Here is a 115343-nt window from a genome sequence, read left to right on the forward strand (position 1 = left end):
ATCGCGAGCTCATCAAATCCTGGAATTTGGTGAGTATATCGGTGTTTAAGTGAGACGCCGCGTCAATACGGAATCCGTCGAAGCCATATTCATCCATCARGAATTTGGCCCAGTTTAGTTGCTCTTCCTGTACGACAGGATGCGAATTATCGATATCATTTCCGATCAAAAATTCGTACTKCAGCACATTTGTATTCAGATGGTGGTTATTGCCGTTGTTAAACCGAAGGTTTCCGTGCGGATCGGTTGCCGCAGTGTAACCTGGTTGGGAGAAGATATACTTGTCAGTCAATTTGGATACAGTCGCTGAATCCGCTGCAATGATTTCTGACTTCGTCGTCGCTGTTTCCGTCAAAACCGTTTTCACGCATAAAATCAAGATAGTTTAGGTTTGTCGCACCTTGTTGCGGATCGATATAATAGAGCAGCACCGGTTTCCAAACTTGTTCAGTCTCCGTAGCCGCCCMTTCGACAGCAAAATAGGTCTACCGTTAAGTAAGTGTCAGTGGCTTTAATTTTCCCATATTTTTGGGCTTCGGAGTTGCTCCGTTATAATATGTATGATTCCATTCCTTGATCACGCCATATTTAGCCTGGCCGGGACCGCCGCCTTTACTGTAAACCTGAACCAGTCTGTCTTTCACATTCGGGTCGTTTTCGTTGGGTAGTAACATCTGCATTCGNGTATGATTCCATTCCTTGATCACGCCATATTTAGCCTGGCCGGGACCGCCGCCTTTACTGTAAACCTGAACCAGTCTGTCTTTCACATTCGGGTCGTTTTCGTTGCCGAAATTATCGACCGAAGTGATACTGACGACTTCCGGTGTTGGAAGCCCCATCATCTGATTTGGAACGAGATCTTCCTGAACTTTAAGGCCGTTGGCGTGCATTTTTTTAATGACTTTTTTCAGCTCATCGNGACCGAAGTGATACTGACGACTTCCGGTGTTGGAAGCCCCATCATCTGATTTGGAACGAGATCTTCCTGAACTTTAAGGCCGTTGGCGTGCATTTTTTTTAATGACTTTTTTCAGCTCATCGCTCGTCCCGTATTTTATAAAGGATCGAGAAAATTTCAATACTCAGATGCAGCCATCTATATGCTTATCGCTTGTATTATAAGCTATCTTTTTTCAGGACATTCCGGAATTTATACCTCGATGCAATGGGATAATTCCAAGCCTCTAGGTAGTTCACTAAAGAAGTAGAAAAAGTAAGTCATTCTATAGGTTTAACAATATGTAGAGCTCTCCATGTGAGTGCTCTATTTGTATTGACTCACTAGTTAACCATTATGTCATATAAAATTACATTAACATTATAATCGTGCACAATTAATAAATGTTTCGTTGTTAAATGTCATAATAATTAACACGATAATTGACGATTCAGATGTCGAGGTCCTATAATCGAGACAATTACGTAATATAATATAACATACATCACGGAGCATATTGAGGGGGATGACAAGTGGATCTTCTTATTCAAGGCTTCTCCAGTCCACAATTTCCTTGCGTCATGGATTTAGGAATTGAGAAGGGAATTATTACTTATTTAGCTGAACATTCATTACTTCCTCCAGAAGCTAAGCAAATCATTGCAGCGAATGGAAATATATTACTTCCAGGACTTGTGGAATCTCATATCCATTTAGACAAAGCACTATTATTGGATCAAATGAAGAGTGAGGCTTCAACACTACAGGAGGCCATATCTGAAACCTATAAACTCAAGTCAGGTTACACAAAGCAAGATATGCGAGAGAGAGCCATTCGAATTATTCGAAGCTCCATCGCTGCTGGTGTTACTGTGATGCGATGTCAGGTAGAACTGGATTCGATATTAGAATTTAAAGCCATGGAGCTCATGCTAGAACTGAAGGAAGAACTAAGAGACCAGATCGATATTCAACTGGTGGCTTTTCCGCAAGAAGGAATTTTCAGACAACCTGGAACCGACGCGTTAATGATTCAATCCCTTATCAGGGGAGCAGATGTCGTAGGTGGGATTACTTATAATGATAGCGATTTAAATGAACATTTACATTTCATATTTGGACTTGCTGATAAGTATAACAAACCTATTGATTTACATGTTGATTTCTCTGATGATTCCGATCAATTGGCCATTCTTGATGTCATTCGCTTAACTAAAGATTACAGATTTCAAGATAAAGTATCGGTTGGGCACTTAACTTCACTTGGTTCTGTAAAGCCTATGCAAGCTGAAAAAATTGCAGAGTCGATAGCCAAAGCAGGTATTCATGTAATGTCCTTGCCATCAACGGAGTTATATTTGAATGGGAGAGCAGATGGATACCGTAATCGAAGAGGATTAACGCCAGTCCCCATGCTGCTGGATAGTGGAGTGAATGTGATTTATGGAACCAACAATATCCAGAATGCATTTACACCCTTCGGTACATCGGATCCACTGGATATCGGATTATTATTAGCCCAAACCTGTTATATGGGTTCGGCCAAAGATGCGGAGATTATTATTGATATGGCTACCTACCGAGGTGCGAAAGCACTGGGAATATCGAATTATGGTTTGCACATTGGAGCTGATGCGGACTTGGTGTTATGTAATGCCAAAGATGTTCGAACACTGCTGTATTATCGTTCTGAACGACTCTTTGTATGGAAAAAAGGGAAGCAGGTTGCCTCTACAAGTAAAGAAACCATTTTCTATTAGCATGGAGAAAAGAGGGGTGTTATGCGATTAACCGTTCTAGAAGCGTTACAAATTTACCCTTTATCTCATGCTAAGCTGATAGCCGGTGAAAGAGGAGGATCTAGAGTACTTCGATCCGTAACTTTAATGGATGATCCGGATATTGCCCAATGGGTTAAATCAGATGAAATTCTGTTCACAACAGGCTTCATGATGAAAGACAGTCCAGATCAAGCTGTTTCTTTACTTCGTAAACTAGACGAAAGAGGTGCAGCAGGATTAGGTGTCAAGTTAGGAAGATTCTGGGATAGAATACCGGAGGAATTAATTGAGGAAGCGAATCGCTTAAATTTTCCGATCTTGGAACTTCCGTATGAATTTACGTTTTCCGATCAAATGACGGCATTGTTTAATTCAGAATTGGCAGAAAGAACGAAATTGCTCCATGGTGTATTTGATAAACAGAGGCAATTAATGCAATTTGCACTAAAACAAAATGATTTAAGTAATTTATTTCATATTATTTCAGGTATATTAGGTCATCCGATTGCAGTTATTGCGGTAGGGGGGCACATTTTATATAACAACGGGCCGATTCCTGAACAACGGTTACTACTGAATTGGCCTTGGTCAATTAAAGCCTATTGGGAAGGTGGCAAAAAAGAGCGTGCTTACAGGATTCCACTTCTTCACGATAATACATGTGTTGGCTATTTGAAGGTTTGTACGAGTCACTCTCTCGTTTTTAAAGAAGAGGAAGCCTTATTTCAGCAAGCATCTGAAATTCTAGCCTATCATCTGGGGATGGATACACAAGGGATTAGCTATCAATCTTCAAGATATAGAGCGGAGTCTCTATTGCAAGATGTTATACAGAACAAGATTACCGTCGATGGATTTATTAATAAATGTGTGGAGTATGGGATTAAACGTTTTGCGAAGCCGTATCAATGTGTATTCACCATTTTAGATAGAAATCATGTGAACGCGATGGAGCCAGTGTTGATGCGGGAATTGGCAAAAAGCTCAGCTTTAAAATCCTTTGATGTTGAACATTTTCGATTACAAGAGGGCATCCTTTCTGTGTTTTCTCTTAGTGATCAAGTTGCCAAGGACAGCCTAGGGCTATCTAGAGCGATCTCGGAAAATTTAACTTTATGTCAAAAAATCGTACCGCTTGTTCCTTTGCAAAGTTATGTAAGTCAGATCAAATTCTCGATTGGAGAACTGTTAGTAGCTTACGGGGAATGCATTGAAACTTACAAAATGGCAAAACGATTGAAGATCGACCAACCTGTATTGTTCTATGAGACTGTGGAGTTTAATTCGATATTTAAGCATTTGCCTGAAGAAGTAATGTTTGGTTATTGTCATCATATCCTGTCACCGCTGCTAATTGATCATAAAGAATGGGATGAAGAACTTATTCAAACGTTAGAAGTGTACCTTCAATGTGATGGCTCCATGACAGAGACAAGTAGACAATTGTTTATTCATCGGAACACGGTTGCTTATCGCTTAGAGAAGATAAATGACGTACTCAAGGTAGATTTGAAAAATATGAATCATCTCTTACGTTTGAAATTAGCCTTTATGTTTAGAAGCTTTCTAGTTTCATCAAAGTAAGGGGAAATCAACAAGGATCCATGAAGAACTGGATTAGGAGGGATATTATGTGTGGTCAATGGTTAGATCAGGTGGTTGTGAATTCCAAGCTAAATTGCATGTATATTGAAGATGGGAAGATTCATCGTCTTCTTCCTATGGGTTCAATTCCTGCCAACTGCACGAATGTATGGGATGCGCAAGGATTACTAATGCTTCCAACCTTTACAGATAGCCACGTTCATCTGGATAAAGGATTTCCTCAAGATCAATGGATTTCACGAAGAAAGGTAGGCTCTATCCTAGAACAATTCGCTCTGGAGAAAGCGCTGCTTGCTCCATTTAGTAAAACGCTAAGAGAACAAGCTTGCCAAACATTGAATGAGCTGTTGAGTTACGGTACGACACATCTTCGTGTTCACGTTGATATTGATCCTGATATTGGATTGAGTCACGTAGAGACGATATTGTCTCTTAAAGAAGAGTTTAAGCATTGCATGACGATGGAGCTCGTTGCTTTTCCTCAGCAAGGACTAGTGAGATCCTCATCTGCTTCCTATGTGTCGAAGGCGTTAGACTTGGGCGTATCGATTGTGGGTGGTGTTGATCCAGCGGGTGTTGATCGAGACATTGAAGCAAGTCTTAAGCAGATCTTTGATATAGCGGTTTCTCATGATGCCGAAATAGACATCCATCTTCATGACCCTGGACATCTTGGATTATTTACAATCGAGCGGATATTAGACTATACCGAACAAACGGATACGCAAGGCAAAGTAACCATCAGTCATGCTTATTGTCTAGGGGAGCTTCAAATTGAGGAAGTAAGTAAGCTCGGCCGTCGATTGGTCCAACTTGATGTTCAGCTAATTACAAGTGTTCCGATGGACAGCGCCATGCCTCCGGTTTCTTTATTGAAAGAGCTAGGGGTCAAAATAAGGCTTGGGACAGATCATACAGGCCTTGATGCATGGACGCCATTTGGCGATGCAGATCTGTTGAATCGAGGTAGAAGATTAGCTGAGATGAATAAATGGCATGATGATGAAAGCCTTCGATCAACGTATACGTTCTTTACTTCTGCTCCACTAACCTTTCATGAAGGGGATGAAGCTAATTTTATTCTTCTTAAGGCACTCAGTCCTGAGCATGCCTTATCTGTAGTTCCGTCAAGGGAACTAGTATGTGTCAAAGGTATTCCAGTTGCAGGCAAACAATTATCTACAGCATGGAGTTCATTACCTGCCAGATCCGGGAGGGAGTAGGAATGTATATGGAAGCAATAGTAGAAGAGGTAACGGAAGCCATTGTTGTAGATAATGTGTCGAAGCAATATGCTGCAGGGACACATGCCTTAGATGGAATTAACTTAAGTATTGCTCAGGGGGAATTCGTATCCCTAGTGGGTCCTTCAGGCTGTGGTAAATCAACCCTATTACGTATAATGGCAGGCCTTGCTAACAGTACGCGGGGGACGATTTCAGTGTTAGGAAGAGATTCTCTGTCATCACAGAAGGAGCAGGAAAGTTTGAGCTTTGTATTTCAGGAAGCTAATTTGATGCCTTGGAGAACGGTCTTGCGCAATGTGGAGCTACCGCTCGAAATGAGAGGTGTCGACAAGAAAACACGAAGGAACAAAGTGATGGAAGTTCTTCAGTTAGTAGGACTAAGTGGATATGTGAACTATTATCCCCGGCAGCTGTCAGGCGGTATGAAAATGAGGGTTTCCATTGCTCGGGCTCTAGTGTCTGATCCGAAGGTTATGTTTATGGATGAACCCTTTGGTGCTTTGGACGAAATGACAAGACACCGCCTTCATCATGAGTTATTAGATATTTGGATGAAAACGAAACTTACGATTGTGTTCGTTACACACAATGTGTTTGAAGCGATCTACTTATCTAATCGGGTTGTTGTGATGAACGCCAATCCTGGAAGGATTAAAGAGGTTGTGACAGTAGATTTACCCTACCCAAGAAAAGATGAATTCCAAGCTTCTGCGAATTTCGGCAAATCTGTTGAGGCTGTATCCACGGCTTTAAAGGGAGGCGTATGATGAGTAATCAGATTTCTATAGAAAGAGTATCCACATTTGAAATCAAGGAGCCTCTTGTATCTGCTACAAGATTACGGATACGTCGTATGCTATCAATCATCGTACCGCCTGTTCTGGTCATGCTGATGATTCTAGCGATCTGGCAATGTGTGACGATGATCATGAACATACCGATGTATATTCTTCCTTCACCCGTAAATATTGGTCAGGCAGCAGTAGAGCATATATCAGAGCTTTCAAGAGCCACCTTGAATACGTTCTTAGCTTCTTTATTTGGCTTTCTACTAAGCATTGTGATTGGTAATGGAATAGCTTTGCTCATGACGTTATCCAAATGGATTCAACGCGGTTTATATCCTTACGCTGTTGTATTACAAACCATTCCAATCGTAGCTATAGCGCCTTTAATTGTGATTTGGTTTGGATCGGGACTTAATTCCATTATCATCATTTCTTTTATTATTGCCGTGTTCCCCATAATATCGAATACGAACATTGGATTAACCTCCACTGATCATAATTTAATTCACCTTATGCGAATGTATAACGGTACGGGTTGGAAGATGCTGTGGAAGCTACGAATTCCCTTTGCGATGCCTTATATTTTAGCGGGAATGAAAGTCTCATGTGGTCTAGCTGTTATTGGGGCCATCATTGGTGAGTTCGTAGCGGGAATCGCTGGTGCCAAAGGCGGTTTAGGAATAGCAATTACCTCAGCAGCTGTCCAAATGCAAACATCTTACTTATTTGCTTGCGCAATTACGGCTTCGCTTCTTGGGATGGCGTTCTTCCTGGTCATTTCATACGTAACTCATCTCATTCTAAGAGGCTGGCATGAATCCGCAATTCAAATTGAAAACTGATGGGCAGACAGATACACAAATATCGGATGGGGGAATGGTGATGAGGGCAATGGGGAAATGGAAACTGTGCGTTGCGCTTTTGATGACAATGGTGATGGTATCAGCATGCAGCAGTACGAATAGTGATGAGCCGGCGGAGGTAACGAAACTAACCCAAACAATGAGTTGGTTTGCACAGCCTGAAATGGGAGGGCATTTTGCAGCGGAGGCAGCGGGGATTTATAAGAAAGCAGGGCTAGAAGTAACGCTGCAGCAAGGCGGACCGCAAGTGTCTAATATTCAATTAGTAGCATCAGGTAAAGTACAATTTGCAATGGCTCAAGCGGATGAAGTTATTCTTGCACGCAAAGAAGGGATTCCAGTAAAAGCGATTTATGCCAATCTGCAAAAGAATCCACAAAACTTAATTTTTCATAAATCATCGGGTATTAAAAGTATTGAGGATTTAAATGGTCGCAAAGTCTATGTGGCAACTGGATTTCCTTACTGGAAATATTTAACATACAAATATAAGCTGGATAAAGTTCAAGTGCAAACTTATACCGGATCTTTAGCGAATTTCTCAGCGGACAAAGATGCAGTAACTCAAGGCTATGCAACGAATGAACCCTTTGTATTGAACAAAGAAGGATTGGACGTAGATTGGCTGCTGAATGCAGACTTAGGTTACAACCCATATGGAAATGTTGTCATCACAACCGAAGCGATGATTAAGGATCACCCAGATGTGATTAAAGCATATCTGAAGGCAACGACAGAGGGATGGGATTATTACTATGAACATGCCGATGAAGTGAATAAAGCAATTAATAAATACAACACAAGCTATGAATTAGACCATCTCACTGACGCGCAAGGCGTAGCTAAGGAATTAATCTTTGGCGGGGATGCGAAGGAGCACGGTGTTGGCTACATGTCAGAGGAGAGGTGGACAACGCTAGTTCAGCAAATGAAAGAATCTGGACAAATTGATAAAGACATCGAATTTCAAGATTTATATACGAATGAATTTATTCCTGAAAAGTAAATCTACTTTCATCCACTTTCCTAAAAATAGGAGGGGAATTAAAGGGTGCTGAAATTCTTTTTAAAGGCGAGAAAACTGGAGTGAAGATCGGAGATCCTGAATCAGCACAAATTGTGCTACTCGATTGATGCTGTCCAGAATCTTGGTGTGGTTGTTTTACTCATGTTTAATGTTTATTCGTGACTGTTGATGCATCGCAAGCAGGAAAGTTAACAAAATGTTGCGGATGGATTTACGATTTATTTAGAAAAATTTGGTCATTAAACAACTTTCCCTCGGATGCTATACTGAATTAGATATTTACCTATATTTCCTACCCTACATCACGAGGAGACACGTAGAACGAAAATGAAAATGAAAATGAAAATGAAACAGCTGCTTTCCGTTGTTTTAGTCATCTCGCTTTTTATACAATTGCAACCGCTTGTCCATGCAGATGAGGACATTGATTTTAACGAGATGTTTGCAGGCGCGATCGTTTTGTCGATTGGCAGCGCGAATGCGATAAGCGATAATACTGACCTGATGATCGACGAGAATAACTTCAGAATTACGCCTTTTATAAAAAATCAAACTACGCTGGTTCCGCTTCGGTTTATTAGCGAGAACATGGGGGCAAGCGTAGCCTGGGAAGCGAAATCATCCACAGCTACGATCACCAAAGGAAGCAAAAAAATACAGATTACGTTAGGCAGCAGCAAGCTCAAAATAAACGGCCTTTCTTATCCGCTGGCAGCCCCTGCACAATATAAAGAGGGAAGAGTCTTCGTGCCGCTGCGCGTTATAGGCGAAGCCTTCGGGAAAAAGGTATTTTATGAGCGCGGTATTATCGTAATCAGCGACCTGGTTATGCCGCAGCTTGGTCAAAATACGGAGCTTATTGATTATTTGCGATTCGTTCTCGCTCCTTTTGATAAAGACCCTTATACAGGCCGGACGTTATCCGTTGAACAGATCGCAAAGCTGGAACAAAGCGTTGTTCTTCTCGAATCCTTCGATCGTGAAGGTGCTTCTCTTGGCTTCGGTACCGCATTTGCAGTCGGGTACGGATTATTTTTGACGAATTACCACGTCATAGCTGATTCCAGCAGCTATTTGATCCAGACTGGTAAAGACCGTTATTACGACGTGGATGGCGTCGTCGCTTATAATGAAGAAGCAGATTTGGCGATCGTCAAAACAAGCATACGAACGAACATCCCGCCGCTGCGGATTGGTTCTTCGTTAAAGCTTGCCAAAGGTCAAGCAATCGTTGCGATCGGAAACCCGGAAGGGCTGCAAAATACCGTCTCGACAGGCATCGTCAGCGGTATAAGAACAATGGGCGCGGACCGTCTCATTCAAATAACGGCACCGATTACAAACGGAAGCTCCGGCGGTCCGTTGTTTAATAGGATAGGCGAGGTCATCGGCATTAATACGATGGGAGCAGAGCAGGGGAGTTTGAATTTTTCCGTCCCGATTGAGTACGCCGGCTCATGGATTTCGGTTTATTCGAAAAAAAGCTTCTATAACATCCAAGTTTTGAATCAGGACCAATTCAGGGAGCAGGAGCCAACTGAGCCGGATGAAGTGACTGAGCCTCCTACGCCAACCGAGCCAATCGAAGAGCCGTCAACGATACCGGTAACGCCGGAAGAGAATGTTCACTCGTTTCCTTTTATCGTAAGGGAAGCGGTTGTTGATCCGGCTAAGCCGATAGTATATGCGGTTAACGAAAGTGAATCGAGAATCGTTGCGTACAATTACAGTGAAAATAAGAGCACAACGGTCTCGGAAATATTCAACAGACCGCCTCAGAAGCTGTATTATGCGAACGGGGAGCTTTACGCCATTATAGCCAATGCGGATTACAGCTCTTACCGATTTGACGATATGCAGGGCGGTAAAGTCGTCGTATTTGATCCCGTTACATTGCAGGTAAAGGATCAGTGGAATGTGCGCATAGATCCGTACGATATGGCCGTTGATCGGAAAGGTCATGTATATATTGCATCCGGATCAGGACAATGGACGAATATCATCAGCTATGACCGCCAGACGAAAGCGGAGCTGTCGGCAGCGACCATTAGAAACGCAAGCACGATCGCGCTTCACCCCGCCGAGGACCGGATCTATGCGGTCAATTCGGATACGAGTCCGCGCGATATGGAGATGTTTTCGCTGAATGAAGGGAAAATTACAGCTGGCTATGACTCCCCTTATCATGGAGAATATAAGCTGTCTACGATAATCGGCTTAACGCCGGACGGCCAGTACTTATTAAATGGTTACGGCGGCGTATTTACAGCAACGAACAATAGAGAAAGCAATATGCAGCATGCCGGCGGAATTAACACGTTTGATGTAATGACTAGCGATCCTGTCCGCAAGGATTTGTTTTTTACAGGCAAGGGACAAACTATCAGCCAATATGATACGGCGACCCTTAAAGTGACGCAAAATTTTAGAACAAAGGGTACGTTAATCGAGCTGCTGCAGACAGGGAACAAATTGGTTGCCATTACGAAGATTAGCACGGCTGGAGCACCTATGTCGCAATATGCGGTTGAAGAGATCTTATAAGAGCGTAGGAACGAGCAGAAGGAAGTGATCTGCTCGTTTTCTTTTGCCTACATTTGGTCTCAGGAAGGTAAGGCAAAGCAACTTTTTTTATAAAAAGCAGGAGGTAAGAACTCCCCTATTAAAGATCTGCTGGTTTTCCGATGCCGGGAAATTGACACCGATGAGCTCCCGATAGATGACTTTTTCGAAATATTCAAGAGTCATCTTTTTTGCGCTTAAGCTGTGGCTGTGGGGAGAGATATACCCCGAAAGACTTCCAGTCCAGTATATCGCTTTCTCGCTATGAGCTTTTTTGCAGAGCCTAATTCTCCAAGTGACCTTATATCTAAATGACAATGCAGATCAAACCATCTTTCATCACTTTCATTCTGGTTGTAACCATCAATTGGTACATATCCAGCCATGGTCAACGATCTTTGGTTTGATCCGGTAATAAAACCGTATAGTCGCAAAGGGAAACCTTCTATTAAACTACCTTCGCGATAAAGCTCTGGCTTACGTTGAGCGCAATGCCTTTCGCATTTGTTAATTCTTGTTCTCTTATGTTATGTAATTTAACATAAGAGAAGGAAGTTTTTTGGTTTTAGAAAATATTTAACGTATTCTATCACTAAAAAGTCATTAATGTAACAAAAGCTAGCCTTAAGCGCGATTTTCCTTCCGTGAAAGAAAAAGGAATTTCTGCCAAATAGGGCGAATTATCATTAAAATAGGCGCAAACAAAGGGCATTTTGGCCTCATTGTTTTGCGCCTATCTGGTTTACTGGCTATGGGAAGCTTACAACCGGATTTTAAATGATTTTTTAGTAAGCGGATAAAGCCATTTTACGCCGCTCGGCGTCATCGTGTCCGCTACGAGATGGGATAAGTAGCCGAGCATGGAGACGATCGCGATACCCTCGATTTGCAGTTGATTTTGCAGTCCCCAGCCGATGGCTCCCCAGATGGGGACGACCCATATCGTATGCGTCATGCCGCGGTGCTTCAGCCACGGTACCCAAGCGGCAAACAGCCCGAAACCGATGAGCCAGTTCATTTGGTAATAATAACCTGCATACATGACGAGACAGCCTGCTATGCTTGCGAGCACATTACGTATGACGCCTTGCTTAGCGACGAGGCCAAGCAGGAAGAGGGCTGCGGCAACACCAATGTACAAGGGCGAGGGCGATTGTTCAGTAAAAAAATAATAGCAGATGATACCGGCCAGCAGGAAGCCTGACCAAAGCGTTAGCTCGCGGATAAGCTTAGAGAGCTTGCTTAGTTTGGTGCTAAGCATGCTGGGGCCGTCGAGATCGGCGCTTAATGCTGAGAAACCAGCCACCGCAATGTATAGAGCTGCGTGCTCCAATGTGAAAGGGTAATAAATGGAAGCTGCTGCTCCGACAGCTGCTCCGATTGCCAAATGGGTCTTTCCTGTCATAAATCCTCCTGTGACTGACTATGAATTTCTTCTTTTCGATAGACGCTTGGCGTCATGCCGGTGCACCTTTTAAATAAATGATTAAAAGAATGAATATCCTTGTAGCCGACCATTTCGGCAATGGCGCTGATTTTAAGCTGAGAGCCGCGAAGAAGCTCTTGGCTTTTTTGAATACGCAAATTTTGCAGGTAGCGGTGAAAGCTCTGCTTCGTATGCTGCTGAAAGAGCCGCTGAAGATGCCGCGCGCTCCAGCCGCTTGCCTGGGCTAGCTTGGCAAGCGTCAGCTCCTGATCGTAATGCTGGTCCAAGTCGTTTAATAGCTTAATGAAAGCCGTTTGCTGCGGAGCCGGGGACGGACTGCTGCGTTCCATCGAGCGCTGCAGAGCGATAAGCAGCTGCAGCAGCAAAGTATGCAAATAATCGGACGTGCCGGTCTGCGGCAGTGCATATTCCCGGTGCAGAGACAGAAACAGTTTCTCGAACTGGTCGTTCGTATCGATACAAGAGTAGTAGGGAAAATGGCCGCTTTCCATGTCATTCAGAAATTGGACGATGTTGAAATCGGAAGCAAATGCGCTAAGCTTACGCAGCAGCAGCGGCGAAAAAACGCAGTTGAATACGCTCAAAGGGTTGAGAGTCTTACTCATGGAGACCGGTCGAAACACATGCGAAATGCCGATCGGAATGAAGAAAACCTGTCCTTTATGAACCTTATGCACTTGGTCTGCGATATGATGATAGCCGGCTCCTTCAGCGATATATACGCATTCGAGGAAATCATGGTCATGATAGGGGCTCATAATGCTTTCGATGGCGCGGTTGACGTAAAGCAGCTGGTTTTTTTGAAAAAAATGCTCTCCACGGAACGTTTCTGCAGGATGGTTCATGGTAAGCGCTCCCTACTAATGTTTTTCTGCTTTTCGCGAATATGTCCGGATCACCGCATGATATTGTCCGCTTTGCCAACAAAATTTCCGCTGTGCTTTTTTATAATTATAAAGGAAACAGCAGTTGCAAGGAAGGCGAACACTCAAAAAATGATGCCAAAGTAAAGATCAGGCTTAGGCAAGCGTATTTGCTTCACAACCTAAAGGAGGAAACGATTATGTTCGAGATTATGGGACTACGCTGTGAATATCAGCAAAATCCGATTGGAATCGGTGTGACAAGACCGCGCATTAGCTGGAGGCTGCAGTCGGATGAAAGAGCAGTGAGCCAATCGGCTTACGAGATTGAGATCGCGGCGGAAGCAGGTTTTGCAGCTGTTATATGGCGGTCTGGACGCGTGGAATCGGAGCAGTCGGCTCATGTAGAGCTGGGCTCATTCGTCGCTGAGTCGTGTAAGCGTTATTACTATCGCGTCCGGGCATGGAATCATAAGGGCGAGGAATCCGCATGGTCGGAAACGGCTTTCTGGGAGATGGGATTGCTTAGTCCGGAGGAGTGGGCCGGGGAATGGATTACTGCGCCGCTTGAGCTGTTGCCTGCTGCGGCCGAGCCTTCTCCGATGCTAAGGAAGAGCTTTGAGCTAACCGGTACGGTGAAGGCTGCGCGTCTTTACGCGACTGCTCTTGGGCTCTACGAGCTTGAGCTTAACGGACAGCGGGTTGGCGACAGTTATTTTACGCCGGGCTGGACGAGCTACAACCATACGCTGCAGACGCAAACGTATGATGTAACGGGGCTGCTGGAATCAGGCGGGAATGCGATTGGAGCCTATCTCGGAAACGGCTGGTATAAGGGGGATTTGACTTGGAATGACCGGCGCTGCTTGTATGGCGACCGACTGGCGCTGCTGCTGCAAATACGAATCGTCTATGAGGATGGCCGGGAAGAGCTGATCGTTACCGATGAGCGGTGGAAGGCTGCTGTTAGCGAGATTCAGCTGTCGGAGATCTATCATGGGGAAACGTACGATGCGCGCCTTGAACGGGAGGGCTGGAGCACGGCTGCTTATGATGATAGTACGGAAGACTGGCATTTTGCCGAAACGCTCCGGCACGGGAAGCATATGCTGAAGCCGCAGATGAATGAGCCTGTCCGCAAGCAAGAGCGTTTAAAACCGATTGCTCTCCTCACGACGCCGAAAGGGGAGACGGTTCTTGATTTTGGTCAAAATATGGTCGGCTGGGTTCAATTTTCAGTACAGGGTGAAGCGGGCAGGGAAGTAACGCTGCTGCATGCAGAAGTGCTGGATCATGAAGGGAATTTCTATACGGAAAATTTACGCGCTGCGAAGCAGACGATTAAATATGTGCTAAAGGGCGGAGAGCGGGAAACGTATGAGCCGCGGTTCACGTTTCAAGGCTTTCGTTACGTGCAGATCATCGGCTTCCCGGGGCAGCTTGAGCTGGATGATTTTACAGGCGTGGTGCTTCATTCGGATATGGAGGAGACCGGCAAATTCCAGTGCTCGGAGCCGCTCGTCAATCAGCTTCAGCACAACATCAAATGGGGCCTGAAGGGTAATTTCCTCGATGTGCCGACAGACTGTCCGCAGCGGGATGAGCGGCTTGGATGGACAGGGGATGCGCAAATGTTCATCCAGACCGCGTCATACTTATCAAACGTTGCGCCATTTTTCACGAAGTGGCTGAGAGATGTAGAGGCCGATCAAGCAGAGGATGGCGGCGTTCCGTTTGTTGTTCCGCATGTGCTGGGCGAGAATGATATGTCCTCGGCGGCTTGGGGCGACGCGGCTGTAATATGTCCTTGGACGATCTATGTCTGCTACGGAGACAAGCGAATATTGGAAGAGCAATATGAGAGCATGAAGGCTTGGGTATCGTATATTCGGAGCCAAGGGGAAAATGAGTTTTTGTGGAATACGGGCTTTCATTTTGGAGATTGGCTCGGACTCGATGCGAAATCCGGTGATTATGTAGGGGCGACCGATCGGGATTTCATTGCGACAGCCTTCTATGCGTACTCGGTGTCGCTCCTTCAGAAGACGGCGGCAGTGCTGGATAAGTCGGCGGATGCTGCCGAGTATCTGGAGCTGTACGACAAGATCGTATCGGCTTGGAGGGAGGAATTTGTGACCGCTTCAGGAAGGCTGGCGGTGCCGACGCAAACGGCTCAAGTGCTGGCGCTGATGTTTGGCCTGCTCGATGAGACGGCAGAGAAGCGGGCAATTGCGAAGCTGTCCGAGCTGCTGGAGCAAAATAAGTTCCACCTGACGACCGGCTTTGTCGGAACGCCGTATTTGAACCATGTGCTTAGCTCGTTTGGTCAGAACGAGGCGGCCTATAAGCTGCTTCTCCAGCAAACATACCCATCATGGCTGTATCCTGTAACGAAGGGCGCAACGACGATTTGGGAGCATTGGGACGGCATTAAGGAGGACGGAAGCTTCTGGAGCAGAGATATGAACTCGTTCAACCATTATGCGTACGGAGCGATCGGCGAGTGGATGTACCGCACAGTAGCAGGCATTCAAACGGTTGAAACGGCTCCTGGCTACAAGCAAATCGTCATTGCGCCGCAGCCCGGCGAAGGACTTGCTTGGGCGGAAGGCAGCCTGGAAACCATGTACGGTACGGTTAGCTCCAAATGGTCCAAATCGGAGGACGGAGGCTTTACGCTGGATGTGACCATTCCGCCAAACACGGCTGCTGAAATTCGTTTGCCGGGAGCGGCTGCCGGGGCGATGGTTACCGAGAGCGGTGCGGCGGCTTCCGGGGCTGCCGGAATAACGGCGGTGACGGACACTGCAGCCGGCGTTTCCGTTAAAGCCGGATCTGGCAGCTATCGATTTGCTTGGCAGATTCTTTCTAGCCGCGGTCTGTATGCGGCAGTGTCGGCAGAATAGAGAAAGACATTTGCGCTTTGCAGCCAGAATCGTTCAGATTCACCCCGCCAACTGAAACATGCTATAATATGCTTTAGAACAATAACGGTTGGTGGGATGATAATGGATAATCAGGTTGCCGCAGCATGCGATGATTCATGCGCAGGCTCGGAGTTAATCATAGACAATGTTAGAAGCAAATTGATTCCGGAGACGACCGCTGCCGAGCTGGCTGATCTGTTCAAGGCGCTTGGCGATCCGACGCGGGTAAAGATGATACACGCGTTATTGCAATCGGAGCTTTGCGTTCACGATCTGACGCAGGTGCTCTCAATGGGCCAATCAGCTGTATCCCATCAGCTGCGGCTGCTGCGGAACATGCGTATCGTAAAGCGGAGGAAGGTCGGCAAGACCGTGTTCTATTCACTGGATGACGATCACGTGGAGCAAATTTTTTTACTGACGCTGCAGCATTTGAAGCATGAATAATCAATAAATTAAGGCTGTTCTGCAGGGTTAATAACCCCGGAGCAGCCTTTTCTATTGGGAAATGCCTAATCAAACACCTGCCGCAGTTACGCGCAATACGTTCGGAAAAGGCACGGTTTATTATATCGGCGGCGGTTTAAGAGCAAATGTGCTGGATGAACTCGCCAATTCTATTGTCAAGGCACAGGAAATCTGGCATATTGAAAGTGACAAGGTCGTCGAGGTTGTTGTCCGGGAGGCGGGTGAGCGCAAGCTCTGATTCCTGCTTAACCATACGGATAGCATGAAGACGTTCCGAGGCCAGCAGCTTTGCCCGTACGAGAGCAGGATCGTGGATGCCGACAGGTTATTACGCGGGAATCCTTCGCTCATGCAGCGCGCAGCCGCGGCCAGCAGGAAGGAACGGTAGTATGGCTACGATTAAAGATATCGCACAAAAAGCAAAAGTGTCGATCGCAACCGTATCACGGGTGCTTAACTATGATCCGGGCATTTCGGTTGCGGACGAGACTCGCAAACGTATATTTGAAATAGCGCAGCAATTAAATTACAAGACGCTGCGCCAGCGCAACGGCGTAGCCGTGAAGGAACGCTACCGCGTCGGGCTCGTGAACTGGTATTCGGATCAGGAGGAAATGCTTGATCCGTATTATTTGGCCATTCGGTTAGGGATTGAACGGGAATGCTTCCAGCGGCAAATGGAATTGGTGAAGCTGTTCATGCCGGGAGAACCGAATAGCAGAGATTGGTCCGGCGAGTCGCTCGACGGGATGATTGCGATCGGACGCTTCGAGAAAGAGGATGTCGACCGTTTTCCGCAAGGCTTTGAGAATATCGTCTTCGTCGATTCTTCTCCTGACGATAACCGGTTCGATTCGGTTGTCATCGATTTGCGAAAGTCGGTTTTCGAGGTCATCGATTATCTCATCGGACTAGGCCATACGGCGGTCGGTTATATCGGCGGGCGTAATACGGTAAATAACAAGCGGGTACGGGATGAGCGCGAGCTTGCATTTATGGAGAGTTTGGGAGTGTATGGACTGTTCGATGCGGAACTGGTGTTTACAGGCGATCATTTATATTCCGAGGACGGTTACAGGCTTATGAAGCAGGCTATAAGCGGAAAGAAGCTGCCGACGGCGTTTTTTATCGAAAATGATTCTATGGCGGTCGGCGCGCTCCGTGCGCTGCATGAAGCGAAGCTGCGGGTCCCGCAAGACATTTCGATCGTTGGCTACAACAACATCGCCATCTCTGAATTTTTGCAGCCGCCGCTTACGACCGTGAAGGTTCATATGGAGCACATGGGCGAGACGGCGGTTGAGCTGCTCGCGGACCGCATGACTGCCAAGCGGGAAATTGCGAAGAAGATCGTACTGCCGACCCGTCTGCAAGAGCGCGAGAGCAGCGGCAGGCCCGTGATGCAGTAAAAATAGAGGCAGCGGAAGCAAGTAGAGAACACGCGGAGGTGGCGGGCATGTCATTGCTCTTGAACGGGCAGGACGTATTGCCGGCGGTTCATAAGCTGAAGGATGTGGAGGCGGTTCTTGCCTCCCCTTTTTCATATATGGTGCTGCTGGGAGGACATTTGGGACAATTGAAAAATATCGTCGATTTGGCGGATCAGCATGGGAAAAAGGTACTGCTGCATGCCGATCTGATTGATGGGCTGAAAAACGACGAATTTGCGGCTGAGTTTCTGTGCCAGTCGATCCGTCCCGCAGGCATTATTTCTACCCGTACCAGCGTGATCGGCCGGACGAAGCAGAACGGGCTGATTGCCATTCAGCGGCTGTTTCTTATCGATTCGGATGCGCTGGAGCGAAGCTACACCGTTCTAGGTAAAAATCGTCCTGATTTCATAGAGGTGCTGCCGGGCGTCATACCGGATATGATTAGCGAGGTAAAGCAGCGGAGCGGCATTCCGGTCATCGCGGGAGGACTTATCCGTACGCAGGACCATATTAGACAGGCGCTTGAAGCGGGAGCATCGGCGATTACGACATCCCGTAAGGAGCTGTGGAAAACCGCGGATTAGAGCTGGAGCCAAATAGTGAAGGGGGAATACGAATGAAAACCTATATGTTATCGCTCGATCAGGGCACAACAAGCACGCGCGCACTGCTCATCGATCGCAGCGGAACGATTGTTGATATGGCGCGCGAGGAGCTTCCGCTCCATTACCCGAACCCAGGGTGGGTTGAAGCGGATGCTTTGTTTATATGGGAGTCAACGAAGAAGGTGATGGCGGAGCTTCTAGCCAAAACAGGCGTTGCACCCGTACAAATCGCCGGAATCGGGATTACGAATCAACGGGAAACGACGGTTGTCTGGGATAAAGCGACCGGCCAGCCGATTCATAACGCGATCGTGTGGCAATCCCGTCAGACGGCAGGCATTAGCGATGGCCTTAAACGAAGCGGATATGAGCAAATCTTTCATTCGAAGACCGGACTGCTGATCGACGCTTATTTTTCAGGTACGAAGGTGAATTGGCTGCTGGAGCATGTCGGTGGCGCGCGGGAGCGTGCCGAGAAGGGCGAGCTTTTATTCGGTACGATCGATACATGGCTCATTTGGAATTTGACTGGCAGACAGGTGCATGTGACGGATGTATCGAATGCGTCAAGGACGCTTATGTATAACATTCATGAGCGAAGCTGGGATGACGAGCTGCTGCAAATTTTGAACATTCCTAAAGCGATGCTGCCAGAGGTGCGTTCTTCCTCCGAGGTTTACGGCCAGCTTGATGCCGGACTGCTGGGAAACCATATACCGGTAGCGGGAGCAGCCGGCGATCAGCAAGCGGCTTTGTTCGGCCAGAATGCTTACGATGAGGGAAGCACTAAAAATACTTACGGCACGGGCTGCTTCATGCTCATGAATACGGGAACCAAAGCGGTCGTCTCGGAGAAAGGACTTCTTACGACCATAGCTTGGGAGGTGGACGGCAAGCTCGAATACGCGCTTGAAGGCAGTGTATTCGTCGCGGGAGCTGCAATCCAGTGGCTTCGCGACGGCCTGCAGCTAATCGAATCCGCTTCTGATACAGAAGGCTATGCGGAGCAGGTGGAATCCGCGGACGGCGTTTACGTCGTTCCGGCATTCGTCGGGCTTGGAACGCCTTATTGGAACAGCGATGTCAGAGGTGCGGTATTCGGACTGACGCGCGGAACGTCGAAGGCTCATTTTATCCGCGCGGTGCTGGAATCATTGGCTTATCAGACGAAGGATGTCCTATCCGTCATGGAGGAGGAGTCGGGCTTGCCGCTGCGGTCGTTGTCCGTAGACGGAGGGGTGGTAGCGAATAATATGCTGATGCAGTTCCAAAGCGATCTGCTCGGCGTTCCGGTGGAACGGCCCGTCGTCAATGAATCGACGGCGCTTGGAGCCGCTTATTTGGCAGGGCTTGCGGTCGGCTTCTGGGAAAACCGCGAGGAGCTGGCTAAGCTGAGACAGGTGGATAAAGTATTTACGCCAACTATGGGAGAAGAGCAGCGTGCTGCTTTATATAGCGGCTGGCATCGGGCGGTTAAAGCGGCCATGGCTTTTGCGCAATCATTATGATATACTGACAGCAAGTTAATAACGGTTGGAGATCAGGAGAAACCACGAAGACCGCTTCCAAACCCTTTTATGGGCTGGGAAGCGGTTTGAGTGGTTTTTTTAGTTTGTTTTGGATCATTTGTGAGCAGTCAAATTATAGGGCATAACATGAATAGATAGAGATCTGGGAGGAAATAAAAATGACAAGCAACAAACATTACGAAGCTTTTGCGGCGCAAAATCGAGAGCAAGTGCTTGCAGAAATGCGGCGGACCCCGCTTGACGCACTGATCATCGGCGGAGGTATTACAGGAGCCGGCATCGCGCTTGATGCCGCCGCGCGCGGCATGAAGGTGGCGCTGGTGGAAATGCAGGATTTTGCGGCGGGAACGTCGAGCCGTTCTACGAAGCTCGTTCACGGCGGCTTGCGTTACTTGAAGCAGCTTGAGATCGGCGTCGTAGCCGAGGTCGGCAAGGAGCGGGCAATCGTTTACGAGAACGGACCGCATGTCACAACGCCGGAATGGATGCTGCTTCCACTTTACAAAGGCGGCACCTTCGGCAAGTTTTCGACATCGGTCGGTTTGCGCGTATATGACTTTTTGGCAGGGGTAAAAAGAAAAGAGCGCCGCAAGATGCTGAACGTGGCCGATACGTTTGAGAAGGAGCCTCTCTTGAAGCGGGAGGGCTTAAAGGGCGGCGGCTATTATGTGGAATATCGGACGGATGACGCGCGGCTTACGATTGAAGTGATGAAGAAAGCGGTGGAGACCGGTGCTTTGTCCGTCAATTATGCGAAGGTGGAGACGCTGCGGTACGGCAAGGAAGGCCAAATAACCGGCGCGTTGGTCAAGGATACGATCAGCGGCGCTGAATATGAGCTTAAGGCGGCCAAAATCATCAATGCAACAGGCCCTTGGGTCGATGATATTCGTGAAATGGACGGCTCGAAAAAGGGTAAAACGCTACGTCTGACAAAGGGCGTTCACCTCGTGTTCGACAAGAGGCGTTTCCCTTTGCGCCAAGCGGTCTATTTTGATACGCAGGATGGACGCATGGTGTTCGCGATTCCCCGCGCCGGCAAAACGTATTTCGGTACAACCGATACGAATTATAAAGGCAATACCGTTAATCCGGTCATGACGCTGGAGGACCGCACCTATTTGCTGAAGGCCGTCAACTTTATGTTCCCGGAGCTGAAGCTTGCCGAAGCGGATGTGGAATCGAGCTGGGCGGGTCTGCGGCCGCTTATCCAGCAGGAAGGAAAATCGCCTTCGGAAATATCGCGCAGAGATGAAATATTCGTATCGGAATCCGGTCTTATTTCGATCGCAGGCGGCAAGCTGACAGGGTATCGCAAAATGGCCGAAACCGTCGTCTCTAAAGTTGTTGAGCTGCTTGGACAGGAAAGCGGCGGCGTTCAGTACGACAAAAGCGCAACAAAAACGATACCGATGTCGGGCGGAGATCTGGGCGGATCAGCAGGTTTTGAGCCATTCGTCCGGAAGAAAACGTCCGAAGGCGTTCGTTTCGGCTTTAACAAGGAAGAGTCGGCTTTTCTGGCGCAGCGTTACGGCTCAAACGTAGATCAACTCTTTGCGCTTGCGGAAAGCACGGCTCCATGGGCTGATTCCTTTAAGCTGCCGCTTGTGCTGGCGGTGCAGCTGCGGTATTCGCTTGAAGCGGAAATGACGGTGAAGCCGGCTGATTTCTTTATCCGCCGAACAGGCGACTTGTTCTTCCGCATCGGATACGTGCAGAAATGGAAAGAGCCGGTTATCGCCGCGATGGCGGAGCGTCTTAGATGGAGCGGGGAACAGCGCGCTGCATTTGCAGCGGAGCTGGAAGAGAAGCTGACGGAGGCGGTGGAGCCGCTGCGGAGCTAATATTTTTGCAAGAAGGAAGACCGTCAAATAACGAATGAGGCAGTGAAAATAAGCGGAGGCGCAGAAATGCGTCTCTTTTTGTATGATAAAAGGGATAGCACTTCTCATTTGTGAATGATTGAAGGTCGGCAAATGCCTATAAGCAAAAGTTGTTGCAACATTGGCAGGTATTACATATAATACATATGAGCATGTATTCATATGTTTAGGACTAATTGGAATGTAGAGCTAATGAAAAACAGCGTTATGAAGCAGACTATTATCGTTTGTTTGCGGAATGGATCGGGGGAGAGCTGATGAGCGGAGCACACGACGACAATAAACAGGGACAAAGGATAAATGCAGCAGCAAGCAGCTGTGATAAACAGCATCATGAGCATGTTCATTCAGAAGGGGAATGCTGCCATGAGCATGAGCATGAGTATGAGTATGACCATGACCATGAGTATAGCGGACACGACAATGAGCATAACTACGACCATAGCGGAAATTGCCATGACCATAGCAGACATGATCAAGCGGATGAAAGCATAAAGAAGCAGCAAGCCAAGAAGGGCAAGCAAAGCCATAACCGCCATTCACACAGTCATTCTCATGGGCATGACCATGGACACCACCACGGACACGGTCATCATGGCCACTCGCATGCGCCGAATAACAAGGCGGGGCTGCTGATCGCGCTTATCATTACCGCAGGAATTATGCTGCTGGAGTTTGTTGGGGGCTTGGTAACGAACTCCTTAGCGCTCCTCTCCGATTCCGGGCATATGCTTAGCGACACGGCGGCGCTTGCGTTAAGCTTAGCGGCCATGTGGATTGCGGTACGTCCGCGGTCGGCTAGTCGAACCTACGGCTTTCACCGGTTTGAAATATTGGCTGCCTTGCTGAATGGGGTCACGCTATTTGTTATTGCCGCTTTCATTATTGCCGAGGCGGTCAAACGGTTCGGGGAGCCGCCAACCGTGGCGAGCGGCACGATGATGATTATAGCGGGCGTTGGTTTGCTGGCAAATCTTGCGAGCGCGTGGTTTCTTATGCGGAAGGCCGATGTGAAGGATAATTTAAACGTCCGCAGCGCATATCTCCATATTATTGGGGATGCGGTCGGTTCGGTGGGCGCGATTATTGCCGGCATCTTGATGTCTTTGTTCTCCTGGTATATAGCCGATCCGATCATCAGCGTTATCGTAGCGGTGCTTATTTTGAAAAGCGCGTGGGGAGTTATCAAATCAACCGTCCATATTTTAATGGAGGGAACGCCTGCTAATGTGGACGCCGAGCAAGTCGGGAAGACGCTGCTCCTCATTCACGGGGTAAAAGAGGTGCATGATCTCCATATTTGGACGATTACGTCAGGCCTCGATTCCTTAAGCTGTCACCTCCTCGTTGAGGACGGCGTCGATTGCCAGGCGGTGCTGCAGGAAGCGATTGAGCAAATTGCAGCCGAATTCCAAATCGAGCATACGACGATTCAAATCGAGAAGTCGCAGCTGAAGCATCCGGCTCTGAAGGTATAGAGGCTGGAGAGCAATAAAAAAGAAGGCAACTAAGTCGACAAAATCAACTTAAATGCCTTTTTTTTGCGCAATTAATCGGTTTGTGCAATTTCATCAGTTTTCAGCAATCTTCATCTCTTGTGAGCTAGGAGAGAAAAAAACGTTTAACTTCCTGCCAGTTATTCACTCTTTCATATCCTGTTTCATTGCTGTTATGAGGTGCCGAGAATAAGATCCCTTGGCCGTTAAAGTGTTTGAAATGTCTTACATTATCATCGATCAGAAAGTCTGCATTCAGAATGCTTTTATCCCCGCAAAACACGAAATTCATTTCATTCAAAAATCCAAAATGTTCTTTCAGCCAATCGTATTTCGCCGTAAAGGAAGTTGGAAATTCCATAGCCGCAGTCGTAATAAAAACCTCATAGTGTTCGGTCAATTCTTTTATTACTTGCTGGCTGCCTTGCATCACCTCTAAATCACGGAAAAAAGCAGGGTCTTTCAAGTAGTTTAAAATTTCAGTTTCTAAATGAGGACGAAGTACTTTAAGATGTGTCCCCATTAAGTCTTGAACCGTAATATTCTCATTAAAATCACGGTTAAAAAGCTTTAAATGTTTAAGGCCAGCATCAGCGATCACTTCGTCCATATCAATCGCAATTCTCTTCATGAGCATTCAGCAACCTTTCCGAAAAAACAATTATAAAAGCGTATAAACATGCACTAACAATTACTTAAATATGATGATACAATTAAAAAAAAGCAACGTCAAGATGTTTCAAATGTTAAATGGCGATGGTACAATTATTTTCGTGCAGGATCTAGCAGGTAAGCATGATGCCTTGTTATGGAAGCACTTGGATTGATTTTAAAGATGAGGAGCGTATATATGCTTAGGGAAGAACGCCATCAACATATACTCGAAATGCTAAATAGAGATAAAAAAGTAATCGCAACGGAATTAAGCGAAAAATTAATGGTTTCGGAAGATACGATCCGCCGCGATTTGCGGGAAATGGATCATTTGGGTCTGCTCCACCGCGTGCATGGCGGGGCACTTCCCAAACCACCTTCCGCGGTACACTATGAGGACCGGCAAAAAGACGCGGTTGAAATCAAGGAGCAGCTTGCAGAAGCGGCCATCTCCCTTATACGTAAGGGGCAGGTTATATTGATGGATGGAAGCACTTCTAATCTTAGGGTGGCTGAACGGCTTCCCGCTCAGTTAGAGGTTACCGTGTTTACGAATAGTCCGCCAATTGCAATCGCATTAGCATCCCATCCAAAGGCCGAGGTCATTATGATTGGAGGCTCCCTGTTCAAAGATGCATTAGTGAATGTAGGTGTGGCGGCTATTGAAGCCTTAAATAAAGTAAGAGCAGATCTTTATTTTCTCGGCGTCTACGCGATCCACCCGGAAATTGGTATGAGCGTGCCCTTTCTAGATGAGTCCTACGTAAAAAGACAAATGATCGCATCCGCAGCCGAGACGGTAGGGCTTGTCACTTCGGCGAAAATGGGCACCTCATCGACCTATGTTGTAGCGCCTGCAAGCTCGCTGACTTATATGGTGACGGAGAAGCAAGTACCGGACGAGACGCTCCAGCCTTACCGCAATCTCGGTGTAACCGTTATTCAGGGATAGACATTCGCAGCCGCAGCTAATCAGCATAAAAAGGAGCAATCCGGATGATTGCTCCTTTTTGTGCTGATGGTCAACATCATTTGATGTAAAATAAACCAAGTCATTGACGGTTGCCTAAAAAAAACATATATTGATATCATTAATTGAGAATGATTATTATTTAGTTAAAGAAAAGGGAATGTCTCAAAAATGCGAATAAAATGGATCATACGTCTGTCGGCTGTGCCTTTACTTGCCGCTTTTATATGGATGACATGGCGGTGGTTTGATAAGGATGAATGGCTCGGCGATCTATTGCTGCTCGTTAAGCAGCCGCAGTGGCTTATGTTTATGTTTACGGCGTATTTGCTGTCGTTTATTCTGAAGGCAGAGGCATGGCGGAGATATTCGGGATCAAACGAGCGCTTAGGAATCTTTTTTCATGGCATCATCTACAGCCTTTTGGTCAACCATCTTCTGCCGCTAAAAGCCGGAGACATTGTCCGCACCGGGTTTTTGATGAAAACAGCCCATAAAACGTGGGACGAGGCGCTGCATTCGGTAACCGTCATGCGTTTACTCGATATGCTCACTTTATGCCTGTATGCCGGCGCAGGCATCCTTATGCTTGGTCTGCCGTCCTCTTGGCTATGGGGCGCCGTATTGCTGGCTGCCGCTGTCCTTATGGCTGCTGTCTATAAGCTGCCCGTTTTAAAAAAAATGCCGCTTATACAGAAGCATCTGGCGCATTTCAAAGCTGCGATGCTTTCGGGAAAGGGGCTGTTTATTTTGGCCGCTATTGCGGTGAGCTGGATTTTGGAAGCAGGCGTCATTTACGGTATCGCAAGCATACTCGAACTGCAGCTTGGGGCTGCCTCCCTCGTATGGGCCAACAGCATGACGATTGCCGGACAAGTATTTCATATTACGCCTGGAGGCATCGGCACCTATGAGAGCACCTTGAGCGGTTCGCTTGCCATGCTCGGAATAAACGGGAAGGAAGCTTACGGGGCGGCGATCTTGTCGCATGCGTTCAAATTCATGTTCGCCTTCGTTATGGGTGCTTATTCCCTGCTTCGCATGCCGCTCGGCTGGCGGGAAGCGAGAGCCTGGATTAAGGAAAGAAAAATAGGATAAAGGAATGAATTCATTATGAAAAAGGCATCGCCATTTGAGATTGTAGCTGCGAGATGTTGGAATCTATTAAACGAAGGGAAGCCATTCACCCCGATTTTCGTGCTCGGCGTATTTTTGCTATATCGCATGGGAGAGTGGTCGGACACGCAGTTCTGGAGTGCGGCGGGGCTCGGGCTCTTGATAACATTGCCCTTTTTTGTTATTTATTACTGCTTTGATTTCCCTCTCCTGCTCCGCAATTATTTGTGGCTGCCGCTCATAGCCGCGCTGCTCGTCTGGGATCATGGAAGCCTCTCTCTTTATTTGCTTGCGCTGGGACTTTTCTATTTTTTCACCGTCTATTTTTGGGGGACATTCTATTATCATTTGCGGATCGGCACATCATGGTGGAATTTTACCCGTTTCTGGAAGCTTGTCTTGAAAAACAGCGATTCGACCAGCGGCAACGCGCAGGAGCAAATGCCGAAGTTTTTGCTGCTGCTGTTCGTATGGAACCATTTTTACGATGTTTTTTATTCGATCGGCTCATTCGAAGCTTTCACTGCCGCGGCTGACTTGCATTTGCTTACGCCGGCTATTTTTGCTGCATGCCTATGGCTGTACAGCTATGTGCTTCATGCAAACCTGTTCGATTGGAAGCCGGCGGAGGCTGCGCCGCTTACGGACAAGTCAGGCTGGCCGCAGAGCGCTATAAACGAGAAAGTGATCGTCATTGTCATTGACGGCATGCGCAAGGAACGGTTCGAGGACGCGAACGCTCCTTTTCTGAAAAAGCTTAGAGCAGAAGGCACCGAGTATACCCAGATGGAAACGGTGTATCCGGCACGTACGGTCGTATGCTTCTCTTCCATGTTTACAGGCACATACCCGCGCGAGCACGGTATCCGCTCCAATATGGTGTGGAAGCTGGGCATCAAGGTGGAAAGCATCTTTGATTCGCTTCGCAAGGCAGGAAAGAAAGGCAGGCTGCTCGGCATCGCCCATCTGATCGATTCGATGGGCGATGATGTGGAAAGCGTCACGGCCGTGATGCATAACGACGTTGCGGACCGGAATATTATCGAGCGCGCCAAGCGGATCATGGAAGAGCAAAATCCGGATTTGCTGGTGGCTCAGCTGATTGGCGTCGACCAAACCGGACATAGCCGGGGTGTATTGTATGATGAATACGTGCAGAAGATCGAGGAAGCTGACCGTTTAATCGAAGAGTTTGCGGGCTGGCTGGAAAGCCGCGGAATGATGAACAATACGACGCTGCTCGTGTGCGCGGATCACGGACAGGCTGACGGCATCGGCGGACACGGCCATCTTGATGAAGGGGAGCGGTATGTGCCTTTCTTTATGCACGGTCCCTTCATTAAACAAGGCTTGCGCATCGATGAGAAGCATTCACTAATCTCGATTGCTCCTACATTAGCTTATTTGCTTGGAGCTCCGGTCCCAAGCAGCAGCAGAGGCACGGTGCTGTCGGATGCCATGAAGACAAAATAATGCGGGAACAGGAAAGGAAACCATCATGGACAAGCAGAAGGTCGTCGTCTTCATGCCGGCGCACAACGAAGAAAGCAATATCGCAAGCGTGATTGCCAGAGTCCCGCGGCATTTTCATCCGCATTACACGGTAGAGGTGCTGGTCATCGATGACGGCTCTACCGATAACACGGCGGTAGTCGCGAAACAAGCGGGAGCCGACCGTATTATTTCCTTTCCGGGCAATCGCGGCTTGGGGGCCGCCGTTCGGGAAGGGCTGGCGGAATGCTGCAGAATGGATGCGGTGATCGGGCTGATGATCGACGCCGACAATGAATATCCGCCCGAGCAAATTCCGGACGTCATCGCTCCGATCATCGGAAGGCGCGCCGACTACACCTTCGGCTCGCGATTCAAAGGACAGATTCGCGGAATGAGGCTGCACCGCAGACTGGGAAACTATGTTTTTACACTGGTACAGGCTTTGCTTCTCCGCAAATGGATTTATGACGGACAATCCGGGATGAGAGGATTTTCCCGTGAAGCGATGGAGAATGCCGAAATTATTCACGATTACAATTATGCCCAGGTACTGACGATCAATCTGATCAGGCAGGGATTCCGCTTGGAGGAAGTTCCAATCTCTTATCAGGTGCGCACGATGGGACAATCGTTTATTAAGTTCCGGGAATATGTTACCTCCGTCATCCCCGCAATTTATAAGGAGATGAGGCGTCCTGTGACCGGAAGAAAGGCCGGGAAGGCTATACGCCGCAAGGAGAGAGCCAGCCTATGAGGCGTACGGCAGTCCAAGCAGTCCAAGCGGGCACGGCTTTATTTGCTGCTATTGTCATCCTTGTATTCGTCTACATGTGTCTGCGTTATGCAAGCCCAATTGCACGCACTTGGGACGAGGTTGATTTTGCGCTTGCTTTGCACCGGTATGATTTGCTTGCCATGCAGCCGCATTTCCCAGGCTACCCTTATTTTATTCTCGGCGCTTCCTTTATCCACCGCTGGATTGAAGACCCCGTTCAAGCGTTATCCGTATTCAACACGCTTGCGGCGTTAAGCTCAGCCATTCCGATGGCGCTTCTGGCGCGCCGCATTACAGGCTCCTGGGACAAAGGCTTGTTGTTTGCCGCATTTGTCCTGACGAGTCCCTATTTGTGGCTGATGTCTGCGCGGCCAATGTCCGAATGTGCCGGCATTGCCGTGCTTTGGTGGTATTTATGGAGCATCAGCGCAGCATTGGCGCGTCCAAAATCAGTAGTCCGGTATTTGCTTCCGATGCTGATGTTCGGATTTCTGATGGGGACGCGCCTTTCTTTTTTTCCATTCGGGCTTGCGCTCCTTCCGCTTTGGATGGACCAATACAAGCAAGGCGGGAAAAGATACAAGAGGCTGGCGCTGTCCGCTGCTGTTTTTTTGTCGGCTCAGCTCGTCTGGGTCGTCGGACTGGCGCTGTCGGAGGGAACCGTATCCGGCTTCTGGAAGCTTTCCCTTGCCTTTGTGGAAGGCCATTTCTCGGAGTGGGGAGGTGGAGTCACTTCCTCAAGTATGGCGTTTGGTCCGCGAATACTAAAGCTGCTCGGCTCTAATCTGATCGATCATGCGCTGCTTGGACGGTCCCTTGCCGCCGGCATCCTGCTTGGGCTGCTTCTGCTCGCTACGGCCGCAGGGCTTTGGCTGCGGAGAGAGGGGCAGAGGAGCTTCTCTTCTATGGACGGCGATCATGACAGCCCAGCCCTGGAGAAACGGACGACTTCGGACATGGAATACGTAAACCGGTCTTATTATGGATGGCTTGCCGCATGCACCTTGTTTTATTTATTGTGGGCGCTATTCGGTCAAAATATCGAGAAGCCGCGCCACATTGCCCCAATAGCTGGTCCGCTGCTGTTCTTTATCTACTGCACAGCGATAAACACTGCTTCGTCGCTTTGGCAAGATCAGCCCGCGAAGCCATTCCATCGTGCATTCGCTATCCCCGTGGTCATCCATGCTTTGCTGCTTGTCCTGATTGCCGCCCAGATTGTTAACGGGGCAAATCTGCTTCAGCGTCAGGCTGCCGAGGTTCCGGCCGTGTATCAGCTTCACCGGTATGCAAGCGCGCTAAAGGAGCCTTTCGTGCTGTACACCTGGGAGGAAACGCGCGTGCTGCAATATTTGGAGGCGGGGTACGAGCATGAGCGGATCTTCACTTATGAGTATTTTAAGGCGACAGCGGCCGCTGTCGCGGAACGGCGGGTGCTGCTTACGGATCATGTCGTGCAAGGATTCGAACAGCAGGGGCAGCATGTGCGGGAACATGTGAAACCGATCGCACAGTTTCATTCGGATCCTTTATTTGATCCGGTTTACGCGGACATCACCTTATACGAGTGGGTTGAAAAATGATGACATTGTCATCATTTTTTTTTATTTAATCAACATTTTCGATTAAAGATCCATCGTGTGAAAAATATAGCTAACACAGCTATTGACGGATTGGTCGATAATGATTATCATTACAACTTGTGAGTGAGAATTATGATCAACGAGAGGTGATGAGATGAAACGTTGGCTGCTATGCGTTCTTCTCTTGGTTACTGTAGCGTTATATATCGCGCCGTCCCAAGCGCTGGCCTATTCTTACGGGGATGCCAATACGGAAGATATTGCTGAAACGTTCAAATTGGTAGAAGCGAGTTTAGCAGGCGCATCGCCTAATTGGAAGTCTGCGGAAGAAGCTTATAAAGTACGGAGACCGGAAATGGTTTCGCATTTCGGCGAATCGGTCGCGGCAACGCTTGATAACAATTTCAAGGACAAGAATGCCAAGCTTACTACAGCCAATTTCAAAGCTGTGCTCGTAATGAATCTGGATCGACGCTTCACTTATGCGATCAAGGGATTCGACGATTATGCCCAAACGAAGCTGCTCCTCGCGAAAGCAAAAGCGACGTTTGATACATTGAAGCCTTATATCGGCTCTAAGTCTGATGAAATAAATGCGGCATTCAATGAGGCTCTTGAAGCGCTCGGAAATCCGGGACTGTTCGGAGTCGGCCAAAAAGCAGCGGAGCCGGATGTATTTAAGAAAAAGGTGAATTATATTTACGGCGTCGTGAAGCCTCTGTTTCCTTACAAGGCTTCCGCAAAGCCTGCTGCAACGCAGAAACCTGCCGCGACAGCGAAGCCAGCAGCAACGTCAAAGCCTGCAGCGACTGTGAAGCCTGCTGCAACTCTAAAGCCTGCTGCAACACAAAAGCCTGCTGAAGAGCAGCAACAGCAAACCAAGCCGACGGAAAACGTGGAAAATGAAGCGCCTGCCGCAACTGCGGTTACAGAAGCGGAAACGGTAAAACCGTCTGCCGAAGCTGACGCCGCGAAGGACGGCGCTGAAGCGGATGCCGCTGCAACTGCAACACCCGCACCTGCTGCCGAGAGTGAGACAGTGGAATCTGCAGAGCAGAATGCGACTGAAGCGGAAGCAGCTGCTTCAACCGACAGCAGTGTAGTCGAGGAATCGGGCAAGGAGCTCGCGGCGCATGCGCCGATGGAGCATGCCGACAAAACGAATCCTGTGGTAACCGTTTCGGTTATCGGCGGTGTTGTATTGCTGGCTGGCGCAGGCATTTGGCTTGCCCGCAAAAAGAAATGGTTATAAATAAAAAAATTTGGGAGAGATTAAGATGCGCAAATGGTTGTCAATGATTTTAAGCGTTTCGCTAGTGCTTTCATCCTTCTTCACTTTAGGCTCCGCCGTAAGTGCGGCAAGCAAGTTCGAGATTACCGAAGATGCGGCTATAGCTGCACGGATCAAGGATTTCGCTGATATTAAAGCATTATTTACGGACAATACCGATTTGAGCGCTGTAAAGAAGTTTTATGCAGATAAATTCCAAACCGAAGTAAAACGGATCGATGCGAATATTAAACCTGACGATCCGAAAATCGACGAGAACATTTCGATCGTTCTGGACAATGCGATCGCAGGCACTCTGAATGTAGGTCAAGCCAAGCAAGCGATCGATAAGGGATTGCAGTGGTATTTCTACTTCGCTATCCGCGACTTAATTAACAATCAGGTTAGACCTGCGCTCAAAAGCGGCGATAATGCGAAGGCTCAAACGGAATTCTACAAAGTTGTTCAAATTTACGAGGGTGTCCTGCAAGCCACGGTTGTAAAACGTGATAACTCCTACAGCCTACATATGGCCGACATTCTAAATGGCACGATCGAGCAGCTGCTTAGCGACCTTGCAAGCGGCAAAGCGGATGATTTCAACGTTCACCGCCAGGTGCTGGACAAGACGCTGATCAAAACCTTTGCGCTCGCTCTTCATACGTACGCGAAGAACATCCCGACAAAACCGGCTGCCGATCAACCGGCTGCGATGACCGAAGGTTATTTTTTCTACATGGCAGTATATACCTACCTGAAAGGCGGCAGCGCGGCGGACGCCGATTATATCCGCAACGTTTTCGCATCAGGAGATGCCAGCAAAGTCAACTTAGAAAAAATTCAGGATGCCATGCAGCGTGCGATGATCGGAAAAGTATCCGAGTACGTGAACCAAGCTTTTGTAAAGCTGGAAGCAGGCGATTTGCAAGGGGCGCGCGGATACGCGATGGAAGGAAATATGTTCCTTTCGGCTCAGGAAGTGTTCCTAGGCGCTGAGAAATATGCGGCAGCGGCTGCATACGCACAGCAATTCGCTGATGCGGTGGACAAATCTGATCTTGCATCCGCCAAGAAGCATGCTTTCCAAGTGCTGAAGTTTCTGGTGGTGAAAGACGGCGTACAATTGAAGGTTAACGTCAAAACATATCAAGTTAACGGCAAGGATGTTTCTGCGGATGCCGCGCCTTATATCAACGTGAAAACGAGCCGCACTCTTGTACCTGTTCGCGTAATCGCAGAGGCAATCGATGCAGAAGTAAGCTACGATGCGGCTGCCAAAAAAGTGAGCATTGTAAAAGACGGCAAAACGACTGACATCAAGATCGGTTCGGACCAAGTTGTCCAAAACGGCGAAGTAAATGCGGATGTGAAGCTGGATCAGCCTGTACTTGTGAATAACGGAAGATCGTTTATTCCGCTTCGCGCTGTGGCGGAACTGTTCGGCAAAGGTGTATTTTATGATAAAGGTGAAATCATTATCCTTCGATAAGTGAATCAAATGAACGAGGAGACACTTGCGCCTAATGGCGCAGGTGTTTTCCTTGCAATTATGCTAGTACAGAGCAGGAGATGGAAACATGGATTTACAGGCGTTTTTGATCACCTTTCGCGAGGCGCTGGAAGCTATTTTGATCGTTGGGGTTATACTAACCTATCTGACCCGGATCGAACAAACGCACTGGCATAAATGGGTTTGGGTCGGTGTAGTGCTTGCATTGGCGGCGAGCTACGGCGTTGCGCTTGCCTTCCAGATCATTTTTACCGGGTTCGCGAGCATAGGCAGCCAAAATTATTTGAAAATCGGAATTATGCTTGTGTCCTGCGGATTATTGACCCATATGGTTATGTTTATGAGCCGGCAGGGTGATATGCAGGGGAAAGTGCAAAATAAAATTGCTTCCATATTAACGGTTGGAGGCATCGTAAATATGGTGCTGCACTCGTTTCTCGTAGTGGTGCGTGAAGGGGTGGAAACGGTCTTTTTCTTTGCCGCGATTACAGGAGGAGATATCCAGAAGGCGCTGCAAAGCTGGGGTGCGCTGGGGGGCCTTATTTTGGCTTTCGTTGTCGGCTATTTATTTTTCAAGGGCACCAAAAAGATCAGCCTGCGCACGTTTTTCAGAATCACCTCCGTATTTCTTATGATGATTTCGGCGGGGCTTCTGGTGCAGGCAGTCGGCATTATGCAGGATCTCGGCATCATTGGCAGCATTTACCGGACTGCGGGAGGAGAGATCGGAGAAGTATATAATATTACGGCATTTATGCCGGAGCATCCGATCGATGAAATGCAATATGTTCGTGACACCGGCAGCCAGCCGCTGGTCAACGGTCAAGTAGGGATTTTTATGAAAGCATTTTTGGGCTACACCCAAAATCCTTCCGTGGAAGAGTTTTTGTTATACTGGGGTTATTATTTCTTTCTGTTTGTTCTGCTCGCCGTTCAGCGAAAACGCATCGTGATGGAAACAGCCGTAAAATCAGCAGCATGATATGGAGCGTGAAAAGGCGATGAAGGTCGGCATTGTCGGATATGGTCATGTCGGTAAAGCGATGTGTGAACTTTTTCCGGACGCAATCGTTTATGATGAGCCATTGAACATGGGTACCAGGGAAGACGTGAACGGCTGCGATGTTGCATTCGTATGTGTGCCGACGCCGCAGCTTTCAAACGGAAAATGCGATTCCTCCATCGTAGAGGAGGTTTTGGCATGGCTGCAGGCGGCGTTAATTGTAATCAGATCAACGGTCCCTGTCGGATTTACGGATGAGCAGAAACAGATAACAGGGAAGCGGATCGTATTTCATCCGGAATATTACGGGGAGACCGCGAGCCATCCCTTTGCCACTCTCAGTCAGCGCACCTGGCTGGCGTTCGGCGGAGCTCAGGAAGATATAAGCATCGCGGTCCGCGCTTATCAGAAGGTGTACAATGCCGAGGTAAAGCTGGTGCTGACTGACGCCAAAACAGCAGAGCTGGCGAAATATATGGAAAATTGCTTTCTGGCCATGAAGGTTACTTTTTGCAACGAATTTTATGATATTGCGAAAGCCTTTGATATCAACTATAACGAGCTGCGCGAAGTATGGCTTGAAGATCCGAGGATTGGCAGAAGCCACACGTTTGTTTATGAGGACAATCGGGGATTTTCCGGGAAATGTTTGCCCAAAGATGTGAACGGTTTAATTGAAATGGCCAATGAAAAAAACGTGAATGTCGATTTGATGAAGTCTGTGCGGGACAAAAACGAGGATTGGCGGCGTTTTTATGACAAGTAACGGCAGGCAATGCCGATGAATTAATAAAGTCTGCGGTATCCTATGCCGCAGACTTTTTTTATGGTTAAGACTATGCAATTTGATCTTGCAAGCGCTAGCTGAGCACAACAACGCCGTAGCCTTCGAGCGTTACGGTGCCGCTTAACGTTTTGCCGGTAAGGAGGTCGGTTTTTGCTTCACGGAGCGTCAATTCTGCAGACTGCTCGCTGTAGTTGAGCAGGAAGTGCAGCGGTCCGGCTTCATCCTCGCGTATGGCCAGTTCAACCTCCTTAGGAAGCGTCAGCCAGCCGGCTGCCGGCGATACAAGGCCAAGCCGTTCAATGATTTGCCCGGCCGATGCTTCGTTGAACACGGCGCCGAAGTACCATGCCTCGCCTTCACCGAAAACGTTCTTCGTTACCGCAGGCTTGCCTGCATAATAGTCGGAGGCGTAATGGGCGACCACCTCTACCGAATCGCTCTCCACGAACAATATATCGTTAAATGAATCCGCCCCTGTCAATGCTTCCTCTCCGCCGCTCCATTTCATGGATGTTGCTGCCCGCGTGCCTTTGATCAAAGTAAACTCTTCGACGGAAATGCCGCATAGTCCAGCCGCCGCCCCCGGGAACGGGCGCATGTAGCAGTGGCCGCGCTCATCCTTATAGCCGGTCCGGCAGCCGAAAATGACGATGCCGCCCTCGCGCGTATACTGCTCCAGAAGCGCAGCCGTCTCATCGCGCATAATAGCAGGATGCGGGTAGACGAGCACCTTGTAGCGCTTCAAATCTTCAAGCGTCGTACCGCTGCGCACATAGAGCTTATCGCTTGGAATGTGGCGGCGGGTCAGCGCTTTAAACCAAGCCTTGTCGCTCTGCCAAGCGAACGGGCCGTGCCATACATCGTATTCGCCGTCCCAATCGTTGTCGTAGTCGCTGAGCAGCGCGATCTCGGCTTTATAGCGGGTACCCGCTATGCGGCTTCCGGCGTGGGCAAGCTCCGCTCCGATTTGTCCGGCCTCGCGCACGCGCCGGTTCGGCCTATTATGATAATCATTAATGCCATGCCAATAAATTTCATTGCCGACCGTTGCGGTCCGCCAGCGGAAGTAAAGAACCATATTCGCGCCGTGGGCAATCGATTGGTACGTCCAGAGGCGCATTTGCCCGGGCTTAGGGGAAGGCATGTCCATCTTGTTAACCCAGCCGCCCGGACCTGACTGCTGCTCCATAATGGTGAAGTTCGGCGAGATGGAGCGAATCGTCCCGAGGGTTTGGCTCGAGCCTCTGTCAGCCAGCGGGTTTTCTTCATTTTTATCGTAAAAAATCGTTGAGAACTGCGGATAGGAATCGTAGCTGAAAAAGTCGAGCAGCTCATCGTTCATCCGGTGGCTGTCCAAGTGGCCGAACAGGCCGTTCGTCGTGACCCAGTGATCAGGCGCGACCTCGCGCAAAATATCTGCCTGCACCTTAGCGAACGAAATGGTGTTATCCGAAATAAAACGCTTCTCGTCCAGCGCCTGATGCGGATTCGGCTGTTTATGCACCGGCGTCGGACGCGGCAGAAACACCTGCTCCCAGTCCGAATACGTTTGGTTCCAGAAAACGGCCCCCCAGGCTTCGTTCAGCTTTTCCAGCGTGCCGTATTTCTCCTGCAGCCATATGCGGAACGCATCATGATCGGCAGGCGCGTAAAATTCGCTGATTTCGCAGTTGAATTCATTGTCAATTTGCCAGCCGATAACGGCCGGATGATTTTTATAGTGCTCAGCCATTTGGCGCGTAATAATCGCGGACAGCTCGCGGTATTTTTGAGAGCTGTAGTTATAATGGCGGCGTGAGCCGTGGTGCAGTGTCACGCCATTGTGCGTTACATTGAGCACCTCGGGATATTTGTGGGTAAGCCAAGCCGGCGGTGTCGCAGTCGGCGTGCCGACGATGACCTTTAGTCCCTGCTTATGGGCAAGTTCAAGCGCGCGGTCGAACAGCTCGAACGAAAAGACGCCCTCCTTCGGCTCGAAAATCGACCAGGCAAACTCGGCTACGCGAACGACTGACAATCCAAGCTCGCGCATACGGCGGAAATCATCCTCCCACAAGGCTTCCGGCCAATGCTCGGGGTAATAGCAGACGCCCAGGCGAAATTCTTTTAACGCGTCGGTCTGTTTCATTTCAAGTTCCTCCTAGTGAGTGAAATCTTAATAATGCGAATATATTGCGAATCATTTCTTTCCTTACTCATTGTAAAATCAAATATATATACGGTAAATGACAATATCCTGCGATTCATGATACAATATTGCGAACTTAATGAAGGGGGCTGGAAGCGATGATCAGACACATTATCGTACCGAATCCGTCTTTTTCCCAGTATGTCTGCTACCCTGATTTAATCGGCCGGTTCAATGACTTTCCGCAGCATGCCGAACGAAGAGAGCAGGGTCAGCTTAAGCATTATAATTTGCATCTTATTTTTGAGGGAAGCGGTTATGTGATGAACGGAAGCGGAGGGGAGCGGCTGGAGCTGCGGGCTGGAGACGGCTTTTTGTTTCCAAAGCATGCCTTTCAGCAGTACGGTTCGAGCGAGGAGGATCCGTGGGACGTGCGGTGGATTCATTTTGAGACGCAAATTCCGCTGCCTATGCTGAGAGAGGCCGACGATTCCGGGGGCTGGCTGTTTACCTTTTCCAACCGCGAGCGGTTCAAGGAGCTGACGGAGGATATGTATGCGCTTTGCAATCCTTTCGAGACCAGCAATGAGCCGCGCATATCTGCGCTGTTATATGAAATATTAGTGGAGCTGGTGCAGCATTCGGAGCGGCTTGAGGGTTCTTCCGCACTCGAGAAGCAAAATGCGATACGGGCAGCTGCCGATCAAATCCGGCACAGATGCGAGGAGCCGTGGAGCCTGGAGCGGATGGCGGCGCTGGCGGGCTACAGCCATTATCATTTTCTGCGGTTGTTTCAGCAGGTTATGGGGAAGACGCCGAATCACTATGTCACGGAATGCCGCATCGATGCGGCGAAGCTGCTGCTTGCGACAACGGCTTTGTCCGTGACAGAGATTGCGGTGCGGTGCGGGTTCGCACAAGCGAGTTATTTTATACGTGTATTCCGCATTGCCGAGGGCGTATCACCGAAAATGTACCGAACGATCTACGGACAAGGGGCGCCGCTTCATTAATCGGCTTTTACGGTCAGGTGTATGGCGATGCCTGAAGGGTCGTGCACGACAAACGCGCTTCCTAGCGCCTGGACGTCAACGGCTTCGCTCTGTAGATGGCCAAGCAAAGCTTCGCGTGAAGCGGATGTTGGAAAAACGATTGTGAAATACGACAAACCTACCGTATTCGCCGGCGGCAATGCTGCGCCAACGCCAGCCCAAATGTTCAGCCCGAGATGGTGATGGTACCCGCCTGCCGAGACGAACACGGCCGACATTTGCGCATAATCCCCGACAACATCGAAGCCGAGCTTACCCGTGTAGAAGGCCTTTGAAACCGGCAGATCGCCAACATGCAAATGCACATGTCCGATGACCGTGCCCTGAGGCAGGCCGCTCCATTCCAGCCCCTCGCTCTCGGCGAGCAGGCTTTCCCAAGCGATTGGATCGGATGCCATCACATAGTTGCCGCCTGCATCGCGCTTCCACTCTTCGCGCGGACGGTCCGCGTAAATTTCGATGCCGTTATTGTCCGGATCGGCAATGTAAAGCGCCTCGCTCACGAGGTGATCCGCCTGCCCGATATGAATGCCCGATTGTATCAGATTGCGCAGGGCAAGCGACAGCGAACGGCGATCCGGCAGCAATAATGCAAAGTGGTACAATCCGGCATAGGATCTTCTTTGGGGAACAACCGCATCCGGCACTTCCTCCAGCACAAGCAGCGTATGTTTTCCATCGGCGGTGAAAGTAACGACGCCATTTGCCGCATCATGCTGCAAAACCTTTAACCCGACTACTTCCTCATAAAATGAAATCGACCGCTCCAGCTGGCTAACCTTCAGTTTCACTTCGCCTAGCGAAATATGTTTATCCAAAAATGTCGGCATAGTAAGACCTCCTAAATTAAGTTGTGAAGCCATGCAGAATAAAAGCGTATTCCGTGCCGTCTTTCTAGCATGTTCAATACTGGAAAACGTCACGCATGTTACGCTTATTTTAACGTATGTTTTTATTAAAATAAAGTTAATTATTAAAAGTAAGTGATAGACGCTGAGAGCATTCTGCAAAAAAGAGCCGTCCGCGCTTGCTTAAGCGATCGGACGGCTCTGTTCTATTTGGCTTCGATACCCGGCTGAATTGGAACATTTGGCTGTTTCTTCATTGCCGGGAGCGGACCGAACAGCAGCCAGTGCCATTTAAACGGCGCGCACAGCGATACGAGCAGCCAAGGGATAAGCAGCGCGATAAAGAAGCCGCCTGACGCCCAGACGTGGTACAGGAGCGGATCACTGCTCAAGTTAATTTTCCGGTATAGATACAAGATGACCGGGTGAATCAAGTAAATGCCGAAGGAGGTGGCGCCGATATGTAAGAGCGCTCTGACCGCCGTTTTGTTCCACGCTGCATATACCCAGCAGGAAAGCTGAATCAGTACGATGCCTGCGGTTACGCAGCGGACCTCGTCCACAAGCTCGAGCAGCTTCGTATCAATAACGGCTGTATTATACAGGCGATTCTCGTAATAAAAATAGACCATAACTGCACTCGACGATAGGAATAACGCCCAAAGCGCAATCGAGACTGCGATTTTTTGAGGCGTTGCGTTTTTTTTAGTCAGATTGATCCAATCGGCCAGCTTCAAGTAATAAATACCGATAAACGCCCCCGCCGCAAAATAAAACATATAGGTAAACGAATAGCTGCCGCGATTGATGAGATGAAACAAGTCGGTCACCTTATAAACAAACAGCCACTGCACCAGCAGGCCTATCCAGACAATATGCCTGCTGAGCGCTGGAAACCGTTTGACGGCATACAGCATGAACGGCGCAAGCACATAGAATTGAATGATAATGACGACAAAGTAGAGATGCGTATAGGTTTTGCCGATGACAAGCGTTTTGAGAAATTCAGCTGTCGTAAAGTAGCCGATAAACGTCTGCACGTCGGTAAAGCCGAACTGTATCAGCCGCGTAAGGCCATAATAAAGGAACGAAAATAGAAGAAACGGGATAATGATTTTGGACATTCTTTTTTTGTAAAATTGTCCGATTGTTTTTGCCGTGAAGGGCTTGTCGTAGTAGTTGTAAAAAAGCATGAATCCGCTTAAAAAAATGAAAACAGGCACTGCGAATTTGGTGAAAATGTTCAAAAACAGGTACAGCGGATACAGCGTAGCCTGGTGATCGTAGATTGCTACGATCGATGATGTAGCGTGAATCATGATGACCGCCATAATCCCGAATGCTCTGACGATGTCCAGCTCGGGCAAATGCGGTCTTTTTGCAGCGTGTGCCATTAAAATCCCCTTGTTCTGTATAAGATGCTCGCGTTATGTCAGGCAGCGAAGCCGCCGCTATCGTAATTATAAGGTTTGCACCAATTTCAGCCAATACTTTTATTTTTGCTGGTTTACTGCGGCGCAGGTACGCCCGATTTGTTACAGACAAAATCGGTTCGGCTTGATATGATAGGTTCTATTATGTTTATCGTCCGGACAGGATGGATCAAGGAAAGGGGACTTCTTGCTCTCATGTGGCTTACTTATTCCGTGTTCGCTGCCATTTGCTTCGGCTTGCGGGGCATTCTGTATCATTGGACAAGCCAGAAGCCGCTCAACCGTAATTTATTGCTCTGCGGCACGTTTAGTATGGGTGCGATCATAAACGGCATTTGTGCGCTAGCCTTCTCGTCGAGCTGGACGATGGCGGCGCTAATCGGGATACAAATGGGGCTGTTCTCATTCGGCGCGAATGCGAGCATGTTTAAAGGCTTTGCGGTAGGCAAGGCATCGCTGGTGGCGATCTTGACGGCGCTGCCGTCGGTTGTTGTGGTCATTGTTGCTTTTGGTCTTTGGCGCGAGAAGCTTCATGCGATGCAGCTCATCGCATTCGTCGTTATTGTAGGCGGCGTGCTGCTGGTTCGGATGTCTAATGACATCTCGCTTCGGAATTTGCAGGGAGCGCAGTGGGGAGTGCTGGCGATGCTGCTGTTTGCGGCAAATGATTTGTCGGGCAAGTGGTCGACCATGATGGAGGCGGATTTGTTCCCTACGATGTTTTTTATGTTTGTGACGGGAGCTGCCTGCTTCGGAATATGGTGGCTGCGTGATTTGCAAAGCGAGCGGGGCAAGCAGGCGCGCTCGCTTCAAAGCTTAAGCGCTGCAGGTGGCGAGGTGCGCGTATCGCAGCATGCTTCTAACCGCTTCGCGGCACCAAATACATCGATGTGGAGCGACAAACGAACATTTCTCGTCGGTCTGGCCGTCGGTACGACAAATGCAGTCGGCATGATGCTGATTATAACGGCCTTCGATCTTGGCAAAGCTGGCCTCGTATCCGCAGTCACTGCACTGAACGTACTGATCGTGCTCCTCTACACGCGCTTTGTCGTAAAGGAAAAGTTCACAAAGGCGGAGATTACCGGCATATCGCTCGCGTTCGCCGGCATATTGCTAATGCGGCTGTTTGGGGCGTAACAGACGATGCCGTCCCCCCGCCAACCGGAGACTGACGCGCCATTTCAGACGAAATTGAGTAAATTTTTTTCTCTATTTGCCCCAAACTAACTCAAACAGCAGAAATAGAGAAAATATCTTGCTCTATTCTCCCCAATATTCTTAAGTAGGAGGGGCTTCCGGTAAGATCAGTGATCTTGCCAGAAGCCCCTCCGTTTACTGCACCGGTTTAGAATAATCTGCTGCGTTGGCACCGCTATCTATATTTTACTGTTGACCGGGGCGAATGCGGACGACGCCTACTTCAGTTGCGTTAATGGCAAATGCATTGCCGCCTTGGTTGATCATTGCGTTAGCGCTTTGTTTTACGTTGACGAAGGTTTTACCGTTGTCCTTTTTGACCGAGTTGCCTAGTTTGGAATGTTTACGTGACATTTCATCACCCCCCTTCAAGCGTTCTGCGGAACGAAGCCGTATTAGAGGGTTAGCTAGCTTTTCTTGAAATATAAGAAAGTATAAATTTGAACCTTATACGATGCTTATATTTCACCGCGAAACGAGCTTTTGCCGCAAAGACGGCGTCAGCCGTTTACGCTTGCCTCTCTTGAAAATTTGCACGGTAGCTGCGTTGCTTGCCAGCACGTTGCCATGCTGGGCGCTTGCTTCGGAAGATTGAAAGATATTAATGATGAGGTATTTGTATTTTCCTACGCGATACTTAAAGGCTTTGACATTCGAACGAACCATAGGTGTACCTCCCCTGCCAGCAAAATTGTCTTTGCTAGATAATACATGAGAGAAGCAGACAGGCTGTACCGCTAATAATAACCTTCAAATCTATTAGTTATTCGCTCTTTTTGTAATGCGAGGGAGTCATACCGGTTAGTTTCTTGAACATACGGTGGAAATGCGGAAGGCTTTCGAAGCCGCACCGCTCGGCAATGTCGGCGATATTGGCATCGCTCTCCACAAGCAGCTCCTTGGCGCGGATAATTCGTTTGGTCGTCACGTATTCCGTGACGTTCATCCCGGTTAGCTTTTTGAAGACGCGGGAGAAGTGGGCAGGGGTTACAGATGCTCGCTTAGCAAGCTGTGACAGGCCGAGGGGGCTGGCTGGATGCTCGTCAATATAGGCCAAAATGGCTCTCATCCAGCTCGGAGCCGATGACGATACCGCTTGTCCTTCTTCCGATGGGTTAAGGGTCCGGCCGAGGAGCAGTAAAATTTGCTGCAGGTGAAGAAGGACGGCCAGGCGGTAGCCCGGCAGCTTGTCCGTTTCCTCCGCATGTATGCGGTCAATCAAAGCGATGATTTGCTGTTTATCGGCCGCAGCCGCAGCAGGCAGCTTATAGGCTTTGTGGCGTTTGGCCTGCTCGAAGCAGCGTAAATAAGAGAATGAATCACCAAGCGGCGGGCTGTGAACGAGCGAAGCGTTAAAGAACAGCGCGGTCGATGTCTTCGGGTCATCCGGGTCAGGGAAGGAGCGGTGAATGGTGTTGCCGGGAATCATGAATACGTCACCGGGGACGGCATCATAAAACGTCTGATCGATAAAAAAAGTGCCTTTGCCGCTATAAATGTAGACCATCTCATACCAATCGTGAAAATGGTCGGGCAGCTCGTTCTGCGCACTTTTCGAATCCCGGTAGACGCATTCGAACGGAAACGGGGTCAGGGCATCGAACCTTTTGCGATACGGATTCACAGGCTTCACCTCATTCGGATGGTTTGTCGTCCTGATTGTAGCAAATATCAAAAAAGAGTACAAATATGCGATAATTGATTATTTAAGACATCGATATTGTTATTTATAATAAAGGGGGAATTGTAATCTGCTAGAAAAGAGGCGGAAGAGATGAGATTGGATGCGCATCAGCATTATTGGAGCATAGAGCGGGGGGACTACGGCTGGTTAACGCCGGATATTCCAGTGCTGTACCGCGATTTTTTGCCGGAGCATTTGGAGCCTCATTTAAATAAACATAAGCTGGATGGATCGATTGTTATACAGGCGGCGCCGACGCTTGCTGAAACCGATTATTTGCTGGCATTAAGCGAAACCGCAGATTCAATTGTTGGCGTTGTCGCTTGGCTCGATCTTGCAGACCCTGATTACCGTATGCATTATGAACGATTTGCGCAGCATCCGAAGTTTGCGGGGTTCCGCATTATGATTCAGGAAATGCCTGACGCGAACGCGATACTTGCGCCCGGCTTTGTGGAAGCGCTCGCTTTTTTTGCGGAGAAGGGCGTTCCCGTCGATTTACTGGTCATGTCGCATCAGCTGGAGCCTTTAGTCAGGCTGCTGGATCAAGTGCCGGGCTTGCATGCGGTCATTGACCATATCGCGAAGCCGCTCATTAAGGACGGGGCGCTCGAGCCTTGGAAAAGCCAAATGAGCCGAATCGCCGCCCATCCTAATCTGTATTGCAAGCTTTCGGGCATGGTGACAGAGGCGGATCACAATAGCTGGAAACCAGCGGATTTCAGGGCATATATCGAGCATGTGCTGGACGTTTTCGGAAGCGGGAGGGTAATGTTCGGCAGCGACTGGCCGGTCAGCTTGCTTGCGGCAAGCTATGACGACGTCGTGAATGTGCTTGAGCAGGCTCTGCCGGAAACTTGGACGGATTCGGAGCGGGAGCGGCTGTTCGGACTAAATGCGAAGGAGTTCTACCGCGTATGACAACATTAGATCACCGACAATTGAATGAAGAGCAGATGCGTATATACGAGGAAATGAAGCAGGCTAAAATTACGGTGCTGCAGATCGGCGAAGGCAATTTCCTGCGCGGCTTCTTTGACTTTATGCTTCATGAATGCCGGAAGCAAGGGTTTTACGAGGGCAGCGTCGCGGTAACACAGCCGCGCCCCGGCGGCAAGCCGAAAATCGATGCGCTTGCAAGGCAGGACGGACTATACACGCTGGTCGTTCGCGGCTTGGAAAATGGGGAACGCGTCGAGCGGACGGAAGTGATTTCGGTGTTCGGCAGCGTGTTTGACCCTTACTCCGACTGGGGAAATTTTCTCGCTTTAGCTGAACATGAGGACCTTCAGGTCGTCGTATCCAATACGACGGAAGCGGGACTCGTATACCGGCCGGAGGAGCTCGTGGAAGGGCAGCCTATTCAGTCGTTTCCCGGCAAGCTGACGGCGCTGCTTTACCGCAGGTTTAATCATTTCAACGGCGATCCGGAGCGTGGCTTAGTTTGCTTGCCTTGCGAGCTGCTGGAGCGTAACGGCGACGAGCTTCGCAGCTGTGTCCTGCGCTATAGCGACGATTGGGGTTATCCGGAGGCATTCAAGCATTGGGTCGCTAGGCATAACCGGTTTTTGAATTCGCTTGTGGATCGTATTGTGACGGGCTATCCGGACGAAGCGCAGGCTGAGGCATGGTTTAGCGAATGGGGCTATTCCGATCCGATGCTGAGCACGGCGGAGCCTTATCATCTATGGGCAATTGAGGCGGAGCCGGAGCTCGAGAAGCTGCTGCCGCTGCGCAGGACCGGTCTAAATGTACATTGGGTGGAGGATTTGAAGCCTTTCCAGCTAAGAAAGGTGCGCATACTGAACGGAGCGCATACGCTCATGACGCCGCTCGGATTGCTGCATGGCATCGAGCAGGTGCGGGAGGCGATGGAGCATCCAGTGCTTGGACCGCTGGTGCGATCTGCGGTGGAGACGGAAATTATCCCTTCGCTTTCGATTGCAGAGGACGAGCTTCAGGCTTACGCGGGGGATGTGTACGAACGGTTTTTGAACCCGTTCATCCGTCACAGGCTGGCTGATATTGCGATGAACAGCCTCAGTAAATTCAAGGTGCGGCTGCTGCCTTCCCTGCTTCATTATGCGGCTTGCGGCAGTGCGGTGCCAAGCGGGCTTGTACAAGGGTTTGCGGGCTTGCTGCGGTATTACAAGGTGAAGCGGACGGAAGCGGGCTTTGAAGGGAAGACGCTGAGCGGCGCTCTCTATACGGTACGTGACGATGCTGCCATGCTGGAGACGATTGCGGCGGTATGGTCGGAAGCGGAAGAGAAGCAGTGGTCTCTGGAGCAGACGACTGCGGAGCTGCTAAGCCTGGAGAGCGTCTGGGGGCGCGATTTGGCGGCTGAATGGCCGGAATTAGCGGCTGCGGCAAGCGCGAAAATAGCGGAAATGGAGCGGTATGCCAATGAATAGCTGGGTTAGATTGCATGAGGATGATCATGTTGTAATCGCGCTGCAGCCTTTTGCCAAAGGGGATCAGCTGTCGCTTGAGGGGGGATATGCGCTCACACTGCTGGATGAGGTGCCGAAGGGGCATAAGGTGCTTACGCACGCTGTCCGTAAGGGCGAGCATGTGCTGAAGTTTGGTTATTCCATCGGGGTGGCGAAGGAAGATATCGAGCCCGGCAGCTGGGTGCATACGCATAACATGGGAACAGGCTTGAAGGGCTTTCTCGATTATTCTTATGAGCCTGCCGCGCAGGATCAGGTCAAGGCACAGTCGCCTGATGCGGGCCGTACCTTCCAAGGCTTCATTCGCGAAAATGGCGAGGTTGGCATCCGCAACGAAATTTGGATTATAAACACGGTAGGCTGCATTAACAAAACCTGCGAGATTGTAGCTAGAAAGGCGCATGCGCTCTATGAAGGACGCGTTGATGGCGTGTATCATTTTGCGCATCCGTTCGGCTGCTCGCAGCTTGGCGATGATCTGGTGCATACGCAGAAGCTGCTGGCCTCGCTCGTGAATCATCCGAACGCGGCAGGCGTGCTCGTCATCGGCCTTGGCTGCGAGAATAATCAGATCGATGCGTTCAAGCGGGCGATCGGCGAGCATAGCCCGGAGCGGGTGAAGTTTCTGAAGTCGCAGGAGGCGGAGGACGAGATCGAGGAGGCGCTGGAGCTCGTTGAAGAGCTTGTCCGCTATGCCGAGCACTTTAAGCGCGAGCCGGTGCCGGTGTCGAAGCTGAAGCTTGGTCTGAAATGCGGCGGCTCGGACGGCTTATCGGGCATAACGGCGAATCCGCTCGTAGGCGCCGTATCCGACCGCTTGATAGAAGCGGGCGGAACGGCGATTTTGACCGAGGTGCCGGAGATGTTCGGGGCGGAGACGATTCTGATGAACCGTGCCGCCGACGAGAGGGTTTTCGGTAAAATCGTGCATTTGATTAATGATTTCAAGCAATATTTCATAAAGCATGATCAAGAGATTTATGAGAACCCGTCTCCCGGCAATAAAGCAGGCGGCATCAGCACGCTGGAGGAGAAATCGCTCGGCTGCACGCAGAAGGGCGGCCATGCGGTCGTGCAGGATGTTGTGCCATACGGGGAGCGTATTACGAGCAGCGGGCTTAACCTGCTGGAGGCGCCGGGCAATGATCTCGTATCGGTAACGGCGTTGTCCGCGGGAGGCGCCCATATCGTGCTGTTCACGACGGGAAGAGGAACGCCGTTCGGCGGACCGGTTCCGACGGTGAAGATCGCGACGAACAGCGAGCTGGCCGGGCGCAAGAAGAACTGGATCGATTTTAATGCAGGCCGGCTGCTTGAAGACAAAAGCATGGGGACGCTGACTGACGAGCTGTGGGAGCAGCTGATCAGCCTTGCTTCAGGCGAGACGCAGACGAATAATGAGCGCAACGGCTTTAAGGAAATCGCGATTTTCAAAGACGGCGTTATTTTGTAGGGCAGTGCAGGGTGGCGCAGAATGATTGTTTAAGGAGAGGATAGCGGTGAAATATCGGAAGCTTGGCAAGACGGGATTGGATGTGTCGGCGCTCAGCTTTGGCGCATCGTCGCTCGGGTCTGTGTTCAGGGAGACGGATGATGCGGAAAGCATGCGTACGGTGCATACTGCAGTGGATATGGGCATTAATCTGATCGATGTTTCGCCGTATTACGGCTTAACGAAGGCGGAAACGGTGCTGGGCAAGGCGATCGCGGAGATCGCGAGAGACCGGTTTATATTGACGACGAAGGCCGGGCGTTACGGAGCAGACCAATTCGATTTCTCCGAGAAGCGCATCATCAGCAGCGTGGATGAGAGCTTGCAGAGGCTGCAGACGGACTATATCGACATTTTGTTTTTGCATGATATTGAGTTTGTGGCGTTCGAGCAGGTTGCGGAGGGAGCATTTCTTGCTCTCGATAAGCTAAAGCAGCAAGGCAAAATCCGGTTCTCAGGCGTATCGGGTCTACCTCTCGCTGTGTTCGAGAAATCGCTTGCCCATACGGAGCTGGATGCTGTGCTCTCTTATTGCCACTACTCGCTGAATGATACATCCTTGCTGGACATTGTCCCGCTGCTCGAGCAGAAGCAGGTCGGGTTGATCAGCGCATCTCCGCTATCGATGGGCTTGCTGGGTAACCGCCCGCTGGCAGACTGGCATCCCGCTGGCGCAGACATTCGCGCTGCATGTAGGAAAGCGGCCGAGCACTGCGCGGCCAAAGGGGAAGATATCGCCAAGCTGGCGGTGCAGTTCGCTACGGTAAACGAGCGGATTCCGACGACGCTGGTGAGTACGGCTAACCCGGATAACATCCGTAAAAATATCGAATGGACAGACGAGCCGCTTGACGAGGAGCTGCTGCGGGAGGTGCTGGCGATACTTGCGCAGGTTCACAACCGGAGCTGGGAAAGCGGCAGAGAAGAATACAATACGCATGTCAATGTATAAAAGGAGAGCTGCAGCGTGAGAGCAATCGTATGTGAGCAAATCGATCAGCTTAGGCTTGTGGAGCAGGAGGAACCGGCTTTACAGCCGGGGACAGCGATCGTTCGTATTCGGAGAATCGGCATATGCGGCACCGACCTGCATGCTTATAAGGGGAATCAGCCCTTCTTCAATTATCCGCGCGTGCTTGGCCATGAGCTGGCAGGAATTGTAGAGCAGATTGATGATCCGCAAGGCCGGGTCAAGGCGGGCGATCAGGTGAGTGTCATTCCATATATGCACTGCGGGATATGTATTGCTTGCCGCAACGGGAAAACGAATTGCTGTACGGATATGAAGGTGCTCGGCGTTCATATCGACGGAGGCATGCGGGAGCAAATTGCCGTGCCTGTCACGCATTTGCTCGTAACGAATGAGCTGACGCTCGATCAGGCAGCGGTGCTGGAGCCGCTCAGTATCGGAGCGCATGCGGTTCGCCGCTCCGGGCTTGGGGCCGGAGAAACGGCGCTTGTCATTGGCTCGGGGCCAATCGGGCTTGGCGTTATGGCTTTCGCGAAGCATCGCGGAGCACGTGTTATCGCGATGGACATTCAGGAGGAGCGGCTGGCGTTCTGCAGGCAATGGGCGAAGGTCGATGAGACAGTAAATGCGCTGCAGGGAGCTAAGGAGCGGCTGGCCGAATTAACGGGCGGGGAGTTTCCGACGGCCGTATTCGACGCTACCGGCAATGCCCGGTCGATGACCGATGCGTTTGGTCTTGTCGCGCATGGCGGCAAGCTTGTCTACGTCGGCCTCGTCAAGGCGGAGCTTTCCTTCAGCGATCCGGAGTTTCACAAGCGGGAAATGACATTAATGGGCAGCCGCAACGCGACGCTGGAGGATTTCGCTGCCGTACAGGAGGCAGTTCAGAGCGGCAGCATCGATGTGGACAGCTTCATTACGCATCGGGTACCGTTTGCGGAAATGATCGGCCATTTCGATAGCTGGCTGAAGCCTGAATCGAAGGTTATTAAAGCGATGGTGGAATTATAGACGGGGTCATCTGAACGATTATAGAAAGTCCGGCCAAAAGGCATTCCAGCCTTTAGTCGGGCTTTCTATGCGTTAATTCGTCTATCCGCTTAGCAGCGGTATGGTAAAAAACTTTTATACTCAATTAGTACGTTGACAAAAGATTTGGCCGGAATTATGATTGAAAACCTAACTGCCAAATATTAGGCTGTGCGAAGAGAGTTAAAGAAGGAACAAGGGGGGGAATGACGATGGACATAACAGAGGAGCGGGCGGAAGATGGCAGGGAGACGCCAAAAGGGAAGGATCGATCCCGGAAGCAGGCGGACAAAGCGAAGCAGAAGCTTGAGCTTGACGAATCGAAGCGCTCCTATGTGTGGGCGCTTACGTTTTTGCTGCCCTACAAGAAGCAAATAGCGGCACTTGCGGCTTGCGGCACAATAGCGGTAGCCGGGGAGACGTTAACGCCCAAAATGATCCAATATGTTATTGATCATATCGTGGTCAACAAGGATACGTCACTTTTTATCGTTATTTTAGCAGCGCTTACAATCATCAATTTACTAATGCTCATCGCCAAAAACTATCGCAACCTGCTGCAGCGGACGATAGGGGAGCTCGCCTCGCGCGATATGCAAACCGCAATCTTCAAGCATTTGCGCAAGCTTGGCTTCGCTCACTACGAACGGCATCCGGCGGGGGAGACGCTGTCGATGTTCAACTCCGAGGTCACATCCGTTCAGAAAATATACCGCAACGTCCTGCCGAGCGTCATCGATAACTTACTTTTCATTACGGTAGCGATCGTCCTGCTTCTTAGCATTAGCGGCTGGTTATGTCTGATCATGCTGCCGACTTTCGCGCTTTATTATTTATTCGGGCCTTACTTTGAGCGGAAAGCGGCGCTCTACGGACGGCAATCGGGCCAGTCGCGCATTGCCTATAACCAAGCGGTCTACGAAAGCATTTCCGGCTTGCGTGAATTCCGCGCCTTTGGCTCGCAGCCCTGGTACCATGAGCGAACGCTCGGAAAGCATAAAAACTGGTCCCATTATTATTTGCTTAGCGCAACTTACAGCTTCGGGAGAGGAAGCTTTCGGCGTTTTACGTTTTATTTGGGGGCGATTGCCCTGTTTATTGCCGGCTACTACTCCTTGCAAAATAATTGGATTACGCTCGGAGGCTTTATCGCTTTCACCCTATTGTATATGACGACGATGTTCCGTCTCACCTTGCTCGTCACACAGCTAACCGAGCAGAAGCTCATCATCCACCAGACGATTCCGCTGTTTCGGTTCATGCACAAGCCCGTTGAAGTCGATGATCCCGCCGATCCGGTTGCTCTTGACGAGGTGCGCGGCGGACTTGTTTTCGAGGATGTTTACTTTCAATATCCCGAGCAGCCTCCCGTCATTAACGGCTTCTCACTGACCATTAAGCCCGGCGAGAAGACCGCATTTGTGGGAGCCAGCGGCAACGGCAAAACGACGATGTTTAAAATGATCGGACGGTTTTACGATCCGACCTCCGGCAGCATCAAGCTCGATGGCGTACCCATTCAGCAAATGACGCTGGAGCGGCTGCGGGAGTCGATCGGCTACGTGTTTCAAGAGACTTATTTGTTCGGCTCCTCGGTCAAAGAAAACATTCGCTTCGGCAAGCCGGAGGCAAGTGATGAAGAGGTAGTCGCAGCTGCGAAAGCGGCTTACGCGCATGATTTCATCATGCAATTGCCGGAAGGCTACGACACGCTCGTCGGCGAGCGGGGGATGAAGCTGTCCGGCGGACAGAAGCAGCGCATATCGATAGCGCGGATGTTCGTGAAGCAGCCGGCTGTTATTTTGCTCGATGAGGCAACCTCTTCGCTCGACAATGTGAGTGAATACGAGGTGCAGCGCGCCCTTGACGAGGTGCTCGTGAACCGGACGACGATCGCGATCGCGCACCGGCTGTCAACGGTAAAGCATTTTGACAAAATCGTAGTCATTCATGAAGGCCGCGTCGCGGAAGCAGGAAGCTATGAGGAGCTTATCGCACGCAAAGGTCTCTTATATGAGCTGGAAATCGGCCAGCCGGAAGCGGCGGAGGGGAGAATGGCGCATGAAGTATCTTAAAATCTTTTGGTCGAATTCGATTATGCTGAAGGGCACTTATTTGATTGTGCTGCTCTATCTTGCGCTGGAGTCGGTGTCCAACTACACGCTCGTTTATGTGCAAAAAATATTAATCGATGACGTGTTCAGCAAAGGGAAGTATGAGCTGTTGCCGGTCGTAATCGGCGTATTCGCGCTTGCGGGCATTATCTATTCACTCATGTTTACGATGACGAGCCGCAGCCTTGTCCGCAATGAATTTGCGGTCAGCCGCTCCTTGCTCTCCCGCATGCTGAAGCGGATCGAAGGCATTCCCGTCGAGCGGTTTCAAAATGAGCGTACCGGCAAATACGTATATACGTTCACGCAGGATCTGTTCATCTCGGCGAGCGTGATGGGTTGGCAAATTCCGCGCGGCATTCAGGAGACGCTGAACCTATGCATCCTGATGACGATTATTGGCTTCGCAAGTCCCATTTTGCTGCTCATGATCGTGGGTCTTTGCATCATTTATGTGCTGATCGGTTATTACTTCACGCCTAAGCTGAAGGCGCAGGCAAGGCAGGTGGCCGAGAAGCGTACCGCCTTGCTCATCCAAATCGAGGAAGGCGTCGCGTCTACGCGCGAAGTTGTCGCGTATCACCGGCTGAAGTGGGAAGAGAAGCTTTACAACAAGATGTTCGCAGAATATTTTGAACAGGTGATGAATGAGGGCAGGCTCGTTAACCGGCAAATCCGCTACAGTGATCCGATGAAATGGGGCATAGGCATTCTGGTGCTGGGCTACTGCGGCATGCAGCTTATCCATGAGCAAATGTCGATCGGAACGTTCGTTATTCTATTTCAGTTTTCTACGCAGTTGTCGGATTCGTTTTATAATCTGTTTCAATTTATAATGGCCATGTCGTCGCAGCTGGCGAATGTGGACAGGGTACAGCGGATTTTGGAGCTGGAGCAGCTTGACGCGGGTACGCAGACAATGGAACAAAGAATCGAGCGCTTAACGTTCAACTGTGCGAGCTTCCGCTATTCGCCGGAGCTTCCGGAAGTCATCCGCGGCTTTACGGCTGACCTGCCGATAGGCCGGAAGATTGCTTTCGTAGGGACGAGCGGCGGCGGCAAGTCGACAATCGCCCAACTGCTGGTCCGTTTCTATGATACGACGCTCGGGATGATTAAGCTGAACGGCATTCAAGCGCAGGAGTATAACCGAGAGCAGTGGACGAATAAGGTATCGATCGTTTTTCAAGATCCCTATATGTTCTCGGACACGATACGCGAAAATTTAATGCTCGGCAGAGACGGCGTAACGGAAGCCGGCATCGAGGAAGCTTGCCGCATTGCGCAAATCCATGATTTTATCGTGGCGCTGCCGGAGGGCTACGATACGAATATCGGCGAGAGAGGCATTAAGCTGTCCGGCGGACAACGCCAGCGCATTGCAATCGCGCGGGCTATCGTCAGCGATCCGGAAATTTTGGTGCTGGATGAAGCGACGTCAGCGCTTGATCTGGAGACGGAGCGCCAGCTGCTGGCCGCGCTGGAGGCAAGAAGGGAAGGACGGACGACGATTATGATCGCGCACCGCCTTTCCACGATCGAGAATGCCGACATTATATTCGTTATGGATCAGGGAGCATTAGCGGAAACCGGCACGCATGAAGAGCTGCTTGCCGGCGGCAAGGTGTATCAGCAGCTGCTAATGGCGCAGCACTAGCAGCTGGATGATGCAGCAAACGATAAGACTGATGGCCTGCTTCCGCAACCGCGGCGGCGGCCGTCAGCTTTTTTTGTATCCGGTCAGGCAATTCTAATCATAGGGCGCAGCGCTAATCGTTAATCACGATGACGATCTTTTTTGATCGGCAGCATTAAAGCTATAATGAAAGGAAAGCAGAAGGGAGGGCCAATTCTTGAAACCTATTTTACAGCTGCAGCAATTGCGAAAAAATCGCAATTCCTTAGAAAGCGGACCTCTGTTCGCGAATGTATCGGCCGATATTGCAGAGCCGGCAATTATTGCTTTGCTCGGCGTCTCCGGTCAAGGGAAGAGCACGCTGCTCCGTATGCTTGCCGCTTTGGATAACATATATGAGGGAGATGTCCGATTACATAACGTTTCACAGCGCGAGACGGATCCAAGGTCATGGCGAATGAAGGTTTGCTATGTCGCGCAGCAGTCGGTCATGCTGCACGGCAGCATCGAACAAAACTTGAAGACGGTCAGCCAGCTGCACCGGATTCCGTACGACGTTAAGCTCGTACAGCATTTGCTGCCGCGGCTGGGGCTGGATCATTTGGACATGGGCAAAAACGCAGACCAGTTATCGGGAGGGGAAAAGCAGCGGGTATCGCTGCTTCGTTCTTTACTGCTTCATCCCGAGGTGCTCCTGCTCGATGAAATTACGGCCTCACTTGACCGGGGCAGCAAGGAAATGGTTGAACAAGTGCTTGAGGAATGGCATCATCAAGAAGGAACGACGATGATTTGGGTCACGCATGATATCGTACAGGCGCGGCAAATGAGCAAGACGGTATGGTTTATGGGCGAGGGGACGTTGCTGGAAAACAGCGCAACCGCTTCTTTTTTTGAACAGCCGGCAACTGAGCTGGCAAGAAACTACATTCAAGCGCCCGTCCAAAAGGAGCAGACATGAGCATCTTAGCACTCAGCTTTACGCTTTTATTCGTGATGATTACGATGCTCGTGTCCGTCTTTCAAAAGCTAGGTCTGGAGCGGGATATTGCTATAGGTACGGTGCGCTCTGCGCTGCAGCTGCTGCTCGTCGGCTATGTGCTGCAATTTATTTTCAACACGAGCAATCCGCTGTTTATTTCGCTGATTCTTGTGCTGATGATTACGGTCGCGTCCTATAATGCGGGAAAAAGGGGCGAAGGGCTCCGCGGCATTATGTGGAAAATCGCGGTGGCCATTACATCAACGGAACTGCTTATGATGGGGCTGCTGCTCGGATTTCGAATCATTGAAGCAACGCCCCAGTATATTATCCCGATAAGCGGCATGACGATCGGCAACGCGATGGTTGTATCGGGCTTGCTTCTGAATCAAATGAGAAGAGAGGTTGATGCCTCGAGAGGCGAGATCGAGACGCTGCTTTCGCTCGGGGCGACGGCTAGACAAGCGATTCAGGACGTCATGAAGCGGTCGGTTAAAGCGAGCATGATTCCGACGATTGACGGAATGAAGACGGTGGGACTCGTTCAGCTTCCAGGGATGATGACGGGAATGATTATCGCCGGCGCCAATCCGATTGAAGCGGTGCGGTACCAAATTTTAATTGTGTTTGCATTCGCGAGCTCGGCAGCCGTTACGAGCATTATTTTAAGCCTATTAAGCTACAGACAGTGGTTTACGAAAGATTTGCGCATTCAAAATATCGGGCAAAAAGGGTGATTGGACTCGTGAACGTATACAACAGCGGGACAGCTTTAGTGAAACAAATTGCCGGGACGGAGCTGCCTGAGCAGGCATTGGCGCTTTGGGCACTCGGGCAAGAGGGGTTTCTCGTCAAATGGAAGAGGATAACAGTGCTGTTCGATCCATATTTGACGAACTGGGTTTATGAGCTGTGCGGCCCGCCGTGGTCGCGGGCGTTCGAACCGCCGCTTGCGCCATCGGACTGTTTGGATGTCGATTATGTCATATGCTCGCATCACCATGAGGATCATATGGACAAGCTGACGCTGCAGGCGATCGGGCAATCCGCCAAAACACGCTTTGTCGTGCCGAGAGCCCATCTGCCCTTAATGAAGGAATGGGGCTTCCGCGATGAGCAGCTCATTGGCATCTCCCACGGACAGACGCTCCAGCTGGAAAGCGGCTTAAGGCTTGAGGCTTTTGCCGCCAAGCATGAGCAATTTGAACAGGATGAAGCCGGCGAGCATAAGTTTCTCGGATACGTCGCAAATTTCGAAGGTATTCATCTCTATCATGCCGGAGATACGGTAGGATTTCCGGAGCTGGTGACTTGGCTGCAAAGCAGGCAGATCGATATTGCTCTATTGCCTATTAACGGACGGGATTTCGTTCGCAACGAGCAGGGCATCGTCGGCAACTGTAACTATCGCGAAGCGGTCGAAATAGCGGTACAAATGAATACCGATCTGTTAATACCGATGCATTACGGTTTATTTCCGCATAATGACGAGAACCCGGCTTATTTTGTCGATTACATACAGCGCCATTACCCGGCTCAGAAGTTCCATATGTTCGCCCCCGGCGAGCGGTTTATTTATATGAAATAAATGAAAACCGGCAGACTGGCTTTATCCACATGAATTTGCGGGCCGCAGGGCAAAATGAGAAATGAATGATGACTGGAGGTTGAACTGCTGTGGCAAACAGAGGACTCGTGACGGCTCTTACGGCTGTTGGAGCAGCGCAGCTGCTTAAGATGCCATTGTATTATGCGAAAACGGGAGAGTGGGATGTTCGAAAAATGGCCGGATCAGGCGGCATGCCAAGCGCTCATTCGAGCGGAGTAACGGCGCTGGCTGTTTATACGGCTACCAAATACGGTGTAAAGACGCCGGAGTTTGCGATTTCTGCCATGCTTGGCATTATTGTTATGTATGATGCCATGAACATTCGCAGGCATGCGGGTGAAATTGCGGTGCAGGTGAATGATTTGGATGAGGATGTCGAGAGGCTGGCTGGCGATCATCCAGGTATCTTTCATAAACGTCGGCGCGAACGGCTTAAGGAAAGCCTAGGCCATCTACCGCGTGAGGTTGCAGCGGGCTCGCTGCTCGGGGCTGTGTTTGGCTTCATTGGAGCGATAACCGCATGCCGCAATAAGTGAAGCAGCAGTGAACTAATGAATGAAACTAGGTTTAAGCGCTCTAAGGCTTAAGCCTTTTTTATGTAAAAGCATACGGCGAGAGGAGATCATGCTTTCTGTCATTTAATAAATAGATTTTGGATAGCGGGGTCATTTCGTTAGCTATATAATGGTTAAAGATGACATTTCAAATGCAGTAATATAAGGGGGAATTCAGGAGTGACGGAGCAATTATTGTGGATGCATGGAGCGCCATATGCGGTTGGGAATAAGGATGAGGACTGTCCAGCCATTACCCCTTTTCTTGTTGAAGGAGATGATCGTCCCGCGGTTATTGTATGTCCGGGCGGAGCCTATGGCGCTAGAGCCTGTCATGAAGGCGAGCCGATAGCCCGGTGGCTGAATGGACTCGGTATCTCTGCATTCGTTCTACGCTACCGGGTGGCGCCTTATACATACCCATGCGCGCTGCTGGACGTACAGCGGGCCATTCGTACCGTTAGATATAAGGCGGAACACTTTCGCATTGATCCAAATAAGATAGGCGTGCTTGGCTTCTCTGCCGGCGGTCATTTAGCGTCGAATGCGGGAACGAGCTACGACAAAGGAAATGAGGATGTCGAGGATGTCATTGAACGGGAATCCTGCCGTCCGGATTTGCTCGTATTATGTTATCCAGTCATTACACTTAAAGAACCGTTCACGCATGCCGGCTCAAGAAAGAACTTGTTAGGCAAGGATGCGGATCCTGATAAGGCAGAGCAGCTAAGCAGCGAAGTGAATGTAACCGGGGACACGCCGCCGACTTTTTTATGGCATACGTCAGATGATGAAGACGTTCCCGTCGAGAACAGCCTGATGTTCGCAGCTGCGCTCAGCAAGCACAAAGTACTCTTTGATCTACACGTGTACGCGAAGGGCCGCCATGGGCTTGGCTTAGCAGAGGATAAGGAGCATACGAGAGAGTGGACGGCTGCATGCGCTTCCTGGCTTGCATACAATGGATTCAAGTAATTGGACATCCAGGTTAGGAGCAAACGATTATTTGTCTGATAAAGCTGCCTTTTCTGGTGGTGCAGCGATCGGAAATGTTGAAGCCTGCACTTGCAATTAGCTCGTCGATTGGATCAGCTGTGATGATAACGGCTTTGCTCGCGATTCGGCGAGCATGCTGCAGCAATGACAGCTGATCCGCCGGCGTTGTGCGAGAGTAGTGATTATAAGGCATATCTAAAATCGCAGCATCGTAGTGGCCTGAGATATCGGCAATATCGCCGCATGCGACATTTGTCTTGAGCTCGAAATGCGCCAAATTTTCAAGCGCTCCGCGAATGACGAAAGGATTGATGTCTCGGCCCGCGATGTCGATGCCCATAGATAATGCTTCAACAAGCACCGTCCCAATGCCGCAGCATGGGTCGATCGCTGTCACTCCATCTGACTTGGGCACGGCAATATTTGCTGCTGCCCGCGCTACACGCGTGCTTAATGCAATGGAATAGCTGCGTGGTTTGTGCATATGTGTAAGCCAGACGGCATTGCTTTTGATATAATGACCGAAATACCAACGTCCGCCCCAGGTTAAAATGCCAAATATATGATCAGGATTTCGTACATTGGCTTCTCCTTCAATATACATACCTATTTCGCGTTCAATAACGCGCTGGGCGTCGAAATCGATTTTATCCTCCGGCGCCAGGTCATTCATTTTGACAAAAATCACCTTGAACGTCGCATCGGCTAATTCGATTTGCCTCACTTGCTCCCAAATATCCTCAAGACGCTCGCCCTGATACAGCACCTCGATCCGCTCTCTCATAAACGGGCTGCGGTCTTGATGAACGGCTATCCCGCTCATCAAGATGCCGGACTCCGTATGCTCGCCAAAAAACGAGCGCATTTCTAAATGGCATAATTCTGACTCCTCTAAACGATAGCCATAGGTATAAATAAATAACGGTGCTTGCTCTCTACTCTTCAGTGAAGTCGCATCCTTTACATAAACGAATTGAAACCTCTATTATACGTTAAATGGATGGCTGACGCTGTTTAAAACAGAACAATTAGCTTTTTTTCATGGAAGAGGGGGGGTTGCATACAGCGATGAAATGATTACAGGCAAAAAGGGGAAAGCTATCTTTATGCATTTGTGATGACGATTTTGATTGTGCAGAAAATGGGAATAATTAGGGTGGTGCCGGGCTTAAAGCTTGATGAGGAGTTCCGTGCGGTGTTGGTAATCGTTAAGGCGGCAGCGGAGGACGCTGCTGCTTTAACGATTAGGAAAATAAGTGTTGTAACCGAGAGATTATCCAATTAACGTTACGGCTTGTTGTTCGGCGAGCATCAAACGCTCACGTACGCGGACGACTTCTCCAATAATAATGAGTGCCGGATTGGCAAGCTTCATCGAGACGGCAAGCGTATGAATATCTGAGAGCGTTCCAACGATTGTACGCTGGCGCGTAGTTGTACCACGCTCGATTAATGCTACCGGTGTTGAAGCGGCCTTGCCATGCTTTAGCAGTTCTTCCCGAATTGCGGGAAGCTCGCTTACACCCATGTAAATGGCTAATGTGTCAACGCTGTGCGCAAGCAAATCCCAGCGGATTGGCGTCTTCTCGCCATGACAACGGCTGCCGGTTACGCAAGCAAAGGAAGCGGCATATTCGCGATGTGTAACAGGAATGCCTGCAGAAGCGGCAGCGCCGATTGCTGAGGTTATGCCTGGCACAATCTCATAGGGGATTCCCCATGAAGCCAGCTCCAACGCTTCTTCAGCGCCTCTTCCGAAGACGAACGGATCGCCGCCCTTAAGACGGACGACCGTTTTGCCTTCTTGAGCATACTTCACGAGCGCTTGATTAATAAGCTGCTGCGGCATGGCATGCGAGCCAGGAGCTTTGCCGCAGTAGACCAGTTCCGTATGGGTGCTGGCATAACCAAGCAATTCCTTGCTTATGAGCCGATCGTACAAGATAACGTCTGCCTGCTGAATAAGTCGCATCGCTTTAACGGTAATAAGCTCTGGGTCGCCTGGACCTGCTCCGACAATATAGACCTTGCCTGTCATTGATTTTCTCATAGGCTGCTGCTCCTTCTGGCGTGCATGTCCGCCTAGTATTCGTTACTCCTTGTGTTAACTTTAAACGGTTACGTAAATGGCTCCACTCTCGCGGTCAACTTCGGTTTCGAAGGTGTTGATGCAGCCTTCGTCAGGCTCGTGTACTTTGCCGCTGCGCAGATCGATTTTCCAATCATGAAGCGGGCAGTGTACGTCTGTACCGCACACCATCCCTTCGGAAAGCAGACCGTTTTTATGCGGGCATCTATTTTCTACGGCAAGCACGCTGTCGTCCGATAAGCGGAATACGGCAATTTCGATATCCTTAATTGTAATTCGGCGCGATCCTTTTACATCTATATCCGATAAGTTAGCTACCAGCAGCTTTGTTGTTGTCATAGGTGTATTCCTCCTTGAACGTTTTGTGAAGCAAAACTTACTTCGTAAGCGTAAGTTCTATAGTTGTTGTACTGGCTGCGGGCCGGACAATTCCACGAAATTTTTACGCAGTTCGTCTGTTTCAACAATTTGCTTCCATGGATCGGTCGTCAAGCTGAGCGTTTTCTCGATACGGGATTTAAGGGCAAGACGCTCTTCACGACTTTCCAGCGCCTTCTTAACATGATCGAGCCCGACGCGCTCAATCCATTGAGCCGTACGCTCATTCCATTGTGCATTTTCGCGGTAAAGCTGTAAAAATGCAGAGGACCATTCCATAACCTCATCTTCGGTTTTGACGATGCAGAGGAGGTCTGTCGCACGTACTTTTACGCCGCCGTTGCCGCCGACATGAAGCTCCCAGCCGCCGTCTATAGCGACTACGCCAAAGTCCTTAATCGTAGCTTCAGCGCAATTTCGCGGACAACCGGAAACGGCAAGCTTTACCTTGGCTGGCGTATTAAGACGCTCGAAAGCCTTCTCCAATTGGATACCCATGCTGATCGAATCCTGCGTACCGAACCGGCAGAAGGTGGAGCCGACACATGTTTTAACGGTTCTAAGCGTTTTGCCGTAGGCGTGACCGGATGGCATATCGAGCTCTTCCCAAATTTTCGGGAGATCCTCTTTCTTAACGCCAAGTAAGTCGAGACGCTGTCCGCCTGTAAATTTAACCATCGGAACGTCGAATTTCTCGGCGACTTCCGCAATTTTCTTCAAATCAGCAGGGGAGGTTACGCCGCCGTAAATACGCGGTACAACAGAGTATGTGCCATCCTTCTGAATATTTGCATGGTAGCGCTCATTGGTAATCCGGGATTCATTCTCATCAACATATTCTTCCGGATTGATCATGCCGAGGTAGTAGTTAAGCGCTGGACGGCATTTCGAGCAGCCCTCGGGATTGTGCCAGCCGAGTACATTCATAACCTCTTTTGTGGAATTGAGATTCATCCGTGTTATTTCTGCAACGATCTCGTCTCTGTTAAGCGTCGTGCATCCGCAAATGCCTTCCTTAACCGGCTCGCCCATCGAATCGCCGGCATAGAGTTGAAGCAATCCTTCAACTTGCGGTTTACAGCCGCCGCAGGAAGCGGAAGCTTTCGTACAGGATTTAATAGCGCTAACCGTATTACAGCCCTTGTTCGTAATGGCATCGGCAATTGTTCCTTTGGAGACGCCGTTACAGCCGCAAATGATTTCATCATCCGCCATTGCCTCAAGCCTGCCGCTGCCGGAGGATTGGCCAAGCATATCGGATGAAATGCCGAGCAGTACTTCCTTCTCGCGTCCCGCTATCGATTCGCCGCTCTTAATGGAAGCGAATAATTCAGCACCGTCGGACGTGTCGCCGAATAATACCGCGCCGACCAGCTTGCCGTCTTGTACGACAATCTTCTTGTATGTGCCTGCCATATCGTCTTGGATCTTGAGTGATTTTGTGCCTGGCGCTTCATCGAAGCGTCCTGCTGAGAACACGTCAACACCGGATACTTTAAGCTTTGTGGAAGTGACGGATCCGGCATAGCCTGCGGTTTCGACGCCTGCGAGATGCTTGGCCAGCACAGCGCCCTGCTCATAAAGCGGAGCAACTAAGCCGTAAGCGATGCCGCGGTGCTCAGCGCATTCGCCGACTGCATAAATGCCGGGAATACTCGTTTGCATAAAGTCGTCTACGATAATACCGCGATTCACTTCGATACCCGTTGCTTTGGCAAGCTCGATGTTCGGCTTAATACCGACAGCCATAACAACCAAATCGCCGTCAACTTCGGTACCGTCAGCAAAAGTTAAGCCGGTTGCGCGGCGTTTACCTTTAATGGCAGTTGTACTTTTTTGCAATAGAAACTGCATGCCTTGGGCTTCCAGCTCGCGTTGAAGCATCTTTGCCGCTGCTTCGTCCAATTGACGTTCCATCAGGTTGCCAAAAATATGAACGACGTTTACTTCCATTCCGAGGTGCAGAAGTCCTCTAGCCGCTTCCAGACCGAGCAAGCCGCCGCCGATTACGACTGCTTTTTTGTATTTCTTGGAGGCATCGATCATAACCTCGCAATCGTTGATATCACGGAAAGCGATAACGCCTTCTTTGTCTGCGCCAGGAAGAGGCAGCATGAATGGATTAGAGCCAGTAGCGATAATGATCGCATCGTAATCAACTTCAAGGCCTAGATGTGAGGTAACCTTTTTAAGCTCCGTATCAATTTTTGTTACCTTGTGGCCCGTATGCAATGTAATGTTATTTTCTTTATACCAATCCCAGTCGTTGATGATGATTTCTTGCATATCCGCGCCACCTGCCAGGACGGAGGAAAGCATGATTCGGTTGTAATTCGGATGAGGTTCGGCACCGAAAATGGTAATGTCATAGCTTTCAGGGGAAAGCTTAAGAAGATGTTCGACCGCCCGAACCCCCGCCATGCCATTACCGATGAGTACTAATTTTTTGGTTTTCGTCATTGTGTTTATCTCCTCTCAATCTCTGTTTGAGCGAAATAAATAAAAGCCTGCTTCAATTCAGAGGAAAACGCACGTCCCCTAGGAAATTGAAAGCAGGCTTCTTTGCCGCTTCAAACGAATACACCGTTGTACCCGTGAATAATATGAATTTTGATAAGGTAAATATACAATGAATTCTGAGTTCATGTCAAGATAGTTGACATCGGAAAAGAGTGAAAAAACTTGGATAGTGACAATTTTATGTTTTCTATGTTATATATAATCACAAAGGGTATCGACTAGCGCTTCATTTTAAAATATAAGAAGCTATGAGTGACACAAGAATAACCATGCTTATCTTTCACCGCGAAACGGGCTATTGCCGTTAACGTATGGCGCTCACCGTTTACGCTTGCAAAAAAGTCGAATAGGAGGGGGCGCTTCTCATGCGTTCTTTGTTAGTAGTCGATCATCGTGCGGCAAACGAGGTAGCAATGGCGGACCCTCAGTCGGATCAGCTTTCCAAGAAACAAACGCCAAAATATTTACTTGAGACTTACGGGTATCACGTACTTCGCGCGGCAGACGAGAAGAAGGCAGAGTTGCAGATGAGCAGCGCAGACGCAGTAATTCTTCATTTACCTCTTAATGAAGTAAAGCAATGGGGAACGAAGCTGTTGAAGCAAAAGACCGTCCCGATGTTGTGGTGGTGCAGCGCTGCTTCAGCTTCCTTGTCCGCCGCATATTGCGAGGACGACGCGCCTATAGATGGTATTCTAACGCCTTCGATGAGCGAGCAAGAGATGCACTGGGCCCTTCATTTCGGTTCTAAGCAATGCTTCGAGAGGCTCCAATGGAAGAACGAGCGCAAGCAGCTGGAAGGGCGGCTTGAGGAGCGGAAGTGGATCGATATGGCAAAGGGGATTTTGTGCAAAATTAAAAATATTTCCGAAGCGGAAGCTTACGACGTTTTGCGCAAACAAGCCATGAATGAACGCAAACGCATGGTCGACGTTGCAACATCGATCGTTAAGGTATATCAAATACTTCAGGATCAAAAATAAAGGGGGCTTTGCCATGATGATCAACCTATTGAAGGAAGTCGGCCGGGGCAAAAGGGGAGCGCGAGACCTCGGGCATGATGATGCGTTGCTGGCGGCAAATGCGATCCTTGAATTAAAGGCGACCCCGGCGCAAATAGGCGCTTTTTTCATTGCTGAACGAATAAAAATGGAAAGCGTCGAAGAGCTTGAAGCTTTTGTAACAGTATGTCGCCAGCATGCGCACCGCGCCCCCATTCAGAAGGGAATCGATTGCGCCGGCCCTTATGACGGCAGGAAAAAATCGTTTTTTGCCACATTTCCTACATCGTTTATACTCGCGGCCGCCGGGCTTCCGGTTACGCTGCACGGATCGGCATCCTTGCCTCCAAAATGGGGCATAACGCTGCATGATCTGCTGAAGGAAGCCGGTATTGAAGCGGATTCATTAGCCCGGGACCGGATTGTTCAAGCAGCAAAGGATACGGGCGTGCTGTACGTTCCTGCTGAGGAATGGTGTCCGCCCCTTAAGGCGCTGCGTTCCATTCGAATCGAGCTGGGCATGCGAACGGTGCTGAATACGGCTGAGAAGCTGATTGACTACGCCCATTCCCCTTATTTAATATTTGGGGTTTATCATAATACCGTTTTTGAGCGCATGGCGAAGTTAGCAAACAATTTGCAATACAAAAAAGCGCTCATCGTACAGGGAATGGAGGGCTCTGAGGACTTGTTCATCGAGAGGCCAACCCGTACTTATTTTGTAGAAGACGGACAATCGCAGCTACATATTATTGATCCGGACACCTACGGCTTAGAGACGCCTGTGCCGGAAATCGATTGGACGCCAGCCGAGCAATTGCACGTTTCGGAATCCGTTCTGCAAGGACGCGGACATATCGCATTCGCGAATCAAGTGATGCTTAATGCAGCCGTAAGGCTCAAGCTGGCGGAGAAGGTCGAATCGATTGAGGAAGGGCTGTATACGTGCAACGATTTGCTCGATAATGGCGCTCCTTGGGAGATTTACCGCAAATGGAAAAATTCGCTGCGAAGTGAAAGTACTTTGCCATGCCGCACCAAATAGCATCGAAAGAAAGGGAAGGCTGACGGGGATAGGTGCCCGGCAGCCTTCCCTTTCTTTCGTTCTAAAGCGGATGGTCCGGTTGCTAACTCGAACAAATCGATATTTTCTGTACGTTGAGCTTTCGGTTTGTTGGCGGATTTTTAATATTGTTTGTTGGAAAATTTATTATTTTCGCGGATACTGCTATACTGAAAAATGGAAAACATATCTTACCAAAAGGTGAGCCAGGGTGAGAATAAGGCGCTTGAAGCAGCTTGGGTAAACGCTAGCAAGAAAAGCTGCATGAAGCGGATGACCGGTAAGAGGAAAAGGAGGATATCATGTCTTTTGTAAATCGGTTGCGATGGTTTTTTAAGGATAGATGGAGAAGCTACGCGATTGCCATCGGCATCATGGCATTAGTTAGTCTGCTTTCCACGATACCGCCCAATCTCATCGGGAGGACGGTCGATCATATCCGTGAAGGACAGCTTACTTCGGCTGGCTTGACGCAGACGGTGCTGCTGCTCATCGGACTTTCGCTGACGCTCTACGTCATGGTCTACATATGGATTACGACGCTGTTTGGCAATTCTGCGCTTATCGAGAAGGTGCTGAGAGGGCGGCTGCTCGCGAATTTGACGAGGATGACACCCGCTTTTTTTCAGCGTAACAGCACGGGTCAATTAATGGCACTTGCTACAAATGATATATTGGCTATCGGACAAACGGCAGGCTACGGCGTCATGACGCTGGTCAATACGCTCGTTGGCGCTTCCGTAGTCGTTATTATGATGATTTCGCTCGTGAGCTATAAATTAATGATTGCGGCCCTCATTCCGCTGCCGCTGCTGGCGGTCGTTATCAGCAAGCTTGGCAAAAAAGTGAGAACCCGGTTTCTTGATGCGCAGGCCTCCTTCGGCAAAATGAACGACCATGCGCTGGAGTCGATCTCCGGTATACGCGTAATCCGCTCCTACGTGCAGGAAAACGATGACCTCGCTGCATTCGATAAGGTGACCTCCGAGGTTATGCTCAAAAACAAGCGGGTATCCATTTTAAATGCGCTTTTTCAGCCTATTATTTCATTGATTGTCGGCATCAGCTATTCGATCGGCATAGGTTATGGCTCTTATCTCGTCTTTCAAGGAGAAATATCGCTCGGTCAGCTCATTTCGTTCAATATTTATTTGGGTATGCTCATTTGGCCGATGATCTCCTTTGGCGAATTTATAAATGTGCTGCAGCGCGGAAGCGCTTCGGCCGATCGGCTCGATACGGCGCTCACACAGAAGCCGGATCTGACGGATACGGATAAGCCGGTTGCGATAGAGGTGCCAACGCGCATTGAAATGAAGCTGCTGACCTTCACTTACCCTACGGCCAGCCATCCTAGTTTGGACAACGTATCCTTGCAGCTTGAGCGCGGCCAGACGCTTGGTATCGTAGGCAAAACGGGGAGCGGAAAGAGTACGCTGCTGAAGCAGCTGCTTCGGCAGTATCCGCTGGAGCATGAGCGGTTGATGATAGCGGGCGTGCCTGTGGAGCGGATAACGATAGATCAGATGAGACGCTGGATTGCCTATGTGCCGCAGGAGCATTTGCTGCTTTCCAAAACGATCAGAGACAATATTGCGCTGGGCAAGCCGGACGCTTCGCCTGAAGAAATCGCCCGCGCGGTAGAAATGGCCTCCTTTACAGAGGATATTGCGCTGATGCCCGAGGGACTTGAAACCGTCGTCGGTGAAAATGGCGTCATGCTCTCAGGCGGGCAGAAGCAGCGATTAGCGATTGCGCGGGCGCTGCTCATTGATTCCGAAATTTTGCTGCTTGATGATTCGCTGTCGGCTGTCGATGCCCGGACAGAAAGCCGGATCCTTCATCATATCCGCTTGGAGCGCGAGGGAAAGACGACGTTTATTACGACACACCGCCTTTCCGCAGTCAATCATGCGGATTGGATTATCGTATTGAATGAAGGACGGATCATAGAAGAAGGCACGCATGATGAGCTCATGCTGTTCGGAGGCTGGTACAAGGAACAGTGGGAGCGTCAGCAAATGGAAGCGAGCTTGGAAGAATGAGGAGGCAATAGCATGCCAAAGCAATCGACGGCGAGAAGACTATTCGGATACGCACTCGTTTATAAGTTTAGAATTATCGGCGCGCTGCTTATTCTTTGCTGCGCGGTAGGCGCTGAGCTTGGCGGACCCTTTATTATCAAAACGATTATCGATAGGCACTTATCGGCAGGCGGCAAGGATTTGCTGCCTGTTCTCGGGCTGCTTGCGCTTTATATGGGGCTGTTGCTCGTCGCCAGTATCGGCAATTTCTCGCAAGCGTACATGCTGCAATCGACTGCGCTGCAAATTATTAAGAACATGCGTATGGATTTAATGGGCCACATCCATCGGATTCCGCTGCGCTATTTTGACAATACGCCAATCGGGCAAATCGTATCGAGAATAGCGAACGACACGGAGGCTGTGCGGGATTTGTTCATGAGCTTCATGGCAACCTTTGTCGTCAGCTTTGTCCAGCTGATCGGCATTTTTACGGCGCTGTTCCTATTGGACATGCGGCTGGCGATGTTCTGTCTGCTCCTGCCACCGCTTTTTGCGCTCATCATGGTCATACATTTGAAATATTCGAAGAAGTACATTACGATTATGCGTGCCCGGCTCAGTGACATGAATGCGATGATTAATGAATCGATTGTAGTCATGCAGATCATTCAAGCGTTTCGCCGCGAGAAGGTGACGCTGGATGAGTTCGAGGTGCTGAATGAGGACCGGTACGTTAATCAAATTAAACAGTTTAGAGTGTTTTCTTTGTCCTCGCGAAACATTGTAGGCACGATCGGCAGCTTGTTAACGGCGATGGTCATTTGGTATTTTGGCCGCGCGTCGCTTGAGACCGCTATTTTATTCGGCGTGTTTTATGCCTTCATCGACTATTTGGGCCGCATCTTTCAACCGATCATCGGTATATTCGATCAGTTGACGAATGCGCAGCGGGCGTTCGTATCCGCGGAGAAGGTGTTTGCGATCCTTGATATGGAAGGCATGGATGTCGAACCTGCCAAGCATGTGAAGCGGCCGGATGGCGTCGTGAAATTCGATAACGTGACCTTTGCATACAAAGCAGGCGAAGACGTGCTGAAGCATATTTCGTTTGAAGCGCGCAGGGGAGAGACGGTCGCTTTAGTCGGTCATACCGGCTCGGGCAAAAGCTCAATATTGAACCTTCTGCTTGGCTTTTATGAGCCGGATAAAGGGGCTATTACGATTGACGGCCGGGATATTTCAACGATCTCTAAGCAAGCGCTGCGCAAGCATATGGGGATCGTGCTGCAGGATCCGTATTTATTTGCCGGCGATATTAAGTTCAACGTCAGCCTTTATAATAAGGACATTTCAATTGAGCGGGTGAAAAGCGTGCTGAAGGATGTCGGCGCGGCTCCGTTCATCGAGCAGCTGCCCGGCGGCTATGATGAGCTGGTAGTCGAGCGCGGCAGCACGCTTTCCTCCGGTCAGAGGCAGCTTATTTCCTTCGCAAGGGCGCTAGCCTACGATCCGTCGATTCTTATACTGGACGAGGCGACAGCAAGCATAGACAGCGAGACCGAAGGGTTGATTCAGCAAGCGCTGCGGGTGGTCAGTGAGGGCCGGACGACGCTCGTTATTGCGCATAGGCTGTCCACGATTCGCGATGCCGATCAAATTCTTGTTCTGCATCGCGGCGAAATCGTTGAGCGGGGCAATCATGATTCACTGATGGCGCTGGGCGGCAGATATTACAAAATGTATCAGCTGCAAAAGGGCGAGAAAGCCTCAGTAGAAATTCCGGCCGTAACGAAAGAAGCATAGACGTAGGGATCGATATCACTCTTAGCAACATTGAGGCTTGATATGATACAATGACGGTACTTAAACGATTAGGAGATGACAAACGATGAGTGAACAGCTGAATGAGCAAGAGTTGGTGCAATACATAGCAGGAGAAACGGACGCGGATGAGCAGTTGATCAAGCTGGTATTAAAGCATGAGCATGCCTTCATCAACAATGCGAAGGAAGACAAAAACGGCGAGGTGGATATTGACGGCGACGAGCTTGTTGATTACATTTTAAGCCGCTCTGACGTGAAGTCGAACGAGCTCATCGTAGAATCGATTTTGGAAGCAGAGATGGACTATCTGATGGACAAAGGGCTTGCCGGCTACGTCGATTAGTAAAGTTCAATCAAAGAAGACTCATTTCACTGCATGTAGGGTGATGAGTCTTCTTTTTTTTTTTTTGCAAATGCCATTTCCTGACGAGGCATTTGATGCAGTTTAGTATCGGCTCCTTTTTTATGATTGAGGATAGGGAACAAGCTCTGAAAGAAATCACACACGTTACTCGCACTAATGGTTTTTTTGGAATTGCGGAGCCTATGTGTCGCTCGCTGTTGGCAAGAAAGTATAGCGGTAAGTGTTGAATTAAAAGTAAGCGTCAAATAGCCCTCATCTTGATAACAAGGTGGGGGCTATTTGACGCTTATCCTTTTTTGAATATGGAAAAATCCCACTCATCATACCATCTTATCGCAACCGTCTTGTCTTTGTTGTTTAATTCGACCGGAAGCCACACATATCTGGAATCCTTCAGGTTGTTAGGAACCCATCTATCGGCCATAAAGATGAATTTGTTCGGCACGATCTCTCCATTGCCATCCCGATAAGGAAGCACATACGTGCTTTGGCTTCTGAAGGTGGTTCCTTCCCGATCATCGACCATCGGATCGCCTTTATCTTCCCAAGGACCAAACATGCCGTTCGTTGATACATGATATTTAGCACGGTTTGGATTCCAGCCGGTCAAGCCGGACGTAATCATATAGTGGACGCCGTCTTGCTTAAAGATCGCCGGCGCTTCCCTCCGGCTCTTGAAAGCTCTTACATAGTGAATCCCTTCCAGCGTCTCGCCGTTTGCGTTCGTTGCGGGACCCGTGTAGTCATCATTCAACATCATAATAACAGTCGTGGCGTTTTCTTCCGAAGCATAGACCAGGTATGCTTTGTCATGCGTCGTATCGTCGCCGTCTTCATCGACAAACAGCGTCATATCGCGCAGCATGCCCTCATTGCCGTTTTCCGCGCCTTTATTCGGCAAGCGGAACGTGCCCAAATATTTGAACGATCCTGTCGGCGAATCGCTGATCGCCACGCCTCCTTCCGCCGTCAAGTAAGAACCGGCGACAGGTCCGTCATGATGCCACCACATGACGTATTTATCCGTCTTCTTGTTGTAGACGACCTTCGGACGCTCCACCACTTTATCCCAGTTGAAATCTTTGTACATCGCTTGCTTCTCTGCATTTGTTTTGTCCGCGTACAATGCGTTCAGCTCAGCTATGCGTTCGGCCCTTTCTTCCGGCGCAATATGCTTGCTAAGCGAATTAGCCGGCGATTTCATATCTTTGGTATAGTCAATGTCTTTGCTCGTAACATTGATCACTCGATTCGGATCGAACGGTTTGCCGCTATTTTTGTACGTCTCGGAATTCTCGTCCAAGTACAACGGCAGATTTCCGGAAGGCAAAGTATCTTGGCCCAGTTGAGGGTTGTTGAATACCGGCAATACAATCCCTTCATTCTTCCAATTGTACAGATCTTTAGAAGAGTAAGCGTGAACGCCTGTTGCCGGCACATAACCCGAACCGATATTGTCCTCGCTTTTGTCTTCGCCATACCAGTAGTACGTTTTGTTCTCCTCATTGTACAGAATGCCTCCGCCATGAGCCTGGATCGGAACGCCTTCGGTATCGAGCCATACTTGTCCGCTCTTAATGGAATCATTCTTGCCTAGGCTTCCGCTCATCGTCATATAGTAAGGAGCGGAGTTGTAGAACGCTTCAAAAATATTGGCTCCTCTCTCTTTAGCCGCTTGCACCAACCAACGATGATTGGCGACTTGCGTCCATGGCTTATGCATGTAGTCTTGGTTCAGTTCGATGGAAGCAGCTGCTTGCACCCTCTGCGCAGTTACCCCATAGAACATGGTCACAATTAAACAAATCATAAGGAAAGAAGACAAAAAACTTTTGTCGTTCCTTTTAGCCAACATAAAAACCTCCTCTATGATGAAATTAACTTATGCCTCACTCACGGTGCGCCGCATTGCTATTTCCTCATCCTGCCTCTTCAAATGTCTTGGTGGCCGGTTTATTCAAGCATTCAAAATTACCGGTTAAACTCGCGAACTACATATGTCATGTTTGAGTGTTTTGGAAACAGTTTTTCACTAAAATGTCTTCTTCATACTGTTGTTCTCATTCTGTTTCAATAATTGCTACTCGCTCTTGCCCGGGTCCATTAATCGTTTAATTCGTCTGAGATTTGATCTAGCGCCCTGCCTCCTATAATATCTTGTCCGAGCTTCTTCCAATCCATTCCGATTACCGAACCTCCTTACATTTACTTATCAGCATTTTGTTATCATACAAAAGCCGGAACGAGCTTACATTGATCATTTTGGCGGTCAGCTTGATAAATTTTGAGTGCCTGAACATATAGGTGTTATGGGCTTTGACAACATAGACAAAATCAAAAAGGAAAAGAGAATAAAAGGAGAACAGCCATTTTCAAAAAAAGTGGAATGGTCTAGATCGCTAAAATACTTATAACGCGGCACTTAATAGGAAAAAGAGTTGTTGATTTCAAGGCTTCCGATTGTTCTTAACCATATTTTAGATGGAACGATTGATGAATTGTAAAGGTGATTATGCTCTAACGGGAAACGCTAGTTAAACAGCAGCTTGAACTTGTTCAAACGACCAAGATCACTAAAGTCCTTTGCCGACGTGAAGGGCTTATTTTTATTTTTTTTTGAAAAAGAAAATAATCAACTTTTTACAGGAGATTTCTCCATATAATCAGCTCGCCATTCATTATACAATGAGCACACAAACCGAATGGGGTGGGAGCGATGAGTCAGATTTTAGTTGCAATGGACGGCATCACTAAGCAATTCCCCGGCGTGCTGGCGCTCGATCAATGCCGCTTCGAGCTGCGTGCGGGTGAAGTGCATGCGCTGGTAGGCGAGAACGGCGCAGGCAAGTCAACCATGATGAAAATATTAACCGGCGTCTATGCGAAGGATGCCGGGCGGATCGTTTATAAAGGCAAAGAAGTCGAGATTGCTAATACGAAAGCTGCTCAAAATCTCGGCATCGGCATCATTCATCAAGAGCTGCATTTGATGCCGGATCTGACGATTGCTCAGAATATTTTTATCGGGAGAGAGCCGCGTGCGAAGTTTCCCCTCTTCCTCGACGACAATGAACTAAACGAGCGGACGCAGAAATTGTTCGAGCATATGAACTTGAAGCTTGATCCGCGCACGCTCGTATCGGAGCTGACAGTGGCTAAACAGCAAATGGTCGAAATTGCGAAAGCGCTTTCTTTCCATTCCGAAGTGCTCATTATGGATGAGCCTACAGCGGCGCTCACGAATGCAGAGATTGACGAGCTGTTTCGAATGATCACGCAGCTGCGGAAGCAGGGTGTAGGCATCGTCTATATTTCGCATCGAATGGAGGAGCTGAAGCGAGTTACAGACCGCATCACGGTTATGCGCGACGGCTGCTATGTGGATACGGTGCGTACGGATGATACGGCGATTGATGACATCATTTCAATGATGGTTGGGCGGCAAATATACAGCACGTCCAAGCCGGCCTTCGGCGACAACGGACGTCAGATTAAGGTGCTGGAGGTACAGCGGCTCAATCGCGGAAAAGCGGTGAAGGACGTGAGCTTTCATCTGAACAAAGGCGAAATTATCGGCTTTGCCGGGCTTATGGGAGCGGGACGGACGGAGGTGGCGAGGGCTATTTTTGGAGCGGATCCTATTGATTCCGGCGAAATTTTGGTGAACGGGAAGAGCGTTAGCATTAAAGGGCCAAACGATGCGGTTCGATGCGGGATTGGTTACTTGTCGGAGGATCGTAAGCAATTCGGCCTGCTTGTCGACATGGACGTCAAGACGAATATTTCGATTGCATCGTATCGCAGCTTCCGTAATCCGTTCGGATGGATGAAGCAAGTGAAGATCGAGCGTAATGCCGAAGAGCATGTAGCAGCGCTCAAAATCAAGACGCCGAACGTCGACCAGAAGGTTAAGTTTTTGTCGGGCGGCAATCAGCAGAAGGTCGTCATCGGCAAATGGTTGACACGGGACTGTCAAATTTTAATGATCGATGAACCGACGCGAGGTATTGACATAGGTGCAAAGTCGGAGATTTATAAGCTGCTGGATGAGCTGGTGCGGCAAGGGAAATCAATCATTATGATTTCATCGGAGCTGCCGGAAATATTACGGATGAGCCATCGGATCATCGTCATGTGCGAAGGACGCATTACCGGCGAATTAAGCAGCGGGGAAGCGACGCAGGAAGCCATTATGAAATATGCAACGATGCGAGTGGGGGAGGAAGCGAAATGAAGTTAGTTGAAGCAGGGAAGCCCGTTTCGGTTCAAAAGATTGTGTTTATGAAAACAGGCGCAACGCAAAAGCTGCTGGCGTTTGCGAGTCTCATCTTATTAGTCGTGTTCTTCTCTTTATCGTCGGAAAACTTTTTCCGCTTCGATAACATCATCGGTATCATGCTGTCGACCGCGGTTATCGGGGTGCTGGCGCTCGGCTCTACGTTTGTCATCATAACCGGCGGCATTGACCTAGCGGTCGGTACGGTCATGACGTTCGCGTCGGTCATGACGGGCGTCATCATTACGTTCTGGGGCTTGCCCATTCCGCTTGGCATCGCCGGCGGTATCGCGACCGGGGCGTTGTGCGGTTTCATTAGCGGCTGGCTCGTTGCCAAAATGAAAATTCCGCCGTTTATCGCCACCTTAGGCATGATGATGGTGACAAAAGGCTTATCGCTTGTCGTATCCGGCACCAAACCGATTTATTTCAACGATACGCCTGCTTTCTCGAAAATAGCGATGGGTACGTTGTTCAAGGTGCCGCTGGCGGTGTTCATTTTCTTCGGGCTTGCGGTTATCGCCAGCATTGTACTGTCCAAAACGATCATCGGACGATACAATTTTGCGCTCGGCAGCAATGAGGAAGCGACAAGGCTGTCCGGTGTAAACGTCAACTTTTGGAAAATTGCCATTTATGTCATTACAGGCGCGTTCGCCGGTATTGCCGGCATTATAATGGCCTCGCGGCTTAATTCGGCTCAGCCAGCACTCGGCTCCGGCTATGAGCTGGAAGCGATCGCGGCGGTCGTTATCGGCGGAACATCGCTCAGCGGCGGGCAGGGCTCGATTCTCGGAACGGTCATAGGAGCGCTTATTATGAGTGTGCTGACGAATGGGCTTCGCATCATGTCTGTTCCGCAGGAATGGCAGGTTGTTATCGTTGGACTAGTCGTCATCGGAGCGGTTTATGCCGATATATTGCGCCGCCGCAAGAAGTGAGAAGCGGTATTTCCCTCTGAGCGCCCAGCAGGTGCGGAGGTTTAATATAACATTTGAAACATAAGGGGAGATCGGCTTTGAAAAGAAATAAGTGGATGTCAGTTGCGATGTTTCTTCTTGTAACAATTATGGTGCTCAGCGCATGCGGTTCGAACGGCGGCAACAACGGGGGAGACAAAGAGACCAATCAGCCGGCTGCAGCCGGAGAGAACGATTCGAAAAACACGTCAGGCGATAAAAAGCTGTATATTCCGGTTATCTCAAAGGGCTTCCAGCATCAGTTCTGGCAGGCGGTAAAGCAAGGCGCGGAGAAGGCAGCGGCAGAGCTGAACGTTGAGATTACGTTCGAAGGTCCTGAGACGGAAGCTCAGGTGGACAAACAAATTGAGATGCTTCAAGCGGCGCTCGACAAGAAACCTAGTGCAATCGCATTCGCGGCACTGGACAGCAAAGCAGCGCTTCCGCTGCTGGAGAAAGCGAAATCATCCAACATTCCGGTCGTCGGCTTCGACTCCGGCGTAGACAGCGACATTCCGGTTACGACTGCAGCAACAGATAACGTTGCAGCAGCGGCACTGGCGGCTGACAAAATGGCTGAGCTGATCGGCGGCTCCGGCGAAGTCGCGCTCATCGTTCATGACCAAACGAGCCGTACCGGTATTGACCGCCGCGACGGGTTCGTTAATCAAATGAAAGATAAATATCCGGATATCAAAATCGTAGATATTCAATACGGAGCGGGCGACCAGCTCAAATCGACGGACCTTGCGAAAGCGATTATGCAGGCGCATCCCGATCTGAAAGGCTTCTTCGGAGCGAATGAAGGCTCGGCAATCGGTGTCGTCAATGCGGTAACCGAGCTCGGCAAAAACGGCAAAATTACAATCATCGGCTATGACTCCGGCAAGCTGCAAATGGAAGCGATCAAAAACGGCACGATGGCAGGGGCGATTACGCAGGATCCGATCGGCATCGGCTACTGGTCCGTTAAGGCGGCGGTGCAAGCGATTAACGGCGAGAAGGTAGAGCCGATGATCGATACCGGCTTCCACTGGTATGACAAGACGAATATGGATTCGGATACGATCAAACCGCTTTTGTACGAATAATTAAAATGCAATAAAACAGCTATGATATAAAAGCAGTAGGCCAGTAAAGCATTACGGGCCTGCTGCTTTGCTGTTCTTGGCGCAATAAGCAGGTATTCATGTAAGCGCTACCGAAAATCTCGTATGCAACAGAGAGTTATATCGATAGGAATGTGGAACGATATGCCTATGAATGCAAGCCCTCAAGGGGAGTGGAACGGATGTACAAAATAATGATCGTCGATGATGAGGATGAAGTAAGGGAAGGCGTAAAGCGGCTGACGAATTGGGAGCGCTGCGGCTTCGAGCTTGTCGGCGATTTTAGTAACGGCAGAGACGCTCTTGAAGCTGTAGAAAGGCTTCATCCCGACGTCGTCATTACGGATATTAACATGCCTTATATGGACGGGCTGGAACTTACCGAGCTAATAAGCGGGATGTATCGGGAGCTGAAAATAGTCATTCTGACCGGATATGAGGATTTCGAATATGCGAAGCAGGCGATCAAGCTTAAAGTAAACGAATATTTATTGAAGCCGATCAATTTGCAGGAGTTCACCGATTTTTTATGTAAAATGAAGCGGGAGCTGGATGAAGAACAGGCACGCATGGAGGATATGTCAGCGCTCCGGCAGCGGCTGCATGAAAGCTTTCCGCTGCTGCGCGAGCGGTTTCTCGATAAGCTCGTTAACGTTCCGATAACGCTTCACGATATCGAAGAAAGGTTTCGCTACTTCCAGTTAAAGCTGGAGGGGCCTGCTTATTTGACGATGCTGTTCGATTTGGAAGGAGCTGGCGAACAACCAGGGACAATAGCTTCAGGGACGAAGGAGCTGCTCCGCTTCGCTATGTTCAATATCGCTCAAGAGATTATACAGGAGGAGCATGACGGAATCGTATTCCAAACACGTGATGACAAAGTAGCGGCGCTGCTCGGGGGTTCGGTGGAGGATACAGCTATTAAGGCTCAGAAGCTTGCAGCGCATGTGGGACAAGCGGTTCAAAAGTATTTGAAACGTGACGTTTCCATTGGAATCGGACGCGTCTATCCTGCTTTGACAGAGGTGTGCACTTCTTATCAAGAGGCTTGCTCGGCGCTTGATTATCGTTTTCTGCTCGGCAGCGGACGCGTGATCTCTATCCAGGACGTTGAGTTCGGCAAACGCTTTAGCCCGTCGAATTATTATGAGTTTGAGAAGAAGCTGATGGCCGCTTTGAAAACAGCAAAAGCTGCGCAAGCCGCAGCCATTTTGGATGAATGGTTTGCGGAATTGAAGCAGTCCGGCGCAACGGCAAGCAGTTGCTACGGCTACTTGCACCGCGTAATGGCGGCATTCATCAATGTCATTGCACAGGCGGGGTTCGACGATTCGGAGCTGCTCGGCGAAGATCCGTTTTCACGCATACCGCCGCTTAAGAACGTGGACCAAATGAAAGGCTGGCTGGAGGAAATGTGCCGCAGCGTTATTGCGTTCCTGTCGGATCGCCGAACGAATGTGAACAATACGCAGCTTCAGGATGCCATAACGTATATTCACGAACATTACAATGATCCCGAGCTTTCGCTTAATCAAGTATGCCAGCATGTTTTTCTCAGTCTCAGCTATTTCAGCAGCTTATTCAAGCAGCAGACGGGCGATACGTTTGTCGAATATTTGACGCGTGTGCGCCTGGATAAGGCCAAGCAGCTGCTCGCATCAACACAATTGAAGACATACGATATTGCGGAGCGGGTCGGATACAGTGATCCACAATATTTTAGCGTCATTTTCAAACGAAACACCGGCAGGACACCGAAGGAATACAAAGCGATGATGAAGGAGAACAGCTCGCCATGAAAGGACGCGGCCTATTTCAATTCAAAAGCATTCATACCAATATCGCGATCGCGTTCTCCTGCCTTATTATTTGTACGACCGTTATCCTAAGCGTCAATACGTATTTGCTCTCCTCCGACGCCGTCAAAAACAACTCCTACGATTATACGGCGCAGCTCATTGAACAAGTGAATATGAACATACAAAACTACATTGGCAATATGGAAAGCATTGCGGAGCTGGCGCTTCGCGATGAAGAGCTGCAGCAATTAATGCGGATGCCGGACCCCTATGATCCTGAAGGATTGGCGCTCGTTAAGCAGACAAGCACCTTCTTCCGATCGATCGTAGAATCGCGCAACGATATCGCTTCAATCGTATTCATCGGCACGAATGGCGCACTTGTATCCGACCGCAGCGGCGCGCATCTGAAGGGCTATAATGAGCTGCTCTATCAGGATTGGTACAAATCGGCGAAAGAAGCTGGGGGTCAATCAGTCATTTCATCCTCCCGCGTGCAGCATATTTATAAGAGTGAATACCGGTGGGTCGTATCCATAAGCCGTCAAGCCGTGGCTGCAGCGGATGGCAGCACCGGCGTACTGCTTGTCGATTTGAACTATAACGTCATTAACGATTTATGTAAGCAGATCCATATGGGCAACCGCGGCTATGTATTTCTGCTCGATCCGAAGGGCGACTTTATTTATCATCCGCAGCAGCAGCTCATTTACTCCGGCTTGAAATCGGAGCAGCTTGAGCAAATTTTACAGCTTGCAAGCGACCGCACCTTCGAGGCACAGAGCGACGGGACGAACAAAATATATACGATACGCAGCTCTAAATACGGATGGAGAGTCATTGGTGTAAATTATCCGGAGGAGCTCGTTGGCGACAAACGGCAAATCCAATTTTCGGCTATGCTGTGGGGTTCTGTTTGTTTAATTATTGCCCTTGCGTTCTCGGTATTGCTTTCCTTTACGCTGACGAAGCCGATTAAGAAGCTGGACGTTCATATGAAGAAGGTGGAGAAGGGAGATTTTAATGCCAGGATTGAAATTGAGAGCACGAATGAAATCGGCAAGCTGGCCCGCACCTTTAATCTGATGACCGGAAAAATAAAGGATTTGATGAGTCAGGTCGTACAGGAGCAGGAAGACAAGCGGATTAGTGAGCTGAAGGCGTTACAGGCGCAAATTCACCCGCATTTTTTGTATAATACGCTTGATTCAATCATTTGGATGGCGGAGATGGATAAGATGGACGATGTCATCAAAATGACGTCAGCCTTATCGAAGCTGCTTCGATCTACGATAAGCAAGGGGGAGGAGTTGATCCCCATCCGTGCGGAGCTCGCCCATATTGAGCATTATTTAACGATTCAGAACATCCGTTACCGCAACAAGTTTACCTATAGCTTCGATGTCGATCCGACCATTATGGCAAACAAAATAATAAAAATTGTCCTGCAGCCGCTTGTGGAAAACGCGATTTATCACGGTATTAAAAATAAAGCCGATGCCGGTCACATTCTCATTAAGGGGTATCGAGTGAGCGATGGCATTGAGCTGCAGGTTATAGACGACGGCGTGGGAACGGACGCTGCGAAGCTGAATGCAAGCTTAGCGAAAGGAATGCCGCACGTACCTGCCGCATATTCGTCAACATCTGGCTTAGGGATACAAAATGTAAACCATCGCATACAGCTTAATTTCGGAGAGCGTTTCGGACTGTCTTTCGACAGTGAGCTGGATGAAGGAACAACGGTTACGCTTCGCATGCCGGAATTAATGGAAGGTAAAGGAGAATAGCCATGCTGCGAAAATGGACACTTATTGTTATGTGCGTCACCCTGTTGACCGTTTTGATTGCTTTCGCAGCTGAAGCTGGTATCCATAAGCTGCAGCCGCAAAAACCGCATATTTTATTCGTGCCGAAAACGATGGACCGTCAGGTTGAGTTTTGGGAAGTGATGCGGCAGGGCGTCAATATGGCAGCCGAGGAATTTGATGTAGAGCTGCAGGTGGCAGGGGCGCTGACAGAGTCGGATATCGACGGGCAAATCGCTGTGTTGGAGCAAGCAATTGCGGATAAGCCTCAAGTTATTATTTTGGCGGCGGCTGATTATAATCGGATCGTGCCGGTCGCGAAGCGTATTGTGGCTGCAGGCATTAAACTGATAACGGTCGACTCGGCTCTCAAAGATGGCATTTCGACCAGCTTCATCGCAACGGATAATTTTGCGGGCGGGCAGAAGGCAGGCCGGTTATTAATGGATTCGATCGATCAAAACAAGAGAGGCTCTGTTGCTATCATTAATTTCGTGCGGGGTTCCGCGCCGGCGATGGAAAGAGAGCGCGGGGTGCGTGAGAGCTTAGTCGGCTATTCGGATATTCAAATTCTCGATACGCTTTATAGTGACGCCTCCGAAGAGCGGGCATATGAAATTGCGGTAGAGCTGCTGCGGAATGAACCGGCTCTGCAAGGCATTGCCGCCTTGAACGAGCCGACGGCGGTGGGAGCCGCAAGAGCGATTAAAGAGATGCAAGCTGTATCGCGCGTGAAGCTGATTGGCTTTGACAATTCGATGGAGGAAATTTCCTATCTTGAGGAGGAAGTATTGCAAGCGACCATCGTACAGAAGCCGTTTAATATGGGCTATCTGGCGGTTAAAGCAGCGGTGGAGCTGAGTGCAGGGGGAAAAGTACAGCCGATCATCGATACAGGGTCTGAGGTGATTACGAAGCAAAACATGTACGAGAGCGATAAGCAGAAGCTGCTGTTTCCATTTACCGAGAAGTAGCTGTGTGCATTTTTTGAGTTATGGGGATGCCGTTAAGATGGAGGAATACGGGCCTTGCGTATACGGTTTGTCTTTCCGTTGGAGATCGGCTATTTTTGAAAAAATGCCATTTCTATGCTAAAGTCAATGGATACAATCGGGAAAAACGGAGGTTGAGCTGTTGACAAAGACACATAAGAGCCTATCATTTTTAGAAATCTTGAAGAGGTTCGTATTCATCACAATCGGTTCGGTTTTGATGGGCGTTTCCTTAGAGTTGTTTCTCGTTCCCAATAACGTAATCGATGGAGGCATTGCCGGGATTTCAATTATGCTCGCTTACTTAACACCGCTTCCGCTCGGACTTTATTTATTCATCGTAAACGTACCGTTTCTCATTCTCGGGTATAAGCAAATTGGGAAAACGTTTGCAATCTCGACGCTTTACGGCATTATCGTCATGTCGGTGACAACGACATTGCTTCATCATGTTGATGCGTTCACGGAGGAGAAGCTGCTGGCGGTCTTATTCGGCGGTCTTATTCTGGGAGCGGGTGTCGGTCTTACGATTCGCTTTGGCGGCTCGCTCGATGGCGTAGAGATTGTGTCGATTCTGATTTCGAAGAAGCTGCGCATGCCTGTTGGACAAATCATCATGATATTCAATGTCGTTATCTTTGTCGTTGCAGGCTTCGTATTTGAATGGGATTCGGCGATGTATTCGATGTTTACTTATTATATTGCGATAAAATTAATCGATATCGTCGTGGAAGGTCTCGACGAGTCGAAATCGGTGACGATTATTTCGAGCGAATTCGAGGAAATTTCCCAGGCAATTATCGATCGGTTAGGACGCACCACGACATTGATTCAAGCGCGAGGCGGTTATTCGAAGGATGAGACGCAAATGATTTATTGCGTCGTTTCCCGTCTTGAGCTGGCGAAGCTGAAAGCAATCGTGCAATCCATTGATCAGAATGCGTTTATTGCCATCGAGCATGTATCCGACGTCATGGGCGGCGGATTTAGCAAAGGCAGCATACACTAATGGTAAAAACAGACATTCAGACGGGGAACCGCCTGAATGTCTGTTTTTTTATGGTATTAATGATAGCGGTAATATGGGGCGCTATAATCGCAATTCTTGCATTAACGGCTGAAATAGCGGAGTATTTCGGAGTTATTCAGTGGCTTTAGGCGAATCAGAAGCCGATTCGAGCTGAATAAGACCCAAAAAATCCATTATGGCTCATGCGGACGGGGATACCTGCTAACTTACACAAACTTAATGACGCTGTGACGCTGCCTGATCATGCCGCGCGCAGGCCGCATACAGATGGAAATGGGAGAAGTAGAGTAAATTTTTTTCCCTATTCTCAATAAATGAGCTGCTTCTCAAGGAATAGAGAAAGCTTCTTTCTCTATTCCGGTGATCATGCCGCGCACAGGCCGTATATACGTGGAATCGGGTGGGCGGTTTAAATGTTAGTTGATCCATTTTGCGCAGCGATTGCTCTCGGAAGTCCTCTGTCCCGGATTCCGAGCAGGAAGAGCAGGGCGATAACCATGCCGCCTGATGAGAAGTAGAATAGCACCGAATAACCGAGCAGATCAATCAAACCGCCCATCAGCGGAGGAGATGCAATGGCGGCCAGCGAGGAGATCAAATAATAGATGCCCGTACGGGTACCGATGCTTTGCTCGTCTCCAAGGGCGACGATGAAGGGGTAGGAGTTAATGTTGATCATCGCCCAGCATATGCCCCCCAATAATAGCAGTGCACGAAGCGGCAGCAATGCGTCGACGAATGAAATTGCGGCGAAAATCGCGATCAGGCCAACGACGCCAATGGCGATGATCCGTTTTTTGCCGAAGCGATTGCCGAGCAGACCGCTCGGAATGGCGGCGAGGACGAAGGCAAGCGAGAAGAAAGCAAGCGAGAACGCAGATTGACCTTCCGTTAGATGCAAATGGTTTGTGCCGTACAAGGTGAAGAAGGCTTCAACGCCTTGATAGGACAGAAACCAGAAGAAAATGGCGCCCAGCAGGAAAATCGTAGGCCGGTTCCATTGTCCCTTGAACGATATTTTTGGCTTCTCCTCTTCCGGCGCGTAGGCGATAGCATCCCGTTTTTCCTTGATCGTACCCAAGAGAATGACCAGACAGATCAGCGTCAAGACGGATGTTGTCAGAAACGGGAGAGAAGCATGCTTCTCATATAGTAACGAGCCTCCCGAGAAGGCGATAATGGAGCCGATGCCGCCCATGAAGTTGATAATTCCGTTCGCTTGCGTCCGCTTGCTGTCCTTCGTGATATCGGGCATAAGCGCAACGGTAGGAGAACGGTATAAGCTCATCGAAAGATTCATGAGCACCATAAACAAAACGAGCGTTAGCAAGCTGGTATGCCAAGGGATAAGTGCTCCAAACAAAGCAGCGAGCGGCATGCCGATGAGCAGGTAAGGCATTCTTTTGCCCAGACGGCTGTTCGTGCGGTCACTGCGGCTGCCGATCCACGGCTGCAAAAACAAAGCGAAATAATTGTCGATCGTCATCATAAATCCGATAAGCGCGGTGCTCGTCAAAAACTTTTCGAGGAAAAAAGGAACGAATGCGTTGTATAGCGCCCATGTAATGCTGATGCTGAAAAAACCGAACCCGAGCAGCCATGTTTTTTTCATTCCGCTTGCACTCCTCTCCTTGTCAGCACTTCTGCCAGACGATCCGGAAAATCGGTAATGATGCCGGCCGCGCCTGCATCGAGCAGCTGCTCCATCTCGTCCGCGTCATTAACGGTGAACGGATGATAGCCGATGCCGCGTGCAGACGCCTCTGCGATCCATTCGGGCGTTACCGCATATTTGTAGGCATGCAGCGCGTCTGCCTGGACGGCCGCCGCATAATCCCAAGGACGATAAAGCCCTTCTATGTACAACAGGCCGGTACGGATTTCGGGCGCCAATTGCTTGCACAGCACGAGCGAGTAATGATTGAAGCTGGATAGGATGACGCGGTCCGTCATTTGGTAAGCGCGAACCATTTCGATCACCTTATGCTCGATTCCTGGAAAAAGGATGACGCCGTTTTTGAGCTCAATATTGAGGATGACGCCGGTAGGCTGCAGGAGCTCGAGCAGCTGCTCGAGCGTTGGTATTCGTTCAGCATGGAAGGCCGAAGCGTACCAGCTCCCGGCGTCGAGTGAGGCAAGCTCTTCGTAATCGGTATCCTTTACAAGCTTGCTGAGGCCGGTCGTTCGCGATAAAGACTCATCGTGAATAACAATGATGCGTCCGTCCTTCGTCAGCTGAACATCGGTTTCAATGCCTGTAGCGCCGAGCTCAAGCGCTTTTTTGAATGCCGCAAGCGTATTTTCGGGACAGCAGCCGCTTGCTCCGCGATGGGCAAAATTAATGGGTATTTTAATAAAGGTTCATCCTCTCTGTTCGAAGGGTATCCAAGCAACTAGGCGAAGCGGTAATAAATGAGCACGAAGGTTGCGAGCACGAAAATAAAGTTGAGCGACACAAACACCATCTGATCGATAACCGTGCGGTGCATAGAGACCGGCGGCTTATAGAAGCTGGCGCCTTCGATGATGAACAGGATCAGCACGATGTGGATTATAAAATGGCCGACCAGCTCCATCATGCCGAACAGCATCGTCGTAGATATGAAAATGAGCGTCAATACGACCGACAGCAACCGGTTCAAAATGCCGACGACAAGCAAATAACCGACGACGAACTCGATAAAGCCGGCCATCACGATGAATATAGCCGGCTCGATGCCGAACGTCGGCACATTATGGTTAATGATGATATCCTCAGCCATTGTCGGGAAAATCCATTTTTCGACGGCTACCCAGCAGAGAGATAGCCCGGTTCCCAAATATAGCAGCGGAAAGCTCCACCTGGATTCCTTGGTTCTCTCAAGCAGCAGGACGCCGATAATGGCAAGGTAAAAGCCGTAATCAAGCATATGGAATAGCCCGGCTTCGACGCTTGTATCGATAAATACGACCAGCATTGCAAGCGCGCCGATCTTAGTCGCATAGTGCTGCGGAATAAGCAGAAGCACGATTGCGGTCCACATAAGAACGGTTTGCCAGCCGTCCGCAAGCTCGAATTCAAGCGCAAAACGCGTTCCGGACGCGGCTTGAATGAGCAGCGCTGCCGCCGTGCCGTATTTGAGAACAGGCAACGAGTATTTCCTGAGCTTATCGAGCTCGCTATCGATTCGGGTGGACAGCTTCGACATGGATATTGCGGGCAAAAGCTGGGTCAGTACCGCGAGCAGAACGGCCACGAATAGAGCGAGAGTCATGAAAAAGGGAGATAGCACGGCAGCTATCGATTCTTTCTCCGCGACGACGTCTGTGAACCATTTGACATGTGCATAATAATCCATAAGCTGTCATTCCTCCGGCTAGGTGTGGTTTACTATTGTTTACGAGGATCGTAGCATATTGCCTTCCATAATAAAAGTGGCTAGACAGGGCTGCAAAAACAAAATAAAAAAGACTATTTACATACCCTGTGGGGGTATGCTAGAATGAATTCATAAGCTTATACCCCCTGGAGGTATGTAGGATGGATAACCGTACGTTAAACAATGGGGCTAATGAGCAATCGCATGCTTCAGCTGACTGCTGTGATTCGATTGGTCCGCGAAAGAGTCACCATTCGGAGCAAATGAAGGACAATTTAACGAAGCGTCTCAACCGGATTGAAGGGCAAATTAGAGGCGTGAAGGCGATGATCGAGAAGGATACGTATTGCGATGACGTGCTTAATCAGATCGCCGCGGCACAATCCGCTCTGAACAGCGTCGGCAAGCTGCTGCTGGAGGGCCATTTGAAGAGCTGTGTGATCGAACGGATTCAAGCGGGCGAAAGCGAAGTTATCGATGAATTGCTGGTTACCGTTAACAAACTAATGAAATAGAGGAGAGGGGAATTATATAATGGCAAACACAGTATTGAAGGTAGAGGGCATGACCTGCGGACATTGCGTCAGTGCGGTTGAGAAAGCAGTCGGCAGCGCGGGTGCAGTGGGCAAGGTGGATTTGGCGGGCAAGAAGGTATCGGTTGAGTTTGATGAGACGAAGGTAACGATCGAGGCTGTCAAAGCGGCAATCGAAGATCAAGGCTATGACGTTGTCTAATCAAGAGGACAAAATTTATTCTGGGCGCTCGCGTACAATGTGATTGGCATACCGATTGCCGCTGCCGGCTTCCTTGCCCCTTGGCTGGTGGGAGCTGCGATGGCGTTAAGCTCGGTATCCGTAGTACTGAATGCGCTTAGACTGTAAAGGATGAGATGAATTTATATGTTTAAGTTAAAGGGAAACCTGTCAAAGTATCGCAAGCGCTCTGCCGCTGCATTTTTAATCGTACTGAGCTTGCTAGCCGCAGGCTGCGGCAGCGCCGCAAATGACGAGCATGCGCAGCATGCTGCGCCTCGTGAAACGGAGGCTGCGGCTAATGAGCATAGCGGACATTCTGCGAATGATACTGCCGGCAATGAAGAATCAGCGGAAAATCATAGCGGGCATGGCGGTCAGGCTGACTCCGAGGATATGTCACAGGCGAATGTGAAGCTGGAATGGCGATATTCGCCGGAGAGCCCTAAGCCGGGTGAAAAGACGAAAATCGAGCTATTTCTTAATGATGCTGCCGGAAAGCCGATCGAGAAATACGATGTTAATCATGAGAAGCTGATGCATCTAATCGTTGTAAGCGAGGATATGACGGAATTCAGCCATATTCATCCGGAGTATGCGGGCAAAGGGAAATTTGAGGTGGAAGCCTCATTCGTTAAGAGCGGAGCGTATAAGCTATTTGCGGATTTTATTCCGACAGGCTACTCGCAGATGACGGTAACGTCCAGCTTGAAAGTATCCGGCGCGAAGCAAGCAGCAGAGCCACTGAAGAAGGATGCATCGCTCATGAAAGCCGTTGACGGCGTCGCTGCCTCGTTAGAGGTATCCTCCTTTAAGGCGGGGGAGGAGACGGATTTAACCTTTACGTTTAGCGATGCTAAGACGAAAAAGCCGATCACCGATCTGCAGCCGTACTTAGGAGCCATCGGACATGTCGTTATTTTGAACGAGGAATTGAGCCGTTATCTGCATGTTCATCCGAAGGAAGGCAACGAAAGCGGGCCAACCGCCGAGTTTTCGACAAGTTTTCCAGAGCCGGGCTTGTATAAAATATGGGGTCAATTTCAGCGTGGAGATAAAACGTTTATCGTTCCGTTCACTGTCGAGGTAGAGTAACTGGGGATCAAGTATGGGTCTGCTAATATCATTTATAAAAATATTAATCACCCTCTTCAGGGTGATTTTTTTTGCTTTTTTTTTAGGGGGAAAAGCTGATGAAATACCTGCTGTTATGCGGTTTTTCAACATTTATGCCGCTAATGCGAGAAAGCGCTTTCCAGAAATATTGCAAGAAAGCAATTTTAGGGCTTGAAAACCTGAAAATACGTGTTAAACTAATGATGTAACAAAGTCATTAATCGATTAACATAATTGTTATTTCGTATGGGGGTGAAGCATAAACCGATTAAGGATGCGGTATTTTAAGGAGCTAATTCTATTCCGCGCTTAACGGTTAATAAATTTATTACAATATAAGCATGCAAAGTTGTTGCACTTCTACGCTGTTTATGTTGTGGGTAAAACGGGCGTTTTGCGGGCAAGGCACTGCGTGAACCGTTTTCGTTTAATGATGCTGCTAACAAAAGGGAGTCATAACAGCATGATAGACAAGAAGAATGAGTAATTGCTTCGTTTAAGCAGATTGTACTGATTAATAATTGTATTAAACATGGTTATTATAGCCTTCACAATAAATAGTGTGAGGTACTAATGACTATATCGGTTAAGAGATGAAATGTAAACGCTTTATTTTAAAAAACAAGGGAGGATTTATAGATGAAAAAGATTGCAAGCACATTCATTTTTATGTTGGCTCTCATTATGCTCATTACCGCATGCTCCAGCGGTGCGGGAACGAATACCGTCAATAACGCACAAGGAAACACGCCGGCGAACGCGGAAGGAAACACTAATGCGGCGGCAAACGAGCCGGCAGCGGAAAATGCAGAGACCGATGGCGGAGTTGCCAAATCGACCGTTGATCCATCGATTTCCGGTGAAGTTACGTTCTGGACATTTCTAGACAATAAAAAGAATGATGCGGCTCTTCAAAAAGCATTTAACGAAGCGTATCCGAACATTAAGCTGAAAACGATCTTTGTGCCGTTTGGCGATTTGCATGACAAGCTGCAAACGACTTTGGCAGCAGGCAAAGGAGCACCGGATGTCGCGCTCGTCGAGCAAGGTCAATTCCCTCGCTACAGCACAGGAAACGTGCTTGAAGATTTGCTTCAACCGCAATATGACGCCGGCAAATATCAAACTCTTGTATCGGAGTACAACTGGAACCGTTGGTCTTCGATTGACGGCAGCAAATTGCTCGGTATGCCGTGGGATATTACACCTGGTGTGACTTACTACCGCGCTGATATTTTTGAAGAGCTTGGCTTGCCTTCCGATCCTGCTGAGCTTGGTGAATACATTCAAGAACCGGAAAACTTCTTCACGCTTGCCCAAACTTTGAAAGCAAACGGCAAGTATGCATTGGAATGGCGCGATTCACCGGTTCACTGGCTGGGAGATTCGTATGGCTACTATGACGACGAAATGAACTGGGTTCGCAACACAGACGAATTCGTGAAATTCCTTGATATTTCCAAGCAGGTTAATCAGCTGAAAATTGCTCCGCATGATGGCATTCTCAGCGATAAAGGCAAGCAGCGCGTGAAAAAAGGCGAATCCCCGATGTTCGTAGCCGGAAATTGGGCCGCGCGCGCTCTGGCAGAGAACTTCCCGGATCAATCGGGCAAATGGAGAGCGACAACGATGCCTTTCGGTCTTAATGTAGGTATGGGCGGATCGACGTTCGTTATCCCTTCGCAAAGCGCGAACAAAGACGCGTCATGGGCATTCGTAGAGTTTATGACGACGTCCGAAGCAGCATGGAAGCTATGGATCGGGGAATCCATTCAACCGGATTATAAGCATATTACAAGTCAAGAATGGTACCTCGCTCATACGAATCCATATCTCGGCGACCAAGAGGATTTCAGGTTATACAGTGAGCTGGCCGGCTTAATTCCTATAAGACGTTATACACGTCTTGACGGTATGGCATGGCCGCTGTGGGTTGAAGGCGTTCTCAAGGCGCTTGATAAAAACATCGACTCGAAAACGGCTATTCAGCAAACGCAAGAAAACGTTGAGAACAAGCTGAAGGCCGAAAAGGAAAAATTGATCAAAGAGCTTCAGCAGTAAGCTATAGCTTCTGTCGTATTGACCGCGTCTGATTGTTCGAATCATCCTTCCCGCGAAGGATGATTCGGCATTTTAACTCAACCAAATTTAAATTTCATCGCGAAACGATAGCAACGCCTCCAGAGGATGACGTTAGCCGTTTACGCTAGTATGGCAAGGGGGTGCTCCTTGGTGATTCGTTGGCTAAACAAGTATAAGGTAACAGTGGCTGTTATTGCCGCATTGGTCTGTTTCTTTATGTGGTGGAATAATTCACGAGGCTACAACGATGATGCAATGGCTGGAATTACGGTGAATGCAGCAATCGATGAATCGTCAATTTTGGAAGGCGAAGACGCCAGCAGCAAGCTGGAGCCGTCTTTTAATAAATATGTAGACAGCTGGAACGAGCAGGGCGCTGCGGATACGGCCGATTTCAGAGTCACTCTTTCCTCCACTGATTATTTGACGGTCAGTGAGTCGGGGACAAGCATACAATCCGGCCTCGGCGGCCAAGCGGGCCAAATGCTTGCGCTTATCGAAGAGGATAGCTGGGCGGATTATGCCTTTGAGGTGCCGCAGGATGGCTATTATCAAATGGGGATGAGCTATTATGCGATGGAGGGCAAACGCTCATCCATCGTTCGAAGCGTGCAAATTGATGGGAAATATCCGTTTTACCAGGCGAAAAAGCTGGAATTCCAGAGGATGTGGAAGGAAGCCGGCGAGCCTTGGTTCGACAACCAAGGCAATGAATTCAATCCGCGCAGGGAAGAGACGGCAGGCTGGCAATACCGGGAGTTCCGCGATTCGGAAGGCAAGACCTACGAACCGTTTCGCTTCTATGTGACGAAGGGCAAGCATACGCTGCGCCTTCAAGCGGTGCGCGAGCCGGCAGCAATCGGGAAAATTGATATTTACTCGCCGAAGCAGGTGCAGACTTATGCGGAGGTCGCCAGCACCTACGGGCAGAAGGGCTATAAGAAGACGGAAGGCCAGCTCATTAAGGTGCAGGCGGAGCTGTCGACCTTGAAGTCCGATCCGACATTGAAGCGTATCGAGGATCGCGAGCCGGCAACGGAGCCGTTCAATAAAGATTCGATCGTCCTTAATACTTTCGGCGGCGCAAGCTGGCGGACTGGAGGGCAGTGGGCCGAGTGGGAAGCCACGGTGCCTGAGAGCGGCTTGTATGAAATCGGAGCCCGTTATGGACAATGGTTTCTGAACGGCATGCCGACTCAGCGTACGGTAACGATCGACGGCAAGCTGCCTTTTAAAGAAATGAATGAAATCTCTTTCCCTTATAAGCCCGAGTTCCAAATTTCGAAATTCGGCGGCGACAGTGAGAGTAAAGAGCCTTATCTCTATTATTTGGAGAAGGGCAAGCATACGATTCGAATGGAAGTGCAGGTCGGTGCGCTCGGGCGGATGCTTGAGACGATTACCGATACGACGCGCAAAATGTCTCTGCTCGGCCGGGAGGTAATTCAAGTAACGGGAACGAATCCCGATCCGAACGGCGACTGGCGCTTGGAGCAAAATATTGCGAGCCTCGTGCCGCGCCTGCAGCTTATGGCAAAGAGCTTCGATGATGCGATCAAGGGATTGTATGCGCTCGGCGTCGACGAAGGCAGCTCGGAGGTAAGCACGCTTTACGAGGCGCGCGATGTGATTCTCAGCCTGTCTAAAGACACGGCTTCCATTCCGGGACGCATGAGGCAATTCAACGATTTGCAGGCGTCGCTCGGGACATGGGTGAACGGGCTGAGCAAGCAGAGCCTGCTGCTCGACTATCTGATCATTAAATCGCCGGATACCGCTTGGCCGGCTCCGGCTGCGGGCTGGATAGCCAGAACAGGCACGATGCTTTACGACTTTACGAGCTCCTTCACGAAAAATTACGGCGGCATCGGCAACGTCTATGAGGACGAGAAGGTGCTCGACGTATGGGTAGCCAGAGGCCGTGACTGGGTCGATATCATTAAGCAAATGATTGACGAGGATTTCACGACAGAAACGGGCATTAAGGTGAACATTAACGTCATTCCGGCGCAGCAAATGCAGGTGCTGCTGCTTGCCAGCACGGCCGGTGTCGCACCGGATGTCGCGCTCGGCGTAGAGGGCGAAATTCCGATTGATTACGCAGTCCGGAACGGGCTTATTAACTTGGAAGAGTTCGACGATTACGACGATGTAGCCGCACGCTTCAGGCCAGGCGCGCTCATTCCTTACAAGTACGACGGCGGCAGCTATGCTCTCCCGGAAAATCAAAACTTCAATATGTTGTTCTACCGCAAGGATATTATGCAGCAGCTGGGCATAACGGAGGATCAAATTCCGGATACATGGCAGGAAGTGATGGACCTCATTCCGATTTTGCAGCAAAACGGGATGGACTTCTTCTACCCGCATGCTCCGAATAATCCGGCGCAAGCAATCAATGAATTCGCGCCGTTCCTGTTCCAGCAGAACAGCGAGTTCTACCGTGAAAACGGCAAATACTCCAACCTCGATGCGCCGGAGGCGATGCAGGCGTTCAAGCTGTGGACGGGTCTGTTCACGAACTTCAAAATTTCGAAGCAGGCCGATTTCTACAACCGTTTCCGTTCCGGCGAAATGCCGATCGGAGTGGCGGATTACTCCACCTACGTGCTGCTGTCGACTGCGGCGCCGGAACTTACCGGCTGGTGGGGCATGAAGCCGATGCCGGGCATTCAGCAGAAGGACGGGCAAATTAACCGTTCAACCGGAGGCATTGCACAAACGGGCATGATTTTCAAAGACACCGATATGAAGGAAGAGTCGTGGGAGTTTCTGAAATGGTGGACGAGCGCCGATACGCAGGAACGATTCGGCTCCGAGCTCGAAGCGCTGCTTGGCGTTGAGGCGCGCTGGAATACGGCTAATATTGAGGCGCTGACGCGTATGCCTTGGCAGTCCTCCGATATCGATGCCATTCTCGAGCAGTGGGAATGGTTCAAGGAGCGCGAGGTTGTAATCGGCGGCTACTACACGACAAGGCATATCGCGAATATATGGAACCAAATTGTATTGAACGGCAAAATACCGCGTGAAGCGGTGGAGGAAGGCGTTAAGGAAATCGATAAGGAATTGCGCAAGAAGCGCGAGGAATTTGGATTGAACGACGAAACTACCGAACAGGCAGCTTCAAAAGGAGGCGACAGTCCGTGAAAATGAACGCAGATCAGGCGGTAACCGTAGCCACACCGGCTGCGGAGCGCCTCCGTGAACCGGGAAAATTGTCCTTGCTTTGGCAGGAAATGAAGAGAAACAGGGTTTCGTACCTGTTTCTCGCCCCTTTTCTTATCCTGTTCACGCTGTTTACGATCGTACCGGTCGTAACATCAGTTGTACTCAGCTTCACGTATTACAACATCTTGGAGACGCCAAAATTTATCGGCCTGTCCAATTACAGGCTCTTGTTCGTCGATGACGACATCTTCCTTAAGGCGATCGGCATAACGTTGAAATTCGCGTTCATTACGGGGCCTGTCGGCTATGTAATGGCGTTTCTGCTGGCTTGGCTCATTAGCCAAATTCCGCAAAAATACCGCTTTTTCTATACGCTTTGCTACTATACGCCTTCGATAACGAGCGCGACGGCGATGTCGGTTGTTTGGCTCTACCTGTTTGCGGGCGACCGCAAGGGCTTGCTTAACTACTTTGCGGCTAAGCTTGGCATTATCGATGAGCCTTATTTATTTTTGCAAAATATTCATTCGATCGTGCCCGTCATCATTATCGTCTCGCTTTGGATGTCCATGGGGGTAGGCTTTCTTGCCTTTCTTGCCGGTCTTCAAAACGTACCTAAGGATCTGTATGAAGCAGGGGAAATTGACGGAATCAAATATAGATGGCAGCAGCTCATTTATATTACGGTTCCATCGGTTAAGCCGCAATTGCTGTTCGGTGCGGTGCTCCAGGTCGTTAGCTCACTGACCGTATTCGATGTCAGCGTGCAGCTCGTCGGGTTGCCGAGTCCGCTTTATGCGGGCCATACGATTTTGACGCATTTATTCGATTACGCCTTTATCAAGTTTGAGATGGGCTACGCCGCGGCAATCGCGGTTGTGCTGTTCGTCATGATGATCGGACTGAACCGTCTCATATTCAATTGGCTAGGAAAGGACTGAACCGATATGACTGGCGCAGTGAAAGGCAGAAAGGATTGGGGAGGCTATTTCCTTTATCTATTTCTAACGTTGTTCGGTCTTTTGATGCTTGCACCTCTCGTTTACATGGTGTCCACCGCCTTTAAACCGACAAGCGAGCTGTTCCTGTTTCCGCCGCGGTTTTTCGTGAACAATCCGACGTTGATCAATTTTCGCGATCTATTGCTCATAACGGGAACGACGAGCGTACCGTTTTCACGCTTTATTTTTAACAGCTTGCTTGTCAGCTCCTGCATCGTCGTATTCGGAATCATCGTGTCGGCCATGGCGGCTTATCCGCTTGCGAAGCATAACATGCCTTTCCGCAGCGCGATTTTCAATATGGTCGTGCTCGCGATTATGTTCTCGCCGATGGTCGTCCAAATTCCGCAATATTTGCTCATCAGCAAAATCGGCCTTATCAATACGTACTGGGCGATGATATTGCCTTATTTGGCCGCTCCGGTCGGCATGTTCCTGATGACGCAGTTTTTACGTCAAATTCCGGACGCTTTGCTCGAGGCGGCGCGCATGGACGGCGCTTCGGAATGGAAGGTGTTCTGGGTCGTCGTTATGCCTATGCTGAAGCCGGCCCTTGCAACCTTTGCCTTATTCAGCTTTATATCCGCTTGGAACGATCCGTATCCGGCCATGGTGTATACGACCGATCAGGATATGAAATCGCTGCCGCTGGCGATCCAGACGTTAAGCGGCGGATATGGCGTCGTAGCGCGTGTCGGCACACTCGCTGCCGCCAGCTTATTGATGATTGTGCCGACGATTATCGTCTTTATCGTAACGCAGCGCCTGGTGCTGCAAACGATGGCGCATTCAGGTCTGAAAGAGTAGGAGGACTGCCGGGATGAAGCAGGTTACGATATTCCGATTCGTTGTCAGTACGGCTATCGCTTTACTGATGCTAGTTACAGCTCTGCCGGTTCAAACGTTCGCGGCTTCTCCTTATGAGGGATATACGAGGAATAAGCTGGGCGAAGACGTGCATTCGATTAACGGGTACATGTACGAGAGCTCGATCGACGGCTACAACCTGTCCTCGGGGCCGTTCAACGCGCCTGAAGATATTTTTCTGGCTGATGACGGAACGATTTACGTCGTCGACACCGGAAACAGCCGGGTCGTGCATTTGGATACGGATCATAAGTTGCTGAATATCATCGGGGACGCGGAAGGCGACGGCATGCTGAACGAGCCGAAGGGCGTTTATGTGAAGCAGGACGGAACCGTCTTTGTCGCCGATACTAAAAATCAACGAATCGCTATTTTTGATAAAAAGGGCAAATTCGTAAAGCAGTTCGGCAAGCCTGAAAGCCCGCTGCTTGGCGCGACCTTCTCGTATTCCCCGTCGAAGCTGCTCGTCGACAAGCGCAATTACATGTTTGTCGTGAGCGACGGCAATACGCAGGGCCTCATTCAAATTGATCCGAACGGTCAATTCAAAGGCTTCTATGGAGCTAACCACGTCGGTTTTAGCTGGAGCAGGCTGTTCGTTAAGCTCGTAGCGACCGATGAGCAGAAGGCGAAGCTGTCCGTTGCGAAGCCGCTCGAGTTCTCCAATGCGGTGCAGGACGCGGAAGGCTTCATCTACACGACGACGCTCGGAACGGAAATGAATCAATTGAAGCGGTTATCGCCCGTAGGCGTCGATACGCTCAACGTTGTTCCGAAGAGGTACGGCGGACGCTTCGATGCCGGTCCGTTCGAGGTGCCGTCGTTTCTTGATTTGGCCGTAGACAAGGACGGCGTTATCACAGCGCTGGATTTGCAATCGAGCAAGGTTTATCAGTACGACAAGCTTGGTAATTTCTTGTTCGTGTTCGGAGGGCTCGGGGATCAGAATGGCTTGTTCGTCACGCCTTCCAGCCTGGCGCAGTCGCAGGACGGCACGGTGTATGTGGTGGACAAAGGGCGCAATCGCATCGATCTGTTCCGTACGACGCCGTTTGCCGAACTGGTGCATGACGCTTCGCGGTTATTCGTCGACGGACGCTATAAGGAAGCGGAGGGGATGTGGAACGAGGTGCTGCAGTTGAATGCCAACTTCGATCTAGCCTATCTCGCTATCGGCAAATCGCTCTATAAAGCGGAAAACTATAAGGATGCGATGACTTATTTTGAGCTGGCAAGATCGCGCTTCGATTATTCGGTTGCGTTCAAGGAATATCGGAAGGAATATTTCAGGGAGCATTTTGCCCCAATATGTCTAGGAATCATAGTGCTGATTATAACTTTGCGTTACGTCATTCCTTTCCTATGGCGAAAGGTGAACGCGATGCTGACAGACCGCAATACGTCTAATGCGGCTCGAATGAAGGGAGGGGTGCCCCATGATCGCCACGTTTAAAATGATGCGGCAAGTGCTTGTGCACCCGATTGATTTTTACCACGACATCCAGGAACCGGGACGCATTAAATGGAGGCAAGCGTTGTTTATAGTCGCACTCGCTTATATCGCTAGAATGATTGCGATTCTAATTACGGGTTACGCCTTCGAGACGAGAGAAATCTATGAGATTTCTTTCGTGCATGAGTTGATTTGGATCGTTGTGCCATGGCTAACCTGGACGGTGTCAAATTGGGGCGTAAGCGCGATTCTTGAGGGAGAAGGGAAGTTTAAGGAAGTGTTCGTCGGCAGCGCGTTTGCGCTGGTGCCGTATGCCATCTTCAATATTCCGATCACGCTGTTAACGAATATTTTGGCGCTGGATGAAAGCTCGATTTATTCATTCCTTATCAATTTCACCCTCTATTGGGTCGGTTGGCTGCTCCTGCTGAAGGTAAGAATCGTTCACGATTTCGAGCTGGTAAAAATGGTTTGGATTACGGTACTGAGCATCGTTGGCATATTGATCATCTGGTTTATCGGCATTCTGATGTTTGGCTTAGTCAATCAGCTTATTAACTTTGTAGTGGACATGTTCAAAGAAATAAACTTCCGAAGGTAGGTGAACGAGATGAGGAAACAACGAAAATGGCTTATTATCGCGGCATTGCTGCTCGTTGTCAGCATATTCCCTCACTTCGGGACCGCGGAAGGCGATATCCAGGTTCAAGCGGAGGAAGATGCAGGCAAGAGCGCTCAGGATACGGCTGCAGTCAACGCGGATTCGGATTCCGCAGCAGTTGCGGATACATCCGCTGTTGAAGATGCTCCGCTAGATGTGGCTGTGACGGAAACAGTGGTACCCGCCTCCCAGGGCGAAGTGAAGCGCTATCCCGTGACTGCAACAAAGCAGATTGCGGAAAACGATAGCTACAAAATGTATATCGATGAGAAAACAGGCAATATTCGCCTCGTTGATAAGCACACCAATAAGGAATGGCTCGGTACGCCGCAGCTGCCCCGGACGACGATGCCTAATAATAAGAAGTTTATGGATGCGGCCGTTCACGTGAAATATACGGAGGGCTCGGATACCGTTCAAACGTATTTGACGAAGGAGAAGGTAAACAAGCTGAAGATCGAGACGATCGACGGCGGAGCGAAGGTGACCTTCCAATTTGTCAAGGAGAAGCTTGAGTTTGCGATTGAATACCGCTTGGCCCAGGACGGCTTCGAATTAACGATTCCGGAGGCTTCTATTAAAGAATCCGGAAAAGCAAAGTTCGTGAGCATTGAACCGCTGCCATTCTGGAATGCCGCAGCGGATACGGAGAACGGCGCGATTTTCCTGCCGGACGGCTCGGGCGCGCTGATGAAATACAGCGAGAAGCATCCGCAATTTTTTGCCGGCTATTCGGAAATGATTTACGGCGCAGATCCCGCTTACGTCACGCAGTCGCATGAGAACATCGATCAGATGTGGAGACAGAAGCTCGCGCCGAAAGAGAAGGTCGCGCTGCCTGTATTCGGCAATTACCGAGATGGGGTCGCTTCACTGGGGATCGTAACGAAGGGGCAGTACGATGCGAAGATCAACGGAACGCCATCAGGCATTCGCGCGATCTCGTATTACCGGACGTCTGCGGAATTCGTATATCGCTGGAGCGATGTTATTTTTATCGGAACATCGGGTGAAATACCATTTTTCCAGGGCAACTGGATCAAAGGCGACAGACAGACGCATTATGTGCTGCTGCAGGATAAGCAAGCCGGTTACGTCGGCATGGCGCAGGCGTACGGCAAATATTTGCAAGAAGATCAGGACGTTAAGCCGGTGGAACAAACGGCGGTTCCTGTAAAGGTGAAGCTGCTCGGCGGCATTCTGCGCGATGAGGTGCTTGGCGATACGTTTATTTCGCTGACAACGTTCGAGCAGGCGCGTGAAATCATCGACGCCTTCCAGCAGAAAGGGATCGCGAATTTGGAGCTTACGTTTTCCGGATGGTCGGATGACGGCTTGTACGGCGATCAGCCCGATCACTTCCCTGTCGAGAAGAAGCTGGGCGGGGCGAAGGAGCTGAAGGAACTGGCCGCGTATGCCGCCAATAAAGGCGTATCGCTTTATCTGGAAGCGAATTATGCCCGCGCATTCTCGGGGAGCGGCGGCATGAAGAAGAATAAAGACGCTATTCGCGGAATGGACCGCGAAGTCGCTCCGAGCACTGATTATTATATCGGCAGCAGATGGAATAACGATAGCCGGCTCTATTATTGGATGAAGCCGGATCGCGTCATTGGCAAGCATCTGAACAAAGAGCTGAAGGACTACGCGAAGCTGGGCATTTCCGGCGTTCATCTAGCTTATTGGGGAGACACGCTCTACTCCGATATCGATCCGAAGTCGCTTACTGCGCGCGGCGATACGGCAGCGGCTTGGGTGAAGGCCGCCGATGCGATTCGGGAGGCTGCCGGAGGAGCGTCTGTCGATTACGGCTTTGCTTATATGCTCGGACATATAGACGGCATAAGCGGGGCGCCGATGGATTCCAGCCATTTTATTTACAATGACGAGACCGTTCCTTTCTATCAGATCGCGGTGCGCGGACTAGTGCCTTACGCGGCTAACCCTATTAATTTGCGAAACGATGCGCAGAACGAGCTGCTTCGGATGGTGGAGTTCGGCGCGCTGCCAAGCCTTGAGCTGACGTATGAGCCGACGGCGAAGCTTCAGCGGACGATGGAGGACCGGCTCTGGAGCTCGCAATATACGACGTGGATCGATGAGGCCGCTGAACAATACAAGGAGATAGAGCAAATCTATCAGGCGATCTCGAATCAAGCGATTGCCGATCATGAGAAGCTGGACAGCAGCGTGTACAGGACGACTTATGCGAACGGAACGAAGGTTATCGTCAATTACGGCGCGCTGCCGGTGACGGTTGACGGCGTTTCTATTCCAGCAGCAGGCTATCTCATGCAGAACGGAGGGAAATGAGCATGGGCAAAAAATTAGGACTCTCGATGAGAGGCCGTCACATCTTTGAAGGCTATTCGTTCATTTCCATTTGGATCGTCGGCTTCTTGCTGTTCATGGTCATTCCGCTCGGCAAGTCCCTTTATTATTCGCTCAACAATTTGGAGGTTACGAAGGAAGGCTTAAAGGCGTCGTATACGGGATTAACCCATTACCGCGCAGCCTTTACGACAGACATTGATTTTGTTCCGCTGCTGCAAAGCACCGTAACGACGATGCTGTCGCAGGTGCCGCTCATTCTTATATTTGCGATGTTCAGCGCCCTGCTGCTTAACCGTCAGTTTCGCGGACGCACGCTGTTCCGCGGGATTTTCTTCCTGCCGGTCATTATCGCGTCCGGCGCGATTTTAAGGGAATTGCTGGAGCAGGGCGCCGCCCAGCTCCCGATCTTCTATCAATATGACCTTTACGGCAAGCTTAACGCGTTCATTCCGGACAGCATCTTGGAGCCGCTTCTCCAGTATGCGGATTCGCTTACGCTCGTCATGTGGGATTCGGGCGTGCAAATCTTGATTTTTATTGCCGGCTTGCAGACGATTTCCCCTGCGCTTTACGAAGCGGCAAAATGCGACGGGGCGACGAAATGGGAAAGCTTCTGGAAAATTACGTTCCCGATGATTATGCCGATGATGTTCGTTAATACGCTTTATAGCGTCGTGAACTCGTTCACCAAAACGGATAATCAAATTATGAATCACATTATGAACAACGTATTTAAAACGAATAATTACGCTTACGGCTCTGCAATGGGCTGGATTTACTTTATTGTGATTTCGGTCGTGCTGGCGGTCGTGTTCTTCATTTTCCGCAAAAGCTTATCAGCGACTGAAGGTAGGGGGTAGAGGGCATGAGTTCACCAAGTATGACCGAAAAATATGCGGGTCTTCAAGACAAAGCGGAAACGGTCTGGAAGGTAACGTGGATGAAGCGCGGACGCGGCATAATCGGAACGTTCTTCTACTATTTAGTCATTCTTAGCTTGGCGTTCGTATTCGTCTATCCGTTGCTGTATATGGTATCGAAATCCCTCATGCGGGCGGAGGACGTGGCGGATGCTACGATTCAGTGGATTCCGAAGCAGTTCAGCTTAACGAACTATTCCATCGCGCTTGAGGAAATCAATTTTTGGCCGGGACTGCTAAATAGCTCAATCATTTCGTTCGGCAGCGCGATTCTGCAAGTCATTAGCTGTTCGATTGTCGGATACGGCTTCGCGCGTTACCGCTTCCCGGGTCAAGCGCTGTTCCTAGCGATGGTTGTCTTTACGTTTCTGGTACCGCCGCAGACGATCGTCGTGCCGCTCTTTACCTTTTTCCTCGATTTGGGCTGGGTAAATACGCATTTGCCGTTTGTCGTACCGGCGCTGCTCGGTCATGGGCTAAAGGGCTCCTTGTTTGTGCTCATCTTTATTCAATTTTACCGCACGCTCCCGAACGTGCTGGAGGAAGCGGCGAGAATTGACGGTGCGGGCGCATTCCGGACGTACTGGATGATCATGTTCCCGCTAGCCAAGCCTGCCATGCTGGTCGTGTTCTTGTTCTCGGTCGTCTGGCACTGGAATGATCTGTTTGAGCCCAATATGTATTTGCTCGTTCCAGAGTATTTCAACCTGGCGCAAAATATGGCTTTCTTCAACGGCAATGCGAATCTGGATCTTCAGCAGGCGTCCAGCTCGGTATCGTCAGGCACGCTTGGCATGGCGCCAACGCTGCAAAACCAAGTTATGGCCGGCGTCATGCTCACGATCCTGCCCGTGCTAATCCTGTACATGTTCACGCAGCGCTACTTCGTAGAAAGCGTTGAGCGTTCCGGTATCGCGGGTGAATAGATAGTGGCGGCGCCGGTTACGATCTACAGGCTGATAATCACGCAGTATAAGAGAGAGGGAGCGTCAGCGGCTTGCGCCGCTGGCTCTACTCGTTCCTTTCATAATAAAGCTTGAAGACGATGTCTTGGTTATAGTTGCCGAAGCCGGAGCCGAATAAGGTGACGCCGCCTACATTCTCTGCGTCTTCCTCTACCGCTATGCGGAATTTCCATTGCTTGCTTAGTATATTGACATCATCAAGGGTCACGTTGGATATTTGCTGGCCGTCGATAAATGTTCCGTTTGGCGTAATTTTCAGCACCTTAAGCAGGCCATATTGATTGATTTCGTCCCACCACCAATCAGGCGTATACTTCCCGCGCTTACCGCCGAAGTCGCCCGGGCTTGTCCATATGCCGATTTTGATGCCATTTAAGTAAAAGGAAATGTCGGACGGCCAATTCTCATTGGCAAAGGGGGCTTCTGACGATATTTCGAATGAAATTTCGAGCTCGGTAGGGTTTTCGCTTCTCAAGAGGAAGTTGGCAATTTTGTATTCAATGAAGCCGCTGCTGAACCATAATATTTTGGCATTGATACGTTCCGTATCCAAGAAAAAACGCGGCTCGTCGAACATCCCGATCACCTTCATGGTTGATGCGAGGCCACAGGTGGGTTCCACTTCAAAGTCGGTGTAATGACCGACGGAAACGATAGATTCGTGATAGGAACGCAGCGCCGGGCGTCTTCTGGAAGGGAAATCGATTTCAATGCTGTCGGTGATGAGCTTGCACATTTTTTTGGTTCCGCCGCTGCTGGAAACCATCTCAGAGCTGATTAATCCGGCCTTCTCCAGCTTTTTTACATGCATCGTCATGATGGGGCTGCTTAACTCGAGTGCTTGCGCGAGATCCTTGATGTTCATTTCCTGCTGGGCAAGCAGTTGAATAATTTTCAGTCTTACATCGCTGGCTAATGCCTCATAGATAGGTAAATGCGTATCTGATATATCGATTTTCATGCTTTCACTCCGCTCAACTTATTTAACGATACAAAATGATTATCTGGATAGCTTTATTGAAGCAATGACATGATGGATACTGCATACGTTTTCGGTCATGTACGGACTAAATAAAAGGGCATGATCCATTTATTTTATATGTAAATAGTTGGATTTACAAATAATATTATAAGAGTTTACCTATATGTAAATAGAGTCATGGATGCAATTGAATGTCTCAAATATATAGAATCTTTGGCTGGAGGATTGAGAGAAATGATGAGAACAGAACCATTCGGGCAGTCGCAGAAGCAGCTGCGTAATCCGTTAATAGAGCAGCGTGCTGATCCTTGGGTATTAAAGCATACGGACGGATTTTATTATTTTACGGGCTCCGTGCCTGAGTACAACAGAATAGAACTGCGGAGAGCGTCAACGATTGAAGGACTTACTGACGCCGAGCAGGTTGTCGTATGGAAGAAGCATGATAGCGGTTCGATGAGCAAAAACATTTGGGCGCCGGAGCTGCATTTTATCGCTGGTAAATGGTATGTATATTTCGCTGCGGGAAGGGAGGACGCGCCATTCAGACACCGCATGTACGTGCTCGAGAATGAGTCGGCTAATCCGCTTGAAGGCAGCTGGACGGAGAAGGGGCAAATCATTACGGATTGGGACTCCTTCTCTCTGGATGCTACCAGCTTCGAGCATAACGGAGAGCAATATTTAGTATGGGCGCAGCAGGACCCGGCCATTCAAGGCAATTCGAATTTGTATATTGCTGCGATGAACAGCCCATGGAAGCTTAAGAGCAAGCAGGTGCTGATCACAAAGCCGGAGCTCGACTGGGAGGTTATCGGCTACAAGGTTAATGAGGGAGCGGCTGTTCTGAAGCGGGGCGGTAACATCTTTTTGACCTATTCCGGCAGCGCCACGAATCATAATTACGCGATGGGGCTGCTGACGGCGGCAGAGTCCAGCGACTTGCTCGATCCTGCTTCTTGGGTGAAGTCGCAGGCAACGGTGTTTGCGAGCTGTCATGAAACGAGTCAATACGGGCCGGGGCATAACAGCTTCACGGTATCGGAGGACGGCAAGCAGGACATATTAATCTATCACGCCCGCAGCTACAAAGAAATTGAAGGCGACCCGTTATTTGACCCGAATCGTCACGCCCGAGCCAAAGTGTTCACGTGGAACGCCGACGGTACCCCGGATTTCGGCAAACCGCCTGCTGATACGATATAATTAGAAAGGAGCCGCCTTAATAAGGCGGCTCCTTTCTGCAGATTAGTGGTATTCACTATACAGCCTGCAAACCGGCTTGGTTAAGCAGATTCCACGGCTTGTTGTAATGCGGCTGGAAGAAGAAGTCGACGTAGCTTAATTCGTCCATCGTCATGTTGTTCTGTATGCACACCGACAGCGTATTTATCGATTGCGTCAGATCGGCCTTCGATAGCACCTGCGCGCCGACAATTCTGCCGCTGTCCGCTTCATAAACGACCTTCAGTGTAACTTGCTCGTAGGTTGGCATAAACTCGGGACGGTAGTTGTCGATGATTGTGACATTTTTCACATTCATTCCCGCAGCAAGCGCGGCCGTTTCCGTTAAGCCGGTCGATGCGATATTGTAATCATAAATTTTGATTCCCGAAGTACCTTGCGTTCCGAGATACCGGACGGTTGGTTCCATTAGATTTTTGGCAACGAGCGTTCCCATGCGTACGGCGTTTGTTGCGAGCGGGATGTAAGCATTTTGACCAGTCGGATTGTAGTGGACTGCACAGCTGTCGCCTGCGGCAAACACATCCGGGTTACTCGTTCTCATATAATCATCGACGATGATTGCTCCGTTTGGCAGCATGTCGACTTGGCCCTTCAAAAGCTCAGTATTAGGACGGAAGCCGATGCAGAGGACGACGAGATCCGCTTCATATTGTCCAGCAGTCGTAATGACAGTCGTTACGCGGCCTTCGCTGCCTTTGAACGCAGTAACGGTTTGACCGGCAGCAATCGTAATCCCTTTATGAAGCAGCGCCTGCTCGGTTACATCCGTAAACTCCCGATCTAAATATTTGTATAAAATACGCTCCATATTATCGATCAAGGTGACTTCCTTGCCAAGCTGCTCGAAGGCTTCAACCAGCTCGATTCCGATATAGCCAGCGCCGATGACGGCTATTCGTTTCACTTTTCTAGCTTTCTCGATAATAGTCTGCGAATGGTTGTAATTTTTGCAAAGCACGATATTTTCCAGTTCAATTCCATCCATTTGCGGAATGATCGGCCACGAGCCGGTCGTAACAACAAGCTTATCGTAGGTATCTGTGAATTCTTCGCAGGTTATGAGATTACGGACCTGAAGTTGTTTGGCATCCGTATCTACCGCAAGCACATCATGACGCATATTCGTCGTAACGCCGAGCTTAGCGAGCTGCTCGGGCGAAGCGTAAAACAGCTGCCCGGCATCCTTTACGACACCGCCAACATGAAGTGCGATTCCGCACGATAGAAACGAGATGTTGTCGTTCCGTTCATATACCGTGATACGAGCCTCGGGGTAAAGCTTAGCCATTTGCGTAATAGCAGCAGTTCCTGCATGTGTACAGCCAATAACTGCAATTTTCATCGTCATATTAAACGCCTCCTATTGTAGGTGTAAAGCGAGCAAGCTGCAGCTGCAGCCGTCTTTATAACGTGAATTATTTCACAATCCATTGCATTATGTGAAAACATTCACAACCTTTTCTTGCTATTATCATATGCGCTTTTGGAACAAATGACAAGGGCTGCTGAAGCATTTCCAGAAATATTAATTAAATTTTCAGATTATTTGACACGACTTAGCCATAAATAGAGAGGCCAATATGTACTGGTGATGAAGTTATTTTGGAAGTATGATTGGAGATATTAGAGGTGAAGCATGCGGATAAGCTTATCTTACATGTGACAATTGCTTGAGCAAACATTGGAGGAGGAATTCAGATGCAAGCGGATTACATTGATAAAATCGTTCTCATAACGGGTGCAGGAGCGGGAATAGGCCGAGCGCTTGCAATTGCGTATGCCGAGCAAGGAGCGGTGCCCGTTCTAGTTGATAAAAATGAAGCCGGACTAGAGCAGACAGAGGTGCTGCTGCAGGAAGCAGGCTATGATTCCTTATCCTTTGTTATCGATATGAGCAAGCCGGATGAGATCATTCGGCTGTTTCACGATGTCGAAACGGTTTTGGGGAGATTGGACATCGTTATTAATAATGCGGGCTTCGGCATATGGAAGTCACCGTATGAGCTGTCGATCGATGAGTGGGACAGCGTTGTGAATACGAACCTGCGCGGTACGTTCGTCTGTTCGCGCGAGGCGGCCAAGCTGATGCGGGCAACCGGCGGCGGAGCGATCGTGAACATTTCCTCCACGCGGGCGGTGATGTCGGAGCCGAACTCGGAAGCCTATGCCGCCTCCAAGGGCGGAATCCTTTCGCTTACGCATGCGCTTGCCGTCTCGCTCGGTCCGGATCGGATTACCGTCAACGCCATTTGTCCGGGCTGGATCGAGACGGGCGATTACGATAAGCTAAGGCCGCAGGATCACGTTCAGCATCCGTCACAGCGTGTCGGTAAGCCGGCGGATATTGCGCGTGCGTGTCTCTATTTGACCGGCCCGGGGAATGATTTTGTAACCGGCACCCAGATTACGATTGATGGCGGGATGACGAGGAAAATGATTTATTATCTTAGTCGAGAAGACTCCCTCTTCAACGTAGTAAGAGGGAGATGAATCGATTTCTTTTTGGTTTATGAATGCGAACATATGTGCTATAATTTGGATGAGGGGGTGATACCAATACTTGTCCATAAAGCCTACAAATTTCGTATCTATCCAAACCAAAAACAAGCAATACTCATGAACAAAACGATAGGCTGCACTCGTTTTGTGTTTAATTTTTTCTTGGCTAAGCAGCTGGAAAAGGATGCTTATTGGCACATTGTCGAAGAAATGAAGCAAAGCGGTCAATTGCCCTCGAACGAGTGGAAAGGCGAGTTTTTCAACAAATATGAAGCCATCAAAGGCGTTCGGGAGTTAAAACAGCATTATCCTTTTCTTAAAGAAGCGGATAGCATAGCCTTACAAAAGTCGCTTGAAAATCTAAACGATTCATATACCCGCTACTATAAGAAGCAAAATGACAAACCACGCTTCAAAAGCAAAAAGAATGCCGTACAATCGTATACGACCAAACAAACAAATGGCAATATCACGGTGTCAGGTAACCATATCAAGCTGCCGAAGCTCGGTTTGGTTCGTTTCTCCAAAAGTCGTGAGGTTGAGGGAAGAATCCTAAATGCTACGGTTCGCCTTCATCCAAGCGGTAAATGCTTTGTATCACTGTTGGTAGAAACCGAAGTACAGGCGTTGCCCAGAACCCATTCCGCATGCGGGATTGATGTCGGGCTAAAGGATTTTGCTGTTGTCAGTGACGGAACCGTCCATCAGAATCCGAAGTGGTTTCAGCGATTAGAACAGAAGTTAGCAATCGCACAGCGAAGGCTTGCAAGACGAACAAAAGGATCTTCGAATTGGCATAAGCAGCGGATTCGGATAGCTCGTATTCATGAACGCATTGCGAACACACGAAACGATTACTTGCATAAAATCTCTACCGAGATCGTCAAAAACCACGACATTATCGGGATCGAGGATTTAGCGGTAAAAAATCTATTGAAAAACGCAAACCTTGCCAAAGCGATCAGTGAAGTATCATGGTCGCAATTTCGTACGATGCTTGCATACAAAGCAAGCTGGTATGGCAAACGGGTGATTACCGTAGCGCGTAACTTCGCCAGCAGCCAATTATGCTCCTGTTGCGGAACGAAAAACAAAGACGTGAAGAATCTCGCCTTGCGTGAATGGGAATGCCCAAGCTGCGGCAGCCATCAACCGTAGGGACTACGGGGATAGCCTAATCTATATATTTGCCCGTTAGGGTAAAGTTCTTAGGAATCCCCCTTCATCAAAAATCAATTGATTTTAAGAAGGGGTAGTTCAAGAGGAATAGTCTTGTTTGCTTCGAGCTCATAATAGTCCAAACGGCTAATATGAACAGGTCAGGAGCATACTCTTATGTTAACTACAGACGCAGTTTCGATTGTCGATCACAAGATTAGAGTTATTGAAAGCGCTAGGGGCATTATTTATTTAGTTGGACCGATTCAGCTTCCCGTAAAGCTGGATGAAGGAGAGACGATATTTCAATGGTATTGCTGGCTGCTCTGCAAAGAGAAGCTGGATGATGCGGCACAAATTATTAAGAAGCTGTCCGCAATTGATTTGGCAGAGATGCAGCAATCAAGCGTGCTTGTTTACGGTGATTTCGAGCAAGCGGAGGAAGCTTGGATTCGCATGCACAGCATTTGTCATACCGGCGATATTTTCGGGAGCAAGCGGTGCGATTGCGGGTATCAGCTGCATGAATCGATGCGCATGATTGTTGAGAAAGGGACCGGCGCCTTATTTTATTTGGCGAACCATGAAGGGCGAGGCATCGGGCTATTCAGTAAAGCGATGGCTTATTTGCTGCAAGAGCAGGGCTACGATACGGTAGAGGCGAATGTGGAGCTTGGTTTTGTAGATGACGCACGCAATTATGGCGACGCCATACGCGTATTGAAGTCTCTTAGGGCGAAACCTGTCTCACTCATTACGAATAATCCGAAGAAGCTGGATGCGCTTCAGGCGGCCGGTCTTGATGTGACGGCACGCATACCGTTGTGGGGAGACCGGTCGGAGCATAATGAACGGTATTTGGATACCAAAATAAATCGTTCCGGTCATATTGCCGCATCAGCTTGTCCTAACGAATAAGCGGGTTGACAAATGGATAGGGCTGTCCAGTCAGCGCATAAATGCGCTGGCCGGACAGCCCTTGTTTGTATCGTATATTTAACCGGACCTCTTCAAATACGAAAGGCCGTAAGGAATCCCCTTGTTAACAGCAAACAGCATGTGTACCAAGTTGTCTAAAACTCGCATCCTAAAACAACGAAAGCCCTACCTCTCTTTCGTCCTCGCGGCTCCGATGACCGCGCCAGTGTGAATCAGAAATACATCACGAAACAGGTTTGGGAATTAACAGCCAAGAAATCAAAATCTGAGGAAAACATTGAATCTTACTGGGGATTTGCTGAGGTTAAATATAATACATTCTCTCCATAATACTATACTTTGAGATGAAATGCAACAACTAAATGGAAAACGAATGACTTTGACTTTTCTGGATACTCCATAAAAGTTCACTTATGCAATCCATACCTCGTTTGCGGAAGTATTACGACATGAAAAAAAGTGAAGGAAAGCCCCCCATAAAGTAGCCGTGATCGGCTTGCGCCAACAAGTTAAATCACGTCCACTCTGTAAGAAAGGGTAATCCTACACTTTATAACTGTCTGTTATCTCTTTTTTGTTTCTAAATATATTTATTAGAAGCCTTTATATTGAGGTTCTTCGTTTTCTAATTGTTGGACACGACTTTCCAACTGCTGCAAAATTTGATCAGTTTGCCCTGCAGCATTTGTAAACAGGGTTTTTGCTTCTTGATTTTGAGTTTCCAAAGCAAATTGTTCAAGACTTGCTTGAGCACTCTTTAGTGATGCTACACAGGTCTTTACTTGGGACGCTACTGTCACGATATCACCTCCTCTAATTATTATCCTATTTATAACGACATTATTATCGAACTGACAAGCATTTATTATGAGTGGATTAAACCGATACTTTTTTCTAGGAATGGATAAAGATTCCTTGTCCTTCGCTTCATAATATTGGCGATTTCGACAAACAATTTATAATGTTATGGCCAAGTTAAGTAGAGGAGGATCTTGCGTGCCAGAATGGATTGAAATTGTTATTCGAACCTTATTAGCGGTTAGCGCATTGTTCGTTTTTGCCAAGGTTTTAGGGAAAAGACAAATATCTCAGATGTCCATGTTTGAATACGTTACGGGGATTACGATCGGCAACTTGATAGGCTACATTTCTTTGGATACAGACAGTGAGTGGTACCTGGGCTTGATCGCATTACTTGTTTGGGTTCTTGTTTCATTGGGAATTGAATACTTGCAATTAAAAAGTAAAAAAGCAAGAGATTTTATTGACAGCAAAGGGAGAGTATTAATTAAAGATGGAAAAGTATTGGAAGATAATTTGAGAAAAGAAAAGCTTTCTTCCGATGAACTGATGGAGCAATTGAGAAAAAAAAGTGTATTTAAATTCGCTGATGTCGAATTTGCGATCATGGAACCAAGCGGAGACATTAATGTGCTGTTAACTCGGGAAAATCAGCCGCTTACTCCTAAACACCTAGGAATCAAAGTCGGACCCGAGCAGGAGCCGCAAACGGTTATCATGGATGGTAATATAATGGACGAACCACTGGCAACTATAGGATTAGATCGGAATTGGTTAAATAGGGAATTAGAAATACTAGGCGTTGCGATTAAAGATGTATATCTTGGCCAAGTTGATTCATACGGTCAATTGGATGTGGATTTGTTTGACGACCAAATCAAAGTGCCACTGCCACAGAAGAAGGCAGCCTTGTTCGCAGAATTAAAAAAGTGTGAAGGGGATCTGATGTTGTTTGGGCTGACAACAAAAAATAAAAAAGCAAAAGAGATGTACGAACAATGCGCAAATCAAATGAGTGAAATCGTTAAGGAGTTAATGCCCGTACTTCATCGATAAAGCTCAGCGATTTCAAGCGGGCATTAAGCCCTAGTCTGATCAAATCTGATCAAACGAGCAAATGTTTTTTATGTCCATCTGGCCGACCATAGCTTCATTTCTTTTAAAATATGATGCAGATCCTCGCCCTTAGGCGTCAGTGTATATTCGACCGTTACCGGTACAGTTGGAAAAACGGTACGTTCAAGCACGCCCTTCTCTTCTAGATGACGGAGCGTGCTTGTTAACGCGCGCGGACTAACCGCAGGAATAAGCTTCTGTATTTCCCCGAATCTTTTGGTGCCGCAAAATAATTCTCTCAGAACAAGAAATGCCCATTTGCCGCCGATGACGTCTAACGTCTTCTCGATATTGCAATCGATAATCACGGGCTCCTTTGGGATGTAATTATGTGCGCTCAATTGGTCATGCCCCTTTCTGTACATTACTATCAACAAGTATAGTATATATACTAATGATAATAAAGTGAAAAAACATTCACTACTTTAATAATTGAAAGAAGTGCTATACACTACTACTTGAGAGCAATGATAAAGAGGAGTGTAGGCAGATGAAATATAGGAAACTTGGCAAGAGCGGACTTAAGGTAAGTGAAATCGGACTCGGAAGCTGGTTAACGTACGGTACGGCAACGGAAGCGGAAACGGCACAGGCATGCATCCATAAGGCGTATGATCTAGGCATCAATTTCTTTGATACCGCCAACGCATATAATAACGGCGAAGCTGAGAAAGTCATGGGAGACGCTTTGAAAGCGTATACGCGCAGCAGCTACGTGCTTGCAACGAAGGTATTTTTTCCAATGGGTAAGGGTCCTAATGACCGCGGTTTATCAAGAAAGCATATTGTGGAGCAGTGCGAGGCGAGCTTAAAGCGTATGGGCACCGACTATATTGACCTTTATCAATGCCACCGCTTTGATTCGGATACGCCGGTAGAAGAAACGCTTCGGGCACTCGACGATTTGACTGCTCAAGGGAAGGTGCTTTATACCGGAATCAGCGAATGGACGGCAGATCAAATTAAGAATGCCGCCGATACGGGCAGGCGTCTTGGACTGCGGCCGCTCGTTTCCAATCAACCGATATACAATATGTTCGAGCGTTATATTGAGCGGGATGTCATTCAGGCCTGCGAGCGGGAAGGGATGGGGCAGGTTGTATTTTCTCCTCTCGCACAGGGCGTTCTGACAGGTAAATACAAGCCGGGCCAAGCAGTACCGCCTTCCAGCCGCGCAGCGAACGATAAGACGAACGGCGTCATTAACAGCTATCTGCGTGATGATGTGCTGCAGGTTGCCGAGAAGCTGGAGCGTCTTGCGGGAAGCATTGGCGCTTCTTTATCCCAATTTGCATTAGCATGGGTGCTGCGCCAGCCAAACATAAGCTCGGCAATTATCGGGTCAAGCCGTCCTGCGCAAGTAGAAGAAAATGTGAAGGCTGCCGAGATCAAACTAACGGATGAGCTGCTTGCGCAAACGGAAGCTATTTTGGCAGAAGTAAGCGGATTTGCTCCTTTACGCTAAAAAAATAAATGGCACGTAATAACAAAAGGCTCTTCAAGCGAAGAGCCTTTTTACTATATATAATAGAAGCGATTTTTTTATCGAACCATTTGGGCCTCGGAAGGGCTATAGGTTCCCGGCTGCGTAATAGGAGGAGGCATTTCCTTGCCGCCGGCAAAGTGATATTTCACGACGGTATTGAATTGGTCAATCCACGGCATAAGCGATCGTCCGCCCCAAGCCTCCTTGGCAAAATGATTGAAATAGTTCATGAGTTCCATGTTGGCGGAGATATGAACCTCTTGCACTGCCGGCGCCATCTCGCGTACTTTAAGCGCAACGGTTTGCTTCAGCTCATCCGACAAATCATTAATATCGTTGACTGAGAAATAGGAATTGTAAGGCGATACAAGAACCCGGCTGTAGCCGTAAGGACTCCCGGTATCATGATTATAGACGCCTTCAGTCGTACCGCTATTGTCTTGTTCGCTTTTGCCGCCGGAATTGCGAGTGCCGACAGCCGTCCAGTCGAGCATTAAGCCGACGTATGCGTTTTTGTCCGTTAGCATGACGATAGCGGAAGCCACGCCATTAAGAGCGGATACCTTTCTGGATAGGGCGGAACTGTATTCGAAAAAGGAATTTTCATGCTGATGCGGATTATTCGATACCGGACCGTAAGACTTGCTCTTAAGCATCTTTGGATCGTTGGCTTGACGGCTGCCGTAATCGGTATCGCTTCGCTGGACGAGCTCTTCGTAATTACAGCCGGCTGCCGCTATCATGACAACAGCGGAAAGCAGCAGTGCGGCCATTCGTTTAACCATAAAGAACGGACCCCCATTCATACGATAATGGCTTTAGTTTTTGCCTTGCCAGCGTAAATATACGTTTACATGCGCATACATAATTGACCATGGGTTTGGTGCACAATGTAGGATAGATTGAAAACCGCTTCGGCCTGTTGAACATCGTTCTCAAACCTGTCAAAAACGTTGCAATGATGCGTTTTTGACAGGTTTGAGAACAATTTGTGAACTCTCTGTGGAACATTGACAAATAGGGTCTTCAACTTTATATTTAATAAAGTGATTTAAGTTGCAGGAGTTGTAATAACATCTGTGAAACTACGCAGCCCGCCGCATGCCACGTGAAAATTAGGCAGCTGCGAAAACGTCAAAAGTGGGGTTGATTAATGATGAAACGGTGGCGATTTGTAAAACGGCTTGCGCCGCTAATGGCCATGATGGTACTGGTGCTGGCGGCTTGCGGGCGGAGTGATTTGTCGACGCTGAATCCTCAGGGGCCTGTAGCGGAAGAGCAATTCGGACTGATGAAGCTGGCAATTTTAATCATGTTAGTCGTGATTGTTGCCGTATTTGCGATTTCTTTGTATGTAATTATTCGTTTTCGCAGACGTCCGGGGGACAAAACGATTCCTAAGCAAGTAGAAGGAAATCATAAGCTGGAGATCATTTGGACAGTTATTCCAATCATCATGCTTATCATTTTAGGTGTTCCAACTGTTCAATCCGTCTTTAACTTAGCGAAAGACTACAGTAAAGATCCGGAAGCGGTACAGGTAATCGTTACTTCGCACCAATACTGGTGGGAGTTTGAATACCCGGATTACGGAGTGAAAACAGCACAGGAACTTATTATTCCAAAAGGCAAGACCATTTCTATCAAAGCGAAATCCGCTGACGTGCTTCACTCGTTCTGGATTCCATCGCTTGCAGGTAAAATCGATACAAACCCAGGCGCTAACGAAAACGCCATGTACTTCTCGGCTCCAAAAGAAGGCGTTTACCTAGGTAAATGCGCCGAGCTTTGCGGACCTTCGCACGGATTGATGGACTTTAAAGTCAAATCAGTGGACGAGTCCTCATTTGATCGTTGGGTAGCAGCGCTTCAAGAGCCTGTGGCTCTTCCAAGCGATCCGGCAATTGCAAAAGCATTCGAAAGCAAATGTCTGTCTTGCCATGCAGTAGGCGACCTAGGCGGACCAGCTTATCCTAACTTGACTGGTATCGGAAGCCGTGAGACTGTCGGAGGTATACTTGTTAACACCGATGATCCGCAATATTCCAATGAAGGTTCAGTTTACGATAACTTACACCGTTGGATCAGCAATCCGGATGAAATTAAACCGGGTAACCAAATGGGTAAAATCGATTTGACTGAGCAAGAAATTGATGGTATTGCTAAATATTTATCTGAATTGAAGCTTAACTACGAACAATAATTTATCGGTGATTGAAGGAGGTACCTACTTTGGCTCATGCGCATACGCATACGGTCAAACGTTACAGCGGTCTGATGGACTGGCTAACAACGGTTGACCATAAGAAAATTGGAATATTGTATATGATCGCAGGCGGATTTTTCTTCCTTGTCGGCGGTTTGGAAGCCATTTTGATTCGTGTTCAATTATGGAAGCCCCTTAATAACTTTGTTAGCGCGGATACATATAACGAGCTGCTAACAATGCACGGAACGACGATGATCTTCTTAGCGGCCATGCCGCTCATATTCGCTCTGATGAATGCGGTCGTACCGCTTCAGATTGGCGCACGCGACGTTGCTTTCCCTTTCGTTAACTCATTAGGCTTCTGGACATTCTTGTTCGGCGGCGTTTTGCTTAACGTCAGCTGGTTCGCTGGCGGCGCTCCGGATGCGGGCTGGACAGCATATGCTCCGCTTGCGGGTTCAACGTACAACGGTGACCACGGTATTGATTATTATGTGTTAGGTTTGCAGATCGCCGGTATCGGTACGCTTATCGGGGGGATCAACTTCCTCGTTACGATCATTAACATGCGTGCTCCAGGCATGACTTTCATGCGGATGCCGATGTTCACATGGACGGCATTCATCACGTCGGCGCTTATCTTGTTCGCATTCCCTGCTTTGGCAGTGGGCCTTGCGGCGCTTATGTTCGACAGATTGTTTGACGCCAATTTCTTTGATCCTTCAGGCGGCGGTAATTCGGTCCTTTGGGAGCATATCTTCTGGATTTTCGGGCATCCTGAGGTTTATATCCTCATCCTGCCGTCCTTCGGAGTTATTTCCGAGGTAATAAGCACGTTCTCGCGTAAGCGGTTGTTCGGTTACAGCTCGATGGTTTTCGCTACAATCCTGATCGGTTTCTTGGGTTTCATGGTTTGGGCGCATCACATGTTCACGGTTGGTCTTGGACCGGTTGCGAACGCGCTGTTCTCGATTGCAACGATGCTTATTGCAATACCGACAGGTATAAAAATCTTCAACTGGCTGTTCACATTGTGGGGCGGCTCGATTAAATTCACTGCGGCAAACTTGTTCGCGGTAGGGTTTGTGCCAACCTTCGTAATGGGCGGCGTAACCGGCGTCATGCTGGCGGCAGCGCCTGCTGACTTTCAGTATCATGACTCCTACTTCGTCGTAGCGCATTTCCACTACGTTATCGTCGGCGGCTTGATTCTAGGTATTTTCTCAGGTCTTCATTACTGGTGGCCAAAAATGTTCGGACGCATACTGAACGAAACGCTTGGTAAGCTGACGTTCTGGACATTCTTTATCGGCTTCCACTTAACATTCTTCATCCAGCATTTCCTTGGCTTGCTCGGGATGCCGCGTCGTATTTGGACGTATCTCGACGGTCTTGGCTTTAATGAAATGAATATGATTAGTACGGTGGGCGCGTTCCTGATGGGTTTCGGTACAATCTTCTTCTTACTGAATGTTGTCGTAACGTCTTTCAAACCGAAAAATGCACCGGCAGATCCTTGGGAAGACGGTCGTACGCTGGAGTGGACGATTCCATCCCCGCCACCAGAGTACAACTTTGCTCAAACGCCGCTTGTACGCGGATATGATGCTTATTGGAAAGAAAAAGCGGACGGGCACACCAGCATGACGCCTGCAGAGCCAATTGGTCCGATTCATATGCCTTCTCCTTCGATCTTGCCGTTCTTTATGGGTCTTGGCTTGTTCATCGCAGGCTTAGGATTTATGTATGCTCCGGATTGGGGCAAACTGTTCGGAGTGTTTAATGCGGGTTATGCAGTAGGTATCGCAGGCTTGCTCATCTTGTTCGGATGTATGTTTTTACGTTCCGTAATCGATGATCACGGCTTCCACATTGAAGAAGAAGAAATCCTTAGAGATTTGGGGGGGAAAGCATGAGCGCGCATTCGCATGTAGAAGGTCAATTGCCTCATGAGCCCGAGAAGGCGACCCTCGAGGGACGCAATAAAGTATTAGGCTTCTGGTTATTTCTAGGTGGCGAGACCGTATTGTTCGGAACGTTGTTCTCTGCGTTCCTTGCTCTTCGCCACCAAGTGCTTGACGGTCCGCACGCAGATGAACTGTTCAAGCTTCCGATCGTAGCACTCGCGACTGCTCTCTTGTTAACGTCAAGCTTGACTAGTGTATTCGCTATCCATGCGATGCACACGAACAAAGCGAAAGCGTTAATTAGTTGGCTGATCGTAACCGTAATTCTTGGCGCAGGCTTCCTTGGCCTCGAGATTTACGAATTCTACCACTATGTACATGAAGGCCACGGCTTTACGACGAGCGCATTCAGCTCCTCGTTCTACACGCTCGTTGGTTTCCACGGCGCACACGTTGCTTTCGGTATTACATGGATCACGTTGATTATCATTCAACTCGCAAGAAAAGGCTTGACTGTCGTTACCGCACCGAAGGTTTATGTAGCCGGTATGTACTGGCACTTTATCGACGTGGTATGGGTATTCATTTTCACCGTCGTTTACTTGATGGGAAAGGTGGTTTAATCCATGGCAAGCAATCATTCAGCCACAGAGAAAAGCCCCAAGCGTCATAAGCTCGAAGGACCGAAGAAGCATATTATCGCATTTATTTTCTCCGTATTGCTAACGTTCATCGCATTTGCGACTGTTATCAGCGGAGAAATAAATAAAGATTTTATTTACATTATTTTAATGGGCTTAGCTGTTATGCAGGTATTCGTTCAAATGGCATTCTGGATGCATATGAAGGATCGCGGTCACACGTTCGCTATAATCGGTATTTTGACTGGCGTATTCATTGTATTCACTTGTGTCATTATGGCCGAGTACTGGGCTTGGTGGTAATACACCGTTTAATTGGAGGAGAGGAGGGTCCCGCGGCTTGGGTCCCTCCTCTTTTGTAAAAAAAGGTTAGCTTTATTGAAAGGAGCTTCCACGATGCTTGGCTTACAATATTTTCGCTTCGAAGAATTGTGGACCCCAATGTTTCTGTTCGGAATGGCTGCTGTTGTCATTCTATATTTCTACTTGATCGGTCCATGGCGGGTGAAGAACGATCCTGGGGCGCCAGCAGCAACAGCGCTGCAGAAGGTGATGTTCGTTTCAGCGGCCATTATGTTTTATTTCGTGCATGGAGGGCCTCTTAACCTCTTAGGCCATCTTATGTTTACTTTTCATATGGTCGATATGTCAGTGTCGTACTTGATTGTACCGCCGCTTGTCCTGCTAGGAGTACCCAGCTTCCTATGGCGCAAAATGTTCTCGGCTCCCTTTTGGAAAAAGCTGAGTCTATTTATGAACCCGATTGTTTGTCTCGTGCTGTTTAATATGCTGTTTTCTATTTATCATGTCCCTCTTGTCCATGACTATGTGATGACGCACTTTGCTGTGCATCGTCTTTATTATTTTGTATTGCTAATTACGTCATTTATGATGTGGTGGCAAATTGCCGATCCTGTACCGGAGTGGAGCAGATTAAGTGATTTGAAGCGGATGGCGTACGTGTTCGCGAACGGCATGCTTCTAACGCCGGCTTGCGCTTTAATTATTTTCGCCAAAACATCTATGTATGCTATATATAGCGATCCTAACGTTTGGGTTACGGCGATGGGATATTGTGTAACTGGCGACCCAACCCGGTTGCTGGAAAGCTTTAGCGGTCCGCAATTTTTTAATTTGATGGACGTCGTAGAAGACCAGCAGCTTGGCGGTATCGTGATGAAGCTTGTCCAGGAGCTTATGTATGGGATCATTTTGGCGTATATATTCAAGCAATGGTTTAAACGCGAGCATTCGGAAGATGATTTGCCAAATACGAATACCGGTACGGCTTAGTACTAATCATTTTGACAACAATAGGTGGGGTAACGTTGAACAGTTATAATATTATGCCGACAATTAGCACCTTCTTCATCGTGCTTAGCGCTGTGCTGGTAGCCGTAGGCTGGAGACTGGCGATTAAGCGCAGGCTTGAGGAGCATCAGAAAGTGATGTTCTATGCTGCGGTAGCCGCGACAATCTTTTTTATCGTATACGTATCGCGGACGGTATTCGTAGGCAACACTTCATGGGGCGGGCCCGATAGCTTGAAGCCGTATTATCTCGTCTTCTTATTGTTTCATATCGTGCTTGCGACCGTTGCGGCCGTATTTGGCATTACAACGCTTACGCT

General features: G+C 49.1%; 99 protein-coding genes and 1 pseudogene (1 of these 100 running past the window's edge). 75 read left to right on the top strand and 25 right to left on the bottom strand.

The genetic code is table 11. From position 1 onward, the window contains the following. The 3 genes and pseudogenes from ASG81_RS13770 to ASG81_RS33985 all read right to left on the bottom strand — a co-directional run. Positions 1-355 (bottom strand): glycoside hydrolase family 70 protein (locus ASG81_RS13770; protein ID WP_268795781.1); only part of this gene is annotated, 355 nt, incomplete at its 3' end. Between the two features lie 136 nt (positions 356-491). Further along, positions 492-683 (bottom strand): hypothetical protein (locus ASG81_RS32805; RefSeq protein WP_235548867.1); only part of this gene is annotated, 192 nt, incomplete at its 5' end. Position 684: 1 nt separating this feature from the next. Next, a pseudogene (locus tag ASG81_RS33985) lies at positions 685-921 on the bottom strand (glycoside hydrolase family 70 protein); the annotation flags it as partial. A gap of 552 nt (positions 922-1473) precedes the next feature. On the opposite strand from ASG81_RS33985, the gene ASG81_RS13780 reads away from it, so the two are divergent. From ASG81_RS13780 to ASG81_RS13810, 7 genes are all read left to right on the top strand, one after another. Beyond that, entirely contained in the window at positions 1474-2700 is a 1227-nt protein-coding gene (locus ASG81_RS13780; RefSeq protein WP_235548868.1) for an amidohydrolase family protein, read from the top strand. Between the two features lie 21 nt (positions 2701-2721). Next, the gene (locus ASG81_RS13785; RefSeq protein WP_056634908.1) at positions 2722-4305 is read left to right on the top strand and encodes a PucR family transcriptional regulator; all 1584 of its coding nucleotides are present in this window, start codon (positions 2722-2724) and stop codon (positions 4303-4305) included. A 47-nt stretch (positions 4306-4352) separates the two neighbouring features. Continuing rightward, positions 4353-5549, top strand: coding sequence for an amidohydrolase family protein (locus tag ASG81_RS13790; protein ID WP_056634912.1), 1197 nt, complete (start codon positions 4353-4355; stop codon positions 5547-5549). Positions 5550-5551: 2 nt separating this feature from the next. Continuing rightward, positions 5552-6340 carry an ABC transporter ATP-binding protein gene (locus ASG81_RS13795; RefSeq protein WP_200961506.1) on the top strand — a complete coding sequence of 263 codons (789 nt, stop codon included), beginning with the start codon at positions 5552-5554 and terminating at the stop codon, positions 6338-6340. Next, the gene (locus tag ASG81_RS13800; RefSeq protein WP_081417333.1) at positions 6340-7203 is read left to right on the top strand and encodes an ABC transporter permease; all 864 of its coding nucleotides are present in this window, start codon (positions 6340-6342) and stop codon (positions 7201-7203) included. The genes ASG81_RS13795 and ASG81_RS13800 overlap by 1 nt, the downstream gene beginning before the upstream one ends. Continuing rightward, the gene (locus ASG81_RS13805; protein ID WP_056634915.1) at positions 7175-8230 is read left to right on the top strand and encodes an ABC transporter substrate-binding protein; all 1056 of its coding nucleotides are present in this window, start codon (positions 7175-7177) and stop codon (positions 8228-8230) included. The genes ASG81_RS13800 and ASG81_RS13805 overlap by 29 nt, the downstream gene beginning before the upstream one ends. A 348-nt stretch (positions 8231-8578) precedes the next feature. Then, positions 8579-10795 carry a stalk domain-containing protein gene (locus ASG81_RS13810; protein WP_056634919.1) on the top strand — a complete coding sequence of 739 codons (2217 nt, stop codon included), beginning with the start codon at positions 8579-8581 and terminating at the stop codon, positions 10793-10795. Positions 10796-11573: 778 nt separating this feature from the next. Here ASG81_RS13810 and ASG81_RS13815 read toward each other — a convergent pair. Both ASG81_RS13815 and ASG81_RS13820 read right to left on the bottom strand, forming a co-directional pair. Further along, the gene (locus ASG81_RS13815) at positions 11574-12218 is read right to left on the bottom strand and encodes a metal-dependent hydrolase (RefSeq protein ID WP_056634922.1); all 645 of its coding nucleotides are present in this window, start codon (positions 12216-12218) and stop codon (positions 11574-11576) included. Next, positions 12215-13105 carry an AraC family transcriptional regulator gene (locus tag ASG81_RS13820; protein WP_056634925.1) on the bottom strand — a complete coding sequence of 297 codons (891 nt, stop codon included), beginning with the start codon at positions 13103-13105 and terminating at the stop codon, positions 12215-12217. Before ASG81_RS13820 ends, ASG81_RS13815 begins: the two co-directional genes overlap by 4 nt. Positions 13106-13323: 218 nt before the next feature. Here ASG81_RS13820 and ASG81_RS13825 point away from each other — a divergent pair, with 218 nt between their 5' ends. The 8 genes from ASG81_RS13825 (at position 13324) to ASG81_RS13860 (ending at position 23446) form a co-directional block, all read left to right on the top strand. Continuing rightward, positions 13324-16029 (top strand): glycoside hydrolase family 78 protein, encoded by a 2706-nt coding sequence (locus ASG81_RS13825; protein WP_056635651.1) that lies wholly within the window; start codon positions 13324-13326, stop codon positions 16027-16029. Positions 16030-16131: 102 nt separating this feature from the next. Continuing rightward, positions 16132-16497 carry an ArsR/SmtB family transcription factor gene (locus ASG81_RS13830; protein WP_056634930.1) on the top strand — a complete coding sequence of 122 codons (366 nt, stop codon included), beginning with the start codon at positions 16132-16134 and terminating at the stop codon, positions 16495-16497. Between the two features lie 61 nt (positions 16498-16558). Next, positions 16559-16756 carry a beta-galactosidase trimerization domain-containing protein gene (locus ASG81_RS13835; RefSeq protein WP_056634933.1) on the top strand — a complete coding sequence of 66 codons (198 nt, stop codon included), beginning with the start codon at positions 16559-16561 and terminating at the stop codon, positions 16754-16756. Positions 16757-16907: 151 nt separating this feature from the next. Further along, complete coding sequence (locus ASG81_RS13840) at positions 16908-17927, top strand: LacI family DNA-binding transcriptional regulator (RefSeq protein WP_056634935.1); 1020 nt, start codon at positions 16908-16910, stop codon at positions 17925-17927. Positions 17928-17980: 53 nt separating this feature from the next. Next, positions 17981-18535, top strand: coding sequence for a glycerol-3-phosphate responsive antiterminator (locus ASG81_RS13845; protein WP_155971560.1), 555 nt, complete (start codon positions 17981-17983; stop codon positions 18533-18535). A 32-nt stretch (positions 18536-18567) separates the two neighbouring features. Beyond that, positions 18568-20064 (top strand): glycerol kinase GlpK, encoded by a 1497-nt coding sequence (glpK, locus tag ASG81_RS13850; protein ID WP_056634941.1) that lies wholly within the window; start codon positions 18568-18570, stop codon positions 20062-20064. 179 nt (positions 20065-20243) lie between these two features. After that, entirely contained in the window at positions 20244-21929 is a 1686-nt protein-coding gene (locus ASG81_RS13855; protein ID WP_056634944.1) for a glycerol-3-phosphate dehydrogenase/oxidase, read from the top strand. Between the two features lie 530 nt (positions 21930-22459). Beyond that, positions 22460-23446, top strand: a complete 987-nt coding sequence (locus ASG81_RS13860) for a cation diffusion facilitator family transporter (RefSeq protein ID WP_056635653.1) — start codon at positions 22460-22462, stop codon at positions 23444-23446. Positions 23447-23570: 124 nt separating this feature from the next. On the opposite strand, the gene ASG81_RS13865 is transcribed toward ASG81_RS13860, so the two are convergent. Further along, the gene (locus tag ASG81_RS13865; protein ID WP_056635656.1) at positions 23571-24095 is read right to left on the bottom strand and encodes a 5' nucleotidase, NT5C type; all 525 of its coding nucleotides are present in this window, start codon (positions 24093-24095) and stop codon (positions 23571-23573) included. A 219-nt stretch (positions 24096-24314) separates the two neighbouring features. Between ASG81_RS13865 and ASG81_RS13870 the strand changes: the two genes are divergently transcribed. The 9 genes from ASG81_RS13870 to ASG81_RS13910 all read left to right on the top strand — a co-directional run bounded on the left by ASG81_RS13870 (position 24315) and on the right by ASG81_RS13910 (position 34605). Continuing rightward, a complete protein-coding gene (locus ASG81_RS13870) occupies positions 24315-25070 on the top strand; it encodes a DeoR/GlpR family DNA-binding transcription regulator (RefSeq protein WP_056634949.1) in 756 nt (251 codons plus the stop codon). 189 nt (positions 25071-25259) lie between these two features. Next, positions 25260-26186 carry a lysylphosphatidylglycerol synthase transmembrane domain-containing protein gene (locus tag ASG81_RS13875; RefSeq protein ID WP_056634951.1) on the top strand — a complete coding sequence of 309 codons (927 nt, stop codon included), beginning with the start codon at positions 25260-25262 and terminating at the stop codon, positions 26184-26186. Positions 26187-26201: 15 nt separating this feature from the next. Next, the gene (locus ASG81_RS13880) at positions 26202-27677 is read left to right on the top strand and encodes an alkaline phosphatase family protein (RefSeq protein ID WP_056634955.1); all 1476 of its coding nucleotides are present in this window, start codon (positions 26202-26204) and stop codon (positions 27675-27677) included. Positions 27678-27702: 25 nt separating this feature from the next. Then, on the top strand, positions 27703-28452 hold the full coding sequence (locus ASG81_RS13885) for a glycosyltransferase family 2 protein (RefSeq protein WP_056634957.1): 750 nt from the start codon (positions 27703-27705) through the stop codon (positions 28450-28452). Then, on the top strand, positions 28449-30056 hold the full coding sequence (locus ASG81_RS13890) for a hypothetical protein (protein ID WP_056634959.1): 1608 nt from the start codon (positions 28449-28451) through the stop codon (positions 30054-30056). Before ASG81_RS13885 ends, ASG81_RS13890 begins: the two co-directional genes overlap by 4 nt. A gap of 154 nt (positions 30057-30210) precedes the next feature. Continuing rightward, complete coding sequence (locus ASG81_RS13895; RefSeq protein ID WP_056634961.1) at positions 30211-31308, top strand: hypothetical protein; 1098 nt, start codon at positions 30211-30213, stop codon at positions 31306-31308. A 25-nt stretch (positions 31309-31333) separates the two neighbouring features. Further along, the gene (locus ASG81_RS13900; protein ID WP_056634964.1) at positions 31334-32815 is read left to right on the top strand and encodes a stalk domain-containing protein; all 1482 of its coding nucleotides are present in this window, start codon (positions 31334-31336) and stop codon (positions 32813-32815) included. 88 nt (positions 32816-32903) lie between these two features. Next, positions 32904-33818: an FTR1 family iron permease gene (locus tag ASG81_RS13905; RefSeq protein WP_056634967.1), complete on the top strand. Its 915-nt coding sequence runs from the start codon at positions 32904-32906 to the stop codon at positions 33816-33818. A gap of 1 nt (position 33819) precedes the next feature. Then, positions 33820-34605 carry a hypothetical protein gene (locus ASG81_RS13910; protein WP_056634969.1) on the top strand — a complete coding sequence of 262 codons (786 nt, stop codon included), beginning with the start codon at positions 33820-33822 and terminating at the stop codon, positions 34603-34605. A 94-nt stretch (positions 34606-34699) separates the two neighbouring features. On the opposite strand, the gene ASG81_RS13915 is transcribed toward ASG81_RS13910, so the two are convergent. Then, positions 34700-36754 carry a beta-galactosidase gene (locus tag ASG81_RS13915; RefSeq protein ID WP_056634971.1) on the bottom strand — a complete coding sequence of 685 codons (2055 nt, stop codon included), beginning with the start codon at positions 36752-36754 and terminating at the stop codon, positions 34700-34702. A gap of 158 nt (positions 36755-36912) precedes the next feature. Here ASG81_RS13915 and ASG81_RS13920 point away from each other — a divergent pair, with 158 nt between their 5' ends. Further along, positions 36913-37767, top strand: a complete 855-nt coding sequence (locus ASG81_RS13920) for an AraC family transcriptional regulator (protein WP_056634973.1) — start codon at positions 36913-36915, stop codon at positions 37765-37767. Here the strand turns inward: ASG81_RS13920 and ASG81_RS13925 are convergent. Beyond that, entirely contained in the window at positions 37764-38636 is an 873-nt protein-coding gene (locus ASG81_RS13925) for a VOC family protein (RefSeq protein WP_056634976.1), read from the bottom strand. The two genes, ASG81_RS13920 and ASG81_RS13925, sit on opposite strands and share 4 nt — an antisense overlap. A 224-nt stretch (positions 38637-38860) precedes the next feature. After that, the gene (locus ASG81_RS13930) at positions 38861-40048 is read right to left on the bottom strand and encodes an acyltransferase (RefSeq protein WP_056634980.1); all 1188 of its coding nucleotides are present in this window, start codon (positions 40046-40048) and stop codon (positions 38861-38863) included. A 138-nt stretch (positions 40049-40186) separates the two neighbouring features. Here ASG81_RS13930 and ASG81_RS13935 point away from each other — a divergent pair, with 138 nt between their 5' ends. Then, positions 40187-41227 carry an EamA family transporter gene (locus ASG81_RS13935; protein WP_235548869.1) on the top strand — a complete coding sequence of 347 codons (1041 nt, stop codon included), beginning with the start codon at positions 40187-40189 and terminating at the stop codon, positions 41225-41227. Between the two features lie 246 nt (positions 41228-41473). Here the strand turns inward: ASG81_RS13935 and ASG81_RS32075 are convergent, their stop codons facing one another. The 3 genes from ASG81_RS32075 to ASG81_RS13945 all read right to left on the bottom strand — a co-directional run bounded on the left by ASG81_RS32075 (position 41474) and on the right by ASG81_RS13945 (position 42911). Further along, entirely contained in the window at positions 41474-41641 is a 168-nt protein-coding gene (locus tag ASG81_RS32075; RefSeq protein WP_200961507.1) for a hypothetical protein, read from the bottom strand. A gap of 111 nt (positions 41642-41752) precedes the next feature. Then, positions 41753-41953 carry a hypothetical protein gene (locus ASG81_RS13940; RefSeq protein ID WP_056634987.1) on the bottom strand — a complete coding sequence of 67 codons (201 nt, stop codon included), beginning with the start codon at positions 41951-41953 and terminating at the stop codon, positions 41753-41755. Positions 41954-42050: 97 nt separating this feature from the next. Continuing rightward, positions 42051-42911, bottom strand: a complete 861-nt coding sequence (locus ASG81_RS13945) for an AraC family transcriptional regulator (protein WP_056634990.1) — start codon at positions 42909-42911, stop codon at positions 42051-42053. Between the two features lie 150 nt (positions 42912-43061). Between ASG81_RS13945 and ASG81_RS13950 the strand changes: the two genes are divergently transcribed. The 12 genes from ASG81_RS13950 to ASG81_RS14005 all read left to right on the top strand — a co-directional run bounded on the left by ASG81_RS13950 (position 43062) and on the right by ASG81_RS14005 (position 56785). Then, a complete protein-coding gene (locus ASG81_RS13950) occupies positions 43062-43892 on the top strand; it encodes an amidohydrolase family protein (RefSeq protein WP_056634992.1) in 831 nt (276 codons plus the stop codon). Continuing rightward, positions 43889-45385, top strand: coding sequence for a tagaturonate reductase (locus ASG81_RS13955; protein WP_056634996.1), 1497 nt, complete (start codon positions 43889-43891; stop codon positions 45383-45385). The genes ASG81_RS13950 and ASG81_RS13955 overlap by 4 nt, the downstream gene beginning before the upstream one ends. Next, positions 45378-46877: a UxaA family hydrolase gene (locus ASG81_RS13960; protein WP_056635000.1), complete on the top strand. Its 1500-nt coding sequence runs from the start codon at positions 45378-45380 to the stop codon at positions 46875-46877. The genes ASG81_RS13955 and ASG81_RS13960 overlap by 8 nt, the downstream gene beginning before the upstream one ends. 46 nt (positions 46878-46923) lie before the next feature. Then, positions 46924-47868 (top strand): aldo/keto reductase, encoded by a 945-nt coding sequence (locus ASG81_RS13965; protein WP_056635004.1) that lies wholly within the window; start codon positions 46924-46926, stop codon positions 47866-47868. Between the two features lie 15 nt (positions 47869-47883). Continuing rightward, positions 47884-48897, top strand: coding sequence for a zinc-binding alcohol dehydrogenase family protein (locus ASG81_RS13970; RefSeq protein ID WP_056635005.1), 1014 nt, complete (start codon positions 47884-47886; stop codon positions 48895-48897). Between the two features lie 230 nt (positions 48898-49127). Beyond that, on the top strand, positions 49128-50990 hold the full coding sequence (locus ASG81_RS13975; protein WP_056635009.1) for an ABC transporter ATP-binding protein: 1863 nt from the start codon (positions 49128-49130) through the stop codon (positions 50988-50990). Beyond that, positions 50977-52686 carry an ABC transporter ATP-binding protein gene (locus tag ASG81_RS13980; protein ID WP_056635012.1) on the top strand — a complete coding sequence of 570 codons (1710 nt, stop codon included), beginning with the start codon at positions 50977-50979 and terminating at the stop codon, positions 52684-52686. The genes ASG81_RS13975 and ASG81_RS13980 overlap by 14 nt, the downstream gene beginning before the upstream one ends. Positions 52687-52882: 196 nt before the next feature. Continuing rightward, a complete protein-coding gene (locus tag ASG81_RS13985; protein ID WP_155971521.1) occupies positions 52883-53626 on the top strand; it encodes an ABC transporter ATP-binding protein in 744 nt (247 codons plus the stop codon). Continuing rightward, positions 53623-54384, top strand: a complete 762-nt coding sequence (locus ASG81_RS13990; RefSeq protein ID WP_056635015.1) for an ABC transporter permease — start codon at positions 53623-53625, stop codon at positions 54382-54384. The genes ASG81_RS13985 and ASG81_RS13990 overlap by 4 nt, the downstream gene beginning before the upstream one ends. Before the next feature lie 8 nt (positions 54385-54392). After that, on the top strand, positions 54393-55235 hold the full coding sequence (locus ASG81_RS13995) for an MBL fold metallo-hydrolase (RefSeq protein WP_056635018.1): 843 nt from the start codon (positions 54393-54395) through the stop codon (positions 55233-55235). A gap of 89 nt (positions 55236-55324) precedes the next feature. Continuing rightward, a complete protein-coding gene (locus ASG81_RS14000; protein WP_081417337.1) occupies positions 55325-55792 on the top strand; it encodes a divergent PAP2 family protein in 468 nt (155 codons plus the stop codon). Between the two features lie 219 nt (positions 55793-56011). Continuing rightward, the gene (locus tag ASG81_RS14005) at positions 56012-56785 is read left to right on the top strand and encodes an alpha/beta hydrolase (protein ID WP_056635665.1); all 774 of its coding nucleotides are present in this window, start codon (positions 56012-56014) and stop codon (positions 56783-56785) included. Between the two features lie 13 nt (positions 56786-56798). Here the strand turns inward: ASG81_RS14005 and ASG81_RS14010 are convergent, their stop codons facing one another. From ASG81_RS14010 to nirB, 4 genes are all read right to left on the bottom strand, one after another. Next, the gene (locus ASG81_RS14010) at positions 56799-57752 is read right to left on the bottom strand and encodes a TRM11 family SAM-dependent methyltransferase (RefSeq protein WP_081417338.1); all 954 of its coding nucleotides are present in this window, start codon (positions 57750-57752) and stop codon (positions 56799-56801) included. 327 nt (positions 57753-58079) lie between these two features. Continuing rightward, the gene (gene cobA, locus ASG81_RS14015; RefSeq protein WP_056635667.1) at positions 58080-58844 is read right to left on the bottom strand and encodes a uroporphyrinogen-III C-methyltransferase; all 765 of its coding nucleotides are present in this window, start codon (positions 58842-58844) and stop codon (positions 58080-58082) included. A 72-nt stretch (positions 58845-58916) separates the two neighbouring features. After that, positions 58917-59234, bottom strand: coding sequence for a nitrite reductase small subunit NirD (gene nirD, locus ASG81_RS14020; protein WP_056635021.1), 318 nt, complete (start codon positions 59232-59234; stop codon positions 58917-58919). A 57-nt stretch (positions 59235-59291) separates the two neighbouring features. Next, positions 59292-61733 (bottom strand): nitrite reductase large subunit NirB, encoded by a 2442-nt coding sequence (gene nirB, locus ASG81_RS14025; RefSeq protein ID WP_056635024.1) that lies wholly within the window; start codon positions 61731-61733, stop codon positions 59292-59294. Between the two features lie 425 nt (positions 61734-62158). Here nirB and ASG81_RS14030 point away from each other — a divergent pair, with 425 nt between their 5' ends. The 5 genes from ASG81_RS14030 to ASG81_RS14050 all read left to right on the top strand — a co-directional run bounded on the left by ASG81_RS14030 (position 62159) and on the right by ASG81_RS14050 (position 68051). Continuing rightward, positions 62159-62776, top strand: a complete 618-nt coding sequence (locus ASG81_RS14030) for an ANTAR domain-containing response regulator (RefSeq protein WP_056635027.1) — start codon at positions 62159-62161, stop codon at positions 62774-62776. 16 nt (positions 62777-62792) lie between these two features. Beyond that, entirely contained in the window at positions 62793-63839 is a 1047-nt protein-coding gene (locus ASG81_RS14035) for an anthranilate phosphoribosyltransferase (protein ID WP_056635671.1), read from the top strand. Between the two features lie 320 nt (positions 63840-64159). Beyond that, positions 64160-65902 carry an ABC transporter ATP-binding protein gene (locus ASG81_RS14040; protein WP_056635030.1) on the top strand — a complete coding sequence of 581 codons (1743 nt, stop codon included), beginning with the start codon at positions 64160-64162 and terminating at the stop codon, positions 65900-65902. A gap of 12 nt (positions 65903-65914) precedes the next feature. Continuing rightward, on the top strand, positions 65915-67687 hold the full coding sequence (locus tag ASG81_RS14045) for an ABC transporter ATP-binding protein (protein ID WP_056635033.1): 1773 nt from the start codon (positions 65915-65917) through the stop codon (positions 67685-67687). Between the two features lie 85 nt (positions 67688-67772). Beyond that, positions 67773-68051, top strand: coding sequence for a hypothetical protein (locus ASG81_RS14050; protein ID WP_056635037.1), 279 nt, complete (start codon positions 67773-67775; stop codon positions 68049-68051). 307 nt (positions 68052-68358) lie between these two features. On the opposite strand, the gene ASG81_RS14055 is transcribed toward ASG81_RS14050, so the two are convergent. Further along, positions 68359-69927 (bottom strand): glycoside hydrolase family 43 protein, encoded by a 1569-nt coding sequence (locus ASG81_RS14055; RefSeq protein WP_056635041.1) that lies wholly within the window; start codon positions 69925-69927, stop codon positions 68359-68361. An 861-nt stretch (positions 69928-70788) separates the two neighbouring features. Here ASG81_RS14055 and ASG81_RS14060 point away from each other — a divergent pair. The 7 genes from ASG81_RS14060 (at position 70789) to ASG81_RS14090 (ending at position 80024) form a co-directional block, all read left to right on the top strand. Beyond that, a complete protein-coding gene (locus tag ASG81_RS14060) occupies positions 70789-72306 on the top strand; it encodes a sugar ABC transporter ATP-binding protein (RefSeq protein ID WP_056635044.1) in 1518 nt (505 codons plus the stop codon). Then, positions 72303-73289, top strand: coding sequence for an ABC transporter permease (locus ASG81_RS14065; RefSeq protein WP_056635048.1), 987 nt, complete (start codon positions 72303-72305; stop codon positions 73287-73289). The genes ASG81_RS14060 and ASG81_RS14065 overlap by 4 nt, the downstream gene beginning before the upstream one ends. A 77-nt stretch (positions 73290-73366) precedes the next feature. After that, positions 73367-74398, top strand: a complete 1032-nt coding sequence (locus tag ASG81_RS14070; RefSeq protein WP_442952876.1) for an ABC transporter substrate-binding protein — start codon at positions 73367-73369, stop codon at positions 74396-74398. Between the two features lie 200 nt (positions 74399-74598). After that, the gene (locus ASG81_RS14075) at positions 74599-76215 is read left to right on the top strand and encodes a response regulator transcription factor (protein ID WP_056635050.1); all 1617 of its coding nucleotides are present in this window, start codon (positions 74599-74601) and stop codon (positions 76213-76215) included. Then, positions 76212-78005: a cache domain-containing sensor histidine kinase gene (locus ASG81_RS14080; RefSeq protein ID WP_056635053.1), complete on the top strand. Its 1794-nt coding sequence runs from the start codon at positions 76212-76214 to the stop codon at positions 78003-78005. The genes ASG81_RS14075 and ASG81_RS14080 overlap by 4 nt, the downstream gene beginning before the upstream one ends. A gap of 2 nt (positions 78006-78007) precedes the next feature. Then, positions 78008-78997, top strand: coding sequence for a substrate-binding domain-containing protein (locus tag ASG81_RS14085; protein WP_155971525.1), 990 nt, complete (start codon positions 78008-78010; stop codon positions 78995-78997). Between the two features lie 160 nt (positions 78998-79157). Continuing rightward, positions 79158-80024 (top strand): YitT family protein, encoded by an 867-nt coding sequence (locus tag ASG81_RS14090; RefSeq protein ID WP_056635058.1) that lies wholly within the window; start codon positions 79158-79160, stop codon positions 80022-80024. Between the two features lie 430 nt (positions 80025-80454). Here the strand turns inward: ASG81_RS14090 and ASG81_RS14095 are convergent, their stop codons facing one another. From ASG81_RS14095 to ASG81_RS14105, 3 genes are read right to left on the bottom strand one after another with little or no spacing between them, the layout of a single operon-like run. After that, the gene (locus tag ASG81_RS14095) at positions 80455-81657 is read right to left on the bottom strand and encodes an SLC45 family MFS transporter (protein ID WP_056635061.1); all 1203 of its coding nucleotides are present in this window, start codon (positions 81655-81657) and stop codon (positions 80455-80457) included. Beyond that, positions 81654-82400: a glycerophosphodiester phosphodiesterase gene (locus ASG81_RS14100; protein ID WP_056635065.1), complete on the bottom strand. Its 747-nt coding sequence runs from the start codon at positions 82398-82400 to the stop codon at positions 81654-81656. The genes ASG81_RS14095 and ASG81_RS14100 overlap by 4 nt, the downstream gene beginning before the upstream one ends. Positions 82401-82438: 38 nt before the next feature. Next, positions 82439-83383: a DoxX family membrane protein gene (locus tag ASG81_RS14105; RefSeq protein WP_056635068.1), complete on the bottom strand. Its 945-nt coding sequence runs from the start codon at positions 83381-83383 to the stop codon at positions 82439-82441. 182 nt (positions 83384-83565) lie between these two features. Here ASG81_RS14105 and ASG81_RS14110 point away from each other — a divergent pair, with 182 nt between their 5' ends. The 13 genes from ASG81_RS14110 (at position 83566) to ASG81_RS14170 (ending at position 98688) form a co-directional block, all read left to right on the top strand. Continuing rightward, complete coding sequence (locus tag ASG81_RS14110; RefSeq protein WP_056635070.1) at positions 83566-83919, top strand: metal-sensitive transcriptional regulator; 354 nt, start codon at positions 83566-83568, stop codon at positions 83917-83919. A 19-nt stretch (positions 83920-83938) separates the two neighbouring features. Further along, positions 83939-84139: a copper ion binding protein gene (locus ASG81_RS14115; protein WP_056635073.1), complete on the top strand. Its 201-nt coding sequence runs from the start codon at positions 83939-83941 to the stop codon at positions 84137-84139. 165 nt (positions 84140-84304) lie between these two features. Continuing rightward, positions 84305-85252 carry a hypothetical protein gene (locus ASG81_RS14120; RefSeq protein ID WP_056635077.1) on the top strand — a complete coding sequence of 316 codons (948 nt, stop codon included), beginning with the start codon at positions 84305-84307 and terminating at the stop codon, positions 85250-85252. Between the two features lie 98 nt (positions 85253-85350). After that, entirely contained in the window at positions 85351-85482 is a 132-nt protein-coding gene (locus tag ASG81_RS33515) for a hypothetical protein (RefSeq protein WP_268795782.1), read from the top strand. Between the two features lie 430 nt (positions 85483-85912). Continuing rightward, positions 85913-87334 (top strand): ABC transporter substrate-binding protein, encoded by a 1422-nt coding sequence (locus ASG81_RS14130; protein WP_056635082.1) that lies wholly within the window; start codon positions 85913-85915, stop codon positions 87332-87334. Positions 87335-87505: 171 nt separating this feature from the next. Further along, a complete protein-coding gene (locus tag ASG81_RS14135) occupies positions 87506-90505 on the top strand; it encodes an extracellular solute-binding protein (RefSeq protein WP_056635088.1) in 3000 nt (999 codons plus the stop codon). A gap of 2 nt (positions 90506-90507) precedes the next feature. Beyond that, complete coding sequence (locus tag ASG81_RS14140) at positions 90508-91467, top strand: carbohydrate ABC transporter permease (RefSeq protein ID WP_081417359.1); 960 nt, start codon at positions 90508-90510, stop codon at positions 91465-91467. A 6-nt stretch (positions 91468-91473) separates the two neighbouring features. Next, positions 91474-92334, top strand: a complete 861-nt coding sequence (locus ASG81_RS14145) for a carbohydrate ABC transporter permease (protein ID WP_056635090.1) — start codon at positions 91474-91476, stop codon at positions 92332-92334. Positions 92335-92347: 13 nt separating this feature from the next. Beyond that, positions 92348-93847: an NHL repeat-containing protein gene (locus ASG81_RS14150; RefSeq protein ID WP_056635094.1), complete on the top strand. Its 1500-nt coding sequence runs from the start codon at positions 92348-92350 to the stop codon at positions 93845-93847. Continuing rightward, positions 93831-94448 (top strand): YIP1 family protein, encoded by a 618-nt coding sequence (locus tag ASG81_RS14155; RefSeq protein WP_056635098.1) that lies wholly within the window; start codon positions 93831-93833, stop codon positions 94446-94448. The genes ASG81_RS14150 and ASG81_RS14155 overlap by 17 nt, the downstream gene beginning before the upstream one ends. Before the next feature lie 9 nt (positions 94449-94457). After that, a complete protein-coding gene (locus ASG81_RS14160) occupies positions 94458-96821 on the top strand; it encodes a DUF5696 domain-containing protein (RefSeq protein WP_056635101.1) in 2364 nt (787 codons plus the stop codon). Between the two features lie 2 nt (positions 96822-96823). Then, positions 96824-97702, top strand: coding sequence for a carbohydrate ABC transporter permease (locus ASG81_RS14165; RefSeq protein WP_056635104.1), 879 nt, complete (start codon positions 96824-96826; stop codon positions 97700-97702). Positions 97703-97707: 5 nt separating this feature from the next. Beyond that, positions 97708-98688, top strand: a complete 981-nt coding sequence (locus ASG81_RS14170) for a carbohydrate ABC transporter permease (RefSeq protein WP_056635107.1) — start codon at positions 97708-97710, stop codon at positions 98686-98688. A gap of 85 nt (positions 98689-98773) precedes the next feature. On the opposite strand, the gene ASG81_RS14175 is transcribed toward ASG81_RS14170, so the two are convergent. Then, positions 98774-99688 (bottom strand): ArsR/SmtB family transcription factor, encoded by a 915-nt coding sequence (locus ASG81_RS14175; RefSeq protein WP_056635109.1) that lies wholly within the window; start codon positions 99686-99688, stop codon positions 98774-98776. Positions 99689-99943: 255 nt separating this feature from the next. On the opposite strand from ASG81_RS14175, the gene ASG81_RS14180 reads away from it, so the two are divergent. Further along, entirely contained in the window at positions 99944-100915 is a 972-nt protein-coding gene (locus ASG81_RS14180) for a glycoside hydrolase family 43 protein (RefSeq protein ID WP_235548871.1), read from the top strand. A gap of 55 nt (positions 100916-100970) precedes the next feature. Here ASG81_RS14180 and ASG81_RS14185 read toward each other — a convergent pair whose 3' ends face one another. Further along, a complete protein-coding gene (locus tag ASG81_RS14185) occupies positions 100971-102299 on the bottom strand; it encodes an FAD-dependent oxidoreductase (protein WP_200961516.1) in 1329 nt (442 codons plus the stop codon). Between the two features lie 356 nt (positions 102300-102655). On the opposite strand from ASG81_RS14185, the gene ASG81_RS14190 reads away from it, so the two are divergent. From ASG81_RS14190 to ASG81_RS14200, 3 genes are all read left to right on the top strand, one after another. After that, complete coding sequence (locus ASG81_RS14190) at positions 102656-103447, top strand: SDR family NAD(P)-dependent oxidoreductase (RefSeq protein WP_056635113.1); 792 nt, start codon at positions 102656-102658, stop codon at positions 103445-103447. Positions 103448-103513: 66 nt separating this feature from the next. Further along, positions 103514-104614, top strand: coding sequence for an IS200/IS605 family element RNA-guided endonuclease TnpB (gene tnpB / locus ASG81_RS14195; RefSeq protein ID WP_155971568.1), 1101 nt, complete (start codon positions 103514-103516; stop codon positions 104612-104614). Positions 104615-104791: 177 nt separating this feature from the next. Next, positions 104792-105532: a GTP cyclohydrolase II gene (locus tag ASG81_RS14200; RefSeq protein ID WP_056635116.1), complete on the top strand. Its 741-nt coding sequence runs from the start codon at positions 104792-104794 to the stop codon at positions 105530-105532. A 614-nt stretch (positions 105533-106146) separates the two neighbouring features. On the opposite strand, the gene ASG81_RS14205 is transcribed toward ASG81_RS14200, so the two are convergent. Then, positions 106147-106353 carry a DUF1657 domain-containing protein gene (locus tag ASG81_RS14205; protein WP_056635118.1) on the bottom strand — a complete coding sequence of 69 codons (207 nt, stop codon included), beginning with the start codon at positions 106351-106353 and terminating at the stop codon, positions 106147-106149. A gap of 196 nt (positions 106354-106549) precedes the next feature. Here ASG81_RS14205 and ASG81_RS14210 point away from each other — a divergent pair, with 196 nt between their 5' ends. Beyond that, entirely contained in the window at positions 106550-107410 is an 861-nt protein-coding gene (locus tag ASG81_RS14210) for a DUF421 domain-containing protein (RefSeq protein WP_056635120.1), read from the top strand. A gap of 68 nt (positions 107411-107478) precedes the next feature. Here the strand turns inward: ASG81_RS14210 and ASG81_RS14215 are convergent, their stop codons facing one another. Then, positions 107479-107811, bottom strand: coding sequence for a winged helix-turn-helix transcriptional regulator (locus ASG81_RS14215; protein ID WP_110771033.1), 333 nt, complete (start codon positions 107809-107811; stop codon positions 107479-107481). A gap of 149 nt (positions 107812-107960) precedes the next feature. On the opposite strand from ASG81_RS14215, the gene ASG81_RS14220 reads away from it, so the two are divergent. After that, entirely contained in the window at positions 107961-108935 is a 975-nt protein-coding gene (locus ASG81_RS14220; RefSeq protein ID WP_056635125.1) for an aldo/keto reductase family protein, read from the top strand. A gap of 77 nt (positions 108936-109012) precedes the next feature. On the opposite strand, the gene ASG81_RS14225 is transcribed toward ASG81_RS14220, so the two are convergent. Then, entirely contained in the window at positions 109013-109741 is a 729-nt protein-coding gene (locus ASG81_RS14225) for a hypothetical protein (RefSeq protein WP_056635127.1), read from the bottom strand. A 368-nt stretch (positions 109742-110109) separates the two neighbouring features. Between ASG81_RS14225 and coxB the strand changes: the two genes are divergently transcribed. From coxB to ASG81_RS14255, 6 genes are all read left to right on the top strand, one after another. Then, on the top strand, positions 110110-111159 hold the full coding sequence (gene coxB, locus ASG81_RS14230; RefSeq protein ID WP_056635129.1) for a cytochrome c oxidase subunit II: 1050 nt from the start codon (positions 110110-110112) through the stop codon (positions 111157-111159). A gap of 74 nt (positions 111160-111233) precedes the next feature. Continuing rightward, positions 111234-113081: a cytochrome c oxidase subunit I gene (ctaD, locus tag ASG81_RS14235; RefSeq protein WP_056635686.1), complete on the top strand. Its 1848-nt coding sequence runs from the start codon at positions 111234-111236 to the stop codon at positions 113079-113081. After that, positions 113078-113695 carry a cytochrome (ubi)quinol oxidase subunit III gene (locus tag ASG81_RS14240; protein ID WP_056635130.1) on the top strand — a complete coding sequence of 206 codons (618 nt, stop codon included), beginning with the start codon at positions 113078-113080 and terminating at the stop codon, positions 113693-113695. Before ctaD ends, ASG81_RS14240 begins: the two co-directional genes overlap by 4 nt. Before the next feature lie 3 nt (positions 113696-113698). Further along, entirely contained in the window at positions 113699-114016 is a 318-nt protein-coding gene (locus tag ASG81_RS14245; protein WP_056635132.1) for a cytochrome C oxidase subunit IV family protein, read from the top strand. Between the two features lie 93 nt (positions 114017-114109). Beyond that, on the top strand, positions 114110-115006 hold the full coding sequence (gene ctaG / locus ASG81_RS14250; RefSeq protein ID WP_056635134.1) for a cytochrome c oxidase assembly factor CtaG: 897 nt from the start codon (positions 114110-114112) through the stop codon (positions 115004-115006). Between the two features lie 53 nt (positions 115007-115059). Then, positions 115060-115343 carry the 5' portion of a DUF420 domain-containing protein gene (locus ASG81_RS14255; RefSeq protein WP_442952881.1) on the top strand. Its footprint extends 163 nt past the window's final position, so 284 of the gene's 447 nt are visible here — the first part of the coding sequence; its start codon is at positions 115060-115062; its stop codon lies beyond the right edge, outside the window.

Origin of the sequence: Paenibacillus sp. Soil522 (assembly GCF_001428245.1) — a bacterium.
GTDB lineage: Bacteria > Bacillota > Bacilli > Paenibacillales > Paenibacillaceae > Pristimantibacillus.

Bases quoted from the DNA above. Each gene is read 5' to 3' on its own strand.
- ASG81_RS13785 (WP_056634908.1), top strand. From the start codon at position 2,722: ATGCGATTAACCGTTCTAGAAGCGTTACAAATTTACCCTTTATCTCAT.
- ASG81_RS13790 (WP_056634912.1), top strand. From the start codon at position 4,353: ATGTGTGGTCAATGGTTAGATCAGGTGGTTGTGAATTCCAAGCTAAAT.
- ASG81_RS13795 (WP_200961506.1), top strand. From the start codon at position 5,552: ATGTATATGGAAGCAATAGTAGAAGAGGTAACGGAAGCCATTGTTGTA.
- ASG81_RS13800 (WP_081417333.1), top strand. From the start codon at position 6,340: ATGAGTAATCAGATTTCTATAGAAAGAGTATCCACATTTGAAATCAAG.
- ASG81_RS13805 (WP_056634915.1), top strand. From the start codon at position 7,175: ATGAATCCGCAATTCAAATTGAAAACTGATGGGCAGACAGATACACAA.
- ASG81_RS13810 (WP_056634919.1), top strand. From the start codon at position 8,579: ATGAAAATGAAAATGAAAATGAAACAGCTGCTTTCCGTTGTTTTAGTC.
- ASG81_RS13815 (WP_056634922.1), bottom strand. From the start codon at position 12,218: ATGACAGGAAAGACCCATTTGGCAATCGGAGCAGCTGTCGGAGCAGCA.
- ASG81_RS13820 (WP_056634925.1), bottom strand. From the start codon at position 13,105: ATGAACCATCCTGCAGAAACGTTCCGTGGAGAGCATTTTTTTCAAAAA.
- ASG81_RS13825 (WP_056635651.1), top strand. From the start codon at position 13,324: ATGTTCGAGATTATGGGACTACGCTGTGAATATCAGCAAAATCCGATT.
- ASG81_RS13830 (WP_056634930.1), top strand. From the start codon at position 16,132: ATGGATAATCAGGTTGCCGCAGCATGCGATGATTCATGCGCAGGCTCG.
- ASG81_RS13835 (WP_056634933.1), top strand. From the start codon at position 16,559: ATGCCTAATCAAACACCTGCCGCAGTTACGCGCAATACGTTCGGAAAA.
- ASG81_RS13840 (WP_056634935.1), top strand. From the start codon at position 16,908: ATGGCTACGATTAAAGATATCGCACAAAAAGCAAAAGTGTCGATCGCA.
- glpK (WP_056634941.1), top strand. From the start codon at position 18,568: ATGAAAACCTATATGTTATCGCTCGATCAGGGCACAACAAGCACGCGC.
- ASG81_RS13855 (WP_056634944.1), top strand. From the start codon at position 20,244: ATGACAAGCAACAAACATTACGAAGCTTTTGCGGCGCAAAATCGAGAG.
- ASG81_RS13865 (WP_056635656.1), bottom strand. From the start codon at position 24,095: ATGAAGAGAATTGCGATTGATATGGACGAAGTGATCGCTGATGCTGGC.
- ASG81_RS13870 (WP_056634949.1), top strand. From the start codon at position 24,315: ATGCTTAGGGAAGAACGCCATCAACATATACTCGAAATGCTAAATAGA.
- ASG81_RS13875 (WP_056634951.1), top strand. From the start codon at position 25,260: ATGCGAATAAAATGGATCATACGTCTGTCGGCTGTGCCTTTACTTGCC.
- ASG81_RS13880 (WP_056634955.1), top strand. From the start codon at position 26,202: ATGAAAAAGGCATCGCCATTTGAGATTGTAGCTGCGAGATGTTGGAAT.
- ASG81_RS13885 (WP_056634957.1), top strand. From the start codon at position 27,703: ATGGACAAGCAGAAGGTCGTCGTCTTCATGCCGGCGCACAACGAAGAA.
- ASG81_RS13890 (WP_056634959.1), top strand. From the start codon at position 28,449: ATGAGGCGTACGGCAGTCCAAGCAGTCCAAGCGGGCACGGCTTTATTT.
- ASG81_RS13895 (WP_056634961.1), top strand. From the start codon at position 30,211: ATGAAACGTTGGCTGCTATGCGTTCTTCTCTTGGTTACTGTAGCGTTA.
- ASG81_RS13900 (WP_056634964.1), top strand. From the start codon at position 31,334: ATGCGCAAATGGTTGTCAATGATTTTAAGCGTTTCGCTAGTGCTTTCA.
- ASG81_RS13905 (WP_056634967.1), top strand. From the start codon at position 32,904: ATGGATTTACAGGCGTTTTTGATCACCTTTCGCGAGGCGCTGGAAGCT.
- ASG81_RS13910 (WP_056634969.1), top strand. From the start codon at position 33,820: ATGGAGCGTGAAAAGGCGATGAAGGTCGGCATTGTCGGATATGGTCAT.
- ASG81_RS13915 (WP_056634971.1), bottom strand. From the start codon at position 36,754: ATGAAACAGACCGACGCGTTAAAAGAATTTCGCCTGGGCGTCTGCTAT.
- ASG81_RS13920 (WP_056634973.1), top strand. From the start codon at position 36,913: ATGATCAGACACATTATCGTACCGAATCCGTCTTTTTCCCAGTATGTC.
- ASG81_RS13925 (WP_056634976.1), bottom strand. From the start codon at position 38,636: ATGCCGACATTTTTGGATAAACATATTTCGCTAGGCGAAGTGAAACTG.
- ASG81_RS13930 (WP_056634980.1), bottom strand. From the start codon at position 40,048: ATGGCACACGCTGCAAAAAGACCGCATTTGCCCGAGCTGGACATCGTC.
- ASG81_RS32075 (WP_200961507.1), bottom strand. From the start codon at position 41,641: ATGTCACGTAAACATTCCAAACTAGGCAACTCGGTCAAAAAGGACAAC.
- ASG81_RS13940 (WP_056634987.1), bottom strand. From the start codon at position 41,953: ATGGTTCGTTCGAATGTCAAAGCCTTTAAGTATCGCGTAGGAAAATAC.
- ASG81_RS13950 (WP_056634992.1), top strand. From the start codon at position 43,062: ATGAGATTGGATGCGCATCAGCATTATTGGAGCATAGAGCGGGGGGAC.
- ASG81_RS13955 (WP_056634996.1), top strand. From the start codon at position 43,889: ATGACAACATTAGATCACCGACAATTGAATGAAGAGCAGATGCGTATA.
- ASG81_RS13960 (WP_056635000.1), top strand. From the start codon at position 45,378: ATGAATAGCTGGGTTAGATTGCATGAGGATGATCATGTTGTAATCGCG.
- ASG81_RS13975 (WP_056635009.1), top strand. From the start codon at position 49,128: ATGGACATAACAGAGGAGCGGGCGGAAGATGGCAGGGAGACGCCAAAA.
- ASG81_RS13980 (WP_056635012.1), top strand. From the start codon at position 50,977: ATGAAGTATCTTAAAATCTTTTGGTCGAATTCGATTATGCTGAAGGGC.
- ASG81_RS13990 (WP_056635015.1), top strand. From the start codon at position 53,623: ATGAGCATCTTAGCACTCAGCTTTACGCTTTTATTCGTGATGATTACG.
- ASG81_RS14005 (WP_056635665.1), top strand. From the start codon at position 56,012: ATGCATGGAGCGCCATATGCGGTTGGGAATAAGGATGAGGACTGTCCA.
- cobA (WP_056635667.1), bottom strand. From the start codon at position 58,844: ATGACAGGCAAGGTCTATATTGTCGGAGCAGGTCCAGGCGACCCAGAG.
- nirD (WP_056635021.1), bottom strand. From the start codon at position 59,234: ATGACAACAACAAAGCTGCTGGTAGCTAACTTATCGGATATAGATGTA.
- nirB (WP_056635024.1), bottom strand. From the start codon at position 61,733: ATGACGAAAACCAAAAAATTAGTACTCATCGGTAATGGCATGGCGGGG.
- ASG81_RS14030 (WP_056635027.1), top strand. From the start codon at position 62,159: ATGCGTTCTTTGTTAGTAGTCGATCATCGTGCGGCAAACGAGGTAGCA.
- ASG81_RS14035 (WP_056635671.1), top strand. From the start codon at position 62,793: ATGATCAACCTATTGAAGGAAGTCGGCCGGGGCAAAAGGGGAGCGCGA.
- ASG81_RS14040 (WP_056635030.1), top strand. From the start codon at position 64,160: ATGTCTTTTGTAAATCGGTTGCGATGGTTTTTTAAGGATAGATGGAGA.
- ASG81_RS14045 (WP_056635033.1), top strand. From the start codon at position 65,915: ATGCCAAAGCAATCGACGGCGAGAAGACTATTCGGATACGCACTCGTT.
- ASG81_RS14050 (WP_056635037.1), top strand. From the start codon at position 67,773: ATGAGTGAACAGCTGAATGAGCAAGAGTTGGTGCAATACATAGCAGGA.
- ASG81_RS14055 (WP_056635041.1), bottom strand. From the start codon at position 69,927: ATGTTGGCTAAAAGGAACGACAAAAGTTTTTTGTCTTCTTTCCTTATG.
- ASG81_RS14060 (WP_056635044.1), top strand. From the start codon at position 70,789: ATGAGTCAGATTTTAGTTGCAATGGACGGCATCACTAAGCAATTCCCC.
- ASG81_RS14065 (WP_056635048.1), top strand. From the start codon at position 72,303: ATGAAGTTAGTTGAAGCAGGGAAGCCCGTTTCGGTTCAAAAGATTGTG.
- ASG81_RS14075 (WP_056635050.1), top strand. From the start codon at position 74,599: ATGTACAAAATAATGATCGTCGATGATGAGGATGAAGTAAGGGAAGGC.
- ASG81_RS14080 (WP_056635053.1), top strand. From the start codon at position 76,212: ATGAAAGGACGCGGCCTATTTCAATTCAAAAGCATTCATACCAATATC.
- ASG81_RS14085 (WP_155971525.1), top strand. From the start codon at position 78,008: ATGCTGCGAAAATGGACACTTATTGTTATGTGCGTCACCCTGTTGACC.
- ASG81_RS14095 (WP_056635061.1), bottom strand. From the start codon at position 81,657: ATGAAAAAAACATGGCTGCTCGGGTTCGGTTTTTTCAGCATCAGCATT.
- ASG81_RS14105 (WP_056635068.1), bottom strand. From the start codon at position 83,383: ATGGATTATTATGCACATGTCAAATGGTTCACAGACGTCGTCGCGGAG.
- ASG81_RS14110 (WP_056635070.1), top strand. From the start codon at position 83,566: ATGGATAACCGTACGTTAAACAATGGGGCTAATGAGCAATCGCATGCT.
- ASG81_RS14115 (WP_056635073.1), top strand. From the start codon at position 83,939: ATGGCAAACACAGTATTGAAGGTAGAGGGCATGACCTGCGGACATTGC.
- ASG81_RS14120 (WP_056635077.1), top strand. From the start codon at position 84,305: ATGTTTAAGTTAAAGGGAAACCTGTCAAAGTATCGCAAGCGCTCTGCC.
- ASG81_RS33515 (WP_268795782.1), top strand. From the start codon at position 85,351: ATGAAATACCTGCTGTTATGCGGTTTTTCAACATTTATGCCGCTAATG.
- ASG81_RS14130 (WP_056635082.1), top strand. From the start codon at position 85,913: ATGAAAAAGATTGCAAGCACATTCATTTTTATGTTGGCTCTCATTATG.
- ASG81_RS14140 (WP_081417359.1), top strand. From the start codon at position 90,508: ATGAACGCAGATCAGGCGGTAACCGTAGCCACACCGGCTGCGGAGCGC.
- ASG81_RS14145 (WP_056635090.1), top strand. From the start codon at position 91,474: ATGACTGGCGCAGTGAAAGGCAGAAAGGATTGGGGAGGCTATTTCCTT.
- ASG81_RS14150 (WP_056635094.1), top strand. From the start codon at position 92,348: ATGAAGCAGGTTACGATATTCCGATTCGTTGTCAGTACGGCTATCGCT.
- ASG81_RS14155 (WP_056635098.1), top strand. From the start codon at position 93,831: ATGATCGCCACGTTTAAAATGATGCGGCAAGTGCTTGTGCACCCGATT.
- ASG81_RS14160 (WP_056635101.1), top strand. From the start codon at position 94,458: ATGAGGAAACAACGAAAATGGCTTATTATCGCGGCATTGCTGCTCGTT.
- ASG81_RS14165 (WP_056635104.1), top strand. From the start codon at position 96,824: ATGGGCAAAAAATTAGGACTCTCGATGAGAGGCCGTCACATCTTTGAA.
- ASG81_RS14170 (WP_056635107.1), top strand. From the start codon at position 97,708: ATGAGTTCACCAAGTATGACCGAAAAATATGCGGGTCTTCAAGACAAA.
- ASG81_RS14175 (WP_056635109.1), bottom strand. From the start codon at position 99,688: ATGAAAATCGATATATCAGATACGCATTTACCTATCTATGAGGCATTA.
- ASG81_RS14180 (WP_235548871.1), top strand. From the start codon at position 99,944: ATGATGAGAACAGAACCATTCGGGCAGTCGCAGAAGCAGCTGCGTAAT.
- ASG81_RS14185 (WP_200961516.1), bottom strand. From the start codon at position 102,299: ATGAAAATTGCAGTTATTGGCTGTACACATGCAGGAACTGCTGCTATT.
- ASG81_RS14190 (WP_056635113.1), top strand. From the start codon at position 102,656: ATGCAAGCGGATTACATTGATAAAATCGTTCTCATAACGGGTGCAGGA.
- ASG81_RS14200 (WP_056635116.1), top strand. From the start codon at position 104,792: ATGTTAACTACAGACGCAGTTTCGATTGTCGATCACAAGATTAGAGTT.
- ASG81_RS14220 (WP_056635125.1), top strand. From the start codon at position 107,961: ATGAAATATAGGAAACTTGGCAAGAGCGGACTTAAGGTAAGTGAAATC.
- ASG81_RS14225 (WP_056635127.1), bottom strand. From the start codon at position 109,741: ATGGTTAAACGAATGGCCGCACTGCTGCTTTCCGCTGTTGTCATGATA.
- coxB (WP_056635129.1), top strand. From the start codon at position 110,110: ATGATGAAACGGTGGCGATTTGTAAAACGGCTTGCGCCGCTAATGGCC.
- ctaD (WP_056635686.1), top strand. From the start codon at position 111,234: ATGGACTGGCTAACAACGGTTGACCATAAGAAAATTGGAATATTGTAT.
- ASG81_RS14240 (WP_056635130.1), top strand. From the start codon at position 113,078: ATGAGCGCGCATTCGCATGTAGAAGGTCAATTGCCTCATGAGCCCGAG.
- ASG81_RS14245 (WP_056635132.1), top strand. From the start codon at position 113,699: ATGGCAAGCAATCATTCAGCCACAGAGAAAAGCCCCAAGCGTCATAAG.
- ctaG (WP_056635134.1), top strand. From the start codon at position 114,110: ATGCTTGGCTTACAATATTTTCGCTTCGAAGAATTGTGGACCCCAATG.